Raw genomic sequence first — 109152 nt, 5'->3', positions numbered from 1 at the left:
CGCCAGCTTGATAATGCGGCTGGCCTGCGCCGGCGGGAATGCCCAGCCGACGATGCCCCACGGCACCATCATGGCCATGAGCGCCGGCCCGGCGATCTCGCGCGGCAGGAACATCGGGATCAGCGAAAACGTGACCAGCATGGCGGCACTCAGCGCCAGCGACCAGCAGACGGTGCGCGTCGCGCCGAAACGGTCGGCGGCCTGACCGCCGCCGATATTGCCGATGACCGCGCCAATGCCAAAGGCGAGCAGCATTCCGGGAAGCGCGATCGGGTTCAGTCCGCCGCCTTCGATCGCGAGCGGCGCGACAAAGGCAAAGACGGTGAAGGCGCCGATCAGCGCCAGGATCGTCGTCACCAGGATAGGCATGACGCCGGGGCGAAGTGCCGCTGCAAGCCGCATCCGGAGCGGCAGCCTGGTGCCGACGATGCCGCGCGGCAGCCGGTACCACAGGATCGCGCCGGCGAGCGCACCAAGGCCGGCGATGGCAAAGAACGTGCCGCGCCAGCCGGCAACCGTTGCAACGAGCGCGCCGAGCGGTGCTCCGACCGCGACCGCAACCGTAGTGCCGCCGACGACCACGGCAATGGCGCGGGCGCGGTGATGATCGTCGACAAGCGCAACGGCCGTTCCCTGTGCGGTCGCCGCGAACAAGCCTGATGACAGCGCCATGACGATGCGCGCGATCAACAGCAATTCGAAGGAGGAGCTTAGCGCCGCGGCGACGTTGCCCAACACGAAGAACACCAGCGTCCACAGGATGACGCGGCGCCGGTCCCATTCGCCGGTCAGCGTTGCCAGGATCGGCGTGCCGATCGCATAGGCGAGCGCAAACGCGGTGATCAGCGTGCCGGCGAGCGGAACGGAGATGGCGGCATCCTTTGCAATGTCGGGCAAAAGGCTGGAGATGACGAAACCTTCGGTCGAAATCGTGAACGATCCGAGCGCAAGCCAGATGAGGCGCTTATCCATGGCAATTTCCTTAGTTCAAAGGTTATTGAACAATTGGACATAACAGGGCATGATGTCAATAAAGCCGCTGCAAAATAGCCGAACCATCCTGACAGCCCGGTGTCAGGACGGGGCGACGGAACGAAACTATGTGTCCATTAGCCACGAGAGGAGATGCGTTGAAATCGGCTCCGAATGTGCTTAATTCCTGGGCATGACCTTGCCCCATCCCACCGCCGACCAGATCAGCCTGCCGAACGTGCTTGCCGTGCTCGGCGACCCGACGCGACTGGCCATCGTGCGCTATCTCGCCAGCAAAGAGGGCGTTCCGCTGAATTGCAGCCGGTTCCTCGATCTCTGCTCGAAGACCAATCTGAGCTACCATTTGGCCAAGCTGCGTGAGGCCGGCGTCACCCGCACCGAGGCGGTTGGAACCAGCCGGCTGATCACGCTGCGCCGTGACGATCTCGACCGCCGCTTCCCGGGCCTGCTCGACAGCGTGATTGCCGCGGCCGGCGACGCATCGTTGCCGGCGGTTGGCGGCCACGAGATCGAAGTCCGCGCCTGAACGGCCCGAAGCTGGGTTCCGCTCTCGCCCGCTTCGCGAGACGAGCAAAATAGCTTCACCTGCCCTTCAGCCATTCCAATTAACGGAGCCTGCCATGCGCATTGCCGTCCTCGCCGACATCCACGGCAATGTCCTGGCGCTCGACGCCGTGCTCGATGATCTGCGGCAGCTCGGCGGCGCCGACCTCATCGTCAATCTCGGCGATTGCGTTTCCGGCCCGCTCTGGCCGCGCGAGACCATGGAGAGGCTCGAGACGCTCGACCTGCCGACGGTGCGCGGCAATCACGACCGCCGCGTTGCCCGCGACACCGCCGACGAGACCATGTGGCCGTCCGACCGCTACGCGCAGGAACGGCTGACCGCAGGCCAACGCGAGGCGCTATTTGCGCTGCCCCTCACGCTGAAGGTGGCGCCCGGCATACTCGCCTTCCACGCCCGGCCCGACCACGACGAAAAATACCTGACTGACGCGATCCTCGACGGCCGGCTGGTGCGCGCGCCGCTGGCCGCCATCGAACGGCGGCTCGGCGCGATCGATGCCACCTGCCGTATCATGCTTTGTGGACACAGCCACCGCAGCGAGCTGGTCCGCATTCCCGGCGGTCCGGTCATCTTCAACCCGGGCAGCATCGGCTGCCCGGCCTATCACGATGATACGCCGCCGGCGCATGTCTCCGAGCAGGGCTCGCCGCACGCCCGCTACGGCATCGTCGACCTGCATCCTGATCGTTTCGAATCCATCGCCGTCGACTATGACCATGAGGCGGCGGCGTATCAGGCCGAGCAGGCGGGACGGCCCGAATGGGCCCACGCGCTGCGTACCGGCTTCATGCCGGGCTGAGCTTGCTCATCCCGGGCTGAGCCTGCTCATGCCTAGCTGAACGGATGACCGCCTTCGAGCGGCAGAAGTCGCGACCGGTCCAATCTTCAGTCGTCAGACGCCGATCGCTTCGATCGCTTGGCAGGACGTCGGGCGCTGGCCGCCGAAGTCTTGGACGCCAAAGTCTTGGACGTCGAAGTCTTGGTCGCCGAAGCCTTTGGCCGTGACGTCTTGGGCGCTAGTTGCGTTGGGTTGAAACTCTGTGCTGGGGCGGATTCGGAACCGGCCCGAATGTCGGCGTCGCGCACCTGCTGGCCAAAGTTCAGGCCGGTCAGCTCTTCAATCTCGGCCACCGTCGAAAGGAACTCCGATACCCTGGCAATTTCAAGCGGGTCATCGAATGCCTCGGCACGCTCGCCGAACGCTTCGGGCATCACTTCCAAAACCGGCTTCTGGTCCGCCAGCAGCGCGATGGCGCGCAGGCCAGCTTGATCGGACCACAGCGCGATCTTCCAGAACTTCAGCGGAACATGGCTGTCGAAGCGGTAAGGAGGATCGTCCTCGCCGAACACTGGCCCGGCAAACACCGTGACACGGCCTCGCATCGTATAGGCGTTGCGCAGCACATAGGTTTCTACCGCGCGCCATCTCAACTTCCCTTTGGAGCCGGGATGGTTAAGCGAGCTTCCTTGATTGAAGAAGCCGACTTGCGGCGCAGCATTGGTATAAAAGAACGTGTCGCGTTCTGCCGCGACCGCCTCCTGATCGACGCCCCATGCGGGGTCGCCGCGAAGTGTAATATGGCCCTTCTGGAACATTCGAGCGATTCGTTCCTTGGATTTTGCGACAGGAAATCCAGGGACATTCTGGCTCGAATAGAATTCCTGGGTCATCTGCTCGCCAAGGTCGATGCGCCGATCCGGCCGGAAAGCATCGCTGGCTTCCGAACCGGAAATCGACTCCACCCCCAATTCGATAAGCGACGGGTCGTCGATGACCGTCTTGTCCTCACGATTGACCGCCTTGGTGCGGGATCCATCGATATTGCAGGCGGTGACGAAGGCAAGCCTGCGATCGGCGTTCATCAAGATCGAAAAATGATGGTAGCGCAATTCGTGTGGGTCCTCTCCCGGTTTGGCAAGAAGGTTTTTGGCCAACCGGTAGGGTGAATTGGCAACCGTCGGCATTGCCAGGACAAAGCCCGGTATGAAGCCGGGCTCATACCCTCCACGATCGTCGAAATCCTCTGTTTTCCAACCCGCGGCCTCGGCGATGGCCACCTTCCCGGGTTCGCTTGCCGGGCCTTTGCCGTCGTTTCGTCTCGCATCGCCTCCGTCGCAGTCGATCAGCGGCGCCCGGACATTTATCTCGACGGGAAAAGTCCAGGTGACCGAGCCATCGGCATTGTGTCTCGTCGCCGGCGGATTGCGATCCGGTTCCGGCCGCTGCACCGGCCTGTCCGGCACATCTTCGCGAATATCGGCGTTCAGCCGAACTGTCTCGTCCATCATGCGCGGCATGCCGGCCCAAATCGCCAGAGCTTGCGAAACCGCCGATGCCGAGGAGCCCGGCAGCTTGGACTTTCTAGCGCCCAGATCGTCAACGATGGCGCTGATCCGTATGCCTTCGTTGATCTCGCGCGCAAGCGCATAGCCACCTATGCCCGTCACCTCGTGGAACGGGCCGGCCCAATGGTGCAGGGCGATAGGTTCCCATTCATTGTTGAAGACCGGGGATCCGGAAGAACCCTGTTCGGTGTCGGCGACATAGTGCAGGACTTGTACCGTTTCGTCGCGGGCCACCAGCCGGTTTTCACGCAACACCAGTTCCTTGAAGCGGCCATCGGGATGCTGGACGATGTTGGCGATTTCGCCGAGCATATGCTTGTCGCGCGCATCCGACAGCGAGATAAAACCGAACTCCCCCAGTTCCTTTGGACCGGAACGCCGCTCGCCAACCCCGATCAGCGTATAGTCCAGACCCTCTATGCTATCGCTCACGAAACAGGATTCAGGATCGAACAGGAACGTCGTCGGCGTACGCACGGCATTTGCACCGTCCTGCTCATAATCGAACTGGACCTGGAAGCGCCGGGAATCCGCCGGCGACGAAATCACATGGTTGTTTGTGAGGAACAGCCTTGGCCCGACCAGAAAACCCGATCCTTGTGGATTGCCGTTGAGAAAGGCAACGCGGCCAACCGCATCGGCAGCACGGCGCCCACGCTCGAGGAATGCGACCCCGATGAAATCGAGCGTTGGGCCGAGAATTGCCTCCGGCCCTGGCTGTTTGGCGGCGGCCTTTCTTTCCCCGGCAGACCTCATGTCGATCGCTGCCGATATCATCTCCGCTTCGGTGCGGCTGAGCGACGCCTTTACCTGCAACCTGTCGAGGCGCCTGGAGAGGGTCTGTTCGGCGGCCAGCGGATTGCCGTTGGCGATGTGACCAAGTGAAGCCTCAATCTCGGCGCGCGTTTTCTTGATACGCTGGCGAACTATGTTTTCCACCTGCGCAAATATTTCAAGGTCGACCATATTGCCCTCCTCAACCTTACTTGAGAGAGTGCATATTTACATGAAATGTGCAATATTTTGCCGGCTGTTAGTTCACGGAAGTGGCCTGGTCGCGATTCAACACGCGGCACCTTTTCGGGCTTACACAGCGCCGTCTCGTCGCCTATAAAAACCGGCTGGCGTGCGATGGCGCTTTCGTGCCTGGCCGCGCCTTCGGCAATTGAACCTACCGCCCATGGCAGATGATTAGGCGCACAGTAACACTCCCGACGACGCTGCTTGCGGTGATCGCCGCTCCGCTGATGCTGGCGGAGTTGCCGGCCAACGGCCAGGAGCCGGAGCCCATCATCTCGATTGTGACGGGTCTCGCTCCGGATGACCTCCTGAACGTGCGCGCCACGGCGTCGGCCATGGGCAAGATCGAGGCGCGGCTGCCGAGTGGTTCGAGCGTGAAAAATCTCGGCTGCGGCGACGTCAGCGGCTACAAGTGGTGCAAGGTTGAAGACATTGACGACCCGAAGCTGAGCGGATGGGCTCCCGCACGCTACCTCGACCCTCTCAATCCCCAGCAAGTGACGCCCCAGGCGGCGGTCGATACGGAGAACCCTGCCTCTCAACCGCTGCCCGATCTGACAACGCGTCTCGGCGCAACCGGTCCCGAAACGACGCTGAACTCCGCTGACGCAATCGGCAGGGTGGCGATCGAGGATGCTTACCGCCTGGCCCTGGCCGGTGGAAACCCCACGACTGGACAGGTTGATGGATCGCCGCCCGCGGCAGCGGGTCCCGTCCAGAATTTCGGCGCGGCCAACGCGGCGCCCCCGGCCGACGCACAGACCGTTGCGCGGCTTCAGCCGCCGGGGACACCGGTACCCGGTGCCGGCAACGCCATCCCCTGTGCGCGCTATCTCGGCCAGCCGATGACCAGCTGCAAGGCAGGCGTGGTGCGCACCGGCGACAAGACCGACGTGACCGTGACCTGGCCCGATGGCGGCACGCGCATCATCAGCTTCAAGGCCGGCAAGCCGGCCGGTGCGGACGCACCCGGCGAATTCCGCTTCACCCGCGAAGGCAGCCTGAACATGATCCGCGTCGGTGCTTCCGAACGCTTCGAGATTACGGACCAGTTGGCGCTGGGGATAGTGATAAGGGGAATAAGGCAGTAGGGCAGTAGGGCAATATGTTTAAAGGGCGCTCGAACCTCTGCCCTACTGCCCTACTGCCCTACTGCCCTACTGCCCTACTGCCCTACTGCCCTACTGCCCTACTGCCCTACTGCCCTACTGCCTGCCATTTTAGGGGCTTACATCCGGCAAAACTCTTCCCTATAAGGCCCTCCTAGCCTGATACCAGAATCGCGCGCGCAACCGGCCGGGTCATCCCGTCCGGCTTTTTGTGCAAGCCGCCCGCCGAAACGGACCCTCGACATGCCAAGACGCACTGACATCAAGTCGATCCTGATCATCGGGGCCGGCCCCATCGTCATCGGCCAGGCCTGCGAATTCGACTATTCCGGCACCCAGGCCTGCAAGGCGCTGAAGGAAGAGGGTTTTCGCGTCATCCTGGTCAACTCCAATCCGGCCACCATCATGACCGATCCGGAGCTGGCCGACGCCACGTACATCGAGCCGATCACGCCCGAAGTGGTGGCCAAGATCATCGCCAAGGAGCGGCCGGACGCGCTGCTGCCGACCATGGGCGGCCAGACCGCGCTCAACACCGCTCTGTCGCTGCGCCGCATGGGCGTGCTCGACCGCTATCAGGTCGAGATGATCGGCGCCGACGCCACCGCAATCGACAAGGCCGAGGACCGCGCGCTGTTTCGCGAGGCGATGAACAAGATCGGCCTGGAAACGCCGAAGTCGATGCTGGCCAACGCCACCGACGTCAAGAATGCCGACCGCAAGACGCACGAGGCCGAGCGCGCCGCGCTGAAGGCCGAGAAGCCCGAAAATCTCGACGCCGCGCTCGATGCTCTGGAAACGCGCTGGAACCTCGGTGAGGGCGACCGCAAGCAGCGCTATATCAGCCATGCCATGGCGATTGCAGCACAAGCGCTCGACCATGTCGGCCTGCCCGCAATTATCCGCCCCTCCTTCACTATGGGCGGCACCGGCGGCGGCATCGCCTACAACCGCGCCGAATTCTTCGAGATCGTCCAGTCCGGCCTCGACGCCTCGCCGACCACCGAAGTGCTGATCGAGGAGAGCGTGCTCGGCTGGAAGGAGTATGAGATGGAGGTTGTCCGTGACAAGGCCGACAATTGCATCATCGTCTGCTCGATCGAGAACATCGACCCGATGGGCGTGCATACGGGCGATTCGATCACCGTCGCCCCTGCGCTGACGCTGACCGACAAGGAATACCAGATGATGCGCAACGCCTCGATCGCGGTGCTGCGCGAGATCGGCGTCGAGACCGGCGGCTCCAACGTGCAGTTCGCCGTCAACCCGGCCGACGGCCGCCTGGTGGTGATCGAGATGAACCCGCGCGTCTCGCGCTCGTCGGCGCTCGCCTCCAAGGCGACCGGTTTTCCGATCGCCAAGATCGCCGCCAAGCTCGCCGTCGGCTACACGCTGGACGAGCTTGAGAACGACATCACCGGCGGAGCAACGCCGGCCTCGTTCGAGCCGAGCATCGACTATGTCGTGACAAAAATCCCGCGCTTTGCCTTCGAGAAGTTTCCCGGCGCCGAGCCGGTGCTGACCACCTCGATGAAGTCGGTCGGCGAGGTCATGGCCATCGGCCGCACCTTCCAGGAATCGCTGCAGAAAGCGCTGCGCGGGCTGGAGACCGGCCTGACTGGTCTGGACGAGATCGAGATCCCCGGCATCGGCCATGGGACGACAGCTGCCAGCCATGTCGATGACCGCAACGCCATTCGCGCCGCGCTGGGCACGCCGACGCCGGACCGGCTGCGCATGGTGGCGCAAGCGATCCGCATGGGCACCTCGCTGGAAGACGTGCACGCGATGTGCAAGATCGACCCGTGGTTCCTCGAACAGATCGCCGGCATTCTCGACATGGAAGCCCGCATCCGCGAGCACGGAATTCCCGAGGACGCCGCCAATCTGCGCATGCTGAAGGCGATGGGTTTTTCGGACGCCCGCCTCGCCTCCCTGGTCAGGAAGGATGTCGAAGAGGTCCAGAAGATACGCGACAAGCTCGACGTTCATCCCGTCTACAAGCGTATCGACACTTGCGCCGCCGAGTTCGCCTCGCCCACCGCCTACATGTATTCGACCTATGAGGTTCCCTTCGCCGGCGCGCTCGCCAACGAGGCGCAGGTCTCGTCGCGCAAAAAGGTCGTCATCCTCGGCGGCGGCCCCAACCGCATCGGCCAGGGCATCGAGTTCGACTATTGCTGCTGCCATGCCGCCTTTGCGCTGCGCGACGCCGGCCTCGAGGCGATCATGATCAACTGCAACCCCGAGACCGTGTCGACCGACTACGACACCTCGGACCGGCTCTATTTCGAGCCGCTGACGCCGGAGGACGTGCTGGAGATCCTGCGCGCCGAGCAGGCGTCGGGCGAACTGGTCGGCGTCATCGTCCAGTTCGGCGGCCAGACGCCGCTGAAGCTGGCGGATGCGCTGGAGAAGGCCGGCATCCCGATCCTCGGCACCTCGCCCGACATGATCGATCTGGCCGAGGACCGCGACCGCTTCCAGAAGCTGCTGCACAAGCTCGGCCTCAGCCAGCCGAAGAACGGCATTGCCTATTCGGTCGAGCAGGCCCGCCTCGTCGCCGGCGAGCTCGGCTTCCCGCTGGTGGTGCGCCCGTCGTACGTGCTCGGCGGCCGCGCCATGCAGATCATCCACGACGAGAGCATGCTGCAGTCCTATCTGCTCGACACCGTGCCCGGCCTGGTACCGGAGGACATCAAGCAGAAATACCCCAACGACAAGACCGGCCAGATCAACACGCTGCTCGGCAAGAACCCGCTTCTGTTCGATACCTATCTGTCGGGCGCCATCGAGGTCGATGTCGATTGTCTCTGCGACGGCAGGTCGACCTACGTCTCCGGCATATTGGAGCACATCGAGGAGGCCGGCATCCACTCGGGCGACTCGGCCTGCTCGCTGCCGGTGCACTCGCTGCCATCGGAGCTCGTCGACGAACTCGAGCGCCAGACGGCAGCGCTGGCCCGTGCGCTCAATGTCGGCGGGCTGATGAACGTGCAGTACGCGATCAAGGACGGCACCGTCTATGTGCTGGAGGTCAACCCGCGCGCATCGCGCACCGTGCCCTTCGTCGCCAAGACCATTGGGCGGCCGATCGCAAAGATCGCCGCCCGCATCATGGCCGGCGAAAGCCTGGAAGACGCCTTCGCCCATTACGGCGCCATGCCCGACCCGCGCAACCCCGGCCACATCGCCGTCAAGGAAGCGGTATTCCCGTTCGCCCGCTTCCCCGGCGTCGACATATTGCTCGGCCCGGAAATGCGCTCGACCGGCGAGGTCATGGGCCTCGACCGCGACTTCGCGCTGGCCTTCGCCAAGAGCCAACTGGGGGCGGGTGTTGATCTCCCCCGCGCGGGCACGCTGTTTGTCTCGGTGCGCGACGAGGACAAGAAAGGCATCCTGCCGGCGGTGAAACGTCTCGCCGGCCAGGGTTTCAAAGTGCTCGCCACCTCAGGCACCGCCCGCTTCCTCGCCGAGAACGGCGTCGTCGCCGAAAAGATAAACAAGGTGCTGGAAGGCCGCCCGCACATCGAGGACGCCATCCGCAACCGCCAGGTCCAGATCGTCTTCAACACCACGGACGGCCAGAAAGCGGTGTCGGACTCCAAATCGCTGCGCCGGGCGACGCTGATGCAGAAAGTGCCGTATTACACGACGCTGTCGGGTGCGGCCGCGGTTGCGGAGGCTATTGCGGCGTTGAAGGCTGGGAGCCTCGAGGTTCGGCCGCTGCAGGAGTATTTTGCCTGACTGATCGAAAGAACTCCGTCGAATTTGCCGTATGTTGGAGGTCGATAGAATATCAAACGACAACTAATCGATGGAACTCGTTTCCGGAACCAATGATATTGATGGCGCTGAACATTTCTTGTCCGAATCGGTAGTCCTCTCGTTTATATCCTTCGTTGTCCTGAATTTGCTTTTCTAAAACAGCAGGATCCTGACCCGACATTTCCAAGAAATTCTCATACATATTTATAAGATTTTCAACCGCCCCACGAGAATCTTTAAGTCTGTCTCTATCCCTGAGCGAAAAAAGCCGTTCAAGCGGGGTCAGAGAGCACATTTCCATAGCGTCTTCCTGAGTGACCGTGTTTTTAAGCTTATAAATCGAGAGGAGATAAATTATTGCCGAGTAGCATGTCAAAATTCGACTATGCTTTAGCTTATAGTTTTTTACCTTCTTTTTTATCCGAAGATCCCCAGTTAGCTTTCTTGTCCTTGCTTCGTAATTAATACAAAATGTCCTCCAAAGTCTAATTATATCATTTGTAAAATATGCAGGAATAAACTTATTTTTATAACGATCAAAGTCGACCCAGTAGGCCTCAACGATCTCTTTTTTTATAGTGTTAAATATATCTTCGCCAACTATCGGCCTTGCTTCTAGGAGCATAAGCAGTCGAGTTGTGAACGTGTTATCAGAGTCATCAATTGGCGAGCCGATCTCATTTACCAAGCCATGACTTGTGAACTTACCCAGGTACTTTCCATCGCCATCGATCTCTGGAAGACTTAAGCGTTCCACGCTCGAAATAATCTCGGATTTCAACCTTATCTCTTGGAGAAGCGAGAGCTTACTCTTTCCACTAGCGTCGGACAGAGCCACGATACAAGGATCCAGATCACTGTGATCACTTGCCTCAAGTCTGCCAAAGGACCCGCTGGCGAACACACAGGCTTTTCTAGCTGCTATTTTCTGTGCGGGTGAGAGCTCCTGTTTCAGTTCTCCCATACGACGAAGCGAGTAGTTCCTTCGATCATCGATTACCCCCATTTATCCCCTCCCACTCGAATATATTGGCGAATATCTCCGCCTGCTCAATTGCGTCATCGATGGCATGATGCGTATGCTTTTTTGAAGAAGCCAAATTAATAGGTAAATGAGACCTCCCTGCTTCTGCAATAGGCGTTGCCGACTTAACTGCAAACGCCGTCTTGATGTCAAAGCAACGAGAGTAATCAAAGGGCGAACCTCGATTTGAGTATTTCATAAAATACCAGTATAACCAGTTCCAATCAAAGCTTAGAGGGTATGCGACCAGCACTGGATATGCGTCTTCAGAAATTGATTTAATCCAGATAAAGGCATCCGACATCGCTCGTACAGGATCATCTCCATCAATGACGAGCCTATTTCTATCAAGTCCGTTTATTTTTAGTGCCTCAATCTGAAACTCATCTGAAATAGGGGATAGTTCCCTGTAAAAAACTTGGTCATAACTGACAGGTCGCTCAAAACGCTCGCCATCGTACCTTCCGGCATACACGATTGCGAATGACAGCATCGAAAACGGGCCGGGTATCGGGCCGTCTGTCTCCACGTCTGCCGAGAAATACACATCTGTACGACGCAAAGGGATCGTTCTCGGCGCCAAATCAGGATCGACGTTCTGGCGCATGGCGCCATGGGATTTTAAAATCAATTCATCACCAGAGGCTGTAAGCTGTTTCATACTCGGCGAGTTAACACCGAGGAAGTGCACCGGTGCACAAACTATCGCTACTAGGTATCAGATACCAGCAGGCATTTGGCCCTAGCTGCGCGTAGCCTTCCTCGGCCTCTGCGTGATAGTCGCGTTTTGGATGAAGTCGTTGCCGGCCGAGGAGGCCAATCAGATCGGCCAACAGTGCCGCCGCCCGGCTTAGTTAAGAAACCCAATGAACCGTCCGGCGAAAAGCACCGACGTCCACAGCACCAGCGAAAGCACCGCCAGGACGGTCGCGACCCCGCCGGCCGGCTCCTCACCTGCGCGGCGCACGAAGACAAGAAAATTGGCGCCGGCGAGAACGATCAACGCCATCTTGGCGAGGAAAATCGGCATCGCCGCATACTCGCTCGCCCTCACCGAAAACAGCAGCGACCCCGTGACCAGCGCGCCGCCGAACGCGCTCAACGCGGTGCGGCGCAGCAGCGCGACGAACGCAGCCTGCGGCAGCGAGCGGAAGGCGCCCAATATCCTGAGGTCCATGAGCCAGACGCTGGTCAGCAGCGCGCCGATCGACATGATGTGGAGCGCATTGATTACGGGATAGGCGACGAACGAGGCCTTCAGTCCCCGCACCAAGGCGAGTTGCTCGATGCCGGCGAACAGCCCGTCCATTCAGGCCGGCGGCACGCGGTCGGGATAGACATCATAGGTCTTGCCGCCGACGATGATGCGGACTGCCTTCATGCGTTTTTCGTTTTCGTCGCGCGAGCGGTTGCCGATCGCGGTCACCTCGTCGCCGACCTTGGCAACCTCCTCGGTGAAGCCGGCGGCGATCGTGCGGGACGGCGGCGCCATCTCCACCCGCCAGGCCTCGCCCTCGGCGTCGACATCCAGCGTGGCGTGCGGATTGCCGATATAGATGGCCGTTATCTTGCCCCGGAGTTCGAAAAACCCGTCCTGCGTCCACGACCAGCCGTGATGGGCATAGGCCGCGGTGCCGGCGGCAAGGATCACCGCCGCCGCCAGCATGACGCTCCGGTTGAAAGGTGACAGCATCGCTCGTCTCCTCGGTTCCGGCATTAGAGGGTAGGTCAGCGCGCCGCAGCGTCAAATCACATGAGGGCCTTTTGGTTCGCTGCGCTCTACAGCCATGCTCACAGCATGGATCCCAGGGTCTGCGCTCCCGCTTCGCGTTCGCTCCGCCCTAGGACGACGAAGCGAGGGGAGGTTTCCAGCCAATCTCCAACGTCCGCGATTGGCCTTTATGCCACTGTGCCCTTCGTCATCCTAGGGCGGAGCAGGAGCGAAGCGACGTCGCGGAGACCCTAGGATCCATGCCGTTACCTCCGAGCGTCGCAGCCTCTGCTGAACATCGCCGCACTTACCGAGGCGCTTGCCCCGACCGCTCACGCCGCCCAATCGACCTCGACCATCCCCAGCCGCTGATAGAGCCTGACCGCAGCCGCGTTCTCGACCGTATTGGTCTTGAGGTCGACATGTGCCGCGCCCCTTGCCTGAAACACCGCAAACGCGTGCCGCATCAGTGCCTCGGCGATGCCGTTGCCGCGCGCCTCCGGGTGGACGGCAAGATCCTTGACGAAAGCCCGCGTCCAGCAGAGCGCCGCGCCCGCCAGCCGGCCCTTGTCGTCGATGACCAGGAAACACAAAGCTGGGTCGAATTCCGCGCCGGCCGAAATGCGTGGCCACCATTCGTCGAACGGCCCGTCGGCGCCGTCGTCAAACACCGCGGTCAACAGCGTATGCAAAGCGAGTGCATCGGCGGCTTCGAAGCCGCGCATGAAAAAACCTTCGGGCCAGCGCGGCGCCAGAAGCGTGTCGTCGAAGATCTTGCGCAGGCGGATGTCGTTTGGTGCCGGCGGGCGCGGCTCAGGCATCGGGCTGCATGCGGCGGCGCAGGCTATCGCTGCCGAGCCCGGTTTCGCCCAGCATCCCCTTGCGCTTGGCGTCGTAATAATAGCCGCTCTGGTAGAGCCGGTCGGCGCGCTTGGGGTTGCCGCCTGAGACCAGCCAGGCGCCGCGCAGATATTTCACCGCATATTTCAAATTGGTCTCGGCGTCGAACAGGCCGCTCGCCGGCCCGTCATAGCCCATGCCGCGCGCCGTCGCATGCTTGATCTGCATCAGCCCCCAATGGCCGTGATTGTAGGCTTTCGGGTTGAACGTGCTCTCGCGGTTGACGACATGGCGCACCAGATCGACCGGCACCTGGTAAAGCGCGGAATATTTCTCGATCAGCCGCTCGATCTCGCTGCGGCCGCCGGCGTTGGACTGACCCTCGGCGGGGTCGGTCGCGGCCAGAACGGCCGGGTTCTGCGGCACCGTGTAGGAAACCGGCTGAACGCCGGGCATGGCCGCGGTCTGTTGGGTGACCGGCATGGCGACGGCTGGCGTCGCGGTAACAGGCAGGGCATTGGCGGTCATGACGGTGGGGGTAGTTGCCGCCAGCGGCGTCGGCCCGGCAAAGGTGGCGGCCGGCTCGATCGGCAGCGCCGCTGTCTGGGCGACGCCGGACGGCTCCGGCAGCACCGAAACCGTGTCGGGCAGCGCCAATGTAAAGCCGGCATCGGTATTGGCCGTATTTTCGGTGAAGGCCGGCGTCGGGGTCACCGGCGAAGTCGAGGTGCAACCGCCGAGAGCGGCCACGGCCAACACCGCCGCAAGGACGGAAAAGAGGAATTTTGCTGGCAAGCGGCGCTCGGGTCCGGTTCGTCGGGTGTTAAGAAGTCCTTACACCAGCATCTTTCCCCGGGCAATCCGCGGTAGCCGGTGGTTTTCGGGTGGCGAGCCGGGCCGCGAAATGCGATATTGTTCTGGATTTGTACTTCGAAGGATTCCGGAAAGGAGCACGCCATGCACGCCTCTCATGCCACCGCCGGCCACGCGGTCTTCGAAACCGTGCTCGGCTTCATGGGCATCGCCTGGAGCGATGCCGGACTGACCCGGCTCTGCCTGCCGCAGCGCAATCGCGACGCGGTCGAGCGCCGGCTGCTGCGCCATGCCGCCGCCGACCAAGCAGCGAAGCCCGAGCCGCAATGGGTTGCCGAGCTGATCGCGTCGATCAAGGCCTATGCCGCCGGCGAGGATATCGATTTCTCCAACGTGCCGGTCGATCTCAGCGGCGTCGACGAGTTCCGCCTGGCGATCTATGACGCGGCGCGAAAACTCGCCTTCGGCGAAACCACCACCTATGGCGAATTGGCCAAACGCGCCGGCCATGCCGGGCTGGCGCGCGAAACCGGTGCCGCACTCGGCGCCAACCCGGTGCCGCTGGTCATCCCCTGTCATCGTATCCTTGCCGCCGGCGGCAAGATCGGCGGCTTTTCCGCCCCCGGCGGCTCGGCCACCAAGGAAAAGATGCTGGCCATGGAAGGCGTGCGCGTCGGCCCGCCGCCGCCGGCGCAGGTGTCGTTCGGGTTTTAGCTGTGCTGATATTCAGGTGATGCCGGTACCCCGGCGCACCCATCTCGACCAGCCTAATCCGGAAGCAGCCGCCGGCGGAAGCGCCGATCGAATTCCACCCGCTTGCATTTATAGACGGTGCACGAATTCGTATCGGCACTCGGCACGGAGGCCCGCGCCCTGACCTCGCCGATGTCGCAGAATTGCTGGCTCCGCACGTAGCGGTCGTAGAGCGCCAGGCCCGGCACACGCGCCGATCTGTAGCGCAGGATGACCGCGCCTTCGCGCGCGACCGTCGCCTGCACCCTGCCGCAGCTCATGCGGGTCGGGTCGTAGCGCGAGACCGCCTGCGCCTCGGCGGCCACCAGCGTCAGGCAAGCGGCAAGCAGAACGATTTTCATGTCCCTCTCCCCAAAACCCGTGCCCGAAGCTGTCGCGATCCTCCCGCGTCAGGCGCGCAGCGACGACGCTCTCACGCGATTGGGGCGGCCGTTGGGCAGCGTTGCCGCCGCGCCATTTTCCGCCCCGTCTTGTTTTTTGCGCGAAGGCATATTATATGCGGTCCATTGATATTTCGGCCGATCGATCCGGGCCTCGCGATATTCGCGTTTGCTGACGTTCTATCTCCAAAATCTCGATACAAACCGGCTGGGTTTCGGCCCAGTCAAACTAAAGCAAACGTAAAGGACTATCGAAATGGCAACAGGTACGGTCAAGTGGTTTAATTCCACCAAGGGTTTCGGCTTCATTCAGCCTGACAGCGGCGGCGCGGACGTTTTCGTTCACATCTCCGCAGTCGAGCGTGCTGGACTGTCGACCCTGGTGGAAGGCCAGAAGATCAACTTCGAGATCGAGCAGGACCGCCGCACTGGCAAGTCGTCCGCTGGATCTCTGAGCAAGGCAGCCTGATTTTGCGAATGGCGCGCGCCCGGCGATATCCCCGGGCGCGCGGGAAGTCACGGATGTACTGGCGGTCGCGCGAGAAGCGCGCCGGAGCGAAAGACCCCGACAAGCCGAAGCAGCAGATTGCTGCCGGCCCGGCCAAAACGCTCCCGATCAGGCTACCAAGCATGGGAAGGCGGGATTTTGTCCCGCCTTTTTGCTGTCTGGATTCCAGTGAACCGCTGCCTTGGGCCTATAGTCCCACTTTGTGGTGTTTTTGGCCCAATGTGGTACTATTGATTCATGAGCAAGCTTGAACAGATTGAGAAATCCGTTGCCGAACTAAGCCCCGAAGAGCTGAGAGCGTTTGCCGCATGGTTCGAGGCGCTGCAGGCCGACATGTGGGACCGGCAGATCGAAGCCGACGCCAAGGGCGGCAGGCTGGACAAGCTTGCCGAGCAGGCCTTGGCTGATCATCGCGCCGGCCGGACCCGGCCTCTGTGAATCATTTTGCTACTCCCTCGTTTTGGGAGGCCTACGCAAACTGCCCTCGTTAATCAGAGCAAAGGCGAACAGACGTTTCGCCAAACTGAATTCTGACCCGTTCCACCCGTCGTTGCATTTCAAACAGGTCGGGCGCTACTGGTCGGCGCGGGTTGATATCAACTACCGCGCCGTGGCTGTTCGCGACCACGATGACGTGGTCTGGTTCTGGATAGGCACCCATTCCGAATATGATCGCCTGCTGAAATAGCCGCGCGACCATTCACGTCATCGGCCGAGGGCCGCAAGCCCGACCTCCGGAGCGAGCCGCGAAGCGCCGAGAAGCGTGACTAAGGCAGCCACTCCAGCGGCACGTGCCCCGGATCGGCCTCGACCCTTTTCAGCCAGGCGGCAACCGCCGGATAGGCGTCGAGCTGAAACCCGCCCGTCTCGGCCGTATGCGTATAGGCATAGAGCGCGATGTCGGCGACGCTGAGCGCATTGCCGGCGAAGAAGCTGCTCCCGGCCAGGTGCTTGTCCATGACGCCGAGCGCCTTGTTGCCGCGCTCCAGCGTCAGGGCCAGCCGCTCCGGCGTCGCATCCTTGGCTCTTTCAGGGAAGGTCAGCAGCGCCCTGCGCACGGCGATATAAGGCTCATGGCTGTATTGCTCGAAGAACAGCCACTGATAGGCCAGCGCGCGTTCGTATCTGTCCGCCGGCAGAAACCGCGTGCCTTCGGCGAGATAGAGCAGGATGGCATTGGATTCGGCCAGCCGGCGGCCGTCGTCGAGTTCGAGCAGCGGCACCATGGCGTTCGGGTTTTTCGCGACATAGTCGGGCTTGCGCGTGTCGCCGGTGTGCGAGCTGACCTCGACATTGGTGAAAGCGATGCCGAGCTTGGCCATCAACAGGCGCGGCTTGTAGCAATTGCCGCTGTCGATCATTCCATAGAGTATCATCGGTGCTCCCCCTTGCTCGCAACCACCCGTCTCAGGGCTTGATCCAGCCTCTATCGCGGCAGCGGCGGCTTCATCCAGTGATTTGTTTTGGCGTAACCATCAGCGCCGCTGATGCATTTCAGGATATATCGAGATTCAAGTCAGGCCGAGCCGAGAAGGGTGGGTTCCGAGAACCGGAGCGGAGCGTACTTTGGGTACGTGAGCACCGGAAGCGCAGGAAACCGCCATTCGCAGGCCGGCATCACTTGAATCTCGACATATCCTAGCCGAATAGGGGGATGACGTTATTGTCCCTGCCAAGCAGCCTGTCGATCGACAGCGGCTCCTCGTCGAACAGCGTACCGGCCAGCGCCGGCCGGGCAAGGTAAAAGCCCTGCAGCAGGTCGACGCCGCCATCCAGCGCGACGCGCAGATGCGTGGCGTTCTCGACGCCTTCGACCAGCACCTTGGCGCCACGGTCGTGCAGCGTCGAAACCAGCGGCCGGAAAAACCGCTCGGCGGCGGCATGGCGGCAGAATTCTGCGAACCAGGTGCCGTCGATCTTGACGATGTCGGGCTGCACCAGTGCTACCCTTTCTTCGGTCGAATGCCCGGTGCCGAAATCGTCGATGGCGATGCGGACGCCGTCGCGCCGCATCTCGCGCGCCAGGCTGACAAGCACCTTGTCGCCGGCCGCCTGCTCGGTAATCTCGCAGACCAGCATGCCGGGATGCGGGCCGAAATCCGTCAGATGCCTGGTCATCAGCCTGATTTCGGCCAGCGCCCGTGCGGGGTCATCGTTGATCAGCGGATTGTAGTTGAAGAAGAGGTCGAGCCCGTCGACGCCGATGTTGCGGAAGTTGCGCAAATGCAGCACCCGGCACATGGTTTCGACAAACAGCCGATCCGCTGCCGGCACACCTTCGAAGAAGATTTGCGGCGCCACCGGCCTGCCTGCACGGTGCGGCTCGATCAGTCCCTCGACCGCGACGGCGGCGAGAAACCTGCCGCGCGGCGCGAAGACCGGCTGGTAGGCGCTCCTCAGCCGGAATGCGCCGTAGACGCCATATTCGATGCCGACCTCGTCGGCAAAGATCGCTTCGCCGACCTTGCGCCGCATGTCGGCCCGCCCGGTCACGATGCCACCCTGCGGCCAAAGGCCCGCATCGGCCGCCGCGATGGCGAAACGGCCGCGGGAACTTTGTCCTTATCGGGCGACACCGCTGATGCCTGCCCGGCCTTGTCGAAGACGTGAAAGCTGGTCGGTGCAAGCTCCGGGCGTGCCAGCACGAAGCCTTGCACCATCGAGGCGCCCGACTTTTCGGCGAGCTCGAGCTGCCAGCCCGTCTCGATGCCCTCGAATACCGTACGGATGCCTTGCTCTTCGAAGCTGGTCACCATAGCGGTCAGCAAGGCGAAGCCGGCACCGGACTCCATCAGCGTCATGATCCAGTCGGCGTCGAACTTGACGATGTCTGGCCTGAGTTCCTTGATGCGATTGATGTCGGATTCGTCGGCGCCGTAATCGTCGACGGCAATGCGCAAACCATTGCCCCTGAGCGCCTCGACGAAATTGTAGAGCGTTTCCTGCGACGCCGATTTCTGCTCGGTGACCTCGCAGACGACACGGCGCGGATCGATGTCGGCCTCGTGCAGCACCAGCCGCATTTCGCGCAGCGCCTTGTCGGCGATGCTGCGGTCGGTGAACACCGATGGATCGAAATTGATGAAGATGGAGGCGTCTCGCGGCAGGCAGGCGCCGGCGTTCAGAAGGTGCAGCGTCCGTGTCAGCGCCTCGATATGCAGGCGGTCGACCGCCGGACAGCTGTTGAAGAAACTCATCGGCGGCTGCGGCTCGCCTTCGCGGAACGGCCGGATCAGCCCCTCGAACGCGACGACGGAAAGCTTGCCCTTGTTGAAGGCGAAGATCGGCTGGAACGCGCTTTGCAGCGTATAGACCCCCCAGACACCGCTGGCGGTGCCGTCATCATGGCGGATGATATGGGCAAGCCCGATGCCGCGTGTCACGGTTCCTCGCTATGCGAGACTGGCGGACCGGCCACGGTCCTGCCGTTCAAGCTTTTACCGATCGTTGATGAATTTATTGTTGCCAGCATTGCGCGCTGGCTCATTCGACAATGCCTGCGCTGGGCTTGCGCTTGACCAGATGATGCGACATGAGAGGCGCCGCGGCGCCTTCGCCCGCCGGTCCTTTCTGGAGATATCTGTCATGGCCTTTCTTGCCGACGTCCTTTCCCGCGTAAAGCCTTCCGCGACCATCGCGGTGACGCAGAAGGCGCGCGAGCTGAAAAACGCCGGCCGCGACGTGATCGGGCTGGGCGCCGGCGAACCGGACTTCGACACCCCCGATAACATTAAGAACGCCGCGATCGAGGCCATCCGCCGAGGCGAGACGAAGTATCCGCCGGTATCCGGCATCGTGCCGCTGCGCGATGCGATCGCGAAAAAATTCAAGCGCGAGAACAATCTCGACTACCGGCCGGAGCAGACCATCGTCGGCACCGGCGGCAAGCAGATCCTGTTCAACGCTTTCATGGCGACGCTGAACCCCGGCGACGAGGTGATCATCCCGCGGCCCTACTGGGTGAGCTATCCCGAAATGGTGGCGATCTGCGGCGGCACCTCGGCTTTTGCCGACACCTCCATCGACAACGGCTTCAAGCTGACGGCGACCGTGCTGGAAAAGGCGATCACGCCGCGCACCAAATGGCTGTTGATGAACTCGCCGTCCAACCCCTCGGGCGCCGCCTATACCGAGGCGGAGCTCAAGGGCCTGGCCGACGTGCTGTTGAAGCACCCGCATGTCTGGGTGCTGACCGACGACATGTACGAGCACCTGACTTATGGCGACTTCGTCTTCAAGACCATCGCCGAGGTCGAGCCGAAGCTCTATGAGCGCACGCTGACGATGAACGGCGTGTCAAAGGCCTATGCCATGACCGGCTGGCGCATCGGCTACGCGGCAGGCCCGGTGCCGCTGATCAAGGCGATGGACATGATCCAGGGCCAGCAGACCTCCGGCGCCTGCACCATCGCCCAATGGGCGGCGGTCGAAGCGCTGAACGGCCCGCAGGATTTCATCCCGAAGAACAAGGCGATCTTCCAGGGCCGGCGCGATCTCGTCGTCTCGATGCTCAACCAGGCGCGCGGCATCACCTGTCCGTCGCCGGAGGGTGCGTTCTACGTCTATCCCTCCTGTGCCCAGCTGATCGGCAGGAAGACCAAGAGCGGCAAGGTGATCGACAGCGACGAAACTTTCTGCTCCGAACTGCTCGAGGCCGAGGGCGTGGCGGTTGTTTTCGGCTCGGCCTTTGGCCTCGGCCCGAACTTCCGCATCTCCTACGCCACGTCGGAGGCTCTGCTCGAAGAGGCCTGCACCCGCATCCAGCGCTTTACCGCCGCGCTGGTCTGAGACGTTTCAGCCGCCATACTGCTCGTCGTTCACCTTCTCCAGCCAATCGACATGCACACCCTCGAGCGCCTCCTGCATGGCGATGTGGGTCATCGCCGATTTGGGCGCGGCGCCGTGCCAGTGCTTTTCGCCGGCCGCAAAGGAGATGACGTCGCCGGCCCTGATCTCCTGCAGCGGCCCGCCCCAGCTTTGCACGAGACCGGCACCGGATGTGACATAGAGCGTCTGGCCGAGCGGATGCGTGTGCCAGTGGGTGCGGGCGCCGGGCTCGAAGCTGACCAGCGTGGCTCTGAGCCGCGCCGGCGCCTCTTTCTCGATGATCGGCGTCTGCAAAACCCGGCCAGTGAAGTATTTTTCCGGCGCAACAATCGTCGGCACGCTGCCGCAGGCAATGATCTTCATCGTCGCAAATCCTCGATCAATCCAGTGTCTTAGACCCTACCACTTTCGTCCGATGCCGGCTGCATCTCCTGCCGGCTGCGGGCAAAACGCGGCCAGAACAGACCGGTCCGCGTGCGGTAAGCGTCGTAGGCATCGGCCAACCTTGTCCGCGAAAATTTTCGCTCTTCGTCCAAGGCCGCGATCACGTAGATCGTAACGATGCCGGCGACCGGCACCACCGCCCAGACCGACCAGGTCGCGATACCCCATCCGATCCAGAAGATGATGTAGGACGTGTAGAACGGATGCCGGACATGGAGATAAGGGCCTTCGGTCACCAGGCTGTCGGGATTGTCAGGATCGAATGCGAACCGCAGCCCCGCCTTGCGGGAGACCGAGATCGCCCACCAGAACAGCGCCGAGCTTGCCAGTTCGATGGCGAGCCCGCCGATCTTCGCCGCCACCGGCTGCCGCTCGATCCACAGCAGCGCAAGAAAGAACAGCGCCGTGCCGACCACGACGGCCGAAATGATCATCGCGCCTTGAGACATGCTCGGCGACTGGAAATGCGCGCGCATCGACCAGGCATATTGGCCGAGCGTCGCGATGCTGCTGATCGAGACGAGAAGGTCGAGTGTGGATTCCATCATCAGGCTCCGGGGGTTAGCTGTGGTGGATTCGTTCATCATACCCGGCAGAAACCCAGAAATCATTTCTTAACCACCGTTCTAAACAACATGGTGACCTCGGCATGCGATGTTGACCTTGAGACAATCCCAAGGTCCAAACCAGATATGGCCGTTTCCCATCGCACGATCCGCACGCCGCAAGCGGATTTGCGCCTCAGCCAGTCGTCGGGACCCGGCATCCCGCTTGTCCTGATCCACGGCTCGGGCAGTTCGCGCGCCGTATTCGCCCGCCAGTTCGACAGCCCGTTGGCCGCTGCCCATCGGTTGATCGCTTTCGACCTGCCCGGCCATGGCGAATCGTCGGACGCCCGCGATCCGGCGACGGACTACACCATCGCCGGCCTTGCCCAATCGGCGGCTCAGCTCCTCGATGCCTTGGGCATCGGCCGCGCCGTCGTCTTCGGCTGGTCGCTTGGCGGGCACGTGGCAATCGAACTCGCGAGTTTTCACCGCGCCGTCGGCGGGCTGATGCTGACCGGCGCGCCGCCGGTATCGAAGGGTCCTTTCGGCATGCTGCGCGGCTTTCACGCGCATTGGGACATGCTGCTGGCGTCCAAAAAGACGTATTCCGAACGCGATGCCGAGCGCTTCGAGACGCTGTGTTTCGGCGACACCGCCGATCCGTCCTTTCGCCAAGCCATCCTGCGCACCGACGGCCGGCTGCGCGCCGCGGTGACGCGCGGCATGCTCACCGGCAAGGGTGCCGACCAGAGACAGGTGGTCGAGCAAGCCGCGTTTCCGGTCGCTATCGTCAATGGCGAGAACGATCCGTTCGTCCGGCTCGGCTATTTTGAGACGCTCGCCTACGGCTCGCTGTGGGAGCATTGCCACATCGTCTCCGGCGCCGGGCATGCGCCTTTCTGGGAGCGTGCGGACCTGTTCAATCCGTTGCTGGCGCGCTTTGCCGAGACGGTGGCGGTGCAGCGCGTGGACGCACCCCCGCTGGCGTCGCGCCTGACCGGCACCGGCTGAACCGGCCCCAACTTCAAATCCCTTCAACTTCAAATCCCTTGCCCTCCCGGCCTGCCCGTGGGACGATGCCCTTTGGGTAGGTGGCAAATTGAAAAAAGCCTCGCCCGCGACGGCCGACAGGCCGGCCGCCGCTCACAGGGAAACGCCTGAGTGGAGGTCAGCCATGGGTACTCGCGCCGGAGGACGACGCACGGGACCGAAATGCATTGCCATAGTCGGTCCCTTCGCAAGCGGTAAGACGACACTTCTCGAAGCCATACTCGCCCGTACAGGCGCCATTCCCCGCCAGAATCCCGTTTCGTCCGGAAATACCGTTTCCGATCATTCGCCCGAGGCGCGCGCTCACGGCATGAGCGTCGAGGCGACCTTCGCCACCACCGATTTCATGGGCGAGCCGTTCACCTTCGTCGATTGTCCCGGCTCGATCGAATTCTCCTTCGAAGCCGAGCCGGTGCTGGCCGCCTGCGACGTCGCCGTGGTCGTTGCCGAGGCCGACGAGAAGAAGATCCCTGCCCTGCAGCTGATCATGCGCAAGCTCGACGAGCTCGGCGTGCCGCGCATGCTGTTCCTGAACAAGGTCGACAAGGCGATAGCAGGTGTGCGCGACACGCTGAAGATGCTGCAGCCGGCAAGCTCGGTGCCATTGCTGCTGCGCCAGATCCCGCTGCGCAAGGACGGCGTCGTCATCGGCTCGATCGACCTCGCTCTGGAGCGTGCCTACATCTACCGCGAATATGCCGAGAGCGAGGTCGCCCAGATCCCGAGCGACGACAAGGCGCGCGAGCTCGAGGCGCGCTTTTCCATGCTGGAGACACTCGCCGACCATGACGACCGGCTGATGGAGCAATTGCTTGACGAGATCGAACCGCCGAAGGACGCGATCTTCGACGACCTCGCCGCAGATCTGCGCGACGGCACGGTGACGCCGGTGCTGATCGGCACCGCCGAGAAGGGCAACGGCGTGCTGCGCCTGTTGAAGGCGATCCGTCACGACGCACCCGACATCGCGGCGACGCGCCAGCGTCTCGGCGCGCCCGATGGCAATGCCACCGTGGTCCAAGTGATGAAGACCATCCACACCGCGCATGGCGGCAAGCTGTCGGTGTCGCGCATCCTGTCCGGCCAGGTCGCCGACGCCGCCGAGCTGTTCCTTCCCAGCGGCGAGACGGCAAAGGTCTCCGGCATCTACAAGATGCTCGGCAAGGACCAGGTCAAGCTGACTTCGGCCAAGGCCGGCGACACTGTGGCGCTCGGCAAGCTGGACGCCGTCAGGACCGGCCAGACGCTGAGCTCGACCAAGGGCGGCATCAAGCCGCTGGTCACGCTGGCGCCGCCGCAACCGGTCTTCGCCTTCGCGCTGCGGCCGAAAGAGCGCAAGGACGAGGTCAAGATGTCGGCGGCCATCCAGCGCCTGGCCGAGGAAGATCCCTCGCTCAACCTGCATCACAACCAGGATTCCGCCGAAACCGTGCTGTCCGGTCATGGCGAGATGCATCTGCGCGTCGTGCGCGAGCGGCTGGAAGGCAAGAACCAGATCCCGGTCGAAGGCCATGTGCCGGCCGTGCCCTATCGCGAGACGATCCGCAAAGCGACGCAGCAGCGCGGCCGCCACAAGAAACAGTCGGGCGGCCACGGCCAGTTCGGCGATGTGGTGCTCGAGATCAAACCGCTGCCGCGCGGTTCAGGCTTCCAGTTCACCGATACGATCACCGGCGGCGTCGTGCCGAAGACCTACATCCAGTCGGTCGAGACCGGCGTGCGCGATTACCTGAAATCGGGCCCGCTCGGCTTCCCGGTCGTCGATGTTGCCGTCAACCTTTCCGACGGCTCCTACCATGCGGTCGATTCCTCCGACATGGCCTTCCAGATGGCGGCGAAGCTGGCGATGAAGGAAGGCATGGCCGCGTGCTCGCCGGTGCTGCTGGAGCCGGTGATGAAGGTCGAGATCGTCACGCCGTCGGATGCGACGTCGAAGATCATCGCTCTGATCCCGCAGCGGCGCGGCCAGATCCTCGGCTACGACGCGCGGCCCGACTGGCCGGGATGGGACGTGGTCGAGGCGACCATGCCGCAGGCTGAGATCGGCGACCTCATCATCGAGCTGCGCTCGGCCACTGCGGGTGTCGCCAGCTACCGGGCCGTCTTCGACCACATGGCCGAACTCACCGGCCGGTTGGCCGACGAAGCGCTGAACGCCAACGGCAAGGCCGCCTGAGCTGCCCTTGCGGCCCAACAGGAAACGGCGCCCGGATGACCCGTGCGCCGTTTCTTGCGGACCGTCTTCGTGGGAGGCGAAACGGCAGGTCCGCCGCATGCTTGCCGCCGGTGTTTTGGCGGAGGAAGGTTCGGACGCGGTAGCTGCCTGAGCCCGGGTCGTCCGAGTGATGCCCCCATCCCCCGGACGAGCCACACCGCGTCCTATGCTCTGCTTAATCGATTTGGCGCGCCCGCGGCATGTTACCCGAGGTTACATGTCACTGTTACGCGACCGTTCCGGCCGATTTTCTGGCGATGTGTTGGTTTCGGGCAACAAAAAAGCCGGATCAATGAAGACCCGGCTGAGTTTGATTGGAAGTGCCTGTTAAGGCTAACCTCCAGAGGGGAACACTCGAGAGCGCTAATGGGAGGAGAACGCGCTCAGGAGATGATCTATATATGTGCTCTTCATGCCCAAGAAACAAGCATCTATTTTGCAACACTCACATGCAAAAAGGCGCCGGCTGTGGTCTAATCCGTCCCGAAGCGCAATAGGACCAGTTGAATCGCTGAAATACAGCCTGCGGCAAGGCAAAAATCGATCCGCGGCCGCGAATCAGCAGCGATTCCTGCTCGGAAAGTCGAAAAACGCAGGATGACGTGGAATCGTGCAGCACGCGTTTGTTTTTTCGGCAGCCAGACCTTGCTGGTGCATGCCGCCCAAAAGCCCGCCATCGAGCTTGACCTGAGGTGCGGCGGCTTGGGTTACGTGCCGGACAAGACCTGAAGCGCGTTGCAGGAGACCGTTCAAGGCCGCGCCCGTAAGGAGAGCTATATGCGAGCCACTTCGGCGATCGCCGGCAGCGTCATCTTTCTTGCTGTAGCGCCCGGCGTGGTCGCCGGACTGTTGCCTTGGCTGCTGACCGATCGCTATCGCCTGCCCTGGTCGAGACTGCCCGGTTTCGTTCCTGTGGGCTGGCTGCTGGTTGTCGCCGGCACAGCCATACTGCTGCACGCCTTTGCCCGGTTTGCCCTGGAGGGTCGGGGTACGCCCGCCCCGGTCGCGCCGACCGAGAGGCTGGTCGTCGGCGGCATCTACCGCCATGTCCGCAATCCGATGTACGTCGCCGTGCTGTCGATCGTCCTCGGCCAGGCACTGCTGTTTTCGAGCTGGACGGTCGCCGCCTATCTAGTCATCGCCGCGGCCGCCATGATCTCCTTTGTGAGACTATACGAGGAACCGACGCTTGCCCGCCGCTACGGTGACGAATACGAGGCCTACCGCCGTGCCGTACCAGGCTGGCTGCCCCGCCTGACACCTTGGCGCGGCTGACGCAGGCTCCAACGCTGCGTCACCACGGCAGCGGGCCGTCCTCGTTCGAGAACGTGCCCGTCGGACCGTTCGCGTCGAGAAGCGCGAGGCGCACGGGCTCCCGCGCGGCCTGTTCGACTGTGCGCGGACCTTCGAAGTTGTTGAGCTCCGTCGCGGTGTAGCCCGGGCACGCAGCGTTGACCTTGATGCCGGTCTCCTCGAGCTCGATGGCGAAGGCGAGCGTCATCGCGTTGACGGCCGTCTTCGACGGGTTGTAGACGGCGCCAAACGACGTGCGGTACGGAAAGGCCGGATCCGCGTTCAATGTCAGCGAGCCGGCGCCGCTCGATACGTTGACGATACGCGCCGCCGGCGCCTCACGAAGGAGCCGCAGCATCGCTTGCGTGACGGCGACGATGCCAAACACGTTCGTCTCGAATACGGCGCGTACGTCGTCGAGGGAGGCAATGCTCGGGCGGCCCGAATTGATGATCTCCTCGAGCGGCCTGCCCGGCTTTCCCGCATGGGAGATGCCGGCATTGTTCACCAGCACGTCGAGGCGGCCGAGTTCGATGCGGATGCGCTCTGCCGCGGCGGCGATCGACGCCTGATCGGTGACGTCGAGCTGCAGGGCGTGGGCATCCTCTCCGATGCTATTTGCGGCTGCCTCGGCATGCTCGAGCCTGCGCGATCCTACGAGCACGGTAAGGCCGTTCGCCGCGAGGTCCTTGGCGATCTGAAGACCGATGCCCTTGTTGGCCCCGGTGACCAGGGCGACGGGTTTGTCCTGCATGGTAATCTCCTTTTGTGCACCGATGTGTGGCCAACAGCGCTTTGCCGTGCTAGATACAAGTCAAACGGAACCACGTTCCACATATATCCGGAACAAGGTTCCGTTTGCAAGAGGTAATTTGATGGGCGAAAAAACGCCGAACGGCAAAACGGATCAAGGCGATGGTCTGGAACCCCGCGACCGCGCGGATCGGCACGTGCGCGCCGACGCACGGCGCAACATCGACGCGTTGCTCCGGGCGGCCATGGCGGTGTTCGCGACCTCCGGCGTGGAGGCTCCGGTGCGAGAGATCGCGGAAAAGGCTGGCGTCGGCGTCGGCACCGTCTACCGCCATTTTCCACAGCGCTCGGACCTGATCGTGGCCGTCTTCCGCAACGAGGTTGACGCCTGTGCGGACGCCGCGCCGATCCTGGCCGGAAAGCATGAGCCCGGTGAAGCGCTGGCCCTGTGGATGCAGCGCTATGTGGATTTCATCACGGCAAAACGCGGCCTCGCGGCAGCCTTGTACTCAGGCAATCCGGCCTTCGACACTTTGCCTGCCTATTTCAACCAACGGCTCCGGCCCGCGCTCCAAACATTGCTGGAGGCAGCGGCCGCGGCCGGCGAGGTGCGCGCCGATATCGAGCCGGGCGACCTGTTGGGGGCGGCCGCCAGCCTTGCCATGCCGGCACATGGCGGCGGCCCCGCCCAGGCGCGGCGCATGGTTGCCCTGCTGGTCGACGGTTTGCGCTACGGCGCCAGCACGCTGGCGGATACGCCTTCCTAAAGCGCGTTGCGTTGGACCGACCTCATGCGACGCGCTTTAGGTTCTTGTTTGATGCATGTCGCTATCGCAAAACCGCTGCACACTTTTGCGCGACATGCATTAGCAATCGCAGACCAAGTACGACATCAGACAAAAAGGCTGGTGCTGCCCCTTCTGGCTGCCGCTATCTTCTCCGTTATAGTGACGGGGAGAAGGACGCTTTCGCCGATCGCTCTTTGGAGTGTTGTAGGGTCGACATAAATGAGCTTTTCAGAATTTCAGCCACGCCATGTGCTCTGCATGCTGGGAAGGCAGGGTGGATATTCTGAGCTGTGTCGCTCAGTTCAGTCGGCAATCGACAATTTCGCCCCGGGGTTTGAAATTGATACGCACTTTTCGCAGGACGCGCCGGATGATCGCATGGTTGAGTCGTTCGATGTGTCTTGGGATCGGGTACATAAGGGGGGACGGACTAAAGAGGACCAAGCGGCCGTCCATGAGCACGGTTGCGTGATTTATGTACTTGGTCCCCATATGGATATCGAAAGTACCGTTGGGACGTCGGCAATCGCCCTTCGCTTAATCGTGCATGCGCTGAACAGTGATGCTATTGCCGCAAAAGGCGAGAGTGCTGGCATTGCGCACGGTGCGGCTCGATGGAAACAACTTGGCCGTGATGCGGAAAACGCCGAGGACGGCCCGAGTTTAGCCCGTACTTGCCGCCTTGCCTTCAGCAAGCGGCCGTTAAGTGACGGAAAGTTCCTCTGTAGCGTCGGTTTCCATCTCGTCGGTCTGCCAGAGGTCTTCGCGCCAAGGAGTCTTTCCGACGATGAGCTGGTGCTCAGCTCGATAATCGACCGTGTTGCCGATGAGATGTTTACCGAAGGCGTCGGGCTGAGTTTAGTCCGTAACAATGGGATACTGCTACCCATCGAAGCGTACGAAGAAGACGACTTCAAATTCAACCCGTATGGTGCCGTCTACTTGGGCGATCACGGCAAAAAGGATACCTTGTCGACAGAATCTAGAAACTAAAACGACCAGCTGCGCGCCTTGGCGATGATGAAATCGCGGAAGACATGCAGCTTCGCCTGGTTCTTCATCGCGTCGGGATAGGCGAAATAGGTATCGAAGGACGGCACTTCGGTCTCGGGCAGCAACTGCACCAGTCCGGAATCCTTGCTGACCACGTAATCCGGCAGCATGGCGATGCCGGCGCCGCCCTGCACCGCCCGCTTGATCGACAATATGTCGTTGATCTGCAGCGTCGGCACCCTTTGCCCGCCTTCGAAATCGCCGACCGTCTCCAGCCAGTTCAGTTCCGACAGATGCGCCGGCACCGGCACGCCGAAGGTGACGATGCGATGGGTTTTCAGCTCGGCGATCGAATTCGGCTTGCCGTATTTGTTTACATAGGATGGCGCCGCGTAGAGATGGAAATGCACGGTGAACAGGCGGCGCTGGATGAGGTCCGGCTGCTGCGGCTGGCGCAGCCGGATGGCGCAGTCGGCCTGGCGCATCGTGAGATCGAGCTCCTCATTGGCCAGGATGAGCTGCAGGCTGACCTCGGGATAGAGCTCGATGAATTCCTGCACGCGCTCTGTCAGCCAGCCAGCGCCGAGGCCGACCGTGGTCGTCACCCTGAGCACGCCGGAGGGCCGGTCCTTGGTTTCGGTCAGTCGCGACTTGATGGTTTCGAGCTTCATCAGCACGTCGTGCGCCGTGCGGAACAGCATCTCGCCCTGCTCGGTCAGCACCAGGCCGCGGGCATGGCGATTGAACAGCGGCACGCCGACGTCATGCTCGAGCGCGCTGACCTGCCGCGAGATCGCCGATTGCGACAAATGCAGTGTTTCCGCGGCATGGGTGAACGACCCCGCTTCCGCCGCGGCGTGAAACACGCGTAGCTTGTCCCAATCCAACGCCATGATTTCCCCTCGTCCTGTTTTCTGGCGTCCGCCTGTTTTCGGCGTCTGAATGAAAAATCAGGCTTTTGCGCGGCTTTTCTCAGCCGCTTATCGAACAATCACTCCGCCGCTTCGCGGTGAACCTCGATCCCCGCCAGATATTTTTCCGCCTCGAGCGCGGCCATGCAGCCGAGCCCGGCCGCCGTCACCGCCTGCCGGTAGATGTCGTCGGTCACGTCGCCGGCGGCGAACACACCCGGCATATCGGTGCGGGTCGAATCCGGCGCCGTCCACAGATAGCCGTTCGGCTTCTGCTTCAGCTTGCCGGCAAACAGCTCGACCGCCGGCGCGTGGCCGATCGCCACGAACACGCCGTCGACCACCAGATGCATCTCCTGCCCGGTCACCACGTTGCGCAGCTTCAGCCCTTCGACCGACGGCGGCAGCGGCGCCTTGCCGGGCCTGCCGGTGATCTCGTCGACCACCGTGTCCCAGATGATGCGGACATTGTCTTTCCGCAGCAGCCGCTCGCGCAGGATGCGCTCGGCGCGGAAATCGCTGCGCCTGTGGATGACGGTGACGCTCTTGGCCAGGTTGGAGAGATAGAGCGCTTCCTCCACCGCCGAATTGCCGCCGCCGATCACCGCGACGTCCTTGCCGCGGTAGAAGAAGCCGTCGCAGGTGGCGCAGGCCGAGACGCCAAAACCCATGAAGGTGTGTTCGCTCGGGATGCCCAGCCATTTCGCCTGGGCTCCGGTGGCGATGATCAGCGCGTCGGCGGTATAGATCGTGCCGGAATCGCCCTTGGCGCGGAACGGCCGCACGTTGAGGTCGACCTCGGTGATGATGTCGTTGACGATGTCGGTGCCGACATGCTCGGCCTGCCTGAGCATCTCGCTCATCAGCCATGGACCCTGGATCGGTTCGGCGAAGCCCGGATAGTTTTCGACATCGGTGGTGATCATCAGTTGCCCGCCCTGCTGCAGGCCGGCGACCAGCATCGGCTTGAGCATGGCGCGGGCGGCATAGATCGCCGCCGTATAGCCAGCGGGGCCGGAGCCGATGATGAGAACAGGCGCGTGCTTGGTGATCATGAAAAACCTCTGCGGGGAGCAGCCATGGATTGTGGCATGAACTCTCGTCGATTGTTGCGCGTAATGTAAGTGTTGCCTGCGATGCCAGCAAGGCAAGTTGCCGTTCGTCCCCGGAAAGCTTCGGCGCCGGCGACGGCGACAAGCAACCCGCAGCAAGATGTGCGAAAATCCTCGATCCAGCGGATGGAATGGACAGCAAAGTCGTTTAATTACAAAGTCGCGAAAGATTCTTTCGCGTCACCACGGAAGCCACCATGCCGATCAAGGCCGATCTCGATGCCATCGACTGGAAGATCCTGCGCGAGCTTCAGCAGGACGGACGCATGACCAATGTCGAACTGTCGGGCCGCGTCGGCATTTCGGCGCCGCCGTGCCTGCGCCGCGTCAGGCGGCTGGAAGAGGCCGGCATCATCCGAGGCTACCGCGCTTTGCTCAACGCTCCGGCGCTCGGCCTCGACGTCGTCGCCTTCTGTCTGATCGGCCTGCATCACCAGGCCGACGCCGAACTCAAGACCTTCGCCGAGCGCACCCGCGGCTGGCCGATCGTGCGCGACGCCTGGATGGTGTCGGGCGAGTCCGATTTCCTGCTGCATTGCGTGGCGAGCGATCTCGGCACCTTCCAGACCTTCGTCATCGAGGAACTGGCCTCGGCCCCCAATGTCGATACGGTGCGAACCGCGCTGACCATCCGCCGGGTCAAAGACGAAGGGCTGGTGGCGTTTTCGGCTTAAGAGAGCAGGCAAAGCGGCTGCGAAACAAAAAACCGGAAACAAAAAACCCGCCTCGGAGGGCGGGATCGTCGGTGGAATCATCACCATACCGAAATTAGTAGCATAGCTGCCGGCACAAAGCAAGAACAAAATTGCCTTCAGCGTTGAAGATTGGCTTCATTCCAGCTTGGGTTCCTCGCCCCACGAAAGTGGGGAGAGGTGGCTCGGCGAAGCCGAGACGGAGAGGGGAACCGCGCTCTACGAAGCCCCCTCTCCGGCCGCTTCGCGGCCACCTCTCCCCCGCTTCGCGGAGGGCGAGGAATCCAGGTCCTGAGAGTTCGAGGATCACCCTGCGTCGCAGAGGCGCGTTTCGACCATTTCGCACAAATGGTGGTAGAGGCACAAATGCCCCTGCTGGATGATCGGCGTCGAGGTCGAGGGTACGTTGAGCAGGACGTCGGAGAGCGGCTTCAGCTTGCCGCCGGTGTCGCCGGTCAGGCTGATCACCGTCATGCCCATCATGCGCGCCTGCTCTGCGGCGGCGAGGATGCTTGGCGAATTGCCGCTGGTCGAGATGGCGAGCAGCACGGCGCCCGCCGAACCATGCGCCTCGACCTGGCGCGCAAACACCGTGTCGAAGCCGTAATCATTGCCCCAGGCGGTCAGCACCGCCGCGTTGGCCGGCAGCGCGATGACGTTATAGGCCTTGCGCTCCCTGAGGAAGCGGCCGACCAGCTCGCCGGCGATATGGATGGCGTCGCTGGCCGAACCCCCATTGCCTGCTATCAGCAGCGCCTTGCCCTGCGAAAGCGCGGCGACGACGGCGCTGACCGCCCGCTCCATCTCGCTGGTCAGGTCGCGCTCGACCATCGCCGAAATCGCGGCCGCCGAGCGGGCCAGGTAATCGTTCAGTTCGGACATGAAACCCTCAGTTCCCGGCGCGCAATCTGCCGATAGTGCCGGTCGTGCTCTTGCCGGCGACGAGGTCGACCAGCACGACGCGCCCGCCGGCCTTCTGCACGACATCGGCGCCAACCACCTGATCGACCGTATAGTCGGCGCCCTTGACCAGTATGTCGGGGCTCAGCGCCTCGATCAGCGAAAGCGGCGTATCCTCCTCGAAGATGACGACGGCGTCGACCGAGGCAAGTGCTGCCAGCACGCAGGCCCGGTCATGCTGGTCGTTGACCGGGCGCCCCGGCCCTTTCAGCCGGCGCACCGAGGCATCGCTGTTGAGGCCGAGCACCAGCCGGTCGCACTGGCTGCGCGCCGCATGCAACAGGCTGACATGGCCGGCATGCAGGATATCGAAACAGCCATTGGTGAAGCCGACGCTCAAGCCCTCGTCTTTCCAGCCCGCCACCAGCCGCGCGGCGGCGGCGGCATCGAGGACCGCATCCAGGTGGGCGACCGGACCGTGCGAGCGAAACAGCGCACCGGTGAGTTCCTCGATCGTCAGCCGCGCCGTGCCGCGCTTGCCGACGACAACACCGCCGGCGGCGTTGGCGATCGATCCGGCCATGACACGATCAGCCCCTGCTGCAAGAGCCAGCGCGAAGGTCGCGATTACCGTGTCGCCGGCGCCCGAAACGTCGAACACTTCGCGCGCCTGCGTGGCGATATGGCGGGCATCGTCCGCACCGATGACGCTCATGCCCTTTTCGCTGCGCGTCGCGACGACGAAATCGAAACCGTGCGCCGAAATCAGCTGGCGTGCCGCCGCCTCGATTTCGTCGTCGGCAAACACTGCGCGGCCGACCGCCTCGCCGAGTTCCTTGCGGTTGGGCGTGATTGCCGTCGCGCCGGCATAACGCGCATAGTCGCGGCCCTTCGGGTCGACCAGCACCGGCTTGCCCGCTTCCCGACAGATCGAGATCAGCTCGCCGGCGACGCCGTCGAGCAGCACGCCCTTGCCATAGTCGGACAGAATGACGATGTCGGCGCGTGCCAGCGCTTCGCGAAAATGCCCGACCAATGTCGCGCGCTCGGCATCGCCCAGCGGCTTGATTTCCTCTTCGTCAAAACGCAGCACCTGCTGGTTGAGCGCGCTGAATCGGCTTTTGGACGACGTCATGCGATCGGCATCCTGCGCCAGCCCGCCGGTGTCGACGCGAAATTCGCCGAGCATGCGCATGAGGTTCTTGCCGGCCTCGTCAGCGCCGATCACCGAGACCGGTATGACGGCAGCGCCGAGCGAAACGATGTTGGCGACGACATTGCCGGCGCCGCCCATCGCCAGCGTTTCGCCGCGCCCGTGCAGCACCGGGATCGGCGCTTCCGGCGAAATGCGCTCGATCACGCCATTGACGAAACGGTCGAGGATGAAATCGCCGACCACCAGCACGGTGGCGCCGCCGAAGCGCGAAATGGCGCGGTGAAGGGGTTCGGGAGAGGGCAGCTTGATCATGTCAACGCGTGGGAGAGCCGATTTTCAGTGACGGGGGATTCGATTGGCAGGGCCGGCCGTTCATGGCGATGCCGATATACCGCAATTTCAGCCGACGCAACGGCAGGCCTTCGACCGATCGCGGCGGCGCGATAATGCGTCAGCTTTTCTGCAACGCGACATGCACGCCCAGTCCGACAAGCACCGCACCGCCGGCGCGCCGCATCAGGCGCTGCGCGCGGCTCGACTGCCGCAGCCTGGCGATCACCGCGCCGGCCAGCACCACGCAAACAATGTCGGCCGACGAGAACATCAAATTGACGATTGTTCCAAGCACGACGAACTGCAGCCAGACCGGAAACGCTGCCGAGGCATCGATGAATTGCGGCAGGAACGCCATGAAGAAAATCGCCGTTTTTGGGTTGAGCACCTCGACGGCAACGCTCTCGAAAAAGGCGCGGCGGGCGGATTTCGGCTGAATTCCCGGCAAGACAACGTCGCCTTGCGCCTTGGCGCGAAACAGCGAAACACCGAGCCAGACCAGATACAGCGCACCGACCAGCTTGACCGCCATGTAAAGCACCGGCACGGCATGGAAAAGCACCGACAGGCCGACAGCGGCGGCGAAGACATGAACGTAGCCGCCAAGATGGATGCCGAGCGCCGCCATCAGGCCGGACCAGCGGCCGCGCGCCATGGTTTGCGCGGCGGCATAGAGCATGGCGGGGCCGGGGATATAGGCGAAGATCGCCGTGGTGGCGAAAAAGGCGACAAGCAGTTCGGTTGACGGCATTACCTTGCTCCTGTCGCCGGTCGGCCGGCAGGCCGACTGAAACGTGACGTTTGCGGCGCCACTATGGCGCTCATCCGCCGCCCCGCCACCTGCTTTGTCGACAGCCCGGCCCGCCTCCCCTATAAGGCCAGAATCCCACAAGGGCTACAACCGGCACAAGGTACCAGAGGCTTTCATGATCATCGTCACGGGCGGCGCCGGCATGATCGGTTCCAACATCGTCGCCGCGCTCAACGCCGAGGGTTTCAGCGACATCCTCGTCGTCGACGACCTCACCGACGGCCACAAGATCTCCAACCTCGCCGATCTCGAGATCGCAGACTACCTCGACAAGGACGATTTCCTGGCGCGGATGGAGGCCGGGGACCTCGGCCGCATCGAGGCGGTTTTCCACCAGGGTGCCTGCTCGACCACCACCGAATGGAACGGCAAGTTCATGATGGAGGTCAACTACACCTATTCGAAGCGCCTGCTGCACGCCTGCCTGGCCCTGCGCTTGCCCTTCCTCTATGCCTCGTCCGCTTCGGTCTATGGCAGCGGCGCCGAGTTCCGCGAGGAGCCGCAATGCGAACGGCCGCTGAACGTCTATGCCTATTCGAAAAAACTGTTCGACGACTATGTCCGCCGCACCGTTTTCGATACCGATCACTCGCCGGTCGCGGGCCTGCGCTATTTCAACGTCTATGGACCGCGCGAGGCGCATAAGGGCGCCATGGCCTCTGTCGCCTTCCATCTGTTCAACCAGGTCGAGCAAGGGCAGAATCCCAAGCTGTTCGGCGCCTATGGCGGTTTCGGGCCCGGCGAGCAGAGCCGCGACTTCATCCATGTCGGCGATGTCGCCGACGTCAACCTGTGGCTGTGGAAACGCGGTTCCAGCGGCATCTTCAACTGCGGCACCGGCAAGGCCCAGCCGTTCCGCGCCATTGCCGAAACGGTGATCGATACGCTCGGCAAGGGCCAGATCGAATTCATCGAGTTTCCCGACCACCTCAAGGGCAGCTACCAGAGCTTTACGCAAGCTGATATGTCCCGCCTGCGCGCAGCCGGTTACAATGGCCAGTTCCGCACAGTGGAAACCGGCGTCAGAGACTATGTCGAATGGCTGAAAGCCCAACGATCCTCGTGATCGGCCCACGCTGGGTGGGCGACATGGTGATGGCGCAGTGCCTGTTCCAGGCGCTGAGGGAGCTTCATCCGGATGCCGCCATCGACGTGCTGGCGCCGGCCTGGGCAGCACCGCTGGTCAAGCGCATGCCCGAAATCCGCCAGCAGATCGACCTGCCGCTGCAATCCGGCGCGTTCGAATTCCGCGTCCGAAGGCGCTTCGGCCGGCTGCTGCGCGGCCGCTACGACATGGCCTTTGTCCTGCCGGGAAGCTGGAAATCGGCGCTGATCCCGTTCTTTGCCGGCATTCCGCGCCGTGTCGGCCATCTCAGGGAAATGCGCTACGGGCTGCTGACCGACATCGTGCCGTTGCCCGATCGCCTGAAACGGCGCACCGCGCAGGCCTATTTCAGCCTTGCACGTGGCGGCGCGTTCCAGGCGCCGAAGCTTGCCGTCGATCAAGCCAACCAGGCAGCATTGTTCGGTCGTTTCGGGCTGACGGCGGGGAAATTCGTGGCACTCATGCCCGGCGCCGAATTCGGTCCGGCCAAGCGCTGGCCGAGCGAACACTATGCCGGGCTCGCCCGCGAGATGATGGCGAAAGGGTTTGGCGTGGTACTGTTCGGATCCAAGAACGACGCTGAGGTGACGGCTGAAATCGCCGCGCTGGCTCCGGGCGCCGTCGATCTTGCCGGCCAGACGCGGCTCGAGGATGCCATCGACCTGATCGCGGCGGCGAGGCTTGCCGTCTCCAACGACAGCGGGCTGATGCATGTCGCCGCCGCCGTCGGCACGCCGGTCGTCGCCGTCTACGGCTCGACCTCGCCTGAGAACACGCCGCCGCTCGCCGATCGCCGCGAACTGGTCTGGCTCGGCCTGTCCTGTTCGCCCTGTCACAAAAAAATCTGCCCGCTCGGTCATCTCAACTGCCTGAAGACGCTGGAGGTCGAACGCGTCGTGGCGGCGGCGGAGCGGCTGCTGCCGGCCGCCGCATGAAAGTGCTGATCATCAAGACATCGTCCATGGGCGACGTCATCCACACCTTCCCGGCGATCGAGGACGCGCGCCACGCTCAGCCGGATATCTCCTTCGACTGGTGTGTCGAAGAGGCATTTGCCGGGATTGTGGCGCTGCATCCAGCCATCCAAACCATCCACAGCGTGGCGATCCGGCGCTGGCGCAGGAAGCTGCTCGAGCCCGGCACATGGCGGGAAGTGATCGGCTTGCGCCGCGCCTTGCGCGATTGCCGCTACGACCTCGTTCTCGATGCGCAAGGCTTGCTGAAATCGGCGCTGGTGGCGCGGCTGGCGGCGGCGCCGATCGCCGGTTTCGATCGGTCGAGCGCTCGGGAGCCGTCGGCGACCTTGTTCTACGACCACCGATATCCCGTGCCGCGCGGCCTGCATGCCATCGAGCGCACGAGGCGCCTGTTCGGGCTGGCGCTCGGCTACGAGCCGGATTTTTCCCGGCTTGACTCCGGCATCGCGCCGCCGGCCGGAAGATCCATTCTTGTCGGTGAAAAGACCGCCTTCCTGCTGCATGGCACCAGCCGCGACGACAAGAAATGGCCGGTCGCGGACTGGATCGAAACCGCCCGTCTGCTGGTGGACAAGGGAATAACGCCGGTCACCACTTGGTCGAACGACCGGGAAAAGGCGGTTGCCGAAGCGATCGCCGGCGCCGTTTCGCAAACCGTGGTGTTTCCCAGATCGCCGCTTGCCGAGATCGCCGCCGTCATCGGCGGCTCGGCGCTGGTCATCGGCGCCGACACCGGCCTGACCCATCTCGCCAGCGCTTTCGGCCTGCCGACGGTGGCGATATTCCTCGCTACCGAGCCTGGCCTGACCGGCCCGCGTGGGCCATTCTCATCGACGCTGCTGGCCCCACCTGGGAAGCGTATGATGCCAGCGGAAGTGATAGCGGAAGCTGAAAGGCTTGTGGAGCGCCAGACGCTTGATCAGGCCGGTGGCCGCTGATTTGCTCAATCAATTCAATCGGAAGGTCAGCGCTGCCCCCTTCCCTTCTCCCCTTGTGGGAGAAGGTGGATCGGCGCGAAGCGCCGAGACGGATGAGGGGTGTTGGACGGAGTGCGGAGGGAGCCAAGCTGGAACACCCCTCATCCGACCTCGCTTCGCGAGGCCACCTTCTCCCACAGGGGGAGAAGGCAGAGCAGCGCCAATCCCCTAGATAAATTGCACCTGGACGATCTCGTAGCCCCTGGCGCCGCCCGGTGCGTTGACCTCGATGGCGTCGCCGACTTCCTTGCCGATCAGGGCGCGCGCGATCGGCGAGGAGATCGAGATGCGGCCGGACTTCACGTCGGCTTCCTGGTCGCCGACGATCTGGTAGGTCTTTTTCTCCTCGGTATCCTCGTCGACCAGCACCACGGTGGCGCCGAACTTGACCTTGTCGCCGCTGAGCTTGGTGACGTCGATCACCTCGGCCCGCGCGATCAGGTCCTCGAGTTCGTTGACCCGGCCCTCATTGAGGCTCTGTGCCTCTTTTGCCGCGTGATATTCGGCATTTTCGGAGAGGTCGCCATGCGAGCGCGCTTCGGAAATCGCCTCGATGATACGCGGCCGCTCCTGTTGCTGGCGCCAGCGCAGTTCTTCCTTCAATGACGCGAACCCCTCGCCTGTCATCGGGACCTTGTTCATAATGCCTGACCTTTCCTGCCGCCGCCCCCGCAATCGGGAGCGACCTTGTCGATGGTACAAAAAGAAAACGGTCCGGCAGCCTCGGGCTAACGGAACCGTCTCACCACAATTTCGCAAGATATAGCAATCTTCGCGGGTTTTTCACGTCCAAAAAGTCGGTTTTTGAAAAATCATCCGCCGATTGCACGGCTGACCCCACGTCAAGCGGGGGTTTCCAAGATCGTATCGTGTACCGTGATGCCAAATCTCGGTTGTGGCCAACATGTGCAGCACAGCAAAAACCGGCTGCGATCGCTCACAGCCGGTTATGAGGAGCGTTCCGGAAGATCAGCTCCTCATGAAATGATCGATCTGCTCCGACAGCATGCCGTATTCGCGAGACCCCTTGCCCGTGCGCTTCTCGATCTCGCGGAGCTGTTCCTGGGCGCCGGCAAGATCGCCGATCTGCAGGTGCGCCTCGCCGAGATATTCGCGCACCAGCGTGTAGTTCGGGTCGATGCGCAGCGCTTCCTCGTAATAGCCGAGGCCGACGGTGACGCGGCCGGAATGGCGGTGCGAATAGCCGAGATAATTGAGGATGCGCGGATCCTGCTTGTTGGCGGCGAGGCTGAGCACGGCGATCGCCTCGTCGTAGCGTCCATCCATCGCCAGCGCGCGACCGGCATCATAGATGCTGTCGTCGTCCAGCATGCCTTGCTTCGGCGAGACGCATTTCTTCTGTTTCTTGTCCCACGCCTCCCCCTTCTTGCACTGGGACTGGCCGCCGCCATTGCCGCCGCCACCGCCGCCGCCACCGCCACCTCCCCCGCCTTCACCAGCCGAAAACGCCGGAGCCGCAATCAGCGGCAGGGCGGCGATGGCCATGGCGTAAATCAGCAATCGTCTGCGCATCGAATTCTCCTTTGAACCTGACAATGCAACACTAACGCCGGGCCAACGCCGTTTCGTCCCGGAAAATGTCATCCTATCTCAAAACCGCGATCTCTCCCAGCAAGGCCATCTTATCCCGGGAAGAGTGGGCATCGGAAATCATGCTTCACGATCAACGCCGCCGCGCAAGATAATGTGACGAGCGCTGCAAATCCGCTATCATCGGGCCGACCGAGCACGAAGCAGGGAGACGGCCGGTGCAGCAACGCGTTGAACGAGACTGGGAGCTTTCGATCGGTCCCGACACCGTGCGCCTGTTCATCCTGAAGGCGAAGGCGCTCAGCGCCGCCGTCAACGAAGACTATGCCGACGGCGCCGAGCACGAGGTAGAGCTCGACGGCAACGCGCACGACAACCACCATCATGACGGCCTTGCCGAGGAAAGCTCCGAAGATCTCACCGAAGAAGAACTGCGCGAGCTGATCGATGATCTCAATGTCGACGAAGCGGCTGAACTGATTGCGTTGGCCTGGGTCGGCCGCGGCGACTATGACGCGACGGAATGGACGGACGCGCTGTCCGCCGCCCGCGAGCGCGCCAACAAGCGCACGGCAAAATACCTGCTCGGCATGCCGCTGCTGGCGGACTGGCTCGAGGAAGGCTTGGAAGCGATCGGCGCGTGACGGCGCGGTTACCGATTGTGATCGCCTCGAACCTTCGTCCAAGGCAACTTCCCTGCATTCTGGCCGTTGCGAGCTGATGGCGGCGTTTGGTTTTTCCGGATTGTGCAGACTGATGCTCGCCGTTGCGGCGGCGTCGCTGCTGGCGGGACCTGCATTAGCCAAGGCGCCCGAACTACCGCAAACCGCACCGGTTCCCCAGCTCAACCGGGAAGCCACCTCGCCATCCCCAACCGAGATCCCGGTCCCCGAACCACGCCCCGCTCCGGAGGCTGAGCGGCCCAAAGACGGTCAGCCTCAAAACGATCAGCCCCAAAATGGCCAGTCCAAGACCGAGCAGCCGGAGCCGCCGGCGATCGCGCCGCAGCCGCCTGAAAAGCCGGCGCAGGCCGAGCCGCCGGCAAACCCATCGGTCGCGCCACCAAACCCCGCCGAGGCAGACGAGAAGGCGGAGCAAAAAATCCTTCCAGATCCTCGATCCGTCGCCATTGCCGGGAAAGAAATGCCGCCGGAGGAGTTGGCCTGCCGCAGGCGGCTGAAGTCGATGGGCGTCGATTTCGAGGAGCGCAAGCCCGAGCATGATACGGCGGTCGGTTGCTCGATCCCCTACCCGATCGTGCTGAAGACGCTCGGCAAATCCATCGCCATCGGCCCGGACCCAGAGCTGAATTGCCAGATGGCGGAAGCGGCCGCCCGCTTTGCTGCTTCGGTCATTCAGCCTGCCGCAAAGGCCGAGTTCGGCATGGATGTCAAATCGATCGGCCAGGCCTCCGCCTTCGTCTGCCGGCCGCGCCACGCCGGCGGCAAACTGTCGGAGCACGCCTTCGGCAACGCGCTCGACATCGCCAGCTTCACGCTTTCGGACGGGAAGGAGATCGATGTCGGCCCGGCGCCGCCGGAAAAGGACGCGAAATTCCTGGATATAGTGCGCAAGGCGGCCTGCGGGCCGTTCAAGACCGTGCTTGGCCCCGGCAGCGATGCCGATCATTCGCTGCATCTCCACTTCGACCTCGAACCGCGCCGCAATGGCGGCACGTTTTGCCAATGACCTTGCCTATGGGGGCGCCGCAATTTGGCCGCAGGCGTGAACGGCGCCGCTGATTTTTCCTTTACTCTTCAGGTTTAGAGTCTGTGCCATCTGGGGACAGGAACCCTTCCGATGGCCGGGCTATTTCGCGCTGCGCTTGCCGCTGCGCGGCACACAGAATGCGCGCGCATGGCCGGAAGGCTTGCCGCCCTGCTTGCCGTGGCGGCGGTCTCAGCCTGCAATACCGGCAGCGTGCTGTCGCTGCAGCCGGCCGTCGATGTCGGCAGCCAGACCGCTGCCGTCCCGCCCAATTCGGACCCGCAATATTCCGACCCGCAATATTCCGGCGCGCAAGATTCCGGGCCGCAATATTCGGGTATGCAGCGCCTCGTCCCGTCCAACCCCTATATGACCGCCGCCTATCCGCGCCTGGACAACCCGATGTCGCCGGCCGAACAGATGCCGGCCACCGAGATCGATTGCCGCAAGGAACTGAAACGCCTCGGCGTCGTCTACACCGATGTTGCGCCGATCCATGAAGGCCAGTGCGGCATCGATTATCCTGTCAAGGTGTCGGCCATCGGCAGCGTCGAGATGAAGCCGGCCGCGACGCTGACCTGCGACATGGCCGCCAGCTTTGCCGGCTGGACCAGGAACGAACTCGTGCCGTCGGCCCGCTGGCGCTATTTTTCAGGCGTCAAGACCATCCACCAGGGCTCGAGCTATTCCTGCCGCAGGATTGCCGGCGAAGGTGTTTTGTCGGAACACGGCAAGGGCAATGCGCTCGACGTGATGAGCATCGAGCTTAACAATGGCGACGACATCGACGTCCGCAAGCCCGGCCTGTTCGCCTTCCGCACGCGCGGCTTCCTCAACAATGTGCGCGCCGACGGCTGCCAGTATTTCACCACCGTGCTCGGCCCCGGCTATAATTACGACCACCGCAACCATTTCCATTTCGACATCAAGAACCGCAAGAACGGCTATCGCGCCTGCCGCTGATTGCAGCCCCTGCCCAAGACTTGCTGCGCCGGTTAAGATGGTGCGCAGACGCTTGGGTGGTGCCTCTTGAGCCAACGGAGCCTTCGACGACGTGCAACGACCTGGCTGGTGGCATGCTGTGCCGCCTATCTTTCGCTCGCCTATTTCGCCGCGCCTGAGTTCTGGACGTTACGGGACCGCAATTTTCGCAATCAGCAATTCGAGATGGTGACGCACACGCCGCAAGGCATTCCGGGCGATCCGATCAATGTCGGCCTTGTCGGCACCAAGAAGGAGGTTGTCCATGCTTTTGCCGTCGCCGGCTGGGATACGGCAGACGCCATCACGCTGAAGACCGCGATCGAGATCGGCGAAAGCGTGCTGTTCAACCGCCCCTATCCCGACGCGCCGGTCAGCCGGCTTTTGTTCGAAGGCCGCGCCCAGGACCTAGCCTTCGAAAAGCCGGTCGGCGACAGCGCCGACCGCCGCCACCACGTCCGCTTCTGGCAGACCCAGGCGACCGGAGACGACGGCCGGCCGCTCTGGCTCGGCTCGGCAAGCTTCGACCGGGGCGTCGGCCTCAGCCATGACACCGGCGCGATCACCCATCATATCGGCCCCGACGTCGACGCCGAGCGCGACGGGCTGATGCACGACCTCTCCGCCGCCCGCATGCTGGTCTCGACCAGCGAGATACCAGGCGTCGGCGCCACGAAGACCGGGCGCAACGGCGAAGGCGATCCCTATTTCACCGACGGCAAGGCCATCATCGGGGTCCTGCTGCAACTGCCGTAGGCGCGCAATCGGCCTTCCCGTCTGACAGCCATTTCGTCCCGACGGGTTCAGGGCACGGTGATCACGATCTTGCCGAACGGTCCTGTCTCCAGACGCTCAAATGCCTGCGGCACCTCGTCGAAGCCAAACACCTTGTCGATCACCGGCTTGATGGCAAGCGTCTCGATCGCCTGGTTCATTCGCTCGAAAGCGCGGCGGTGGCCGATCGATATGCCTTGTACGACGATCCGATTGCGCAGGAACGGAATGATCGGGAAACTGAGCTCCATGCTGCCGAGAAGGCCGATGAGCGACAGCCTGCCGTCGGCGCCCAGCGCATTGAGCGAGCGCCGCGCATTGTCGCCGCCAACCATTTCCAGCACATGGCTGACGCCGGCCCCGTTTGTCAGTTCGCGCGCCGCCTCGTCCCATGCCGGCTGGCTGCGATAATTGATCCTCTTCCAGGCGCCGAGCGCCTTCGCCCGCTCGAGCTTCTCGTCGCTGCTCGAGGTGATGATGGTGCGCAGGCCGAAGGCGGCGGCAAATTGCAGCGCAAACAGCGACACGCCGCCGGTGCCCTGGATGAGAACGGTTTCGCCCGGGATCGGCTTGGCCTCCTCGACCAGCGCGAACCACGCCGTCAGCGCCGCAATCGGCAGCGTCGATGCCTCGACGTCGCTGAGCTGCGGCGGCGCCGCCACGGCGGCATCCTCATGAAAAAGCACATGCTCGGACAGCATGCCGGGCAGTGACGAACCAAGCGTATGCTTGTGCAGCACCGGCGGGGCGTCGCCGTCCGGCCAGTCGGCGATCACCTGGCCGAGCACGCGCTGCCCGATGCCGAAGCGGCTGACTTCGCTGCCGGTGGCGACTACTTCGCCTACCGCGTCCGATGTCGGCACGAACGGAAAGCTGAGGTCCGGTATCAGCACGCCATCGACGATCATCCTGTCCTTGTAATTCAGCGATACCGCTGTGACTCGTACCAGAAGATCATGCGGCCCGGGTTGGGGCAGCTTTCCATCAGCCGGCTTCAACCTGGACAGGCCGAAACCGTTCATCTGCCAGGATCTGTTTTCGGTGCTCATTTGGTTCGCGCTCCGTGGTTGATGATTGCGCGAGACATTTACGCCGTTTCACTATGGAGAAAAGTGCTTCCATGTGGCATGTTCTGCAACAGATTAAGGAGCAAAACTCTACAATAGGAGCGCTTCATTGGAATCAGCCAATTTGCAAGGCATCGTCGCATTCGTTCACGCGGTGGAGGCCGGCAGCTTCACCGGCGCCGGCGCACGGCTGCATGTCACCAAATCGGCGGTCGGCAAGTCGATCGCGCAGCTGGAACAGCGATTGGGCGTCCGCCTGCTCAACCGCACCACCCGCAGCCTCAGCCCGACCAGCGAGGGCCTGAGCTATTACGAAGCCTGCGTCAGGGCACTGGCCGAGATCGAAGCCGCGCGGTCACTGCTGGCTTCGCGCAAGCAGGTGCCTTCCGGGCGGCTGCGCGTCGACCTCCCTTTGGCCTTCGGCCGGCGATGCGTCGCCCCGCTGCTGTTCGACATTTCCAAAAAATTCCCGGACCTGACGATGGAAATCTCGTTCAACGACCGGCGCGTCGACCTGATCGAGGAAGGCATCGACCTGGCGGTGCGTATGGGCGACCTCGACGACAGCTTGTCGATCGCCGCGCGCCGCATCTATGCCCAACGTTCGGCCATCTGCGCCGCCCCCGCCTATCTCGACGCCCACGGCAGGCCGCTATCGATCGAGGACCTGGCCAGGCACAGCCTCATCGGCTACGGCCGCGACGGCACGGTCCATCCCTGGACCGTCAGGCATGTCGACGGCCGTCTCGAAAAATTCGCGCCCAAGGCGCGGCTGGTGCTCGGCCACGGCGAACCGATGCTCGATGCGGTACTGACCGGCTGCGGCATCGTCTATCTGCCGACATGGCTGACGGCCGACAGCATCAGGCGCGGCGAGCTCGAAATGGTTCTGTCGGACTGTCTTGTCGAAAACACCGTGGTGCATGCCATCTGGCCGGTAACACGCAATCTCGCGCCAAAGGTGCGCGTCGTCGTCGACGCCCTGATCGAGCATTTTGCCGCGCCGCCCTGGGATGCGGCATGGATGCCGCCTGATTGCCCGGCTCGCTAAATTTAAAAAGCGCGACCGTCCTATTTTCGAAGACAGCGCGGCAATGCTATGGACCCGGCATGCTTTATGCTGAAATTGCCATCGTGGTCGTCCTCATCTGCATTAACGGCCTTCTGTCGATGTCCGAGCTCGCCATCGTCTCGTCGCGGCCGGCGCGCCTCAAGACGATGATCGACCGCAACGTCAAGGGCGCCGGCCGGGCCCTGGCGCTCGGCGCCAATCCGGGAAAATTCCTGTCCTCGGTGCAGATCGGCATCACTTTGGTCGGCGTCTTGTCCGGTGCCTTTTCCGGCGCCACGCTCGGCGAGCGGCTGGCCACCTCCCTGGCGTCGGCCGGCATCCGCGAAAGCCTCGCCGATCCGCTCGGCGTCGGCATCGTCGTCGCCCTCATCACCTATGGCTCGCTGATCATCGGCGAACTGGTGCCCAAGCAGATCGCATTGCGCGACCCCGAACGGGTCGCCGTCAGGGTTGCCCCGGCAATGACCATCCTCGCCGGCGTCTCGGCGCCGCTGGTCTTCCTGCTCGATTTTTCCGGCCGCGCCCTCCTGTGGCTGCTTGGCCAGCGCGGTCAGAGCGAGGATAAGGTCACCGACGAGGAGATCAAGATGCTGGTCGCCGAAGCCGAGCACCACGGCACCATTGAATCCGACGAACGGCGGATGATCGCCGGCGTCATGCGGCTCGGCGACCGTGCCGTACGCGCGGTGATGACGCCGCGCACCGAGGTCGACTGGATCAATCTGCAATCCGACGAGGCGGCCATCAGGAAGCTGCTGATGGACACCCAGCATTCGCGCCTGCCGGCCGGCGACGGCGGCGTCGACGCCATGATCGGCGTCGTCCAGACCCGCGACGTGCTGGCCGCAATGCTCGGTGGCCGCGCTCTCGACCCGCGCCGGCACGTGCGGGCCGCGCCAATCGTGCATGACCAGGCCGACGCGCTGGACGTGCTTGCGACACTGAAGGAATCCGACGTGCCGATGGCGCTGGTGCATGACGAGTACGGCCATTTCGAAGGCATCGTCACCCCGGCCGACATTCTGGAAGCGATCACCGGCGTCTTCCGTTCGGATCTCGACGCCGGCGAAGAGGAAAACGCCGTCAAGCGCGAGGACGGCTCATGGCTGCTCGCCGGCTATATGCAGGCCGACGAGATGGCAGAGGTCCTCGGCATCGACCTGCCTGAGAGCCGCGATTACGAAACCGTCGCCGGCTATGTGCTGTCGCATTTGCACCATCTGCCGGCGACCGGCGAATGTGTCGACGCACAAGGCTGGCGCTTCGAGGTCGTCGACCTCGACGGCCGCCGCATCGACAAGCTCATCGCCACCCGCCTGCCCGGCGGCCACCGCGAGGTCGTGCGGTAAGGATCGACGCTACTTATGGGCTATATGCTCGCGGCGACACCGCTCGCACAGTCAAAGTTGATTGGGAATACCGCCTATGGTCGACCAGCTTTTCGCCGACCCATATCTCGCTGCCGTCTACGATGCCTGGCACCCGAGATCTGCGCGCGACGACTATGATTTCTACCTGCCCCGCATTCTAACAGCAGACGCGGTGCTTGATGTCGGATGTGGAACGGGCACCCTCCTTCACGAGGCACGCCTTTCTGGACATTCAGGGCGGCTCTGCGGCATCGACCCAGCACCCGGCGTGTTGAATCGCGCACGAACGCGCGCGGATATCGAATGGGTTCTCGGCGATCTCCAATCGGCCGGCTGGACAGCCGAGTTTGATCTCATTGTGATGACGGGGCACGCATTCCAGGCCCTTGTCAGCGACGAAGACCTGAGGGATTTCATGGCGGCTGTCCGACACGCGCTTGTGCCAGGCGGATGCTTCGCGTTCGAAACGCGGAACCCTTCGGTGCGGGCGTGGGAGCACTGGACACCCGAAAATGCGGTCGTCGTTGAGTTGCCTGACGGGTCGCTGGTGCAGATCACAACAGAGGTGATCATGCCGTTCGATGGACAGACGGTGACATTCACCCACAGGTTCGGCGGAAAGCATCCGAGCCTTCCGCAAGTTAATCGCAGCACCTTGCGATTCCTCGAGACGGACGCCTTATCGAGCCTGCTGGGGAACGCGGGGCTACGGATCGAACAGCAATTCGGCGACTTTGACGGCAGCCCACTTGGCCCTTCGAGCCCAGAGATCATCACGTTCGCGGCCAGATGAAAGGAGCATCCGCTCTCCAGCCCTGCAAGCAACGACAACTCGCGGCCCCATTGCGGACGTGGAACCGTATTTTGCGGCGGCTGCGACGCAGAAATGAGACTGCCGACCGTCAGCCAGGTCAAGCTTGGCAATCGCAGGACTCAGCGATCAATCGATTGCCTCGATGCCTTGTGCCCTCAGCCGTTCGAGATGGTCCTTCATCCAGAGTGCCGCTCAGATAGACCCAGGCCGCCTGCTTTCGCACGCCGTAATTGGAGCTGTAACCGGCTTCGATCAGGTCTCCCGGTTTAAGATCGGCCCGCGTGCCGTGGTAGAATTGGCGCGGCTGGTCGGAGGCTGTCATCGGCTCGCTACTCATCCTCGTCGTCCCAGGCATCATGGTGTCGTGGCGCGCACTATTTCATGCACGCCATCGAATCAAGCCTCCGGCCGCGCGGTTATCGGCCGTCCGCGCTCAGCGCTGCCGACACCCATTCCGGCCATACCGCCCGATGCGCGCTAGCGGTCGGCTGCCGGCGCGGTTATTATCGGCGCCTGCACCGTCGCTAAGGTGGAAAATGGATCTGCAAGCCTTCAGGGAATCGATTGCGAAACCACAGCCGCCAGCCGGCTTGAGCCCTGCCCTGCAGGCGCTGTGGTGGGATGCAAAGGGCGATTGGGCTAAGGCGCACGAGTGCGCGCAGCAGCGCGACGATACGGCGGGCATGCACGTGCATGCCTATCTCCACCGCAAGGAAGGCGACCAGTCGAATGCGGAATATTGGTATCGCCGCAGCAACGCGGCGCCGTCGACCTTAACGCTTGACGAGGAATGGCAAGAGTTGGCAGGTACACTTTTGCAGCAAAGCTGACGCTTGCTCAGTCATCGTAAAATAGCCGGTCCTGCATCCACTCTCCGGGGTTTCAGCTGGCGCCCTGTGGCTTGTCCCTGCCGTTCCATTCCGCATTGCGCGCCTGCGCCTCTTCGGCGATCAGTTTGAACTCCCGCATCTTCGCAGCTTCGATGGCGAATGCGCGGCTTGGCAGGACGCCAGGGTCCTCCTGACTGTTCTGAAACTGAAAACGGGCCTCCAGTTCGGCCCATATTCGCTCGGGTGCCGTATCCTTGCTGGCAAGCAGCGCAACAACCAGCGCCAGAGTCTCGCGCTGGGCGTTCAGCCGCCCTTCGATCTCTTCATTCGGCAATTCGGACATGCGGGTCGCTTCCAGTTTCTGGCTCAACGGCAAAATCGCACCCTTGTTCCGGAATCCAGCGACGGCACGTTCAGGCTGAGCAGCGGATGCTCGCCGGCAAAGCAGTGCCGGGCAGCTCCTCGCAAACATCGTGGAGATCACCGAGTTCGAAGTCGATGCACTACTGACTTTGTCCAGCTTGAGCGGGCCGACACCATTCACCTACCCCTTTCGGCTGGCGCCGACGGGCCACAGGACGCATCTCCACTTCGAGGCTTCGATTACCGGGAAAGGGCTTCCCGGGCCGATGGCACTTCTCGCGCCGCTTGCGTCCAGCTTCTTCGAACGCGGCAATGCGAACAAATCTTGAGAGCCTGAAGCGAATTGTCGAGACTGCTCGTCCAGCAGATTGATCCCAAGGGTCGCCGTTTAACCTCATTCCAGCAGACTTCCGGATTCCACCCCGTAGCCGGCACCTGCGGTTAACTGCCCGCAACGATCAAAGCCTGTCATCGAGAACGACCATAGGCTGCTGCGAGCACCGGAACAGCTGCGAAGCCTTGGCGTTGTTGGCATCCGGGATCTCGAGCGGACGCTATGAAACCTTCTGATTTTTAAGCCGTTATCGCCGGATGCCCGAGGCTAAATTTAAGCTGAAATCGGTTGACGGCGCCCGAACGCGCGATTCCGAGAAGTCGCGCCGCGAGAAACAATCGACTGTCGAAGTCGCGTCAGAGGTCGTCGGCCAGCCCGCGCCGCCGCCGGATGTCACCGAACCCGATCCTGAGCTGACACCTGAAGAGGCCGAGCGGGCGCGCAAGAGATACCTGCTTAAGCGCTTCTGGATCAGCGCGCGCGGTTACTGGGGCGGCAGCGGCGACAGGGTCGCCTGGCCGTTGACGATCGGGCTGTTGGTCCTGATCGTCGCCAATGTCGGCTTCCAGTATGGGATCAATGTCTGGAATCGCGCAATTTTCGACGCCATTGAGCAACGCAATGCCCACACCGTATATTGGCTGAGCGCCGTATTCCTGCCACTCGTGATCGGAAGCGCCAGCCTTGTGGTGGCACAGGTCTTCTTTCGCATGAGGATACAGCGCCGCTGGCGGTCCTGGCTCACCACCGCGGTCATCGCGCGCTGGCTCGCAAGCGGCCGCTACTATCAGCTGAACCTCGTCGGCGGCGATCATAGCAACCCCGAAGCCCGCATCGCCGAGGATTTGCGGATTGCCACCGAATCGCCCGTCGATTTCATCGCCGGTGTCATCGTCGCATTTCTGTCGGCCTCGACCTTCATCGTGGTGCTGTGGACGATCGGCGGCGCCCTGACCCTGACGATTGCAGGTTCGACCGTCACCATTCCCGGCTTCCTGGTCATCACCGCAGTGCTCTATTCCGCGATCACGTCCACTTCGATGGCGGTCATTGGCCGTCATTTCGTCCACCTCTCCGAGGAAAAAAATCAGGCGGAAGCCGAGTTCCGCTACACGCTGACGCGCGTGCGGGAAAACGGCGAGAGCATCGCATTGCTCGGCGGCGAGGAGGAGGAGCGCAGCGGCATGGACAAGACATTTGCCCATGTGCTCAGGCAATGGGCGCTCCTTGCAGGCCAGCACATGCGCACGGCGCTGGTGTCTCAGGGGTCGAGCCTGTTTGCGCCTGTCGTGCCGGTCTTGCTTTGCGCTCCAAAGTTCCTCGAAGGCAGCATGACACTTGGACAGGTCATGCAGGCTGCCTCGGCCTTTGCCATCGTGCAGGGCGCGTTCGGATGGCTGGTCGACAACTATCCCCGTCTCGCCGATTGGAACGCCTGTGCTCGGCGCATCGCTTCGCTGATGATGTCGCTCGACGGGCTCGAGCGGGCGGAACAGAGCAACACGCTGGGACGCATAAAGCGCGGCGAGACCGGCGGCAATGCGATGCTCAGCCTGAACAATCTCTCCGTGTCGCTCGACGACGGCACCGCCGTGGTCAAGGAAACCGAGGTCGTGATCGAACCAGGCGAGCGGGTGCTCGTCGCCGGCGAATCCGGCTCGGGCAAGAGTACGCTGGTGCGGGCCGTCGCGGGTCTGTGGCCATGGGGTAGCGGCAGCGTCAACATCCGCGCCGACAGACGGTTGTTCATGTTGCCGCAACGGCCCTACATCCCGACCGGGACGCTTCGCCGCGCTGTCGCCTATCCAGGCGCCGCCGACAACTGGACGCTGGATAAGATCAAGGCTGCCCTCGACAAGGTGGGGCTCGACTACCTCAACGACCGGATCGAGGAGGACGCGCCATGGGACCAGACCTTGTCGGGTGGCGAAAAGCAGCGCCTCGCCTTTGCGCGTCTTCTGCTGCACCGCCCCGATATCATCGTGCTGGACGAGGCAACGTCGGCACTCGATGAGAAGAGCCAGGACAAGATGATGGAGATGATTATTCGCGAATTGCCGAAGGTCACCATCATAAGCGTAGCGCACCGCGCCGAGCTGGAGGCCTTCCACAGCCGCAAGATCACATTGGAGCGGCACAAGGGCGGCGCAAAACTTGTCAGCGATATCGAACTCGTCCCGCGCAAGGACAGACGGAACTTGCTCATGCGCCTTCTGAGGCAACGGCGCGCCAACGGAAAGCCAGCGCGACCTTGAGCAAAGCGGCGCTGCCCTACGCAAAGAGTGAGGCCGCCGGTCGGACCAGGCGGACCATCGCCGGTTCGAGTCACTGCCCGTATCTGGTCCTGAAAGCACCAGCCGTGGTACCTTGATTCCGGGCAGCTGCTGCTGTCGGAACGTCGATGGCACGAGCGCATTTCCATGTCCGGTGCAACGCCGATGCAACCCGGGTTGATTTCAAAAGCCCAGATTGATTTCGAAAGCAAAGGGACCAGCAATGACAATCGCCAAGAACACGATCTGCCTTTGGTACGACAAGGACGCCGAGGCTGCGGCCCGCTTCTATTCCGAGATTTTTCCCGACAGTTCGGTGAAATCCGTCCACCGCGCTCCCAGCGACTACCCGTCCGGCAAGGCAGGCGACGTGCTGACGGTCGAGTTCACGGTCGTCGGCATCCCCTGTCTCGGCCTCAATGGGGGGCCCGCGTTTAAACACAACGAAGCCTTCTCCTTCCAGATCGCCACCGACGATCAGCAGGAGACCGACCGCTATTGGAACGCCATCGTCGGCAATGGCGGCCAGGAAAGTGCCTGCGGCTGGTGCAAGGACAAATGGGGCATCTCCTGGCAAATCACGCCGCGCGTGCTGACCGAAGCGATGGCCGCCGGCGGCGATGAAGCAAAGCGCGCATTCGAGGCGATGATGGAGATGAAGAAAATCGACGTTGCAGCGATCGAGGCGGCGCGGCGCGGCTGACAGTTTCGGGTGGCCCGACGCGAAAAGATCAGGGCAGAGCGGCCGGAAATGCTGCCGGCCCATCATCTCCAGGCAGGCGTGCGATGGTGCTGAACTGCGCTGCGTTTTACGACGCCGAACTGCGACGGCACAACGAGGTCTTCAGGGCTGCGGTCAAGGTGGGAACGCGCGATCGCGTGCTCGATATCGGATGCGGTTCGGGACAATCCTCTCGTGATGCTGCCCGTGTCGCGGTGGAAGGCAGCGTGCTCGGCGTGGACGTATCGGCGCAGATGCTCGAGATCGCCCGGAAGTGTAGCGCGAAAGAGGGATTGCGAAACGTCGCCTTTGAGCGCGGCGATGCGCAATTGCTGGTATTTCCGCGCGCCGGTTTCGATCTGTGCATTAGTCGGTTTGGAGTGATGTTCTTTGCCGACCCCGCGGCGGCGTTCGCCAATATCGCCCGGGCGTTGCGACCAGGGGCACGTCTTGTGTGGATGGTATGGCAATGCGAGGGCCGCAACGAGTGGGCGACTGCCATTCAGCGGGCGATTGCGCCGGGGACCGCCATATCGGCGGGCGCCGCCACCCCGTTTTCGCTTGGCGACCCCGCCATCACCGCGGAGATCTTGCGTGCATCCGGTTTTGTTTCGGTCGACTTTGCCGAAGTGCATGAGCCGGTCTTCTACGGCCAGGACGTCGATGCGGCCTATGACGCTTTGCTTGGCCTGCAACTGGTCAAGGATCCGCTCGCCCGCGCGGGTGTGGATGTCGATGCGGCGCTGCGGCGGTTGCGCGATCTGCTCGACGCGCATTTGACCGCGGACGGTGTGCTTTTCGACTCGCGTGCCTGGATCGTCACCGCGTTTCGGGCGAGCCGATAGTAACCACTCGATGTAGACGATCCTGTTCTCTCGGCCTTCCCGTCAGTCCATTTGCGGCGTGACTTCTGAGAGCAGCCAATCCCTGAAAGCCTTGACTTTGCGCTGACGGATCGCCTCCGGCGGGTAGACGAAATAGAAGCTGGAGGGGGATTTCAGGGCGTGGCCGAAGGGGCGGACAAGCCGCCCGGCGGCAAGGTCGGCCGCAACGAGCATGGTCCGGCCGAGCACCACGCCCTCGCCTTGTGCGGCCGACTCCATGGCAAAGGTGGCAGAGTCGAAGGTAATCCCGCTCTGCGGGTCCACGCCCTCGACCCCGGCGCTTGCCAGCCAGGTCGCCCAGTCGATCGGAAAGCTGTCACGGATCAGCGTGTGGTGTTTGAGGTCCTGAGGCGTGCGGAGCGGATGTGCACCCTCAAGAAGCTTTGGGCTGCACACTGGAAACACCTCCTCGCCGGTGAGGAACTCCGACGTGAGCCCCGGATAGTTTCCGCTGCCATAACGGACGGCGACGTCGATGCCGTCTCCGAGGAAGTTGGTCAGCTTCCCGCTCGTCGAAACCCGCACATCGATGTCGCCATGCGCACGGTGAAAGCGGTAGAGGCGTGGCACCAGCCATCTTCCCGCGAAGCCATCGGAGGTGCTGACGTTCAATGTCGAGCTCGAATAGCGGGCTGTTGCTGCAGCGGTGGCGGTGGCCAACTGGGCGAGCGCCTCGCGCACCGCCCGCGCATAGGGCTCGCCGACGGCTGTCAGACTCACCGAACGCGTACCGCGCTCGAACAGCTGCACACCGAGCTGATCCTCAAGATTCTTGATCGCCCGGCTGATCGCACCGTGGGTGACATGAAGTTCCTCTGCCGCCTTCGAGAAACTCAACAGGCGCGCCGCCGCTTCGAAGCTCGGCAAGGTGGTGAGGGGAGGCAGCTTCCGGGGCATGGACCGAGACCTATGTGTGAGCAATGCTCACACATTGTCGCCGATAAGTCGTTTGTCGTCCAGGCCGGAACACTGCATGTTTGCTCGCGTAGTCAGTCATTCACCGCCGCTTCAAAAGGCGATTTGATGTGACTGATACTCTCGCTGACAAAAGTCGCGGGGCAACTGCTGAAACCAAAACTGCCGCCACTCTGGGAGAGCACCATGAACGCCAAACGAGTTGAAGCCATCGTCGACGTCCTGACCGGCATGGCCGGCCGCATCCTCGCCTCGAGCAGCCGGCGCCGGACCGGGCGGCAGATTGCACGCTTCTCTACCCGCCGGCTCGAAGACCTCGGATTTGCCCGCGACTGGGACGGCTCGGTCTATCGGCCGTCGGACCACCGCTAGCCTGAACGAAAGCAACAGCGGACAGGCTCTTCGCAAAAGATCGCTGTCGCAAGGAATTAATGGAGAACGGACATGGCCACCATCCACCCATTCCTCTGGTTCAACACCGACGCGGAGCAAGCCCGCGATTTCTATCTCTCGGTCTTCAAGAACAGCAAAGCGCTCCAGACCATCGAATACACCGACTGGGTGTCCGGAACCAACAAGACGGTCCCGCATGCCACCTTCGATTTCGAGCTCGAAGGACTGCACCTTACAGCGCTCAACGCCGGGCCGCAGCCGCCTTTCAACGAGCGGCTCTCGCTCTACATCGAGACCAGGGACCAGGCCGAGACCGACTACTACTATGAGGCGCTCACCGCCGGCGGCGGCAGGGCACAACCCTGCGGCTGGCTCACCGACAGATACGGCGTCTACTGGCAGGTCATCCCGGAAATCCTGCCGCGGCTCGGTGCCGATCCGGACCGCGAAAAGGCCAACCGCGTCCGGCAGGCGATGTACGGGATGCGCAAGATCATCATCGCCGACCTCGAAGCCGCCTATGCCGGCAAGGCCTGACCCTCACCGCAATCGCAACGAACGGAGAACCCTCATGACATCGCTCGTGGACAGGAAAGTCATCGTCGTCGGCGGTAGTTCCGGCCATCGGTCTCGGCGTCGCGGAAGCTGCTCTCAACGGCGGAGCGAAGGTCGTGATCGTCGGACGCTCGCCCGAGAAACTGCTGGCTGCCGAAAGGACGCTCAATGCGGGCCGCGTGACCAGCGTGGTCGCCGACATGACCGACGAAGCGGACGTCGCTCGCCTGTTCAACGAGGTCGGTCCCTTCGATCACCTCGTATCGACCGCCGGAACACTGCCGCCCGGCGATCCCATCGGCAGTACCGACATGGAGGCTGTGCGAGGCTTCGTCGATAACAAGCTGATTGGCGCCGTCATGCTCTCCAAGCATGCTGTGCGCACCCTGAAAGCCGGCGGCTCGATGACCTTCACCTCGGGAATAAATAAGGATCGGCCGCCGGTGCCGGGAGGCTCGGTCGTCTCCGCGATTGCCGGTTCATTCAGCTACTTCGCCCGCGCCCTGGCGCTCGAACTGGCCCCGACGCGCGTCAATGTCGTGTCGCCCGGATGGGTCGACACACCGATGTGGGACATTGTTGGAGAAGCCAAATCCAGCTTCTTTGCCGACATGGCTGCCCGGTTGCCATCGAGAAAAATTCCGACCGCTGCGGATGTCGCCGCCGCCTACCTCTACCTCATGGAAAGCGACTTCACGACCGGCGAGACGATCCGCATCGATGGCGGCCATAACCTGATCTAGCCGCCATTTGCACGTCGCCTGAATGGGTTGAGCCGGCATGACCGCTAGTCCGGTGCACTGCTGCCGAAGGCGACGAACGCCGGCGGGTCATGCCGGCGTCGCTCAATCGGGGTTTACATCGGCAGCCAGGTCCCTAGTTTTAGCGTTTCGCGCCGCGCACCTAAGTGCGTGGATGATCGAGGACGGGACCGTGAGCTTTGGCCGGCCCCTCGAAACTTTCAAAGGATGGCTATCATGACACAGGCCAAGAATGGCGACACCGTGCGCATCAATTACAATGGCCGCCTGGCTGACGGCACTCAGTTTGATTCTTCCGGCAACGAACCGCTGCAATTCACGTTGGGTGAAGGACAAGTGATCGCCGGTCTCGAAACCCATGTCGAGGGTATGGAGGTGGGCGCGAAAAGCACCGTCACCATTCCCGCCGAGGCCGCCTATGGCCCCCACCGCCCCGAAGCGGTCATGACCGTCGATCGCGCCCGCGTACCAGACAACATCAATGTCGATATCGGCGCTCGATTGCAGGTCAGAACCCCGGAAGGGCGCCCGATGCCGGTAACAGTCGTCGGCGTGGACGACACCAGCGTCAAGCTCGACGGCAATCATCCGTTGGCCGGACGCGATCTCGTGTTCGACGTTGAACTGGTCGAGATCGTTCAGGCGGCGTAGGGCACGGCAAAGCGCGTAACGGCCATGATTTTCGGGTGACGCATTTCGACCGGCGGTTCCGGCGGTGCGTCACCTGTTCGGAGGCAAAGACCGCGACGGGGGAAATCGTGTAGCGTGCAGCAACCCATAGAGACATTCGGCATCTGGAATGTCCAATTCAGCGTCGCGGTCTCGAGGACCTGTGGAAGACCTCGCTTGACAGCCGACTTCTCGTGACAGCAAAGTCCCGTGATGCGGGCGATTGGCTGGAATAGAATTGCGCGTGTCGGGGCAATCGTGCTGATGATTGGCACAAATGTTCCTGCGCCGGCACGTTCCGACTCGCTCCTTCTCACAAGCCCGTCCCAGCCGGCCAATGTCGGCGATGCGATGCTGGCGGCTGCCAATTATCATGATTCCGGCGACTATGATCGCGACCTTGCCGCTGTGGCGAAGCAGGCAGGCGACTGGGTCGTCAAGCGCGCAATGGAGGTGCCTCGCCCCGCACTGGTGCTCGATATCGACGAGACGGCTTTGGCCAACTGGGAAGTGATCACACGTGACAATTTCGGCCGCCCGATCGGCGGCGCGTGCGACATCGCAATCGACGGTCCCTGTGGCTGGGCCGCCTGGGATCAGCTTGCGAAGGATCCGGCCATCGACGCCGTGCTGGAGGTCTTCCGGCAGGCGCGAACGGCGAAAGTCGCGGTGTTCTTCATCACCGGACGTCCGGAGGACCAGCGTCAGGCAACCGAACAGAACCTGCAGTCGGCCGGCTATGTCGGCTACGAGCACCTTTACATGGTCCAGCCTGGGGCCAAATACGGCTCCGCCGCAGATTTCAAGGCACCCATAAGGGCCGAAATCGAAAAGGCCGGCTACACGATAATTGCCAATGTCGGTGACCAGCCATCCGACCTGTTCGGTGGGCATGCCGAGAAGCTGTTCCTGCTGCCTAATCCGTTCTACCGGGTTCGCTGACGGCCGGAACGGCACAAGCCCGGATCCTCGGCTCCTTGCCGAGCACCTACTAAGGTATCAAGACGACTTTGCCGGTCGCGCCGCGCTCGTCCAGCAGGCGATGTGCGTGGCTGGCCTGGTCGAGCGGGAAGCGGCCACCTTTGGTCACCACAAGCTGACCACCAGCGGCCAGATCGAACAGCTCCAAAAGGCCGTCACGGAGCCCGTCCGTAGACAGCAACGGTAGCAGGGCAAAACCCTTCAGCGACTGGTTGCGGCCGATCATCGCCTCCATCTCCGGGGCGCCGAGCGCGTATCTGCCAAGTGCTGCAAACACCAACTCTCCGCGAAGTGCCAGAGCCTCCAGCGCAACCGCCGTCAGCGGGCCGCCGACAATGTCGTAGATGATGTCGACGCCGGCGCCGTCTGTCGCTGCCCGGACGTGCACCGGCCAATCCGTGTTGCTGTAGTCGACGGCAGCATCGGCTCCCAGCGACAAAGCAAGGTCGAGCTTGGCCTTGCTGCCGGCTGCCGCGATGACACGGCTTGCGCCGGCGCGCTTGGCAAGCTGGACGAGCAACGAACCGACGCCGCCCGCGGCAGCGGCGACCAGCACCGATCTGCCGGCCGGCGGGCTTTGCCGCGATAGATACAATGCCGTCAGTCCTTGCACCATCAATGCCGTCGCGTTTTCGAACGAGAGCGAATCCGGCAAGGGCACGGCCAGGCTTGCGTCGATCGTCACATACTCGCCATAGCCGCCAAACGGGCGGCTCGAGGCGAACAACGGCGCGGCGACGCGCGTGCCGAGCAAGGAAGCGTCCACCCCCTGCCCAAGCGCCTCCACGATCCCGGCGGCCTCGACGCCAGGGATCATCGGCAGTTGCGGCGTCACCGCATAGCGATCCGCGCGCATCAGCACTTCGAAGAAATTCACCCCGGCCGCATGAACGCGGACCAAGACCTCGCCGGCTTGCGGCTCAGGCTTCGGCACCGCGACTACGTCGAGAACGTCGGGCCCGCCGAAGCGGCTCAGTTGAATGGCTCTCATCGCATGCACCGATCGCTGTTGGCATCGGCCGCTGTTTGCCACTATCTGCCTGGCTTCGACTACACACCGATTTGTCCGCTGCTGACCGGGAGGTGACCATGGCCAAGCTGATCAAGAGACTGCCGACGCTGCCGGCGGAGCGCGCGCTGAAAGTGATTTCGGGCCGCTGGAAGGCGGTCATCCTGTACCATCTCTTCGACGCGCCCCGGCGGCTATCGGCGCTGCAGGCGCTGATGCCCGATATCACCCAGAAAGTGCTGATCCAGCAGCTTCGCGAAATGGAAGAGCACGGCCTCGTCCGCCGCGAGATCTTTGCCGAGATACCTTCGCGCGTCGAATATTCGGCGACGCGGCTCGGCCTCAGCCTCGAGCCGATCCTGCTGGCACTTTGCCAGTGGGGCCAGCATCACGCGGACGAGCTGAATGAGATGGACCGCCTTGCCGATTGCATCATCAGACCACGGCAAGCGCAGGACGCCCATGCCGTGTAAACAAAAGGGGCGGCGCATGCGCCGCCCCAATGGTTGGAAGACTTAATCCTTGGGAGGACTGTTCGAACCTGTGCTCAGGCCGCCTTGACTTCCTCGGCGACGGCATCGGCCTGACGCGCCGTCTTCAGCACCCTGGCCCACCATGCAATGTCGTTGACCAGCGCGGTTGCCGCCTGGTTGAGGTGCTCGAACTCGTCGAGCTTCTTGTCGCCTTGCTTGACCGCAAGGAAATCGGCCCAGGAGATGTGTACGGCGGACTTCACCGGCGCCATCTGCAACTCGACCGCATGCAGCCTCAGCTGCTCGACCGCGCGCGCGCCACCGACGCTGCCATAGCCGACGAAGCCGGCCGGCTTCTTGTTCCACTCGTTGGCGGCGTAGTCGATGGCGTTCTTCAGCACGGCCGTCGGGCCATGATTGTATTCGGCGGCGGTGAAGATGAAGCCGTCGAATCCGGCGACCTTCTTTTGCCAGCGCTGCGCCACTTCGTTCTGCGACGGCACCCAGGCGGAGGATGCGACCTCATCGAAGAACGGCAGCGGGAAATCGCGCAGGTCGACGACTTCGACGTCGATGTCGGCGTGCGACTTGGCGATCTTGGCAATCCATTCGGCCGGGACGTCGGCAAAGCGCGCGGCGCGGGTCGAACCAATGACGATGGCAATTTTGGGTTTTGACATAGAGGGGCTCTCCTTACAGGAATACTGGTATCGTTTAGATACCTGAGCTATATGAGTAACTGGCCGCTCAATGTGCAAGGAGGCACTTTTTTGTTACCAAGGCACCCGCACCGCACCGAGGACTGCCGCGCCATCTCGGAAATCCTGCAGCGCGTCGGCGACAAATGGACGGTGCTCGTGGTCGGCAAGCTTGGCAACGGGCCGCTGCGTTTCAACGAGTTGCGCAGCGCGGTCGGCGGGATTTCGCAAAAGATGCTGACCACGACCTTGCGCGGGCTCGAGCGCGACGGCTTCGTTACACGCACCGTGTTCCCGACCATCCCGCCGCGGGTCGACTACGAATTGACCGATCTTGGCTACGAACTGCTGGTGCCGGTCGATGCGCTCGGCGAATGGGCACGCAAGAACACCGAGCGCGTCAAGGCGGCGCGCGAGAAGTTCGACGCCATGCACAGCTGAACCCTTGTGCTGCAAGGGTTTGAACCTGCCCGGGAGCCTCCGGATGAGCGCTACTGCTTTAACTGCATCTTGGTCTTCGGCAGCTTCTCGATCCGGTTCCATTTCGGGTTGGGACTGACCACCCTGCCGCCAATCGTGCAGGTCGTGGTCGTCTCCTTGCGGCAATTGCTCACCGTCGTGCCGCTGGTGTCGCATTTCGTCGCCGAGCAGATCTCGCACTTGGCCGCTTGCCCGTTGATGGTGCGGTTTTCCGACGTGCAGGTGGCGCCTGGATCGCCTTTTTTGACCTCGGCAAAAGCGCTTGCGGACGACAGGCAGAGCAAGGCTGCAAAGGCACCCGCCAAGGCAGCGTTCAGCATGTGTTGACGCATTGTCTTTCCTCCCAAGATCCCGTCGGTCGCGCTGCAGGCGCGCATGCGGGAACCCGTTAGCCAAAGACCACGTGGGATCGCTGTCCGCATCCCCCGCGCGGGAGAGACGGCTGTTTAAATCCGTCTTCTGGGAATCAGGCCGGGTCAGCCTTCGGCCGGAACCGCCTTCGGCTTGCCTTCGCCGTCCAGCGCCACCATGACGAAGTCGGCATGGGTGACCTTCTCCATCAGGTCGGAGAGATAGCGCTGCGCCCAGGCCTCGACCTTGAGCGTCATCGAGGTGCGGCCGACGCGTTCGACATGCGTATAGATGCACAGCGTGTCGCCGATCTTCATCGGCTTGGCGAAGGACATTTCCTTCACCGCCGCCGTCACCACGCGGCCCTTGGCGCGCTCGGCGGCGCGGATGCCGCAGGCGAGATCCATCTGCGCCATCACCCAGCCGCCAAAAATGTCGCCTGCCGCATTGGCGTCGGAAGGCATGGCCAGCGTCCTGAGCGTCAGATCGCCGATCGGCCGCCCGTCCGCGTAATGCACCATGCTGAAAAAACCTTTGCGATCGATTGTCCCGATCCGTATCGGCGGGACGATGATACGTCAACGCGCTCTCCGCACCTGGGTTGCCGGTATGGTGCGCGGCGCACGTACTAACGATAGAGTGCGTAATCGATGGACTTCTCACTTGCTTCTAGGGCGATACACCCCGCCATCACGTGCGAAAGGCTCTATATCTCGACAATCAGGAGGGGCTTTAACGGCGGCCATCCTTGCCAACAGGTACGGGACTCGAAACTCATCCATATTTTTTTTTTGCATTTTCTCCACAGCGTTCGAACTGACAGAGTAATCGGGGCAAGTGATGAACGCTTGGAGATATCCACCCCATGCCACCGCCGCTGCATAGATTTTGTACTGTGAACTGCCACGCGGCGCCGCATTGAGTAGACTTAGCATCTCGTCGCGGGGATTCGGGGTTCCAATATCTAAATCTAGAATTTCATAGCTGAGGTCATCGCACTCTGTTCCGGGTACCCCGCCGCCTTTGGCGCTCCAAGTGGTTTGTGCGTCGGAGTAGTGCTTTTGTACCAGTGCGAGGTCTGAAGGACTAAGGCTCCAAGTCAGCTTCTTATAGTAATTTTCGAATGCGTTCATGTCTATCAGCGGAACCAAGTCGCACTTGTCGTCAAATTCTTTGTGTTGCGTCAGCGCGTTCATCATGCGGCCGAGTATATCGGCGCGAGCCAATGAATCTTGGCTGGCCACGTTCTGATAGACCTCTTCCGCCAAAACGGTCGACGACGCGAGAGAAGCGAGAAGCGGCAACAAAAAGATCAGGCGCATTTTGAGACTCTCCACGTGAGCGTCGCCGATTTTGTCAGATGCAGCAGACCCTAACGAAGGACTGAGATAACAACAATGTAGGAATTACGGTTCTACCTACCGATAGACTGAACGGCCTCGAAGAATTCACTCGATGCCGAGCCCTTGCTTTGCGTGCCGGACAGGTGTCCGACGTTCGAGCGCTCGACGCAACGTCGGCGCCTCTTGCTCGATATGATCCCACAGACGGTTCGAGATCGGCCCGTGCGGCCGGTCGCGGCGGCGCGCCACCACCAACTCCTCGGTGCGGCCTGGCAGATGACGGCCGGCAACGGATTGCAGGCGTCCGTCGCGCAGCTCTTCCTCGATCAGGAAGCGGGGCATGTGGCCCCACGCGAGGCCCTGCAGGATGATTTCCTTCTTCATCCCCTGGTCGGCCACCATGCATTGCGGCGCACCCTCGATCATGAAGTAGTCTTGTTGCGGTGAATGGCGGGCCGTGTCGCGCATGACACATTGGGTGAACGCGTGCATCTGATCCGGCGTGATGGGGTGCTTGATCCGCTCCGGTAGAAAGCCCGACGCCACTACTGGGACGAAGGGCACCTTGCACAGATCGATCCATTCCACCCGCGGATCGGTCTTGTCGATCCAGTGCAGGATCAAATCGGCTTCGTCATCGAAGAGGCGCTCCCACGGGCCGCCCACCGCCTCGAAGTGCAGATGCAGGCGTGTGCCCGGACACTGGGCGAAGAACCGTCCGAGCATGCCCAATGCCTGCGGACGCGGGCAAAGGTCGCCGATCACCACATGGATCTCGCTTTCTTCGCCCATTGACAGCTGAGCAGCATGAAGCCGCAAGCCCTCGAGCTCGCGCAGCAGCGATTGTGCCCTGCGATGGAACGACAGCCCTGCCTCGGTGGGGCGCACGCGATAGCCGCTGCGATCCAGGAGAACGAGGTCGAGTTGCCGCTCCAGCTTTGCAACGGCTGCGAACACAGCCGGGTGCGAGCGATGCAGCATGGCCGCCGCAGGCTGAAAGCCGCCGCAGCGGACCACCGCATCGAAGCATTGCAGGTCGTGCAAAGTGAATTCGGCCATGTCAGCTTCTATTACAGAGATAGTCCTATCTTTGTAATATCATCAAAAGCGCGCCGCAGCTAGGCTTTGCCACATTCAACGCTCCAAGAAGGAAGGTGTATTCACCATGAATGAGCTGGATTTCGTGACCGTCGGCGATGGCACACGCATCGCCTACCGCATCGACGGCGACGCCGGGAAGCCCGTGCTGATGCTGTCGAATTCCATCGCCACTACGCTGCGGATGTGGGACATGCAGGTCGGCGAGCTGTCGAACCATTTCCGTGTTCTGCGCTATGATTTTCGCGGCCACGGAGGGTCGAGCGTTCCGGCCGGCGCTTATTCGCTCGACCGGCTTGGCCGCGACGTGATCGAGTTGCTCGACACCCTGGGCATTGAACGCGTACACTTCCTCGGTCTGTCGTTGGGCGGCTTCGTCGGGCAGTGGCTCGGCATCCACGCGCCCGAGCGGATCGAGCGCTTGATCCTGAGCAACACCTCGTCCTACCTCGGACCGGCAAAGCAGTTTGACGAGCGGATTGCCGCCGTGCTGCAGGCGCCGGATATGTCCGAAACCGCCGAGATGTTCCTGGGCAACTGGTTTCCTGCGCGTATGCTGGCGGCCAACGAGCCCGTCATCGAAGAATTTCGCGCCATGCTGCTGGCCATCGACCGGCAAGGCTTGGCTGGTCTGTTCGCGGCGGTTCGCGATGCGGACCTTCGCCGAACCGTAGCGCTGATTTCCAGGCCAACGTTGGTGATCGCCGGCCGGCACGACACTGTGACAGCCGCCAGCCATAGCGAGTTGATCGCGGCGATGGTGCCCGGCGCGAAACTGGTTGTCCTGCCCGCGGTCCACTTGTCGAATGTCGAGTACCCCACCGAGTTCATGGAGGCCGTGCTTGGTTTTCTGCGCTGAGATGGAGCACGACAGGGACGCTGAGTGAAACCCCGGTTTGAACATCCCCGCATGGGCCGCAACCTATGATGCGCTAGCGCGCAGTGCAGGCTAGACTGGGCAATATCAATAGCGGATGACGGCTGACATGGAACTTGGCTTTCGCCCATTAACGCCCGATCTGTGGCCGGCGCTCGAGGACCTGTTCGGTGACAGCGCCGTCTGCAGTCGCTGTTGGTGTATGTACGGACGGATCGGCAGTTCTTATCGAAAGCGACCCGGCGAGGAAAACAAGGCAGCGTTCCGGCAGGCCGTCCAGCATGGTCCGCCTCCGGGTTTGCTCGCTTTCGACGGCGATACGGCTGTCGGCTGGTGCCGGGTGACGCTGCGAGATGCCCTGCCCTGGCTCGATCGGCTATGGCAGCTCAAGCGCGTGGACGACAGGCCGGTCTGGTCCCTGTCCTGCCTCTACGTGCGAAAACGATACCGCAGGCGGGGCGTAACATTCCAGCTGATTGCGGAAGCACTGGAAGTCGCAAGGCGCGCAAATGCTCCGGCACTCGAAGCCTATCCTTTCGAGGCCGACGTATCGCCGAGTGCTTCCGGCAGCGGATATGCCTCCACCTTCGCGCGCGCCGGGTTCAGGGTCGTCGCTCGCAGAACGCCGGCCCGCCCGATCATGCGCTATGATTTCAAGCAGATTGCCGATCATCGCCTGTAATGCTTGGATCGCTTGCGAGGAAGCTCAGGCACTTCGAAATGAAGCCGGATCGTTTTCAACTTTTGGTCAGAGGCACAACGTGGATTGGTTCACACGACGCAAGCCGTTCTCGGGCGCTGCGAAGTCAGCTTTCCCATTCAGCATGTTGACCACCATGGCAGAGGAGGAGCTGACGCCCTTTGTCGACGACACTTACCGAACGACGTCCCGACATCTCATTTCTGATGGAGCGGTCATCTATATTCCTTATCGGTTACATTTTCTGCCAAGCGTGCGAGAGCATCACCTTGGCTTTTCATTTCCGTCGCATTGCCTGCTGACACGATCGACAGATGGCTTTTTGCGGCAGAAATCAGCCAAAGTGATCCTGTCGCTGAACGAAAGTTGGAGCATCGCCTTCGTCGTTCTGCTGTTGGGCGAATATGTCGTCGAAATCGCCGAAGACATCTACGCCGCAGTACCTGATCTGGACGCTTCAGCCTATGCCAGTTTTGTCCGACAGAACCGAGACGTAATGCGTGCAATGCGCAGCAAGGCCACAAGCTATTGGAATGCCTATTACAGGCGTGCTTATCCCAACCGGAAATCCTATCCAGCCATTGCTGTCCTCAATCAACTCGATGCGTGGGCAAGTTAGGTCTTCATCAATCTTCTTGGCGCTGAAAGTCGAAATTCAAACGAAGTTGCCAGTCGCTTTTTTCACATCGGATGCCGGAAGACCCGGCGACGCCGCGCCGCGCTCAAGTCTAGGCTAGAGCTGAATTCCGGAGCCAGCCGCAGCCACAATGCAGACCTATGATTTCATCATCGTCGGCTCCGGTTCGGCCGGCTCGGTCCTGGCCGAAAGATTGTCGGCTTCCGGCCGCTTCTCGGTGCTGGTGCTGGAAGCCGGCGGCAGCGACCGTCGCTTCTACGTCCAGATGCCGCTCGGCTACGGCAAGACCTTCTTCGACCCGGCGGTCAACTGGAACTACAAGGCCGAGCCGGATTCGGGCCTGGCCGGCAATGTCGACCACTGGCCGCGCGGCAAGCTGCTCGGCGGCTCGAGCTCGATCAACGCCATGGTCTGGATCAGGGGCGCGCGTGAGGATTTCGACGCTTGGGCAGCGGCCGGCAATCCCGGCTGGGGCTTCGACGACCTGCTGCCCGCCTTCAAGGCGCTTGAGGATAACCAGGCCGGCGCCGACCAATGGCGCGGCGTCGGCGGGCCGCTGCATGTCACCGACTGCTCGACCTCCGTCCATCCGCTCACCAAGCGCTATCTCGCCGCCGCCAACCAGGCCGGCCTGCCGCTCAACCCGGATTTCAACGGCGCCTCGCAGGAAGGCGTCGGCGCCTACCAGATCACCACCAGGAACGGCCGCCGCATGTCGGCGGCGCGCGCCTTCCTGCGCCCGGCGATGAAGCGCAAAAACGTCCGCGTCGAGATCAACGCACTGGCGACAAAGATCCTGTTCGAGGGCAAACGCGCCGTCGGCATCGAATATCTCCAGAATGGCGCGACGAAAACCGCCCGCGCCGGCCGCGAGGTCATTCTCTCCGGCGGTTCAGTCAATTCGCCCCAACTTCTCCAGCTCTCCGGTGTCGGCCCGTCGGCGCTTCTTGGCGCGCTCGGCATTCCCGTCGTTCACGCCAACGAGAATGTCGGGGCAAACCTGCAGGACCATGTCGGCATCAACTACACCTTCAAGGGCAGGCTGCCGACGCTCAACCAGATCCTGCGCCCGTGGTGGGGCAAGCTGCTGGTCGGCATGCAATACGTGTTTTTGCGCTCAGGCCCGCTGTCGCTGTCGATGAACAATGCCGGCGGCTTCTTTCGCACCGATCCGGCCATGGCACGGCCCAACATGCAGCTCTATTTCCAGGCGTTTTCAACCGTCATTCCGAAGAGCGGCGAACGCCCGATCCTGACGCCCGATCCATGGCCGGGCTTTTCCATCGGGCTGTCCAATTGCCGTCCGTCGAGCCGCGGCGAAATCATGATCCGTTCCGCCAATCCGCGCGATTATCCCAAAATCGTCGCCAATGCCTTTTCGACCGGGGCGGACGTCGCTGAAATGCTGGCGGCGGTGAAATTCGTCAGGAAGATCGCCTCGATGCCGGCGATGGCCGAGATCATCGAGGAAGAGGTTTTGCCCGGTCCCTCGATCACCTCCGACGCGGATCTCATTCAGGATTTCAGGAAGCGCTCGGGCACCGTCTATCACCCGGTCTCGACCTGCCGCATGGGGCCGGACGCGGCGCACGCCGTCGTCGATCCGCGCCTCAAGGTACACGGCATCCAGGCGTTGCGCGTCATCGACGCCTCGATCTTTCCGGACAACATAACCGGCAACACCAACGCCGCCGCGATCATGACCGGATGGAAGGGCGCCGAACTGGTTCTGGAGGATCAAAAATGAAAATCACCGACGTCAAGACCTGGGTGGTCGGCAATCCGCCGCCCGGCATCGGCGGCAAGTATTTCATCTTCGTCAAGCTCACCACCGATGGCGGCGTCGTCGGCTATGGCGAGGCCTACAACGCCACCTTCTCGGCCCATGTCACGGCGAAAATGGTCGAGGACATGGCCGAGCGTTATCTGATCGGCCGCGACCCGCACGATATCGAGACCTTCTTCCGCCGCGCCTATTCGTCCGGCTTCACCCAGAGGCCCGACGTGTCGGGCATGGGCTGTTTCTCGGCGCTGGAAATCGCCTGCTGGGACATTATCGGCAAGGAGGCCGGCAAGCCGGTCTACAAGCTGCTTGGCGGCCAGGTACACGAAACGCTGCGTTCCTATACCTACCTCTACCCGCACAGCGGCAGCGTCCATTCGGAGGACGCCCGCGGCAAGAACGTCTACAATGATCCTGACCTGGCCGCCGCCTGCGCGCTCGAATATGTCGAGCAGGGTTTTAACGCGGTCAAGCTCGACCCAGCCGGCCCCTACACCGCCTTCGACGGCCACCAGCCGCGCCTCGTCGACATCGACCTCTCCGCCCGTATGGTCAAGGCGATCCGCGAGGCGGTCGGCACCAGGGCCGACATCCTGTTCGGCACGCACGGCCAGTTCACCGCATCGGGTGCGCTGCGCCTCGCCCGCGCCATCGAGCCCTATGATCCGCTGTGGTTCGAGGAGCCAGTGCCGCCCGACATGCCCGAGGTCATGGCTCAAGTGGCGCGCGGCACTTCGATCCCCATCGCGACAGGGGAAAGACTGACCACCAAGTTCGAATTTGCCCGCGTCATCGAGAACCGTGCGGCGACCATTCTTCAGCCCGACCTCGGCCGCTCCGGCGGCATTCTCGAAACCAAGAAGATCGCCGCCATGGCCGAAGCCTACCACATCCAGGTCGCGCCGCACTGCTACTGCGGACCGATCGTCGGCGCCGCCAACATCCAGCTTGCGGTGACGCTGCCCAATTTCCTCATTCTGGAATCGCTGAAGCAGTGGAACGGCTTCCACGAAAAGCTGCTCAAGAAGAAGATCGAATGGCTGGACGGCAACGTCATCCCGTCGAAGGAGCCAGGCCTCGGTGTCGAACTCGACGAAGCCGTCTGCGAGGCGCATCCCTGGACCGGCAAGGACCTGCATTTGCAGATGCTGCAGACGCCGTTGATGCCTTGAGCGCGCGTCAGAGCTATGCCTTCGTCGGTCTTGGCCATCTCGGCGGCCAGCTCGCCGCCAACCTGATCCACAACGGCTTTGCCGTCACCGTATTCGACCTCGACCAGGCGGCCGTCGAGCGGCTGGTGATGCTTGGTGCCGATGCCGCCAACAGCCCGGCTGATGCCGCTGGCCGCGCCGGCAATGCCATCACCTGCCTGCCCTCGCCAAAAGTCAGCGAGGCGGTGCTGGCCGGCCCCGGCGGATTGCTCGAAGGCCTGCCCGCAGGCGGCAGTTGGATCGAGATGTCGACCAATGGCCAAGACGAGATCTTGCGCCTTGCATCCCTCGCCTCGGCAAGAGGCGTCGAGACGCTCGAATGCCCGGTCACCGGCGGCGTGCATCTGGCAGCCGTCGGACAGATCACCGCGCTGGTCGGCGGCGACGCAGCGCTTTATGCGCGCCACCGCCCTGCCGTCGAGGCGATGTGCGCGCGCTCGTTCCTGATGGGTCCGGTCGGCTCGGCGGCGGTGATCAAGGTCATCACCAACATGCTGGCCTTCATCCATCTGGTCGCCGCCGGCGAAGCGCTGATGCTGGCCAAAAAGGGCGGGCTCGACCTTGCCCAGTCCTATCACGCCATCGTCGCCTCCTCCGGCAACAGCTTCGTCCATGAGACCGAAAGCCAGCTGGTGCTGAACGGCTCCTACGACATCGGCTTCACCATGGACCTGGCGTTGAAGGATCTCGGCTTCGCCCTCGGCATGGGTGAAAAATTCGGCGTTCCGCTCGAGCTTGCCTCGCGCGTCGACGCAATCTTCAGGCAAGGCAAGCAGGCCTATGGCGGCAGCGCCTGGTCGACGATGATCGTGAAACTGCTCGAGGATGCCGTCGGCACCGACCTGCGCGCACCCGGTTTCCCGGCTAAACTCGCAAGTTGATATTGGCCGGATTATCAATCGATTTCAGTCGATTGGAGAGATCGCCGGAACCAGAGCCGCAGTCAACTGAATCAAAGACTTAACAGCTTGATTCAATATCTCAGCGTCAATGCGCCGGGCAGGATCTCGAAAGTCGCTGGTATGCGACCCGGCGATTCGCCGTCTATGTCGATCAGCGCGGCGTTCTTTTGCAGATCGCCGAGCGGCTCGACAACCACTTTCTTGCCGCGCAGGATGGTGATCGCAGGATGGTTGCGGTGCCGCCCGCCATAGAGCAGGCGGATGTCCCAGATCAGCTTCAGCTTGCCGGCGGCGCGCAGGATGACGATGTCGAACTCGCCGTCGTTAAGCTCGGCGTCGGGCGCGATCATCATGCCGCCGCCGAAGAATTTGCCGTTGGCCACCGCCACCAATGCCATGCGCGCCTCAACCGGGGCACCGTCGTCGATGGTGATCGCAACCTCCTGGAACCGATAGCGGAGGAATTCCCAGACCGTGCGCCAGTAGAACAGTGCCTTGGCCGAAACCTTGCCCTTGCGCCTGTCGGCGTTGACGGCACGGTCGGTAGCGCCGGAAAGCCCGAGGCTGGCGATGTTGATGAAATGGCGGCTGGCCAGTGCGCCATGGTCGTCGACATAGCTGATGCAGCCGGCATCGACCTTGCGCGGCTTGGCCTCGGCAATCCGCTTCAGCGTCAGATCGACATTGTTCGACAGGCCGAGCCCGCGGGCAAAGTCGATGCCGGTGCCGCAAGGCAGCAGCCCGAGTTCGGCCGTCCGGCCGCTTTCCCGGAAAGCCTTCAGCAGCCCGTCGGCGACTTCGCTGGCGGTGCCGTCGCCGCCGGCCGCGATCACCAGCTCGAAGCCGATGGCGGCAAGGTCGAGCGCCAGCCGTTCGGCATCCCCCTCGGCCTGCGTTTCACGCAGCTCGAAATCACCGAAATGTCTTTTCAGCGAAGCCGCAACCTCGGGCCAATGCCGCTTGAGCCTGCCGCCGCCGGCGATCGGATTGAGAACCACCGCGACCTTCAAGCCTGCCTCCCAAAGGCCATCGAACACGCCTTCCAATCATTTGCCGGCATTGAAGCCCGCGCCGGCCTGCGGGGCAAGGGTCGATTACCCGACAATGCGGCTTCGGCATCGAGGCGGCAAATCCGGACCGGCGGCGGCAGAGATCGGAAAGTCGCTATTTTGGCAGGGTCAGTCCCCGATAATCCCGCTATCCACAGGCATGCGGCAGTTCCGCCAAACGCTTATCCGACGTACGTTAAAACCCATCTCAGGCGGCTACCGATCGCCACGCCGAAAGGCAAAGCGGAACGGCGGATTTCCTGAGGCCCGTACGGCCCTGAACGAGAACAGGCTTGCTTGTTGGAGGGATGGACGCCGAGACCTACGGGGCCGCGGAAAGCGTGCGAACGCCGACGGCGGACCGATGCTGCCATGAAGGACGGCAAAAACCTTCGATGGCGCGCTGGGCAAAGCTCGCAAGAGTGGAGACCGGCGTGGTCCGGAACGGACGCTGCCCTCGGGTGGCGACTGGCAGGACCGTCAAAATCAAGGCCGGCATGGCGCGACATCTTTCGGGAGTTGCTGCCGCGACCGTGTCCTGATCTGACAGGGAGGCGCTGGGAGAAATCCCGGCGCCGACTGTCTTTGTGGCCCCGCCTGACGATTTTGCCGGCGACGCTTCACGCTGCGCCAAAATCAGCTACTATCCATTTGTCGTCGGGGGCCGTTTAAAGGGGCTGACGGCAGGGGGACATTTCATGACGCTCATCCAGAAGCTTGCTGTTGCCTATGCTTTCCTGTTCTTCGGCGTTGTTGCCATCGGCTATGTGCCGGCTTTCAACGACGCCGGCGGCAATCTGTTCGGCCTGTTCTCGCTGCAATGGTACGACGATTTGCTGCACGCCTTCTCCGGCGTCTGGGCGCTGGCCGCCGCCTTCATCTCGCACCGCCAGGCGGTGTTCTATTTCAAGCTGTTCGGCTCGGTCTATCTGTTCGACGGCGTGCTCGGCCTGGTCACCGGTTCCGGCTGCCTCGATGGGGGCATTTTCATCAACGGCTTCCGCTCCCTGAGCGACATCGAATTCCCAGCCCGCTTCTTCGCCAACCTGCCGCACATCGTCATCGGCGGCTTCGCCGTCTACGTCGGGTTCTGGCTGTCGAAACGTGTGTACGACCATTTCGCCACGGCCTGACCGGCCATGTTCCTGTTCCGCTGGCTGAAGCGCATCATCAAGGCGATCCTCTGGCTCGTCGTCATTGTCGTGTTGATCCCGATCGCCGGGCTGGCCTACGGCTTTCTCACGACGCCGTCGCTGGACACAACGCCATTGCCGGGCGTCGCCGAGGGTGCCCCGCCAAAGGCGCTGGCCGACAAGATCCGTGCCGAGATCCCCGGCTACCAGCGGCCGGAGGAATCGACCTTTCTTACCTATCCGGAATGGGCCATCGTCTACGCCGCCCGCGAATATGCCGGCTTCGTCGACAAGAACCAGCCGAGCGGTTTTCCCTATCTCTCCTATATCGGCCGCTTCTGGCAGGACTATGCGATGGTCATCCGCGCCAGTTCTACCTACAAGTTCAACCTCGACAACCACCAGATGCTGGTGATCATCGGCACCAGCCACACGATCGAGCACGCCATCCAGTGGGCCTATGAAAATACGATCGGCCGCGTCACCGAAGCGACAGCCGGCAAGCGCACCGCCGTCGACATCTACCAGGCCAAGGTGGCGGCCGACTACGCCGGTTTTCTCGATCAGGTGCCGTGGTACCAGTTTCCCTATGCCGAAAAGCGTGCCGGCCTGTTTGCCGTCCAGCCGGCGCCGGACGACAGCGCCGTCCGCACCAGCGAACGCAAGCTCGCCTTCGGCCTCGCCGACACGGTCAAGCAGGGCTATGCCGATCTGATCAAGTCGGCGCTCGCCGCCACCACCGATCCCGCCTTGCTCGATATTCATGTCTGGGCCAAGGGTCCGGTCGGCGAGGTGACGCGCAACGAACCCGACACCTTGCTGGAGCGCGATCTCGGCGCCGACGGCGCGATCTTCGTCACCAGACGCTATCAGGTGTTCACCGACATGATCCCGCGCCTGATCGGCAAGGGCGTCTCCTTCGTCGAGATCGGCGGCAATGACGAGATCATGGTCACCATGCTTTCCAATGACGAGATCAATGTTCCCGAAGGCGCACGCACCTTGTTCAGCTACCCGCTTCCGGCGCAACCTTCGACGCGCCGCACCGGCCTGACCGTCGCCGTGCGCAAGCTGCACATCGTTCTGCCGGCGCTGATGACGGCGGGCGCCAGGCTCGAGCATGTCTACGATTACTGAGGCCTTTCGGTCACAGCCGGCCTCGGCAGGACGTTGCGTGATGCTCCGTCACGCTCATTCCACAATCGCGGCCAAATCCCGCCTTGTTCCGCAACGATTGATGATGCCGTAGACACGTTGTCTTGCGCACATGTGCCAGGCAACTCGGAGGGACACGACCGTGATCAAGACCGCCCTTGTCGCCATGACCATCGTCGGCTGCGATTGCGACGCCAGGCTTTGCGAATATATCGGCGAGACGCCCGCCAAATGGTCGACCATCGCCGAATGCGAAGCGGCGATGAAAAGCCAGATGCTGCACGAGCGCAATTTCGACTATCCGCTGGTCTCCGGCATCTGCCGGACACAGAACTCGTCTTCGTCATCGCAGCTCGCTGCGACCGCTTCCGAGCCTGAATTGACGACGGCCAGTACGGCCGCGACAGACCCGCTGCCACCGGAACTGAGCCATCGGCCCAGTGCTGCGGTCGGAACGCAGGCCACGGCGACGGAAACGGAAGCCGTCCGGCCGGTCGCCTATGAAGCGGCGGTCGATGGCGGCCGCGCCGTGCTCTACCGCACGAAGGCCGGCTACGCCGTGGTCAAGACCGATCTCGGCCGCGCCGCATCGGCAACGATCGGCATCGCCAGGCGTTCGGCGAACTGGCTGGCGGCGAAGCTGCCTGACGGTTTGTAGCCGCCGCTTCAGGCCGTGCCGATCAGTGCCTTGACGGCGCGATAAAAAATCGACGAAAACAGCTCGCCCGGATCGTATTGCAGCTTCTTCGCCAGGAAGGACGGCAGTTCCGGATAGGAGGCAAGCAGCTCCTTGCCTGTGTAGTGGAGCTGGTAGGGCAGGAAAAAACGCCCGCCATGCTTGATCGTCACGTCGATCAGCGCCCTTGTCAGCGCCCGCATCCTGGCATTGCCGTCAGCGTTTGTCGGCTGATTGATGTAGAGCACCAGCGAATAGGCCGGCTCCGGCGCATAATTCAGCGCCACATCCTCCTTGTGGACGATGCGTACCGACGCGTTGAGCACCGGCAGGGTCTGGTTGCGCAGGATCTCGCGCGCTTCCGCGATGAACGGGTTATAGGCCGCCCGCGGGATGAAATACTCGTGCAGGATGTCGGTCTCATCGAGCAGATCGTTGAACAGATAGGGCACTGAATCGTGCATCGGATGGTTGCGCGTGACGAGGCAGGCCTCGCCCTCGCCCATTGCCGTCGTCCGCGCCACCGTGCAGCTCTCGAATTGCGGCTCCAGCGTCTTTTCGGTGAACCATTTCAGCTCCTGGAACAGGCTGCCCCATTTCGCCAGGTTAATGATCACCCGCTTGAGCCCGACCGAACCCGGTTCACCGATTGCCGGCTGGTCGGCCGGCGGCTGGTCGGCGACCTTATCATAGCGGTAGACGATCATATCCTCGAGGAAATTGCCCGGCGCAGTCGACAGATGCCCATAAAACAGACCGATCGCCCTGTTTGGCGCCAGAACCTCGGCGAAGAACGTCGGGAAATCGTCCGATTTGATGATCTCGCGCGAGGTCCGGTAGACGGCGTTGTCGACGATGTCGAGTGTCGCCTCCAGCACCACGCCGAACAGGCCGTAGCCGCCGACGACGTGGCGGAACAGCTCGGTATTTTCGGCCGGTGAGCAGGTCGTCACCGAACCGTCCGCCAGCATCACCCGCATCGATCGGATCGAACCGGCGACCGAGCCGGCCTGGTGGTCCATGCCATGCGCGTTGACCGACAGCGATCCGCCGACCGAAAAGATGTCGGTCGACTGCATCGCCTTCACCGCGAAGCGCGGGTGCAAAAGGTTCTGGATGTCGTGCCAGCGCGCGCCCGGCTGCAAGGTCATCGTCTTTGCAGCCGGGTCGATACTGACCTTGTTGAATTTACGCATGTCGAGGACCAGCGCGTTGTCGTCGAAGGCGTGGCCGCCCATCGAATGGCGCACCGCCGCGACCGAGACCTTCAGGCCATTGGCGCGGGCAAAGGCCAGCGCGCTCGCGATGTGGTCTTCCTTGCTGACTTCGATAACGCCGTAGACCGGTGTCATCGACAGGCCGCTGGCATCGTTGATGTTGCCGCCCTTGGTCAGCCATGGCAGCGCCGGATCGTAGGCTGGCGGGCCCTCCAGCGGCTTCTGCGCCAGGTCGATTCCGTCAATGTCGGCGATGCGCCCGGAATTCTTCTGCCCCGACGGACCGCGCGCCAGCCGCGCCACGGTCGTGCCGCCCCAGAGCATCGCGCCGCCGACCACGGTCGTACCCAGCAGCAGCCGCCGCGACAGGCGAAACCCCTTGCGTTCTTCGACCATAGCCCCACCCCACTGCCCCAGGAATAGCGCCTGATGGAGACAAAAACCAGTTGCCAATCAGACGTTCGGCGAACGATGATCCGGTTTGTCTGGCGAAAATGTCGAAAGCAGTCGCATCATGAAGCTTGCAGCCCGTATCGCGCTTGCCCTGTTGCTTGCGTTTGCTCCGGCATCAGCCGACGCGCAGACTCCTGGTCAAGGCGACGACAAGGTCGTCAGCGTAGCTGGCGACGATCCGGAGATGGCGGCCGCTATCGAGCAGGCGCGTGCCAGCCTCGACGACTTCCTGGTATTGGCCGACGCACCGCCATCCGGAACGGCCGACTTCCAATTGAAAGTCGTGGTCAGGGACGGGGACGCCACTGAACATTTCTGGGTCTTTCCCTTCCACCGGACGGCGGCCGGATTTGCAGGAACCTTGGACAACGAGCCGCAGACCGTGCACAACGTCGTGGCAGGCCAGGAGATCGAATTCAGCCGGGACGATATTTCCGACTGGGGCTACATGAAGAACGGCCGCCGGGTGGGAAGTTTCACTGTCTGCGTTCTCTTCAAAAAAATGTCGAAGGAAGACGCCGACTATTATCGCCAAAACTATGGCTTCGATTGCTGACGGCTGAATTCTAGTTCAACCGGCTTCTACATCCTTCACGCCGATCTTGCGGACCAGTGCCGCGGTCGCCAGGATCGTGGCCATGTCGGCGATCATCGGCGCAACATGCTTGGCATAGTCGAGCGGCACAGAGATGTCCGGCAGTTCGAAGAAGTTCTTCGTCTGCGGAAGCAGCAGAAAGCCGTCGCTGCCGTTGAGCGCGACGCGTGCCGGTTCCTTCGGCCATGTTTCGCCAAGCCATTCGAGCGCCTGCGCCAGCCGGCCGGTCACCAGCGGCCGCGCCGCTTCGATGTTGTCGGTGTGGAACTCGTAGGCGGCGTCGAGTTCGGGTAGGCCGCATGACAATTGTTCCGTCTTGCTGCCGAACATGCCTCGGAAGAAACCTACCACCATATTGGCACGGCGCGCCGCCACCAAGATTCCCGGGAACGGCGCAATGGTGTCGAACGCGATAATGACGCCCTTGAACGCCTGAGATGTGGTCTTGCCGTTCCTCTCCAGCAGCGTCACCTCGTAGAGCTCGAACGCAACGCCTTCATACCGACCGGAGACGACGTCCTCGAAATACGAACGGTTGAACACGCCAATCGTCTCGCGCGGCAGCCGATCGAAGGAGTTCGGCGTTACGCCATGCTGATAGCGCACGTCCTGGATGAAGCCGAAGACGATCGGCAGCAAACTGTTGCGGAACGTCTGCTGCAATTTGCGCGCTGGCCTGATCGCCTGGAGATAGAGCAGGATCGCCGCCAGGAACCCGCCGATATAGAGGAACACATGCGGGGTCGAGAACCACTGCTCGTTGGGGTCGGCAACCCCGTTGAAGAGCCAGGCCACCAGCGCCACGAAGACAACCACCGATCCGATGAAAAGTGGCACCCGCCAGCGCGTCCGGCGATAGGCCGAAGCCCTTTGCGCCTCGTAGGCCTCGATGTCCTTCCTGAGGCCGGCGATCACCGCTTTGCTCGGCATGAAATCCGCAGTTTCCATCACCCACCCGCCCCACAAGCCCGCCCGCGTTGGGCATGATAGCCGGTTTGGCGGACCGCGTCAGCGCAGCTGTCAGCGCCCGGCACCGAAGATCGCATCGAGGCGGGCCAGAACCCTTTGCCTGGATTTTCCCGCCAGCGTTTCAACCGGCATCAGCCGCTCGTGATCGCCGGCGCGCAGCCGCATGAAGGCATGCAGCCGGTAGGCGGCGATGGCCCCGCGCGTGCCGGGATCGTCGCTGATGTCGACGACGAGAATGGCGCCGATGCGGCCGCGCCATGGCTGGCGCGCGAAGGCGGTGCCGATGAAATCGCCGAGCCCATAGGCGACGAGCGTCTTGCCGATCCGCTCGATCGGCTGCACGACATGGGCATGATGCCCGGCGATCAGGCCGACGCCATGTTCGGCCAGAAGTCGCGCCATTGCCCGCGTCTTCGCACGTGGAAAATGCCGGAATTCCCAATCCCAATGCGGCACCGCGCAGAGGAGGTCGACACCCGAAGCGGCAGCGTGCGGCCATTGCGTCGGATCGGCTTGCATCGAGACTCGGCCCGCCAACTGAGCCTCGTCGGTATTGCGCCACAAGGTAAAGGCGGCAAGGCCTATGGTCAGCGAACCAACCGCAAACCGCTCGACCGGAGCCGCACTGCCGATCGTGCGGATGCCTAATTGCTCCAGCGCGGCGACGGTCTCGTCGAAGCCGGCAATACCCTGGTCGAGCACATGGTTGTTGGCCAGCGACAGCACCAGTTTTTCACGCGAAATGCCGGCGGCGGCCAGCGCCTCGGCAAGGAACCGCTCGCTCATCGCGTGGTGCGTGCCGAGCCTGGTGCCCCAAACAGCGCTCGGCCGCTCCACCACCGGGCTTTCGCAATTGCCGACCACCAGATCGGCCGAGGCAAGCAGTGCCGCAATCGCCGGATCGCAGTCTGGCGCGCTGCGATTGGCCACCGCCGAGATATCGCCGACGAAAGCCAGCCGCACCGTCCGCGCCGGCAGTGGTTCGAGCAGGGCTGCGGCCGCAGGCGCAAAGCCGCGCGCGTCGCCATTGAGCGAAGGCCGGAGAAAACGCGGCAGCCACGACAGTTTGTAGGAAAGCGGATAGTTCGACACGCGACGCCCAATCGTTTGCCTTGTGTAGACCGTCCGCCGGATTGATTGAAGCGTCGACTGTTGTGGGTGAACCGCAGGCCACAGGCGCAGCGAACCAAATGCGTGTATGATCCACTGCGGAGCGACAAAGGGGCGATCACGATGACGCGTTTTTCCAGGCTGGTGGCGTGCGCCATCATTCTTCTCCTGCCGCTGGCTTCACCCAGCGCCGCGGCTCCCGAAGCGGCGGCCCTGTTCGAGGCAAAAATCGTAGCCGAACGCGACAGCGCTCTTGCCGCTCTGGAAGCCGCCGCGCCAGGCGATCCGGCAGCCGCCTACGCCGCCGGCGCCGGCGAATTCTTCACCGCGCTGGAGATCCTGGCCGGCGGCCTGCACCGCCACGGTTTCGACAGCCCGCAATCCTTCATGCTGCCGCTGATGCGGCTGCCGGTGCCGGACAATGCCAATCCCGAGCCGCTGACCTACGAACAATTCCGCGCCATTCTCGTCGCCTTCCGCGACCGGCTGGAGAAATCCGCAGCCACGCTCGGTTCGGTACCCCCCGACGCCGACATCGGCATGGTCATCGACCTCACCCGCCTCGGCATCGACCTCAACGAGGACGGCACGATCGCGCCGGACGAGAGCGCCGCCGCGATCATGGCGTCTCTGTCACGCGGCGGTGGTGCGCCAGACGCGGCCGCACCCGCCCTCACCTTCCGCTTCGACCGCGCCGACGGCTATTGGCTGCAGGGCTATGCCGAGTTCCTGATGGCGCAGGCCGACTTCTGGCTGGCACATGATTTCAGAAACACATTCGACGGCTCCTTCCACATGCTGTTCCCGCGCGCAAAACTGCCGCTGCAGGATACGCTCGTGCCGCTGGACGGTGGCACGAATGGCGGCATCCTGACGTCCGAATGGCGACTAGCCGACTTTATCTCCCTGGTGCATCTCATTAACTGGCAAGTGGTCGAGCCAGAGCGCCGGCAAGCGGCACGCCGCCATCTCATGGAAATGATCCGGCTGTCGCGCGAGGACTGGAAAGCCATCCGCGCCGAAACCGACAATGACCGCGAATGGCTGCCGGGGCCGCAGCAGAAAGGCACCAGCCCGCTGACCGGTCTCGAAGTTGGTGAGCAGCAGGTACAGGCCTGGCTCGCCGCCCTTGATATGGCCGAGGATCTTCTGGAAGGCCGCACCTTGCTGCCGCATTTCCGCATCGCCGACAAAGGCATCAACATGAAGCGCTTCTTTGATGAGCCAAAAACCTTCGACCTGGTGCTGTCGATCACCGGCCCGGCCATCGCGCCCTATCTCGAACGCGGCAAGATTCTCACCAGCGAGGAGTTCGATCAGATCCAGCGCCAATTCGGCGGCGCCGGGTTTCTGACGTTCGCGCTTTGGTTTAATTGAGCGGCGCACTTCGACGTTGCTCCTGACAACCTGCTGTCAGCAGCCAAATTGCGCGCGGCACCCTTCACCACTCCGCTCTTTCCATTTTGGCCGATACCTCCCATATTCGGGCCATGGCCAGACTCCCCGACAAGAAAACGCCGCCGCCGGCGAATGACGAGCGCGCTTCGCCGCACAAGCGGCGCAGTCCGCTGACCGATTTCCTCGATGCGTCGGAGCCCCTGTACAAGGGCGGCTTTGCCGAGGCGCCGCAGACCGAGTTCACCGGCGCCCCGCTGACCGGCTCGATCGCCGACTGGGCCGAACAGATCGAGCAGGAAGCCGAGAAAGAAGGGCGTCAAATCTCCCCCCTCGAGGGGGAGATGTCGCCGAAGGCGACAGAGGGGGTCGCCGGAGGCAGCGCGGGACGCAAAGGAACGTCGAGTACTGCCGCACCGACCCCACCCGGCGGCTCCGCCGCCACCCTCCCCTCGAGGGGGAGGGAAGGCGCCAAGTCTGCCAAGAAAATCCCCGAGCGCTCCTCTTCCCCCGGCCGTACGGCACGCGGCACCTCGATGGGCGGCGCGGCTTCGGCGCGGGAGCGCACCGCGGCCGGTCTCAATCCTGTCGCCGGCCTCGATGTCTCGCTGGAAGAGGCCGAGACCATGGCTTCGGGCGGCGTCACTGCCACCGTCGCGGCGCTGTCGGCGCTGATCGAATCCGGCAATCCGCTGCACAAGGACGGCGTGCTGTGGACGCCGCACCGCCCTGCCCGGCCGGAAAAATCAGAAGGCGGCATCGCCATCAGGATGGTCTCGGATTTCGAGCCGGCCGGCGACCAGCCTACGGCGATCAAGGATCTCGTCGAGGGCGTCAACAGCAACGACCGCACCCAGGTGCTGCTCGGCGTCACCGGCTCCGGCAAGACCTTCACCATGGCCAAGGTGATCGAGGAGACGCAGCGCCCCGCTTTGATCCTGGCGCCCAACAAGACGCTGGCCGCGCAGCTCTACTCCGAGTTCAAGAAATTCTTCCCGGAAAACGCCGTCGAGTATTTCGTCAGTTACTACGACTATTACCAGCCGGAGGCCTATGTGCCACGGACCGACACCTACATCGAGAAGGAATCCTCGATCAACGAGCAGATCGACCGCATGCGCCATTCGGCGACGCGTTCGCTGCTTGAGCGCGACGACGTCATCATCGTCGCCTCGGTGTCCTGCATCTACGGTATCGGCTCGGTCGAGACCTACACGGCGATGACCTTCCAGATGCAGATCGGCGACCGGCTCGACCAGCGCGCGCTGCTCGCCGACCTCGTCGCCCAGCAATACAAGCGCCAGGATATCAATTTCGTCCGCGGTTCGTTCCGGGTGCGCGGCGACACGATCGAGATCTTCCCGGCCCACCTTGAGGATCGCGCCTGGCGCATCTCGCTGTTCGGCGACGAGATCGAGGCGATCACCGAGTTCGATCCGCTGACCGGCCAGAAGACCGGCGAGCTGAAGAGCGTCAAGATCTACGCCAATTCGCACTATGTGACGCCGCGGCCGACCTTGAATCAAGCCATCAAGTCGATCAAGGAAGAACTGAAGTATCGCCTGCAAGAGCTTGAAAAGGCTGGCCGCCTGCTTGAGGCGCAGCGGCTTGAGCAGCGCACCCGCTTCGACCTGGAGATGCTGGAGGCGACCGGGTCCTGCGCCGGCATCGAGAACTATTCGCGCTATCTGACCGGCCGCCAGCCGGGCGATCCGCCTCCAACCTTGTTCGAATACATACCCGACAATGCGCTGGTCTTCATCGACGAAAGCCATGTCACCATACCGCAGATCGGCGGCATGTATCGCGGCGACTTTCGTCGCAAGGCGACGCTGGCCGAGTATGGTTTCCGCCTGCCGTCCTGCATGGACAACCGGCCGCTGCGCTTCGAGGAGTGGGACGCCATGCGCCCGCTCTCCGTCGCGGTTTCGGCGACGCCCGGCGCCTGGGAGATGGAGCAGTCCGGCGGCGTCTTCGCCGAGCAGGTCATCCGCCCGACCGGCCTCATCGACCCGCCGGTCGAAGTGCGCCCGGCCAAGACGCAGGTCGACGACGTCGTCGGCGAAATCCGCGAAACCACGAAGGCCGGCTACCGCACGCTGGTCACCGTGCTGACCAAACGCATGGCCGAGGACCTGACCGAGTATCTGCACGAGCAGGGCATTCGCGTGCGCTATATGCACTCCGACATCGACACGCTCGAGCGCATCGAGATCCTGCGCGACCTGCGCCTCGGCGCCTTCGACGTGCTGGTCGGCATCAACCTGTTGCGCGAAGGCCTCGACATTCCCGAATGCGGCTTCGTCGCCATTCTCGATGCCGACAAGGAAGGTTTCCTGCGCTCCGAGACATCGCTGATCCAGACGATCGGCCGCGCCGCCAGAAACGTCGACGGCAAGGTCATCCTCTATGCCGACCAGATCACCGGCTCGATGGAGCGGGCAATGGCCGAGACCAACCGCCGTCGCGAAAAGCAGATGGAGTGGAACGCGGCCAACGGCATCACCCCGGAATCGGTCAAGTCGCGCATTTCGGACATCCTGGACTCGGTCTACGAGAAGGACCATGTCCGCGCCGATATCTCGCAGTTCACCGACAGCGCCGGCGCGATGATGGGCAACAATCTGAAGGCGCATCTCGACGCCCTGGACAAGCAGATGCGCGACGCCGCCGCCAATCTCGATTTCGAGAAGGCCGCCCGCATTCGCGACGAGATCAAACGGCTGCGCGAGATGGAGCTGTCCATCTCCGACGATCCGCTGGCCAAATATGCCGACATGGAAAGCCCGGTCTCGGGCCGCGAGAAGGGCAAGCACAACAAAGGCGTGGCCAAACATCGCACATCGGAGGAACAGGAGCGTTTCCGCAAGCTCGACGAGGCACGTTCGGCCGAAGAGGCGGCCCGGCCCAACCTCTTCCGCAAGCCGGCACTCGACGAGATGGGCGCCGACGGCGCCGTGCCGGTGAAGAAGCCGCTGTTTTCGAAGCCCTCGCTCGACGCCATGGGGCCGGGCACGGATATGCCGACCCCGGCCGGCGCAGTGTCGCGTTCGCTGTTCAAGAAGCAGTCGGCCGAAGAGGCGCACGGCTCCGACTTCGGCATCCCGGGCGAACCGACCAAGCCGCTATTCAAGAAGAACTCGCTCGACGAGATGACCGTGCGGCGGACGGAAAAGCCGGTCGAAGGAAAGGTGCCAGCGAAACCACAGCCGATCTCCCCCCGTGTGGGGGAGATGCGCGGCAGGGCAGAGGGGGGCGCAAAGGAACGCAACGATTCCGCCAAACCCATTGTCCGCCAGCGCAGCGGTATCGGCTCCTACGAAGACCCGGCCGACGCCCGCCGTGAAAAGCGCCGCCCCGGCAAGACGGGGCGCCCGGGACGCTAGCGAGCTTCCCTTCTCCCCTTGGGGGAGAAGGTGGATCGGCGCGCAGCGCCGAGACGGTTGAGGGGTGCTGGACGGATCGCCGTCGGTGCCAAGCTGGAGCACCCCTCATCCGACCGCTTCGCGGCCACCTTCTCCCACAAGTGGAGAAGGGGGAGCCTAGCCACTTGCCATCGGCCCTAGCCTTGGTGTAGCCAGTTTCTACAACTCGAACGTCTTGAAAGGAGGGCTGCGTGTTATTTTCTCACCACCGTCAGCGCGGCCCTGTCTTTGCCCTGCGAGCTAGCTTGCAGGGCTGACCAGGGACGGTCCGGGTTTTTCCCCGCTTCGATTTTTTGGTCTGCCCTTCGTGGTGCGCAATGCCGAGCCTAATGGCTGGCACGTGCACCGTCAAAGTGCATTGAGCCGGGCTCCGGCAAGACCAGAGAAATCAAAATGGCCCTGATCAGCCTCAAATCCCTCGGCGTCACCCTGAATGCGCCGCTGTTTTCCAACCTCGACCTCACCATCGGCACCGGCGACCGGCTCGGCATCGTCGCCGCCAATGGGCGCGGCAAATCCACTTTGCTGAAGTGCCTGACCGGCGAGATGGAGCCGACATCAGGCGACATCACCCGTACGCGCGGCCTGCGCGTCGGCTATGTCGAGCAAGTCGTCCCGGCAGCGCTGGCCGGGCGCAGCTTCCAGCAGGTGGTCGCTGATGCCTTGCCGGCCGGACAGGTCGAAAGCGAACAATGGCGCGTCGATGTGGTTCTTGACTCGCTTGACGTGCCAGAACCGATGCGCGGGCGGCCAATGCAGGCGCTGAGCGGCGGCTGGCAAAGGCTGGCGTTGATCGCCCGCGTCTGGGTCACCGATCCCGACGTCCTGCTTCTCGACGAGCCGACCAACCATCTCGACCTCGGCAAGATCAGCCAGCTCGAGACCTGGCTGAACGCGCTGCCGCGCGAGGTGCCGGTTGTGATCGCCAGCCACGACCGGGCGTTCCTCGACGCGACGACCAACCGCACGCTGTTTCTACGTCCCGAACAATCACCGGTGTTTTCGCTGCCCTATTCGCGGGCGAGGCTTGCGCTGGACGAGGTCGACGCCTCGACCGAACGCAAGTTCCAGCGCGACATGAAAGTGGCGCAGCAGCTGCGCCGGCAAGCGGCCAAGCTCAACAATATCGGCATCAATTCCGGCAGCGACCTTTTGACGGTCAAGACCAAGCAGCTCAACCAGCGGGCAGAGCGCCTGGAAGAAGCGGCAGCGCCGGCACACCGCGAAAGATCGGCGGGCACGATCAAGCTCGCCAATCGCGGCAGCCATGCCAAGGTGCTGATCACGCTCGACGATCTGGTGGTCGGAATGCCTGACGGCACGGTTCTGTTCGGCACCGGCAAGCGCCATATCTGCCAAGGCGACCGCATTGTCCTGCTCGGCCGTAACGGCGTCGGCAAATCACGGCTGATCGGCCTGATCCGGAATGCCATCGTCGAGCCGCAAACGGCGGCGCAAGGCGTGAAGGTGACGCCGTCGACCGTGCTCGGCTATAGCGACCAGGCATTGTCGGGCATCAGCGGCGACGACACGCCGCTGGCGATGCTCTCGCGCAGATTCGATGTCGGCGAGCAGCGCGCCCGCTCGTTGCTCGCGGGCGTCGGCGTCAGCATCGACATGCAGGAGCGAAGGATCGGCGTGCTGTCCGGTGGGCAAAAGGCGCGGCTGATGATGCTGGCGCTGAGGCTCGCCAATCCCAACTTCTATTTGCTCGACGAGCCGACCAACCACCTCGATATTGATGGCCAGGAGGCGCTGGAAGCGGAATTGCTGGAACATCAGGCGAGCTGCCTGCTTGCCTCGCACGACCGCTCCTTCATCCGCGCGGTTGGCAACCGCTTCTGGCTGATCGAGAAACGGCGGCTGACCGAGGTCGACGACCCGGAAGCTTTCTTCCGGGAGGTAGCCGAATCCGGCGGTTAAAAAATTGCGGAAAAAATCCGGCGCTCTGTCGGATGATGATCGCATGCCACGTCCTTAGGTTGCCGACACGGTGATGCCGGCGCCAATCGAGGAGAAAGCATCATGTCCATTCTGTCATCCATAGGTCACGCCGTAACGCGTTACTCGGCGGCTCGCGCCCGTTATCGCAGCGAACGCGCCATCCTGTCATTGCCGATCGAGCTGCGCAAAGATATTGGCTGGCCGGAAATCGTCGTCGACGCGCAAAACAGCCCGCGGATTCGCATCGAAGGTTGAAGGTGGCAGTTGGCCGTCGCGGCAGGCGCCATTTCAAATCCAAAAAACCATCGGCCGTGTAGGATCGTCGCCGTTCCGTTCGTCCTGTGGTTCGCAAAGGCAAACCAGACGCAAAGAGGAGCATGACATGAATGACCAGCCGCAGACCCAGCCCGCCGCCAAAGTGCTTGGCGGATTGACGCCCTACCTTCAGCTTGACGGCGCTTTCAAAGCCGCAGAATTTTACCAAAAGGCCTTCGGTGCCGAGCAGGTCTTTGCCTATCCGCCGGATGAACAGGGCCGGACCATGCATATCCATCTCCATATCAACGGTTCGACCCTGATGCTTTCCGACTTCTATCCCGAGCATGGAATGGCCGCTGTGAAACCGCAGGGCTACACCATGCAGCTCCATCTCGGCAGCGACGACATCGACGCCTGGTGGCAGCGGGCCATCGAGGCGGGCTGCAAGGAAGTCGTGCCGTTGCAGGTGATGTTCTGGGGCGACCGCTGGGGTAATATGCGTGATCCGTTCGGTGTCGAATGGGCAATGAACGCACCGGTGAAAGCAGCTTAGCATTCCACACAGGCTGTGTCTGAAATCACCTCTCCCGCTCCAGACGGAGAGGAAAACGATCGCATGGAGGAAATCAGATGTCCTATGTCGACGGTTTCGTACTTGCCGTACCAAAGGCAAAGCTCGATGCTTACAAGAAGCTGGCGGAAACCGGCGGCGCCGTCTGGAAGGAGCACGGTGCTCTTGCCTACGTCGAATGCGTCGGCGACGACGTCCCTTATGGCGAGCTCACCTCGTTCCCGCGCGCCGTGCAGGCCAAGGACGACGAGGTCGTCATCTTCTCATGGGTGGTCTACGAATCGCGCCAGAGCCGCGACGCGGTGATGGCCAAGGTGATGGCCGATCCTCGTCTCAAGCAGGACTGGGAGACCATGCCATTCGACGGCAAGCGCATGATCTTTGGCGGTTTTCAGCCCTTCATCGAGCTGTAGGCGCCCCTCGATCAAGTTTGTCGTGCAGCGGCTTCAGCCGGTCGCCATAGCGCTGCCACAGGTCGACCGAGCCCTGATACATCGGCTGGCGCACTTGCGCAGCCGACGCCGTTCGCACCGGCCGGTCGGTCTCGTGGAACGACAGCACGGCGTCGTCCCACGGCAGGCCGAGATGGGCGATCAGCGCCCGCGACTGGCCTTCTTGGTCGGCGACGAAATCCTCGTAGCGAACGTCGTGCACGACATCAGGCAGCACGGCGTGCCAGTGCGCCATGATGTCGGTGTACAGATTGTGGAAATCGGCGAGCTCGTCGAGATCGTAGCCGTAGCGATGGCTGTCGCCGCGGAAGTGCACCTTATAGATCGACAGGCAGGTCGCCGCCGCATCGCGCGCGCAATGGATGATCTTGGCCTTCGGCAGCATCATATGGATGAAGCCGACCAAGAGGAAATTGCCGGGCATCTTGTCGGTGACGTGCCGAAAACCCGGATAGCGGGCGTGCAGCATGTCGAGATAGGCCTGGCCGGCCTCGGCATAGGCCTTGTCGGGCATGTCGGCGATGCCCCAGGGAAAGCCGCCCTTCATGCTGAGCGGAAACTGCTTGCCGACCGCCGTCTTCAATATGCTGAGCTCGCCGGCGCCATAGACCTGCGGATGGCTGGCGATGATCTGCTCGACCAGCGTGGTGCCGGAACGCGGCATGCCGACGACGAAGATCGGAGTGTCCTCGGCTATCTCGCTCGGCTTGTGCCTTTCAAAAAAGGCCTTGTCGAACACCGCCTTCATCGCCTCGAACTCGCCGCGCGTCTTGCCGGCGTCGTAGTCGATGCCCTGGCGGCGGATCGCGTTGCCTTCGGCGAAATAGTCGAAGGCGCGGCCATACTCCCTGAGGTCGTCATTGGCCTTGCCGAGACCGAAGGAAAGCTGCATGCGCGCCAGGCTGCCTTGCGGCGCCTTGGCGTGCTCCGCCTCCATGCGGGCAAGCTCGGCGTCGCGCTCCTTTTGGCGCTTGACCTGGGTAAGCATCAGCCAGGCCCTCGCCATGCCGGGGTCCACAGCCAGCGCCTGCCTGAAAAGATCCGCAGCCTCGTCGAGATTGCCCTTTTCCATCAGCCCGACACCCAGGCCGTGCAAAAGATCGGCATCCTTCGGCCGGATCGTCAGCGCCTCGCGAAAAACAGCCAGTGCCTCATCCAGCCGGCCCGCTTCCTGCAGCGTTTCGGCAAGCCCGACGCGGGCGCGGACATGGAACGGGTTACGGCCGATCGTGCCGCGATAAATATCCTCGGCGCCTTCGAATTGGCCGAGCTGCTTCAGCGACGAGCCGAGATTGTCACGCGCCGCCAGCTGGTCCGGCCGAATCGCCACCACCTTGCGGAAGAGATCGGCGGCGGCCGCGACCCGGCCGAGGTCGCGCAGCACGGTGCCGAGATTGTTGAGGAAATCCGGATTGTTCGGTTGCAGACGCACCGATTGTTCGATCAGCGCCAGCCCCTCGGCGCTGCGCCCGGTCTGGTGCAGCAGAAGCCCGAGGAAATGCGCAGCAGCCGGGTGGTTGGCCTTTTGCGCCAGCACCTGTCGGTAAAGCGCCTCGGCTTCCTGCCGGCGCCCGGCCTGGTGCAGCTGCAGCGCCTGCTGCACGTGCTGGTCGAGCCCCAGCGGCGGCTGTCCGCCTGAGCCGTAACGTGCGCCTGCCGGTTGTCTCGGATCTCTGTTGATGGGAAACCTGCCGTGTTGTCCGCCTGCCGCGATCTAGGCCATCGCTGCGGCGCGTGCAAGAGCAGACGGCGGTCGCTACGAAGCAAAACTTCGAACCCGGGGGAGCCTACCGAAAGTCGGCCGGCGTCAGCACATACATGTTCCTGCGGCCGTGCGAGTAGGCTTGGCGCGCAATCTCGTGGATCGACGAACGCTTGGCGTCGAAGGCGCTGAGAAATTCGGCCTCGGCTCCGCTTGCTGCCGGGTTTGCCGCCGAAAGTGCCGCGACCTCGACAAAGAACGGGACTTCGAGCATGCCGTCATGGCCGACGAAACGAATGCGCTTGGCCGCCGGGTCATAGGAGCGGCTGGGATTGGGAAAATTGAGCGTCATGGCTTGCGCGTCAAATCAGGCGGTTGCTTTCGGCAAGCTGGCGCGCCCGCCGCGCCGTGCCGTCGGTGTCGGCAATCCTTCGCCTTGCCGCCTCGTCGCTTCTTATCGTGAGACGCGGCGACAAGACCTTTATCGGCTTTGCGACAGGACTGACTGCAACTGTCGGGACATCCGGTGTTCTTGCGGAGTTCATGACTCTCTTCCTTCCATTGCTAGATAAATACAAATGCCGGAGGAATTTTTTCGGAAGTTCTTCAAACAATTTTTGAGGTGCACCGGGACCGTATCATCGTTCTGCGGATAACTATAGAAAAGTAATTTGACGTTGGTAGGGGTAAGAGGCGGAAAACTTCTTGAATAAGTCGTATTTTCAGACTAGAGGTATGAAACCGTTTGGGTCATGCTTGGCCCCGCGGTGTCAGGGATTCTCGGCCCGCCAAACTTATCCAAATCGCCGACACCTGGTACCGCAATGCAGGCTCCGCTTCCGGGGCAGGCCGGAAAGAAACTTCAAGGCACGAGAACTTCAAGGCACAAGCGAGAACTTCGAGGCACAAGAATGTCTGCTCGCACCACCCATTCCATAGCGCATTTCGCGGCACCTTTCGTGCTTGGCGGGCTGGATGGCGTGCAGCCGGCCGGCGACTATGACATCGACCACGACGAAGAACTGATCGACGGCATGTCCTGGCCTGCCTGGCGCCGCGTCGCCACTTTCATCCATCTGCCGGCAAGGACAGTGAAAAGCGCGACCAGCCAGCTTGTCGCCATTGACCATGCCGAGCTCGACGCAGCGCTTCGGCACGACCAGGAGAATGTCACATGATCCGCTTCCAGCAGAATGCGCGGCGCACGGACACGCCGGCGCATATCTTCACCGTCGGCCAGACCGTCCGCATGAAGAGCCGCACCGGCCTTGCCCAAAAGACCGCGGAGCTGTTCCAGATCAAGAGCCGGCTGCCGGTCAAGGACGGCTCGCCGCAATATCGCATCCGCAGCGATCAGGAGACCTATGAGCGGGTCACCACGGAAGACAATCTCGAACCGGTCGACAACCCGGCCAACTGAGCCGACGCGCCACAACGCTGCTTCACATGCTGATAATGCCGCAGATCCGCATCTCCAACGGGAACGGCGCTGAGCTGTACGCCGGCCCCCAGATGGTGCTTATCCGGCCAGGCTGTAGGTCGGTGCGCTAGCAGGGCCCGTCATCGACGACGCGATAATCCGCCGCGCGGGCTTCGCATTCGTTGGGGAATGTGCGCAGTTCGCCATGGCGACGGGCACAGACGGGGCGGTATTCGCGGGTGCAGAATGTCTGCTCCTCACCGCCACCACCACCGCCGCGGCACTCGCCCTCGCGAATGATGCGGTATCCGGCCCGTTCGGCAAGGCAGGCATTGGCAAAGGTCTGGCGGTCGCCGCCGCGCCGGGCACAGACCGGGTCATATTGCCTGGTGCAGAATTGCGGCCCCGGCCGTGGCGGGCGCGGCCCCGGCCCCTCATCATCCACCACGACGGTGCAGGCTGCGAGAATTGCCGACAGGAACAGGATGGAAAAAACCTGCCGCGGAAAGATTGCCGCAAGAAACCGCATGAATGTTCTCTCCCTCGAAACTCCGGCCCGCACAAATGGTGCCTGGGTCAGGCCGATCCTCGTCATTCCGCTGCCAGATGCAACCCCTGTTTGCAACTGGCGAGCCAGAGCGGTATGCCGGCGCAAGCCAAGACAGCACCTGCCCCGCTGGCTGGACCATGCCTGGGTGAAGTCTGGCCGATGACCGCGCAGAGAACCGGGACTATCGGTGCGATGCGTCGGGATGCGCCTGTTGGGGCCGCCCGCGGCTGTGTCTTGCAAGCATCACGTTTCCGTGCGATAAATTTTGTGTTCGGGCATTTGCGACCCGGAGAGCGGAACGTTTTGGACGACCTTTCCCCGATACTGTGAATCTCTGACAGCCCCGTTTTCGGCGGGGGGTTTTACCCATGCGCCAATGCATGACTGCCGAAGCAACCACCGGGACTTGCCCACGGCGCCAGGCGGCGGGCGGAACCACCAAGACTGACACGGGTGAAGGAGTTTCCCCAATGGCCCAGACCGGCACCGTTAAATTCTTCAACGCTACCAAAGGCTTCGGCTTCATCACGCCCGATGGCGGCGCCAAGGATGTGTTCGTCCACATCTCGGCGATCGAGGCTTCCGGGCTGCGCACGCTCGTCGACGGTCAGAAGGTCACCTTCGATGTCGAGCCCGACCGTATGGGCAAGGGTCCGAAAGCGGTCAATCTCCGCGCTGCCTGAAACCACAGCGTGCCGCGCGTCCTTTCGGGGTGTGAGGATGCTGCAAGGCTTTTGGAGTGGACTTGAATTCTGTAAAGGCGCGGCGGTTTTCGTCGCGCCTTTTGTGTTCCGGGATGCTTGCCCGCACCCGCAAAACTTTCTCTTGCCGATGGCACTAAAATAAAGGACAAATTTCCGTCCGGGCATTTGCCGGCCCGAGACTGGACTTGTGGGATCAAAGGAGCTTCCCATGCCGCAGACCGGCACCGTCAAATTCTTCAATCACGCCAAGGGCTTCGGCTTCATCACGCCGGACGACGGGGCAAAGGATGTCTTCGTCCATATTTCGGCCGTGCAGGCGTCGGGTCTTCCCGGTCTTGAGGATGGGCAGAAAGTGACATTCGACACCGAGCCGGACAAGCGCGGCAAGGGTCCGAAAGCCGTCAACCTGTCGATCGGCTGAACCACCCCCGGACAGAATGGACGTGGGCCGGTCTGGCCTGCGGTGTTTGCCGCACGCTTGAACCGCCCAGTTAGATGAACCGCCTGGTCAAATTTCGTTCAGCCCCCGTTCAGCCACGGTCGCATATTAATCTTCGTTAAAGCCGGACCGCATCCCCGAAAACGACCCGGGCCGGCACGAAGGAGACCGACATGAACCGAATTTTCAAGACTGCCATCCTGTCCGCCGCGGTCGTTGCGACCACGCTTGCGACCTTGCCCGCGGCCAATGCCGACGAATGGCGCCATCACCGCCGCCACCACGGCCACGGCGACGCCGTTGCGGCCGGCGTGCTCGGCCTTGCGGCCGGTGCCCTGATCGGCGGTGCGCTCGCCAGCCCGCAGCCCCGCTATTACGACCCGGCCTATGATGATGAATACTACAGGCCTGCCCCGGTGCGCCGTTATTACGTGCAGCCGCGCGTGGCCTATGCCGAAAGCTATGCGGAGCCGTGGACCCGCGGCTGGTACGAATACTGCTCGGACCGCTACCGGAGCTTCAACGCCCGTACCGGCACGTTCACCGGCTATGACGGCGAACAGCATTTCTGCACCGCCAATTAGCGGAGGCAGTTTCCCGTCGGAAAAAAGCGCGGTCGCACAGGCCGCGCTTTTTGTTTCCGGCAAGCGGTTTCAGACCAGAAAAGGATTGCTCCGCCGCTCCTCACCAAAACGGCCGCCGGGACCATGGCCGCAGATAAAGCCGATGTCGTCGCCCAACGGCAAAAGCTTCTCCTTGATCGAGGCGATCAGCGCGGCGTGGTTGCCGCCTGGCAGATCGGTGCGGCCGACCGAACCGCGGAACAGCACGTCGCCGACATGGGCGAACTTCGCCGCCCGGTTATAGTAGACGACGTGGCCGGGTGCGTGGCCCGGACAATGGAGCACCTCAAACACGTGCGAGCCGAACGAAACGGTCTCGCCTTCGGCAAGGAACCGGTCGGGGACACAGTTGCGCACGGGATCGGTGATGCCGTAGCGCTTCGCCTGGTTCTCGAGATTGGCGAGCAGCGGCCGGTCGGCGGCATGCGGGCCGATGATCTCGATACGGAGCGCCTCCTTCAACTCCATGGCCCCGCCGGCATGATCGATATGGCCATGCGTGATCCAGATCGCGCCGGCAGTGATCGCATTGTCCTCGAGCGCCGCCAGCACCTTGTCGATGTCGCCGCCCGGATCGACGACAACGCCTTGCCTGTCGTCCATGTCGAAGAGGATGGTGCAGTTCTGCTGGAACGGCGTGACCGGCACGATGCCGGCGTTGAGCTGACCCATATTCGTCCTTTCACGCTGTCGGAGCGCTGCGCGTCCCCTCGAACGCGTCAGGAGAGCTCCAACCTTGAACCAGGCCCTGATGTAGAGACACACGCGAACGGCGTCCACCGCTCCCACAAACGGCAAACGAAATGGGCGGCCGAAGCCGCCCATTTGAAAACCTGAAACGTCAAAGCTTATTTCTTCATCGCGTTCATGACCGCACCGATGATGCCGGTCAGGATGGCGCCGCCGCCGGCACCGCCAACGATATTTGAAATGTTCAACGCGCTGCCGGCCCCTGCCGCCGTGGCGGCGGCTGCCGGATCGACCGAGCCATCCAGCAGACTGTTGAGGATGGCCGCACCGCCGACGCCGCCGACAGCGCCGCCCAGGATTTTGGTAAGCTGCCCCATCGCCGCAGTCTTGATAGCCGCGCCAACCGCCTGACCACCGATGATACCCGTAATCACCTGAATAATGATCGGAAGAAGCGTGTTCATATCCATATTTCCAGTCCCTCCATAGCTGCCAGCCTCCCGGGCCGACCCCATCATGAGACGCCGAATTGTGTGAAAGTCAAATGCAGAAGCGCTTAAATAAAAGGGGCGGCCCGAAAACCGCCCTTACTAGTTAAAAAAGCTGTGACTTTCGTTATTCTGCAGCGATTGCGTGCTTGGGCTGAACGGCCGCAGAATAGTCATTCATCAGCGTCTTGGCGATTTCGCCGACCTCGAATCGGTATGGACCGATCTCCGAAACCGGCGTCACCTCGGCTGCCGTCCCGGTGAGGAAGCACTGCTGGAAGCCTTCAAGCTCATCCGGCATGATGGCGCGCTCGATCACCTCCAAACCGCGGTCCTTGGCAAGGCCGATAACCGTGCGGCGGGTGATGCCGTCGAGGAAGCAATCAGGCTTGGGCGTATGGATCTTGCCGTCCTTGACGAAGAAGATGTTGGCGCCTGTCGCTTCCGCCACCTGGCCACGCCAGTCGAGCATCATGGCGTCGGCATAGCCCTTTGCCTCGGCGGCATGCTTGGACATGGTGCAGATCATGTAGAGGCCGGCCGCCTTCGATTTCGACGGTGCGGTGCGCGGGTCGGGGCGGCGCCATTCGGCCATGTCGAGGCGGATCCCCTTGAGCTTCTGCGCCGGGTCGAAATAGCTTGGCCACTGCCAGATGGCGATGGCGCAGTTGATCCGACTGTTCTGTGCGGAAACGCCCATCTGTTCGCTGCCGCGCCACGCGATCGGCCGGACATAGGCGTCCTGGAAACCTTGCTTCTTCAACAGCGTGCGGCAGGCGTCGTCGATCTCGGCGACCGAGTAGGGTATCTTGAAGCCAAGCAGGCGCGCCGATTCATGCAGGCGTTCGGTGTGGTCGGTCAGCTTGAAAATTTCGCCCCCATAAGCGCGCTCGCCCTCGAATACCGCGCTGGCGTAGTGCAGCCCGTGGGTCAAGACGTGGATCTTGGCGTCGGCCCATTTGACGAATTCGCCGTTCATCCAGATAAAGCCGTCCAGTTGGTCGAAGGGAACGGATGCCATGGTAACCTCCCGCGGGCGGCAGCCCGCACATCATTGTGTCGTTGCGTGTTTCGCCTCGGCCGCTGCGGGCGGCCATTGTCTCAAAGCGTAGGCGGATATTTAAGGTCTGGCAAACTCAGGAAGTTCCGGAAAAAACGGCTTCGCTTGCCTTTTCGTTCGCAATCCGCCGAAAAGCTTGCCAAAAATTACCATCGCGCGGAAAATACGTCAATAGTGCTGACATAATTTCCTGCTTCACACGGAGAAAAGATGACGAGCCACGCAGCCGCAGAGCCGATCAGGACGGCGATCACCGACGAGGACGGCATCGATTTCGCCATCATCGAGTTGTTCTTCTTCGCCTATCGCGACTTTACCTCCGATCCGGACCAGATCCTGGCCGATTACGGTTTTGGCCGCGCCCATCATCGGGTGTTGCATTTTGTCAATCGCCGGCCCGGCCTGACGGTCGCCGAGCTCCTCGATGTGCTCAAGATCACCAAGCAGAGCCTGGCGCGCGTGCTCAAGCAACTGATCGACACCGACCATATCGTGCAATTGCAGGGCCCCCGCGACCGCCGCCAGCGCGAGCTTTATCCGACGGCCAAGGGCCGTGCTCTGGCGCTGGCACTGGCGCGGCCACAGTCGCGCCGCATCCATGCTGCATTGGAAGATTCCGGAGCCACCGAACGCGCCGTTATCGAACGGTTCCTTGAAGCGATGGTAAATCCGGAACTAAGGGCGCAGATCGACATTGTGCCCGCAAAGATGTCAGGGAAAAACCATGGAGACCATTGAGAGGGTTGATCATCCGACAGCACCGGAAGACGACGCGCCGCATCTGCTGGTGGTCGACGACGACACCCGTATCCGCAATCTTCTGAAACAGTATCTGACCGAAAACGGTTTTCGCGTCACCGTCGCCGGAAATTCCGGCGAGGCGAGGCGCAAGCTCGCCGGCCTCGACTTCGATCTGATCGTGCTCGACGTCATGATGCCGGGTGAAAGCGGCGTCGATCTCACCAAGGCGCTGCGGGCCGAGAAAAACGTGCCGATCCTGATGCTCACCGCACTGTCCGAAACCGACAGCCGGATCACCGGGCTCGAGGCCGGTGCCGACGACTATCTGCCTAAACCGTTCGACCCGCGCGAGCTGATCCTGCGCATCAACAATATCCTGCGCCGCGGCGGCCCCGCGACGACGCCCAAGGTCGAACAGCTGGTCTTTGGCCCCTATACGTTCCAGATCGCCAGGCGTGAGCTGAAGCGCGGCGGCGAGGCGCTCAAGCTGACCGACCGCGAGCAGGAAATCCTGGCGATCTTCGCTGCGCGTGCCGGCGAGACGATACCGCGGCATGAGCTTGTCGGCGATGAATCCGAGGTCGGCGAGCGCACGATCGACGTCCAGATCAACCGGCTGCGCCGCAAGATCGAACGCGATCCGTCCAATCCGGTCTGGCTGCAGACCGTGCGCGGTATTGGGTATCGGCTCAGTGTGGAATAGCGGTTCCTCTACTAAGGGGTTTCAATAGCTTACAGGTAAAACTGTCAAACCAAGCCACTTGGTTTGACAGTTTTTGTTCCTGCTCCGTGCCCGGCGATGGAATTGATCGCCTCATGCGCCAGGCGCACTTGATCGACCGCCTCGGTGTAGCGAACGATCTCATCAAGCTTCTTGTGGCCGGTGATCGCCTTGATTTGGTGCGGCGTGCAGCCGGCTTGGGCAAGGCGTCGGCTACATGCCTTTCGCAGACCGTGCGGTGAAAGCCCGACGTCGCCGCCTGCAAGGTCCTCTCGCAGTCCAGCGGCACGGACACACACCCGGAACCAGTTGGTGAAGGACTCGGGCTGGAACGGCTTTTCATATTGCGTCAGAAGAAAGGTGAGCTTGTCCTGGGACCCGGAATCAAGCGTGCCTTTGAGATGTGGATGAAGCGGGATCGAGACGGCCGTGCCTGTCTTTTGCTGCCGAATCGAGAGGACGTCGTTCTTGATGTGCTGCCGACCCATACCAATCACGTCGGCGCGCCGCTGGCCCGTAAACAGCAGGAGATCCAGCGCGAGTCGGGCACGGGTGCCCTCTGCGTGCGCCGCATAGAACGCGACAATGTCCTGCTCCTCCCAGGTGATGAATCCACCCGTTTTGATTTTCATACGCCGTATCCGGATCGTCGGATCGTCCTTTCGCATCCCCATGTCGATGGCGCGCCCCATCAGGAGCTTCATCATCTTCAGCAGTTCGTTGGCCGCGCCAGGATGTTCAGCCTTTTTGTCCATCATCTTGAGCACGTGCTTGCGTTCGATCCTAGCGACCGAGCCAATGCCGTATTCAATACGGATGCGCTCGAGTGCGTTCCGATACGTTTTCTGGCTCGCCTTGGCTAGATTTCTGAAATCGGCGCTGCCGTAGTAGGAGAGGATCAGCGACCCGATTGTGCCGGGCTGGGTTCGATCAGCGCCTATCATGGTTGTTGGCGCCGCCCTGCCGGCTTCCCACGCCTTCAGTGCCGCCCCATAGGCGTCCATGAACTCCGTCGAGTAAGGAAGACCTGGCAGGGTAGTGTTCGAGTGTCTGAAATAGTGCCGCGAACGGCCGGTTCGATCAATGAAGGCTTTAACGTGCTTCGGCAGCTTACGCTTCATTGGACGAGCCGATCCCACTCGTTGTCGGAATCTTGAGAGTCGGAAATCCCGCTCAGTCCGTCAAGCGCCCTCTCGAGTGCGCGGACATCCCAGCGCTTGACGCGAGGGAGCGGCAACGGCGGCGGCATGATGCCTGCCCGCACCAGCTTGTCGAAATATCCGACGCTCGCGCCCACGAAGCTGGCGGCTTCCGCGCGGCCAAAGACGCGGCGGTCCGATGGCGGCAGCGCATGTATCAGCCCACAGTTGATCATCATCATGGCAAAGTTCTCCCTCTACCAATCGATATAGCGCTAGTCGCCGGCCAGGAGCGGCAGTTCCACAAATAATTTGGAACCGAAGAAGGCTCAGCGACGAGTAGACTTGCGAGAGCGGATTGAACTCTGAGAGACTGGAAGTAAAATCAGGAGCTTACGAGACAGCTCGTAACACTGTGACGTTCATCAAATGACCTTGGCATCAGATCGAACGCTGAGCGGTGCGAAGTCAAACCGAGGCCGGAAGCTCTTTGCCGCGGCCGAGAGCGCGCGCCAGACGATCGTCCAGGCTTGCCATCTTCTCCCGCTCGGCTTCGAGCAACTCGAAGAACGGAAGATAGGCGAGCCCTCGCTTGCCCTGCCCCTGGATTAAGCCAGCGAGCGTGGCGAGAGCCTCGTCGATCTGTTCGATGGTAACTTCGGTCATTGGTTTCGGCTTTGTCTTCATATGTCCTGCCGGAAGCGCTTCTAAATGTCCGTGACTTGCCAGGATTTGCATGGCCTGTGTGAGCATTGCGTCAAACTGCTGGCGAATATCTTTCCGATCATTGATGGGCATAGTCGTCCAGACGGCTCTGTCTGCATCGTGAACTTGGATGCCATATCCACTTGGCACCTTTCGCCTGACCACCGTTCCTGACGCTCTGTAGGCAAGTCTCCGTTCGCCGCTCGCATCTTTCGCCTTCAACTCAATCGACCACTCCAGCGCCGGTGTGATTTTGCAAAAGAACAAAGGCTCATCGTGTTTGTTCGACATCGCTCGTTACCTTCCTTTGGGAATAACTCTAGCGCCGTGGCTTACGGCGCCCTGCTTTGCGCGCCGATCCCGAAAGGTCTCAGCCAACAGACATGCAGGCAAGCTAATCTAAGCGCAATATTATCTGCAGAATTAGTTTTGGGGAACGGGGCATCGGCGCTTGCTTGCATTGTTGCACTAGGCGATGTTACCGCTGGACAAGCAATAAATGGGGGGATGGAAACGTGAAGCGATTTGTTTTGTTGACGTCGATGTTCGCTGGCGTGGCAGGGTGTGCCACACCCCCTGACAAGATCGCAGGTGTTCCAAATGCAGGCCCGTGCACGCAGGCGGACCGAGAGCGTTTGGCCGTCATATCAAATCAGCAAAACAAGGCGGCGACAGGCGACGCCTTGGGCGTATTTCTCATAGGCGTGCCCGTCTCCTCTATGTCAGGAGGCGACCACGAAACCGAGATCGCAATTCTCAAAGGGCGCTGTGGCGCGCCAAAAATCTAGCATGGCCAAACTGCCGCGGGCTCATAAGGAATTGCCCTTAGCCGACAAGCCAGCTTCGACTTACGTTGTGAGCGTTTTCGAAAAGCCCTTCTGGCGGACGGTTCTTACCACGGACAAGGCCAAGGCCGAAGCCACTGCGAAGGAGGTTGGCAAGACCGCCAGGATCGAAGAGATCTCCCCGAAGAAGAAGAAACGCCAAACGGCGGCGTTATGCGCTTCCGCTAGTTTCAGTGTCTTCGTCAAGGGCCATCGGCACAGGCAGATAAGCATTGGTAATGATCCAATCGCCAATCACTGTCTTGACAGTTCCGACTTGGAAACTTCCATTTCAGCGGCTAGCCCAGCAAGCGATTCTTCGACCTTCGGATCTAGAGCAATGCCGGTCACGTTTCTGAGCATCAGAGCGGCCCTGCGAAGCATGATCTGAACATCAGCGCGGGAGATGTCTGCAATCCGATCGGCGGCGCCTTCAAGCTCTTCTGCGAAGGTGAGGCGGGTCATTCGATGCTCTCGGTGTCAACGATATCGTTCACCATCTGCCCGGTGCTCGAAACAGAAACAGTGCGGAGCCTGCCTAGCCCTGGCAAATCCCCATCCGGCATCCTTGCCGCAGTCGAGATGCTCACACCTGTGATGCTGAATGCCTGGTCGTGGAACCGGTTCGGCGGCGCCGGGAAGGCGAATGATCTGTTCGTCGCTCATCGGAAAGCCATCAAAGCAGCGAGCCTTGTGCAGGCGCCTGCAGCGGAACTTTGATCTGTGTAGCAGGCTTCTCGACGATGACGAGGGCATCATCTGGCGCCGTCCGCTGCAGCCGTTTTGCTTCCGACCATGGCGCGGTCAGCCAAGTCTCGGCTTCGTCTCGCGAGGTCAGGATCACCGGCATTGCCTTTTCGTGGATCGGCTCGATTAACGCGTTTGGCTTCGTGGTCATGAAAGCATAAAGCTCATGATCGCCGGGGCCTTCCTTGACCTTGCGGACCCCATGCCAGCGCGTCCACAGGCCCGCGAAGAAGAACAGCGCCCGGTCCTCGTTGAGGGCGAACCAGAAGTTGCGCTGAATGCCCGTCTCCGGATCCTTGTCGCCAGCCGTGGGGCTGGGCTCGGCAAAGCTCGTCACCGGCACCACGCAGCGGTGCTCGATGCCGACATACTGCTGCCAGTGGCCATATTGCGGGTTGCGAATGTTCGTCGTGCCGGAATCGGCGTTGCCTTTGACGCGCTCCAAGGGCGTCGGCATTCCCCAGCGCAGCTTGGCAAGCTCGCGATTCCCGTCCTGCGCATTGCGGACGACCGGGCCGAACTGGTTGGGATAGATGTCGATAGACGGCTCAAGGTTGCCCAGGAGGTCGCGCAAGGCTCCGGTCCATTGGCGGATCGCCTCTTGGCTGGTGGTGATGTTGTAGAGGTTACACATGTCGTTGCCTTAGTTGCGCAGGGCCTGGGGAACGCTCAGCGGCCCGAGATCGAGAATTCTCTTGTATTCGCCAGTCCGGCGCCAGACGCCGCGTGCGTTGCCGTTTTCCCGATCGCGCTTGGGATCGAACATCATGCCCCCGAGGTGGTCAAGGAAGACCAGTGCGGACGCCTGATCGGCGAAGCAGTAAAGCCGCCAGGTCTCATATGTCTGATCCGGCCATATCGCCTGCACCTGCCTTGTCAGTGGAACCAGGCCGCGATCTTCGCAAAATTCGCTGATCAGCGTGAAGCTGTGTCCTGTGCATAGGTCATCGGGCAGCGCGATCTGACAGGGCCATTCCCGGTCGATCCTGGCCGGCGACGGACCGCGGCTGCGCGGCATCAATGCGATACGGCGGGCTTCTTTTTGCTTTCGGTCAGATAAATATCCGTCTGTTCGCGCATCTTGCCCGAAAGCGCCAAGGCCAGTTCCAAGCTGTCCGGGTAGATCGCTAGAATCCAAGTGGCCGTAAGTTCAGCGATCGCGTGTTTCTGACTGACATCAGATAGGCCGCGCATTCGCTTTGCCATCTTGATGACGGAGCGATGTATGGCAGGCCGTTCACGCCTCACCGTTGCGTGGATTTCGGGCTGCTCGGCCGCAGTGACATTGATCGGTCTCATAGTTTGCGCTCCACTTTTGCCCTCAGTGAACAAAAAGAGAACAATAGAGTCAAGGGCCTCTTGACCCGAGAGGAATATGTTCCTCATCTCTACGGATGCTGACCTGCCACTGAGAATTTCCTCCATCTGAGATTAGAGTCCGGGCCTTGATTGAAGGACGGACTGATAAAGAGAAAGCGGTTTACGGAAGAGCAGATCTTCGCGGTTCTGCGCGAGCATGAAGCGGGTGCGAAGGCGGGCGATCTTGCCCGCAAGCACGGGATCTCCGAGGCGACGCTGTATAACTGGAAGGCGTATGGGGATGGACGTATCCGACGCCAAGCGGCTGAAGGCCTTGGAAGACGAGAACGCCAAGCTGAAGAAGCTGCTCGCAGACCAGATGCTCGAAGCCTCGGCATTGCGCGAGCTTCTATCAAAAAAATGGCAGGGCCCGTCGCCAAGCGCGAAGCCGTAGCGCATCCGCGGGCCGTCATGGGCCTATCGGAGCGTCGGGCCTGTTCCTTTGTCGACGCCGATCGTAAGATGATCCGCTACCAGTCTCGCCGCGCCAGAGACGGAGCTGCGTGGTCGGCTGCGTGACCTCGCGAACGAGCGCCGGCGCTTCGGGTATCGACAGCTGTTCATTCTGCTCAGGCGCCAGGGCGAGGCATCGGGGATCAACCGTATCTATCGTCTTTACCGCGAGGAAGGACTGACGGTGCGCAAGCGTCGGACGTGACGACGGGCCGTCGGCACGCGGGCGCCGATCCTGGTCGAGGCAAAGCCGAATGCGCGCTGGTCGCTGGATTTCGTGCATAACCAGTTCGCCTGCGGCCGGCGCTTCCGCCTGCTCAACATCGTCGACGACGTGACGCGCGAATGTTTGGCCGCGATCCCGGACACCTCGATCTCCGGCCGTCGGGTTGCCCGTGAACTGACGGAACTGATCGCTCACCGCGGCAAGCCGCGCATGGTCGTTTCCGACCATGGCACCGAGTTCACCTCGAACGCCGTCCTCGCCTGTGTCGAAGGATCACGGGATCGAATGGCACTACATCGCGCCAGGCAAGCCGATGCAGAATGGTTATGTGGAATTCCTTCAACGGTCGCAAGCGCGACGAGCTCCTGAACGAGAGCCTGTTCTTGGCCTCGACCACGCCCGTAACGCCATCGCCGAATGGCGGGAGGACTTCAACACCGCAAGGCCCCATTCCTCACTCGCCTACCAGACCCGACAGCCTATGCTGAGGTCATCACCGCAACCGGCCACGACGCTGTGCTGATGGAAGGCTCCGCGCCTCCGCCGGTTGCTCAACCCGCGCCAAGAGGCGTAACAGAAACGGCCAAAGCTCTAATCGCCACTGGATGACAGTTCAGTGGCAGGTCACCATCTATCAGGGCCAGCCACTAAAGTGCGCAGTTGCGTTCGGCAATGCCGCCTGTTCATAACGTCCGAGGCGCATTGCTACTCCCTAAGTCAGCGGTTAGCGTCAATTGCCAGAGGGGGTGGAAAATGGCTAAAGATTTTAAACATAATCCCGTTGTAATTCGGCCTGACACCACGATCGGAAACATATCGGCGGAAGCGGACGATGACTTCCTGTTCGAATGCTTCGTCGATCATCCAGCACTAGAGGCTGCCAGAAGCTCGAAAACCTCGAAGATGTTCGTCTCAGCTCGAACAGGCAGCGGAAAAACTGCCCTTTTAAGAAAAATAGAACAGCAATTTGCAGTCACAACGTCTGTCGTCGACCTTCCGGGCTTGTCGATGGACTATGTGGCAAACTCGGACATAATTCGGTTTCTAAAGTCACTCGAAATCGACTTGGATCTCTTTTTTCAGGCGCTGTGGAAGCATGTCCTTTGTCTTGAATACATCAGGCTGAGATACAACGTCAAAAATGCGGAGCGGTCGAACGAAATATTCGGGTGGCTTAAGGATTTTTTCCGATCTGACGAGCGCCGAGCTTCTGCCCTGAAATACCTCGCTCAGTGGCAGGGTAGGTTTTTCATCACAATGGATGAGAACATAAAAGAACTAACCTCAAAACTAGAGTCTAAGATTACCGGAGAGCTCGGGGCCGAAATAGAGAAGTTCTCTGCGAGGGCAGGCTATACAAGGACGTTGAGCGCCGAAAAAAAATCTGAATTAGTGGCTCGCGCGAAGAAAATAGTTAATTCTGCTCAGCTAGCTGACCTCAACCGGGTTCTTGAATTGCTCTCCAACGTCGATAGCACTGACAAGTATGCAAGCACATACTACATTCTTATCGATAGGTTAGATGAGAAGTGGGTGGATGAGGCGGTCCGTTTTGATCTCATTCGCGCTTTGATTGAATGCCTTCGCACTTTTAATAAGGTTTCAAATCTAAAGGTTGTTGTTGCTATTCGCGAGGATGTTCTTGAGAGAGTGGTTCAAGAAACAAGGGATATCGGCTTTCAACGCGAGAAATATGATGACTACTTTTTACGCGTGATATGGACCGAGGATCAGTTAAGGGAGCTGGTCAGAAAGAGGTTTAACTTGCTATATAGGCGAAAATACACGTCAGATAACGTGACATTTTATGATATTTTTCGCAATAAAGTCGGGCAAAAGGACCCAATGGATTACATACTTGAAAGAACTCTTTATAGGCCCAGGGATGTAATTTCATTCATAAATGAATGTTTTGAACGAGCTCAGGGCGACAAGGAGGTTACCGCCAAAATTATTAAGGACGCCGAGTCTGAATATTCTCGAATTCGAATGCAGGCTCTCATTCAAGAATGGCAGAGTGCATTTCCATCACTTTCGATCGCGTTCCGGCTTTTGTCGAATCGTCGGGGACGTTTTAAATCCACAGAGATAGCCGCGAAAGACTTTCTTGATGACTTCGTTCTCGAGGTAGATCAAGCCCCCTCCTGGGACAATGATCCGATTAAGGAGAGTGTTGTGCGTTATATGAGCGAAGACTCAAACGACAACATGTTAGGCGTGGCACGAATATTGATTAGTGAACTTTATAGAATCGGAGCTGTCGGACTAAAGACGTCTTCTGGTGAGAGATATATTTATTCATATCAAGATGTCCCCGTCATCAGCCCGGACGCGATAGACCTGGAAACCAAGATTCACATTCATCCGATGCTACATCGTGCATTGAACGTGCAAGATCAAGCGCGATGAGGCGAGTAAGAAAGGGCAAACCCGATCCGTCCGTTCGCCGCCCCTGTCGCCGATCATTTTTTGCCCGGTTCGTAGGCCCTGCACGCCGGAGTCAGTTGGCTCATTTGCTGTTTCAGAAAATGTTAGCAGTGTCTTATGCGTGTTTCTCAATCACGATCCTCAAGCCTGAGGACGTCCTCTGGTTAGCGGGGCCAACAGAGAGGAAGCAACCATGAACCTCAGAACCGCCTGTTTCGCAGCGCTCGCTTTCACCGTTATAGGTGGCGCGGCACTGTTCGCGGATGCCAAAGCCAATGCGACGGACACTTCACCGGCCTGTCACAAGACCTCTGTTTCCATGAGAGGATAAGGCTGTGCCCGCAGTCGGCTCCTGACAAAGTGGGGAAATGCCTCTTGATATCTTCACAACGCGGTGATGCAAAAGCAGGCCCGCTATACGCTCCCGCTAGTTTCGCTGTCCTTGTCGATTAAAGGAATCGGCAGATAGGCATTTGTTTCCAACCACTCGCGCAACACTATGTAATGACGTCCGACCGACCAATTCCCATCTCGGCCGCTATGGAATTCAGCGAGTCTTCAGTCGCCGAGTCCAGCGGGACGCCGGCGACGTTTTTGAGCATCAACCAGCGCGACGAAGAGGAATCTGAAGGTCCGCGCGAGAGATATCCGCTATGCGATCGGCGGCGGGCGATAGACAAGGTCATCGGAAAATCCTTGCACCTACAATACCAAGCCAACGTGCAGCACCAACGCCGCATGTGCAAATTCCGCACCCGCAAGGACGCGCATCGACGATCCACAGTCGAAGATGGCGTCGTCGACGGGATTATCATAGCCAGTCCGCTAAGGCATGGCGGCGTTCGGTGAAATCAGGTCGGCCCCACGGGCTCGGGCGATGACGGAGTCGGCAATCAATGCCGAACGACTACTCAACAGGTGGCCGCCCTGTGCCATGTCGACCTCTTCCAACATGTCGGCGCCCAGGCGATCAAGAACCCTGGCGGCTACTTCCGCGCCTACATCAGGATGATTGCCGAGAGGCGGGTGGATCTGGTCGAGGAGATCGCCGCGATGAAGAGACGGCGATCTCACTAGTGGGCTCGCCTTGGAAAGACTCGATCATTTCCATGTGATGTGTGTAAAGAATACCAGCTGCCTTGACTTCACTACGCAAGGTTTGAAGCGCCATGAATAAGTTCGTTCTAGCCGCCGGTCTTTTGATACTTTCTTCAACCGTGCGTGCCGGCGAGGCAGGGACGGATTGGTCGTTCCCTGAAAAGGAGCTTTTTGGCGTGGGTCCGGAGGCAACCCCGGCTGACCCTCCAGCTATGGACCAGGACGAGTGGGGGCACATCCCATCTATACAGCAACCTCCGCCTCCGCCTCCGCCTCCACCTCCACGTGCAAAACCCACTCCGCCTAAAGCAAAGGCACAGAAAGCACCTGCTGCAGAGTTGCATCGACAAGCGGACGAGATCGCCCGCAAGGTGGACCAAATTCGTTCGGACAGATGGACACTACATCGCTTACTTTCATTATTGGTTGCTGCTGTTTTTCCGGAGCAGATGGCTGCGATCTATGCAGCGAACGAGCTATATAACGCATTCCAAGAAACCAAAGATGACATAGAAAAAGAACGCCATTGGTGGACAAATTTACTTGCAAGGGAGCTAGGGGGTGGAAGCACTGAGAGCCTAGCCGATAACTTGAAGGAAGCATTGAGGAATGGTGACTTTATCTTATCTAATGAATTACCCAATATTGCTTTACCAAATGACATCAAGAACGCGCAGAGACAGTTGAGTGATGTTTCCCAATTCATAACACCAGGATTGTTAAGGATCGCGAAGTCGTTTGGCCCAATTTGGGTCCGGAACAACTGTGGGTTTGATATTAAATACGCCTTGGTCTTTCAGCGTCCGGGCGGTGTTTGGGTCATTCGGTCCTGGCAGGACTTAAAGAAGGACTTCGGTGGATTTTTGAAGGCGGGAGAAATTGTGACCAACAACCCAGGTTTTTATGTTTTTGCGCGGTGGAATAATCGTGATGGAGTTTTTGGACTCGAGAACGATCCGCAAAGTCGTCAATTTCACGTGGGCAGCGAGTATTTAAGATTCGCCTACCGCCTTGGCTTACCAGGAATAGTCCAGGGTTCGACGAACTTCATGGTGTCTGTCTGTGAACCGTCCTAAAGTTGCCTTTTAACAATTCTTGGAGTGGGAACTAGTCAGCGCACTGTCTGCGATCGATGCTCTCATGGCAGTCTTCGTCATTTTGGTTTTTGCATACATCGGAGATCAATATTACATGATTCGGGGCGGCGCGTTTATAGGCATGGCTCTCGGCTTCGTCGCGGCCGCCATTCTGTGGCGGCTTGGCTGCCCTGCGCCTGATCGAGAGACATCTAAGGGTGCTGGCTGATGATCTGCGCTATCGCCAGCGAGGTTCTAAAGTCGAGCAACTTCTCGACCAGGCGCTCGCCGGCCCGTAGAATCGGATCCAGTCGAGAATCATGTCGCAGGGACACGCGGTGTCGGCGGTCGGCGAGCCAGGCCATGGCCTCGGTCACGATCACGATCACGCTGATGTCGGGGGCGTTGGCGGCGAAGAAGGCGCGCAAGAATCAAGGTTCAAAGGATGCGCACTCCCAGCTGTATCGACCGTTCTGCAGCGTAGCGGTCTCAAATCGCAGGCCGAAGTGATCAGGTATGCGTCGAGCAAAGTAAGCGACGCGCTCCCCGGCGAGCCCGCTGGGCAGCTCGAGCATCGGCTTGCTAGAACTTGATCGCTAGCGCACCCCGGCGCTCTCTGACGAGCTGGCCGTTAGCGCTAAGCACCATGCGGGCTCTGAAACCATGATGCCCACAGAACAACGCTCTGCTCGCCTAGCTGTCTTGATTGATGCGGATAATGTCCCAGCAAAGATGATCGGCCGTGTCATCACAGAGATGGAAAAATACGGCCAGTTAGTGGTGAGGCGAGCCTATGGCGATTTTGCCGGACCACAAGGGGTGGTGTGGGAGGAGACGTTGGTCCGGCACGCAATCGTGCCACGTCATTTGGCGATTTCCGGCAGGGGCAAGAATGCTGCCGACATCGCGCTAGTAATCGATGCAATGGATCTTTTGCACGGTGGCGCCTTCGGCGGATCTTGTATCGTATCGAGCGACAGCGATTTCGCCGACCTCGCGATCCGCATCCAGGAGCAGAACCTCGAATGCTATATTTTCGGCGGTGAAAGCACGCCCGAACGGCTAAAGCGAGCGTGCAGCCGCTTCGTTTACCTGGAGAACCTGAGGTTCGATCCGTTGCATGGAGCTCATCACCCCAAAATGAAGCCGCTACGCCCGCTCGGCGATGCCCATTTTATCGTGAAGAGTGCAATGGCCAGCCTTGTTGATCATCCCGCAGACTGGGTGGCGATTGACCTTCTCGAGCGTGAACTTGAGCGCCGAAGCACCGATTTCGATACGCGAACTTACGGACATGTTCGATTGAGAGATCTGCTTGTTGCACTCAAACGTCCGTTTGTCGTCGATGGGCCACGCGATTCTGCTGGGCGCGTCAGAATACGACTGGCGAAATCAGGCCGAAAGGTGGTCGCCCCGAAGGGGTGACCCAGCGAGCGGCGTGCTCAGGCGAACTCACTAGAGAGTTCGAAGACCGAACTGCGGCGGCGGACCGCCGCAGGTGCACTCTGTCGGCCACCCCTGACGCGCCTCGACTAAACAAGGGCGCGGTTTGATCCGCGCCTTTGTTATTTTTGTTCCGCAATCGATCAGGTAGGCGAAACCGGCGCGATGTTGCCGGTGACGCCATTAATGAAGCCTTCCAAGAAGATCACTCGTATCTGGAGTTCCAGACGAGTCATTGTTTCGATGCGCTTCTTCAACCGAAGCTTTTCGGTGGTGGTCGCTTCGCCCTCAGGAAGCTGCATTGGAGCGACCCCCATCGACCGGCTTAGGCGGAAACGCCGTCAGTTTTGGACTGCGACGCCTTGAACCGCCCGCAGTCAACCATTCTCGATGCCGCGTCGCCAATAGCTTCTCCGCAAGTGTGAGCGGCGGCAAGGGCTCTCCGTCGGAATACGTCAACGGCATTCCGGCAACAAACGGCTCGTTGTGCCCGTGGTGCCACTGGATATTGTAGAACCCGAGCGTGTCGGCTTTGTTTTTCCGCTTGCCAATCAGCAGGATGACAGTTTCGCGAGTGAGCTCAGGCCAAGGATCACCGATCTTCATTGCCTGGACGACCGCAGCGTTAACGTCGCCAATCACTTCGTCAGCGTCGGGCGATCCACGTCCGTGGATCAATGTCGTCGCCACGTCTAAGAGGGTCACCGGCGGATACAGAGACGCTGAATAGCCGCTCTCAGCAAGTTCAGCGTTTACGCGATTGATCGATGCTTCAATGAGCTCGCGAACGCTGCGCCCATCCCTAAATTGATCGATAACGTTGATCATGATAATGTTCTCCTTGTGATCGGCAGGACTAAGCCCCTGCCGTGCCTACGTCGCCGGAGTGAGATCGGGCTCAATCGAAAATCACTCCGGCGAAATTTCTTTGCTCAGTCGAGACGCTCCGCCTTCACCTGTGTTGACGGGAACACGTAGCGAGCCGGCGCCCTCAATTGGGTCTGAATTAGCCTCAGGCGATCGATCTCGGCGAACGACTCCTTCAGCGCTTCTACGTCGCCCCTTGGCAGGTTCGCACTTACCTCCAGGGCGTCGTCAATTGCCTTGCCTATCTCAGCAAGCTTGTATTGATTGATCAGCACCGACAGTTCATCGGCGGCGTCGAGGCAAGCGCCCAAGATGCCTACGGCACGTTCAAGCGCCGTGACCGGCTCGTCGCGCTCATACTCGGATTTGAAATTCTGAATCTCTGTTCTCAGAAAGTCAGGACCAGAAATATGGACTCCGTAAGCGTCTAAGCTGCCTTCAAACGGAAAGTCTCGATCACCAACAAAATCTGAGAAAGACCGCTTCAGATAACCAGGCTTGGTCGGCATGGCCTTCGCCGCCGCTAGTTCGGCGGCCTTCTGGCGTTCGCGGTAGCGTTTCTGTTTTTCAGCGGGCGTAAGGACCATGATCGATTCTCCGGTAGCAGTCACGGTTCTGGTAACACGGTTACCGTTACCACGTCAACGGGGATTCGACGAAGGCTTCGCGAATACATCCTGGCGCACTTGAGGCCCTGCCATTATTGCGCGAGTCGGGAAGTAGCTCTTTGACTAAATCTGGACGACTGATCAGGACGAGCCACCGTTCACAGGAGGGCTCACTGGGCCGCTCCGGCACCGGATGCTGCACTGTGGTGCTGCGCACTGCGGCGCTCTCTGGCGGCCACCCCTGACAGCGTGGCGAGTGTATTCGGCGCCCTGCGACCGGATGCACTCTTGCTACACCTCGCTGACCTCCAGGACATCGGATGGTTCATGGACTTCCGCCGATACCCCAAGACGATACGCCGTGAATGAAGTACGCATCCGGTGAAGACCGCAGACGTGCGCATCCGGCAGCCAGGAGAACCTGAGCACCGGAGTGCTGGGGTCAAGCTTTCTTTGGGGAGACGCGATGATATTCTTCGAGGAGGAGTTTGACCTCCTCGATGCCTTCATCGGTGAAGGCCAAGATCCCGTCGTCATCGTTGGCGCCGTAGACCCAGATGACGCCGTCCTCGGGCTCGAGACCGAGGGTCAGGTCCTGGATGAGCGCTTCGCTGACGCCGAGGTCCCTGGCGACACGATCGACGGTGTAGACGTGATGCACCTTATTGCGCTGCATGATCAGGCCGCCGCTGGTTGGGTCCGCAATTTTGCGGATCTCCAATTCCACGGCAGCAAATCATCGATCCGATGGGCCGGATAGGCGGGCAGTCGGGCGAGGACGTCGGCGAGCCAGGCCTGCGGGTCGACATCGTTCATCTTGGCGCTGACGATCAGGCTGTAGAGAACGGCAGCGCGCTGTCCGCCGCGATCGGAACCGCAGAACAGCCAAGACTTTCTGCCGAGAGCGATGCCGCGCAGGGCTCGCTCGGCTGCATTGTTGGATAGGCAAATCCGCCCATCGTCGAGGAACCGGGTGAAGGATGACCAGCGGCGCAGCATGTAGTTGAAGGCCTTGGTCAGATCGTGTCCGCGCGAGAGCTTGTCGCGCGTCTTGATCATCCAGCGCTCGAGCTCGGTGACCAGCGGCGCGCTCCGCTCTTGGCGCACGGCGTGGCGTTGGGCCGGCGACAGGCCGTTGATCGCGCGCTCGATATCGAACAGGGCATCGATGCGCTTCACGGCTTCGACCGCCAGCGGATAGACGAGGTTGGGCTTCTCGCCGTGCGCCTTCTTGCGCGCCGCCGCTTCGACATCGGCCAGCTCAAATACTTTGCGCCGGCTGTGGGCCCAGCAGCTGGCCTCCAGAACAGGCGCCGGCTGACGACCCGTCGCATAGAGATCGCCATAACCACCAAAGGCATCGGCCTGCAGAATGCCGCTCCAGCCGGCGAGATGCGTCGCGGGATGTTCGCCTCGGCGATCGCGGGAATAGTAGAACACTGCCGCCGGCGGATCGGCGCCGCCGAACGGTCGGTCATCGCGCACATAGGTCCATAATCGGCCGGTATCGGTCTTGCCCTTGGCCAGGACCGGCACCGTCGTGTCGTCGCCGTGCAGACGCGAAGCGGCCAGCACATGGGCTTCGAGCTGCTTGAACAGCGGCATCAGCGCCGCGGCGCCGGCGCCGACCTGGTCGGCGAGCGTCGACAGGCTGAGCGGCACGCCTTCGCGGGCATAGCGTTCGGCCTGGCGGTTAAGCGGCTGATGCTGGCCGAACTTCTCGAACAGGATCATCGCCAGCAGGCCGGGACCGGCCCAGCCGCGCGGGGTGGCGTGGAAGGGCGCCGGAGCCTGGCTGATCGTCTCGCAGTCGCGGCAGGTGAACTTCTCCCGCACGTGCTGGATCACCTTCCATTGCCGCGGCACCACCTCCAGCGTCTCGGTGATATCCTCACCCAGCTTGCGCAGCCGATGACCGCCGCAGCAATGGCAAGCGGCCGGCGCCGGCTCGACCACGCGTTCGCGCGGCAGATGCTCGGGAAATGGCTGGCGCGCCGGTCGCTTGCGCATGTAAGGCGCCACCTCGGTGGTCCGGGCCGCGGCCTGTTCGGCGGCGATCTCGTCTTCCGTCGCGGTGCTCTCGAGTTCCTCGAAGGTGAGTTCCATCTGGTCGTGCAGGCGGGCTGAGCGTTCAGAACTCTGACCATGCAGCGCCCGCTGCAGCTTCCGGATCGTCAGATGCTGATGCGCGATCAGCGCCGCATCATCCGATGCCTTGGCCCTGGCGACCGCCAGTTCGGCCTCGACCAGCGCAGCGCGCGCGGCCTCGTCTTCGGCTCTGGCCAGCGCCGCGGTCAGCGCTGCTCTCAGCGCGCCAATATCGTCCGGAACAGCATCCTGGGCGG

At 61.9% G+C, this 109152-nt stretch carries 122 protein-coding genes and 1 pseudogene (1 of these 123 only partly in view); 67 read left to right on the top strand and 56 right to left on the bottom strand.

The window, feature by feature from the left end:
- A protein-coding gene (locus NKI41_RS14225; protein ID WP_352683598.1) for an MFS transporter crosses the window boundary here: on the bottom strand, positions 1–972 show its 5' portion. The gene continues 207 nt to the left of window position 1, outside the view; 972 of the gene's 1179 nt are visible here — the first part of the coding sequence; the start codon lies at positions 970–972; the stop codon falls past the left edge of the window.
- Between the two features lie 193 nt (positions 973–1165).
- Between NKI41_RS14225 and NKI41_RS14220 the strand changes: the two genes are divergently transcribed.
- Positions 1166–1519 carry an ArsR/SmtB family transcription factor gene (locus NKI41_RS14220; RefSeq protein WP_352457526.1) on the top strand — a complete coding sequence of 118 codons (354 nt, stop codon included), beginning with the start codon at positions 1166–1168 and terminating at the stop codon, positions 1517–1519.
- A 94-nt stretch (positions 1520–1613) separates the two neighbouring features.
- On the top strand, positions 1614–2360 hold the full coding sequence (locus NKI41_RS14215) for a metallophosphoesterase family protein (RefSeq protein WP_352683595.1): 747 nt from the start codon (positions 1614–1616) through the stop codon (positions 2358–2360).
- A gap of 86 nt (positions 2361–2446) precedes the next feature.
- Here NKI41_RS14215 and NKI41_RS14210 read toward each other — a convergent pair whose 3' ends face one another.
- On the bottom strand, positions 2447–4873 hold the full coding sequence (locus NKI41_RS14210; protein WP_352683593.1) for a DNA/RNA non-specific endonuclease: 2427 nt from the start codon (positions 4871–4873) through the stop codon (positions 2447–2449).
- A gap of 263 nt (positions 4874–5136) precedes the next feature.
- Between NKI41_RS14210 and NKI41_RS14205 the strand changes: the two genes are divergently transcribed.
- Both NKI41_RS14205 and carB read left to right on the top strand, forming a co-directional pair.
- Positions 5137–6018 (top strand): SH3 domain-containing protein, encoded by an 882-nt coding sequence (locus NKI41_RS14205; RefSeq protein ID WP_352683591.1) that lies wholly within the window; start codon positions 5137–5139, stop codon positions 6016–6018.
- A 261-nt stretch (positions 6019–6279) separates the two neighbouring features.
- Positions 6280–9783 (top strand): carbamoyl-phosphate synthase large subunit, encoded by a 3504-nt coding sequence (gene carB / locus NKI41_RS14200; RefSeq protein ID WP_352683588.1) that lies wholly within the window; start codon positions 6280–6282, stop codon positions 9781–9783.
- Positions 9784–9835: 52 nt separating this feature from the next.
- On the opposite strand, the gene NKI41_RS14195 is transcribed toward carB, so the two are convergent.
- From NKI41_RS14195 to NKI41_RS14170, 6 genes are all read right to left on the bottom strand, one after another.
- Entirely contained in the window at positions 9836–10810 is a 975-nt protein-coding gene (locus NKI41_RS14195; protein ID WP_352683586.1) for a hypothetical protein, read from the bottom strand.
- Entirely contained in the window at positions 10794–11489 is a 696-nt protein-coding gene (locus NKI41_RS14190; protein ID WP_352683583.1) for a 3'-5' exonuclease family protein, read from the bottom strand. The genes NKI41_RS14195 and NKI41_RS14190 overlap by 17 nt, the downstream gene beginning before the upstream one ends.
- 189 nt (positions 11490–11678) lie before the next feature.
- Positions 11679–12137 carry a hypothetical protein gene (locus NKI41_RS14185; RefSeq protein ID WP_352683581.1) on the bottom strand — a complete coding sequence of 153 codons (459 nt, stop codon included), beginning with the start codon at positions 12135–12137 and terminating at the stop codon, positions 11679–11681.
- Positions 12138–12521, bottom strand: coding sequence for a DUF6152 family protein (locus NKI41_RS14180; RefSeq protein ID WP_352683579.1), 384 nt, complete (start codon positions 12519–12521; stop codon positions 12138–12140). It abuts the gene before it with no gap.
- A gap of 350 nt (positions 12522–12871) precedes the next feature.
- Positions 12872–13360, bottom strand: coding sequence for a GNAT family N-acetyltransferase (locus NKI41_RS14175; protein WP_352683577.1), 489 nt, complete (start codon positions 13358–13360; stop codon positions 12872–12874).
- Positions 13353–14174, bottom strand: a complete 822-nt coding sequence (locus NKI41_RS14170) for a transglycosylase SLT domain-containing protein (RefSeq protein WP_352683575.1) — start codon at positions 14172–14174, stop codon at positions 13353–13355. Before NKI41_RS14170 ends, NKI41_RS14175 begins: the two co-directional genes overlap by 8 nt.
- A 162-nt stretch (positions 14175–14336) precedes the next feature.
- On the opposite strand from NKI41_RS14170, the gene NKI41_RS14165 reads away from it, so the two are divergent.
- A complete protein-coding gene (locus NKI41_RS14165) occupies positions 14337–14906 on the top strand; it encodes a methylated-DNA--[protein]-cysteine S-methyltransferase (RefSeq protein WP_352683573.1) in 570 nt (189 codons plus the stop codon).
- Between the two features lie 53 nt (positions 14907–14959).
- Here NKI41_RS14165 and NKI41_RS14160 read toward each other — a convergent pair whose 3' ends face one another.
- The gene (locus NKI41_RS14160) at positions 14960–15286 is read right to left on the bottom strand and encodes a hypothetical protein (protein WP_352683571.1); all 327 of its coding nucleotides are present in this window, start codon (positions 15284–15286) and stop codon (positions 14960–14962) included.
- Between the two features lie 295 nt (positions 15287–15581).
- Between NKI41_RS14160 and NKI41_RS14155 the strand changes: the two genes are divergently transcribed.
- Together NKI41_RS14155 and NKI41_RS14150 are read left to right on the top strand one after the other, a co-directional pair.
- Entirely contained in the window at positions 15582–15794 is a 213-nt protein-coding gene (locus NKI41_RS14155; protein WP_023678332.1) for a cold-shock protein, read from the top strand.
- A 276-nt stretch (positions 15795–16070) separates the two neighbouring features.
- Positions 16071–16271, top strand: coding sequence for a hypothetical protein (locus NKI41_RS14150; protein ID WP_352475039.1), 201 nt, complete (start codon positions 16071–16073; stop codon positions 16269–16271).
- A 329-nt stretch (positions 16272–16600) separates the two neighbouring features.
- Here the strand turns inward: NKI41_RS14150 and NKI41_RS14140 are convergent, their stop codons facing one another.
- The 3 genes from NKI41_RS14140 to NKI41_RS14130 form a co-directional block, all read right to left on the bottom strand.
- Positions 16601–17209, bottom strand: coding sequence for a glutathione S-transferase family protein (locus NKI41_RS14140; protein ID WP_352646486.1), 609 nt, complete (start codon positions 17207–17209; stop codon positions 16601–16603).
- Positions 17210–17471: 262 nt separating this feature from the next.
- A complete protein-coding gene (locus NKI41_RS14135; protein ID WP_352683569.1) occupies positions 17472–18326 on the bottom strand; it encodes an EAL domain-containing protein in 855 nt (284 codons plus the stop codon).
- On the bottom strand, positions 18323–19216 hold the full coding sequence (locus tag NKI41_RS14130; protein WP_352683567.1) for an EAL domain-containing protein: 894 nt from the start codon (positions 19214–19216) through the stop codon (positions 18323–18325). Before NKI41_RS14130 ends, NKI41_RS14135 begins: the two co-directional genes overlap by 4 nt.
- 202 nt (positions 19217–19418) lie before the next feature.
- Here NKI41_RS14130 and NKI41_RS14125 point away from each other — a divergent pair, with 202 nt between their 5' ends.
- Positions 19419–20621: a pyridoxal phosphate-dependent aminotransferase gene (locus NKI41_RS14125; protein ID WP_352683565.1), complete on the top strand. Its 1203-nt coding sequence runs from the start codon at positions 19419–19421 to the stop codon at positions 20619–20621.
- 6 nt (positions 20622–20627) lie between these two features.
- Here NKI41_RS14125 and NKI41_RS14120 read toward each other — a convergent pair whose 3' ends face one another.
- A complete protein-coding gene (locus NKI41_RS14120; protein ID WP_023678338.1) occupies positions 20628–21023 on the bottom strand; it encodes a (R)-mandelonitrile lyase in 396 nt (131 codons plus the stop codon).
- 29 nt (positions 21024–21052) lie between these two features.
- The gene (locus NKI41_RS14115; protein WP_352683563.1) at positions 21053–21652 is read right to left on the bottom strand and encodes a methyltransferase family protein; all 600 of its coding nucleotides are present in this window, start codon (positions 21650–21652) and stop codon (positions 21053–21055) included.
- Positions 21653–21796: 144 nt separating this feature from the next.
- Here NKI41_RS14115 and NKI41_RS14110 point away from each other — a divergent pair, with 144 nt between their 5' ends.
- The 3 genes from NKI41_RS14110 (at position 21797) to NKI41_RS14100 (ending at position 26192) form a co-directional block, all read left to right on the top strand.
- Complete coding sequence (locus tag NKI41_RS14110) at positions 21797–22663, top strand: alpha/beta fold hydrolase (RefSeq protein ID WP_352475048.1); 867 nt, start codon at positions 21797–21799, stop codon at positions 22661–22663.
- Between the two features lie 163 nt (positions 22664–22826).
- Positions 22827–24878 (top strand): elongation factor G, encoded by a 2052-nt coding sequence (locus tag NKI41_RS14105; protein ID WP_352683561.1) that lies wholly within the window; start codon positions 22827–22829, stop codon positions 24876–24878.
- Between the two features lie 816 nt (positions 24879–25694).
- Complete coding sequence (locus NKI41_RS14100; protein WP_352541068.1) at positions 25695–26192, top strand: methyltransferase family protein; 498 nt, start codon at positions 25695–25697, stop codon at positions 26190–26192.
- A 19-nt stretch (positions 26193–26211) separates the two neighbouring features.
- Here the strand turns inward: NKI41_RS14100 and NKI41_RS14095 are convergent, their stop codons facing one another.
- The gene (locus NKI41_RS14095; protein ID WP_352469808.1) at positions 26212–26964 is read right to left on the bottom strand and encodes an SDR family oxidoreductase; all 753 of its coding nucleotides are present in this window, start codon (positions 26962–26964) and stop codon (positions 26212–26214) included.
- A gap of 121 nt (positions 26965–27085) precedes the next feature.
- On the opposite strand from NKI41_RS14095, the gene NKI41_RS14090 reads away from it, so the two are divergent.
- Entirely contained in the window at positions 27086–27730 is a 645-nt protein-coding gene (locus NKI41_RS14090; protein WP_352683558.1) for a TetR/AcrR family transcriptional regulator, read from the top strand.
- A 240-nt stretch (positions 27731–27970) separates the two neighbouring features.
- On the top strand, positions 27971–28744 hold the full coding sequence (locus tag NKI41_RS14085) for a hypothetical protein (protein WP_352683556.1): 774 nt from the start codon (positions 27971–27973) through the stop codon (positions 28742–28744).
- Here the strand turns inward: NKI41_RS14085 and NKI41_RS14080 are convergent.
- Together NKI41_RS14080 and trxB are read right to left on the bottom strand one after the other, a co-directional pair.
- Positions 28741–29637, bottom strand: a complete 897-nt coding sequence (locus NKI41_RS14080) for a LysR family transcriptional regulator (protein WP_023678345.1) — start codon at positions 29635–29637, stop codon at positions 28741–28743. The genes NKI41_RS14085 and NKI41_RS14080 overlap by 4 nt on opposite strands.
- A gap of 98 nt (positions 29638–29735) precedes the next feature.
- The gene (trxB, locus tag NKI41_RS14075; RefSeq protein ID WP_352469805.1) at positions 29736–30710 is read right to left on the bottom strand and encodes a thioredoxin-disulfide reductase; all 975 of its coding nucleotides are present in this window, start codon (positions 30708–30710) and stop codon (positions 29736–29738) included.
- Between the two features lie 254 nt (positions 30711–30964).
- On the opposite strand from trxB, the gene NKI41_RS14070 reads away from it, so the two are divergent.
- The gene (locus tag NKI41_RS14070; protein WP_352469300.1) at positions 30965–31441 is read left to right on the top strand and encodes an Lrp/AsnC family transcriptional regulator; all 477 of its coding nucleotides are present in this window, start codon (positions 30965–30967) and stop codon (positions 31439–31441) included.
- A gap of 324 nt (positions 31442–31765) precedes the next feature.
- On the opposite strand, the gene NKI41_RS14065 is transcribed toward NKI41_RS14070, so the two are convergent.
- The 3 genes from NKI41_RS14065 to NKI41_RS14055 all read right to left on the bottom strand — a co-directional run bounded on the left by NKI41_RS14065 (position 31766) and on the right by NKI41_RS14055 (position 34599).
- Positions 31766–32341: a D-sedoheptulose-7-phosphate isomerase gene (locus tag NKI41_RS14065; protein WP_352541065.1), complete on the bottom strand. Its 576-nt coding sequence runs from the start codon at positions 32339–32341 to the stop codon at positions 31766–31768.
- A 7-nt stretch (positions 32342–32348) separates the two neighbouring features.
- The gene (rfaE1, locus tag NKI41_RS14060) at positions 32349–33827 is read right to left on the bottom strand and encodes a D-glycero-beta-D-manno-heptose-7-phosphate kinase (protein WP_352683554.1); all 1479 of its coding nucleotides are present in this window, start codon (positions 33825–33827) and stop codon (positions 32349–32351) included.
- Between the two features lie 139 nt (positions 33828–33966).
- Positions 33967–34599 carry a LysE family translocator gene (locus NKI41_RS14055; protein WP_352683552.1) on the bottom strand — a complete coding sequence of 211 codons (633 nt, stop codon included), beginning with the start codon at positions 34597–34599 and terminating at the stop codon, positions 33967–33969.
- 175 nt (positions 34600–34774) lie between these two features.
- On the opposite strand from NKI41_RS14055, the gene rfaD reads away from it, so the two are divergent.
- The 3 genes from rfaD to waaC are packed head-to-tail and all read left to right on the top strand — an operon-like array spanning position 34775 to position 37679.
- Positions 34775–35725, top strand: a complete 951-nt coding sequence (rfaD, locus tag NKI41_RS14050; RefSeq protein WP_352683550.1) for an ADP-glyceromanno-heptose 6-epimerase — start codon at positions 34775–34777, stop codon at positions 35723–35725.
- Entirely contained in the window at positions 35698–36699 is a 1002-nt protein-coding gene (waaF, locus tag NKI41_RS14045; RefSeq protein ID WP_352683548.1) for a lipopolysaccharide heptosyltransferase II, read from the top strand. Before rfaD ends, waaF begins: the two co-directional genes overlap by 28 nt.
- The gene (waaC, locus tag NKI41_RS14040) at positions 36696–37679 is read left to right on the top strand and encodes a lipopolysaccharide heptosyltransferase I (RefSeq protein WP_352683546.1); all 984 of its coding nucleotides are present in this window, start codon (positions 36696–36698) and stop codon (positions 37677–37679) included. The genes waaF and waaC overlap by 4 nt, the downstream gene beginning before the upstream one ends.
- A gap of 207 nt (positions 37680–37886) precedes the next feature.
- Here the strand turns inward: waaC and greA are convergent, their stop codons facing one another.
- Positions 37887–38360 carry a transcription elongation factor GreA gene (greA, locus tag NKI41_RS14035; protein ID WP_023719113.1) on the bottom strand — a complete coding sequence of 158 codons (474 nt, stop codon included), beginning with the start codon at positions 38358–38360 and terminating at the stop codon, positions 37887–37889.
- A gap of 327 nt (positions 38361–38687) precedes the next feature.
- Positions 38688–39251, bottom strand: a complete 564-nt coding sequence (locus NKI41_RS14030; RefSeq protein WP_352615671.1) for a tetratricopeptide repeat protein — start codon at positions 39249–39251, stop codon at positions 38688–38690.
- Positions 39252–39487: 236 nt separating this feature from the next.
- On the opposite strand from NKI41_RS14030, the gene NKI41_RS14025 reads away from it, so the two are divergent.
- The 4 genes from NKI41_RS14025 to NKI41_RS14010 all read left to right on the top strand — a co-directional run bounded on the left by NKI41_RS14025 (position 39488) and on the right by NKI41_RS14010 (position 42713).
- Positions 39488–39913, top strand: a complete 426-nt coding sequence (locus NKI41_RS14025) for a DUF3775 domain-containing protein (protein ID WP_023678354.1) — start codon at positions 39488–39490, stop codon at positions 39911–39913.
- A gap of 112 nt (positions 39914–40025) precedes the next feature.
- Positions 40026–40958 carry an extensin-like domain-containing protein gene (locus NKI41_RS14020; RefSeq protein ID WP_352683544.1) on the top strand — a complete coding sequence of 311 codons (933 nt, stop codon included), beginning with the start codon at positions 40026–40028 and terminating at the stop codon, positions 40956–40958.
- 111 nt (positions 40959–41069) lie between these two features.
- Positions 41070–41939 carry an extensin-like domain-containing protein gene (locus tag NKI41_RS14015; protein WP_352683542.1) on the top strand — a complete coding sequence of 290 codons (870 nt, stop codon included), beginning with the start codon at positions 41070–41072 and terminating at the stop codon, positions 41937–41939.
- Positions 41940–42005: 66 nt separating this feature from the next.
- The gene (locus NKI41_RS14010) at positions 42006–42713 is read left to right on the top strand and encodes an LssY C-terminal domain-containing protein (protein WP_352683540.1); all 708 of its coding nucleotides are present in this window, start codon (positions 42006–42008) and stop codon (positions 42711–42713) included.
- Positions 42714–42760: 47 nt separating this feature from the next.
- Here NKI41_RS14010 and NKI41_RS14005 read toward each other — a convergent pair whose 3' ends face one another.
- Positions 42761–43780, bottom strand: coding sequence for a zinc-dependent alcohol dehydrogenase family protein (locus NKI41_RS14005; RefSeq protein ID WP_352683538.1), 1020 nt, complete (start codon positions 43778–43780; stop codon positions 42761–42763).
- Between the two features lie 127 nt (positions 43781–43907).
- Here NKI41_RS14005 and NKI41_RS14000 point away from each other — a divergent pair, with 127 nt between their 5' ends.
- The 3 genes from NKI41_RS14000 to NKI41_RS13990 all read left to right on the top strand — a co-directional run bounded on the left by NKI41_RS14000 (position 43908) and on the right by NKI41_RS13990 (position 47033).
- Positions 43908–44849 carry a LysR family transcriptional regulator gene (locus NKI41_RS14000; RefSeq protein ID WP_352683536.1) on the top strand — a complete coding sequence of 314 codons (942 nt, stop codon included), beginning with the start codon at positions 43908–43910 and terminating at the stop codon, positions 44847–44849.
- A 59-nt stretch (positions 44850–44908) separates the two neighbouring features.
- A complete protein-coding gene (locus tag NKI41_RS13995) occupies positions 44909–46219 on the top strand; it encodes a hemolysin family protein (RefSeq protein WP_352541053.1) in 1311 nt (436 codons plus the stop codon).
- A gap of 76 nt (positions 46220–46295) precedes the next feature.
- Positions 46296–47033 (top strand): class I SAM-dependent DNA methyltransferase, encoded by a 738-nt coding sequence (locus NKI41_RS13990; RefSeq protein WP_352683534.1) that lies wholly within the window; start codon positions 46296–46298, stop codon positions 47031–47033.
- A gap of 118 nt (positions 47034–47151) precedes the next feature.
- On the opposite strand, the gene NKI41_RS13985 is transcribed toward NKI41_RS13990, so the two are convergent.
- Positions 47152–47376 carry an NAD(+)--rifampin ADP-ribosyltransferase gene (locus NKI41_RS13985; RefSeq protein WP_352683639.1) on the bottom strand — a complete coding sequence of 75 codons (225 nt, stop codon included), beginning with the start codon at positions 47374–47376 and terminating at the stop codon, positions 47152–47154.
- Between the two features lie 214 nt (positions 47377–47590).
- Here NKI41_RS13985 and NKI41_RS13980 point away from each other — a divergent pair, with 214 nt between their 5' ends.
- Positions 47591–47884 carry a hypothetical protein gene (locus tag NKI41_RS13980; protein ID WP_352683531.1) on the top strand — a complete coding sequence of 98 codons (294 nt, stop codon included), beginning with the start codon at positions 47591–47593 and terminating at the stop codon, positions 47882–47884.
- Positions 47885–47936: 52 nt separating this feature from the next.
- Here the strand turns inward: NKI41_RS13980 and NKI41_RS13975 are convergent, their stop codons facing one another.
- Positions 47937–48428 carry a hypothetical protein gene (locus tag NKI41_RS13975; RefSeq protein ID WP_352683529.1) on the bottom strand — a complete coding sequence of 164 codons (492 nt, stop codon included), beginning with the start codon at positions 48426–48428 and terminating at the stop codon, positions 47937–47939.
- A 410-nt stretch (positions 48429–48838) separates the two neighbouring features.
- Here NKI41_RS13975 and NKI41_RS13970 point away from each other — a divergent pair, with 410 nt between their 5' ends.
- The 3 genes from NKI41_RS13970 to NKI41_RS13960 all read left to right on the top strand — a co-directional run bounded on the left by NKI41_RS13970 (position 48839) and on the right by NKI41_RS13960 (position 52420).
- Positions 48839–50836, top strand: a complete 1998-nt coding sequence (locus NKI41_RS13970; RefSeq protein WP_352683527.1) for an ABC transporter ATP-binding protein/permease — start codon at positions 48839–48841, stop codon at positions 50834–50836.
- A 247-nt stretch (positions 50837–51083) separates the two neighbouring features.
- Entirely contained in the window at positions 51084–51557 is a 474-nt protein-coding gene (locus tag NKI41_RS13965; protein ID WP_352541103.1) for a VOC family protein, read from the top strand.
- Positions 51558–51640: 83 nt separating this feature from the next.
- Positions 51641–52420, top strand: coding sequence for a class I SAM-dependent methyltransferase (locus tag NKI41_RS13960; protein ID WP_352683526.1), 780 nt, complete (start codon positions 51641–51643; stop codon positions 52418–52420).
- Between the two features lie 42 nt (positions 52421–52462).
- Here NKI41_RS13960 and gcvA read toward each other — a convergent pair whose 3' ends face one another.
- A complete protein-coding gene (gene gcvA / locus NKI41_RS13955) occupies positions 52463–53356 on the bottom strand; it encodes a transcriptional regulator GcvA (RefSeq protein WP_352683524.1) in 894 nt (297 codons plus the stop codon).
- 204 nt (positions 53357–53560) lie between these two features.
- Between gcvA and NKI41_RS13950 the strand changes: the two genes are divergently transcribed.
- From NKI41_RS13950 to NKI41_RS13930, 5 genes are all read left to right on the top strand, one after another.
- On the top strand, positions 53561–53746 hold the full coding sequence (locus NKI41_RS13950) for a DUF1127 domain-containing protein (protein WP_352541045.1): 186 nt from the start codon (positions 53561–53563) through the stop codon (positions 53744–53746).
- A gap of 72 nt (positions 53747–53818) precedes the next feature.
- Positions 53819–54304: a VOC family protein gene (locus NKI41_RS13945; RefSeq protein ID WP_352683522.1), complete on the top strand. Its 486-nt coding sequence runs from the start codon at positions 53819–53821 to the stop codon at positions 54302–54304.
- 86 nt (positions 54305–54390) lie between these two features.
- Complete coding sequence (locus tag NKI41_RS13940) at positions 54391–55065, top strand: SDR family oxidoreductase (protein ID WP_352683637.1); 675 nt, start codon at positions 54391–54393, stop codon at positions 55063–55065.
- 234 nt (positions 55066–55299) lie between these two features.
- Complete coding sequence (locus tag NKI41_RS13935; protein WP_352468461.1) at positions 55300–55734, top strand: FKBP-type peptidyl-prolyl cis-trans isomerase; 435 nt, start codon at positions 55300–55302, stop codon at positions 55732–55734.
- A gap of 231 nt (positions 55735–55965) precedes the next feature.
- A complete protein-coding gene (locus NKI41_RS13930) occupies positions 55966–56694 on the top strand; it encodes an HAD family acid phosphatase (protein WP_352683635.1) in 729 nt (242 codons plus the stop codon).
- A gap of 49 nt (positions 56695–56743) precedes the next feature.
- On the opposite strand, the gene NKI41_RS13925 is transcribed toward NKI41_RS13930, so the two are convergent.
- Positions 56744–57724, bottom strand: coding sequence for a quinone oxidoreductase family protein (locus NKI41_RS13925; protein WP_352683520.1), 981 nt, complete (start codon positions 57722–57724; stop codon positions 56744–56746).
- 98 nt (positions 57725–57822) lie between these two features.
- Between NKI41_RS13925 and NKI41_RS13920 the strand changes: the two genes are divergently transcribed.
- Positions 57823–58215 (top strand): winged helix-turn-helix transcriptional regulator, encoded by a 393-nt coding sequence (locus tag NKI41_RS13920; protein WP_352683518.1) that lies wholly within the window; start codon positions 57823–57825, stop codon positions 58213–58215.
- Positions 58216–58289: 74 nt separating this feature from the next.
- On the opposite strand, the gene NKI41_RS13915 is transcribed toward NKI41_RS13920, so the two are convergent.
- Positions 58290–58895 (bottom strand): NADPH-dependent FMN reductase, encoded by a 606-nt coding sequence (locus tag NKI41_RS13915; RefSeq protein WP_352683516.1) that lies wholly within the window; start codon positions 58893–58895, stop codon positions 58290–58292.
- Positions 58896–58985: 90 nt separating this feature from the next.
- Here NKI41_RS13915 and NKI41_RS13910 point away from each other — a divergent pair, with 90 nt between their 5' ends.
- Positions 58986–59354: a winged helix-turn-helix transcriptional regulator gene (locus NKI41_RS13910; RefSeq protein ID WP_023678378.1), complete on the top strand. Its 369-nt coding sequence runs from the start codon at positions 58986–58988 to the stop codon at positions 59352–59354.
- A gap of 50 nt (positions 59355–59404) precedes the next feature.
- On the opposite strand, the gene NKI41_RS13905 is transcribed toward NKI41_RS13910, so the two are convergent.
- The 4 genes from NKI41_RS13905 to NKI41_RS13890 form a co-directional block, all read right to left on the bottom strand.
- Entirely contained in the window at positions 59405–59725 is a 321-nt protein-coding gene (locus NKI41_RS13905) for a hypothetical protein (protein ID WP_352683514.1), read from the bottom strand.
- A 144-nt stretch (positions 59726–59869) separates the two neighbouring features.
- A complete protein-coding gene (locus NKI41_RS13900) occupies positions 59870–60265 on the bottom strand; it encodes an acyl-CoA thioesterase (RefSeq protein ID WP_023678380.1) in 396 nt (131 codons plus the stop codon).
- 138 nt (positions 60266–60403) lie between these two features.
- Positions 60404–61066, bottom strand: a complete 663-nt coding sequence (locus NKI41_RS13895; protein ID WP_352683512.1) for a hypothetical protein — start codon at positions 61064–61066, stop codon at positions 60404–60406.
- Positions 61067–61192: 126 nt separating this feature from the next.
- Positions 61193–62146 carry a LysR family transcriptional regulator gene (locus tag NKI41_RS13890; protein ID WP_352683510.1) on the bottom strand — a complete coding sequence of 318 codons (954 nt, stop codon included), beginning with the start codon at positions 62144–62146 and terminating at the stop codon, positions 61193–61195.
- 106 nt (positions 62147–62252) lie between these two features.
- On the opposite strand from NKI41_RS13890, the gene NKI41_RS13885 reads away from it, so the two are divergent.
- The 6 genes from NKI41_RS13885 (at position 62253) to NKI41_RS13860 (ending at position 68274) form a co-directional block, all read left to right on the top strand.
- Positions 62253–63044, top strand: coding sequence for an alpha/beta fold hydrolase (locus tag NKI41_RS13885; RefSeq protein WP_023678383.1), 792 nt, complete (start codon positions 62253–62255; stop codon positions 63042–63044).
- 127 nt (positions 63045–63171) lie between these two features.
- A complete protein-coding gene (locus tag NKI41_RS13880; RefSeq protein WP_198023584.1) occupies positions 63172–63744 on the top strand; it encodes a GNAT family N-acetyltransferase in 573 nt (190 codons plus the stop codon).
- Positions 63725–64381 carry a hypothetical protein gene (locus NKI41_RS13875; protein ID WP_352683509.1) on the top strand — a complete coding sequence of 219 codons (657 nt, stop codon included), beginning with the start codon at positions 63725–63727 and terminating at the stop codon, positions 64379–64381. Before NKI41_RS13880 ends, NKI41_RS13875 begins: the two co-directional genes overlap by 20 nt.
- A 148-nt stretch (positions 64382–64529) precedes the next feature.
- The gene (locus NKI41_RS13870) at positions 64530–66146 is read left to right on the top strand and encodes a GMC family oxidoreductase (protein ID WP_352683507.1); all 1617 of its coding nucleotides are present in this window, start codon (positions 64530–64532) and stop codon (positions 66144–66146) included.
- Positions 66143–67354, top strand: a complete 1212-nt coding sequence (locus NKI41_RS13865) for a mandelate racemase/muconate lactonizing enzyme family protein (protein ID WP_352683505.1) — start codon at positions 66143–66145, stop codon at positions 67352–67354. Before NKI41_RS13870 ends, NKI41_RS13865 begins: the two co-directional genes overlap by 4 nt.
- Positions 67351–68274: an NAD(P)-dependent oxidoreductase gene (locus NKI41_RS13860; protein ID WP_352683503.1), complete on the top strand. Its 924-nt coding sequence runs from the start codon at positions 67351–67353 to the stop codon at positions 68272–68274. Before NKI41_RS13865 ends, NKI41_RS13860 begins: the two co-directional genes overlap by 4 nt.
- Before the next feature lie 92 nt (positions 68275–68366).
- On the opposite strand, the gene NKI41_RS13855 is transcribed toward NKI41_RS13860, so the two are convergent.
- Positions 68367–69305, bottom strand: coding sequence for a diacylglycerol/lipid kinase family protein (locus NKI41_RS13855; protein ID WP_352683501.1), 939 nt, complete (start codon positions 69303–69305; stop codon positions 68367–68369).
- Between the two features lie 737 nt (positions 69306–70042).
- Between NKI41_RS13855 and NKI41_RS13850 the strand changes: the two genes are divergently transcribed.
- From NKI41_RS13850 to NKI41_RS13840, 3 genes are all read left to right on the top strand, one after another.
- Positions 70043–70477, top strand: coding sequence for a hypothetical protein (locus NKI41_RS13850; protein ID WP_352683499.1), 435 nt, complete (start codon positions 70043–70045; stop codon positions 70475–70477).
- A 6-nt stretch (positions 70478–70483) separates the two neighbouring features.
- Positions 70484–71614, top strand: coding sequence for a hypothetical protein (locus tag NKI41_RS13845; protein ID WP_352683497.1), 1131 nt, complete (start codon positions 70484–70486; stop codon positions 71612–71614).
- Between the two features lie 160 nt (positions 71615–71774).
- Positions 71775–72290, top strand: a complete 516-nt coding sequence (locus NKI41_RS13840) for a hypothetical protein (RefSeq protein ID WP_352450478.1) — start codon at positions 71775–71777, stop codon at positions 72288–72290.
- Positions 72291–72298: 8 nt separating this feature from the next.
- On the opposite strand, the gene NKI41_RS13835 is transcribed toward NKI41_RS13840, so the two are convergent.
- Positions 72299–73921, bottom strand: coding sequence for an FAD-binding protein (locus NKI41_RS13835; RefSeq protein WP_352683495.1), 1623 nt, complete (start codon positions 73919–73921; stop codon positions 72299–72301).
- Positions 73922–74039: 118 nt separating this feature from the next.
- Between NKI41_RS13835 and NKI41_RS13830 the strand changes: the two genes are divergently transcribed.
- A complete protein-coding gene (locus tag NKI41_RS13830) occupies positions 74040–74534 on the top strand; it encodes a YegJ family protein (protein WP_352469768.1) in 495 nt (164 codons plus the stop codon).
- 15 nt (positions 74535–74549) lie between these two features.
- On the opposite strand, the gene NKI41_RS13825 is transcribed toward NKI41_RS13830, so the two are convergent.
- A complete protein-coding gene (locus tag NKI41_RS13825; protein ID WP_352683493.1) occupies positions 74550–75521 on the bottom strand; it encodes a hypothetical protein in 972 nt (323 codons plus the stop codon).
- A gap of 72 nt (positions 75522–75593) precedes the next feature.
- A complete protein-coding gene (locus NKI41_RS13820; RefSeq protein ID WP_352683491.1) occupies positions 75594–76634 on the bottom strand; it encodes a CapA family protein in 1041 nt (346 codons plus the stop codon).
- Between the two features lie 141 nt (positions 76635–76775).
- Here NKI41_RS13820 and NKI41_RS13815 point away from each other — a divergent pair, with 141 nt between their 5' ends.
- From NKI41_RS13815 to NKI41_RS13790, 6 genes are all read left to right on the top strand, one after another.
- Positions 76776–78029, top strand: a complete 1254-nt coding sequence (locus NKI41_RS13815; protein ID WP_352683489.1) for a hypothetical protein — start codon at positions 76776–76778, stop codon at positions 78027–78029.
- A gap of 113 nt (positions 78030–78142) precedes the next feature.
- On the top strand, positions 78143–81433 hold the full coding sequence (gene uvrB / locus NKI41_RS13810) for an excinuclease ABC subunit UvrB (protein WP_352683487.1): 3291 nt from the start codon (positions 78143–78145) through the stop codon (positions 81431–81433).
- Between the two features lie 432 nt (positions 81434–81865).
- On the top strand, positions 81866–83395 hold the full coding sequence (locus NKI41_RS13805; RefSeq protein ID WP_352683485.1) for an ABC-F family ATP-binding cassette domain-containing protein: 1530 nt from the start codon (positions 81866–81868) through the stop codon (positions 83393–83395).
- Positions 83396–83497: 102 nt separating this feature from the next.
- Positions 83498–83671: a hypothetical protein gene (locus tag NKI41_RS13800; RefSeq protein ID WP_023719167.1), complete on the top strand. Its 174-nt coding sequence runs from the start codon at positions 83498–83500 to the stop codon at positions 83669–83671.
- 127 nt (positions 83672–83798) lie between these two features.
- Positions 83799–84227, top strand: coding sequence for a VOC family protein (locus NKI41_RS13795; RefSeq protein WP_352683483.1), 429 nt, complete (start codon positions 83799–83801; stop codon positions 84225–84227).
- Between the two features lie 77 nt (positions 84228–84304).
- Positions 84305–84658: a DUF1428 domain-containing protein gene (locus NKI41_RS13790; protein WP_352683481.1), complete on the top strand. Its 354-nt coding sequence runs from the start codon at positions 84305–84307 to the stop codon at positions 84656–84658.
- Here the strand turns inward: NKI41_RS13790 and NKI41_RS13785 are convergent.
- The 3 genes from NKI41_RS13785 to NKI41_RS13775 form a co-directional block, all read right to left on the bottom strand.
- Positions 84645–86300 (bottom strand): tetratricopeptide repeat-containing sulfotransferase family protein, encoded by a 1656-nt coding sequence (locus NKI41_RS13785; protein WP_352683479.1) that lies wholly within the window; start codon positions 86298–86300, stop codon positions 84645–84647. The genes NKI41_RS13790 and NKI41_RS13785 overlap by 14 nt on opposite strands.
- Positions 86301–86484: 184 nt before the next feature.
- Positions 86485–86751, bottom strand: coding sequence for a DUF1488 family protein (locus NKI41_RS13780; protein WP_352683477.1), 267 nt, complete (start codon positions 86749–86751; stop codon positions 86485–86487).
- Positions 86752–86761: 10 nt separating this feature from the next.
- Positions 86762–86944 (bottom strand): hypothetical protein, encoded by a 183-nt coding sequence (locus NKI41_RS13775; protein WP_023678406.1) that lies wholly within the window; start codon positions 86942–86944, stop codon positions 86762–86764.
- 366 nt (positions 86945–87310) lie between these two features.
- Between NKI41_RS13775 and NKI41_RS13770 the strand changes: the two genes are divergently transcribed.
- Entirely contained in the window at positions 87311–87577 is a 267-nt protein-coding gene (locus tag NKI41_RS13770; RefSeq protein ID WP_023678407.1) for a hypothetical protein, read from the top strand.
- Positions 87574–87819: a hypothetical protein gene (locus NKI41_RS13765; protein ID WP_023678408.1), complete on the top strand. Its 246-nt coding sequence runs from the start codon at positions 87574–87576 to the stop codon at positions 87817–87819. The genes NKI41_RS13770 and NKI41_RS13765 overlap by 4 nt, the downstream gene beginning before the upstream one ends.
- A gap of 127 nt (positions 87820–87946) precedes the next feature.
- Here NKI41_RS13765 and NKI41_RS13760 read toward each other — a convergent pair whose 3' ends face one another.
- Positions 87947–88348, bottom strand: a complete 402-nt coding sequence (locus NKI41_RS13760) for a Kazal-type serine protease inhibitor family protein (protein WP_023678409.1) — start codon at positions 88346–88348, stop codon at positions 87947–87949.
- Between the two features lie 491 nt (positions 88349–88839).
- Here NKI41_RS13760 and NKI41_RS13755 point away from each other — a divergent pair, with 491 nt between their 5' ends.
- The 3 genes from NKI41_RS13755 to NKI41_RS13745 all read left to right on the top strand — a co-directional run bounded on the left by NKI41_RS13755 (position 88840) and on the right by NKI41_RS13745 (position 90096).
- Entirely contained in the window at positions 88840–89052 is a 213-nt protein-coding gene (locus NKI41_RS13755) for a cold-shock protein (RefSeq protein WP_006202520.1), read from the top strand.
- A 229-nt stretch (positions 89053–89281) separates the two neighbouring features.
- Positions 89282–89494, top strand: coding sequence for a cold-shock protein (locus NKI41_RS13750; protein ID WP_006202521.1), 213 nt, complete (start codon positions 89282–89284; stop codon positions 89492–89494).
- 191 nt (positions 89495–89685) lie between these two features.
- On the top strand, positions 89686–90096 hold the full coding sequence (locus NKI41_RS13745; protein WP_023678410.1) for a BA14K family protein: 411 nt from the start codon (positions 89686–89688) through the stop codon (positions 90094–90096).
- A gap of 69 nt (positions 90097–90165) precedes the next feature.
- On the opposite strand, the gene NKI41_RS13740 is transcribed toward NKI41_RS13745, so the two are convergent.
- From NKI41_RS13740 to NKI41_RS13730, 3 genes are all read right to left on the bottom strand, one after another.
- The gene (locus NKI41_RS13740; RefSeq protein ID WP_352683475.1) at positions 90166–90807 is read right to left on the bottom strand and encodes an MBL fold metallo-hydrolase; all 642 of its coding nucleotides are present in this window, start codon (positions 90805–90807) and stop codon (positions 90166–90168) included.
- 176 nt (positions 90808–90983) lie between these two features.
- Positions 90984–91295 (bottom strand): hypothetical protein, encoded by a 312-nt coding sequence (locus NKI41_RS13735; RefSeq protein WP_352683634.1) that lies wholly within the window; start codon positions 91293–91295, stop codon positions 90984–90986.
- 145 nt (positions 91296–91440) lie between these two features.
- Positions 91441–92334: a branched-chain amino acid aminotransferase gene (locus tag NKI41_RS13730; RefSeq protein ID WP_352450493.1), complete on the bottom strand. Its 894-nt coding sequence runs from the start codon at positions 92332–92334 to the stop codon at positions 91441–91443.
- Positions 92335–92583: 249 nt separating this feature from the next.
- Between NKI41_RS13730 and NKI41_RS13725 the strand changes: the two genes are divergently transcribed.
- Positions 92584–93111 carry a MarR family winged helix-turn-helix transcriptional regulator gene (locus NKI41_RS13725; RefSeq protein WP_352456926.1) on the top strand — a complete coding sequence of 176 codons (528 nt, stop codon included), beginning with the start codon at positions 92584–92586 and terminating at the stop codon, positions 93109–93111.
- Complete coding sequence (locus tag NKI41_RS13720) at positions 93098–93817, top strand: response regulator (RefSeq protein WP_023678415.1); 720 nt, start codon at positions 93098–93100, stop codon at positions 93815–93817. Before NKI41_RS13725 ends, NKI41_RS13720 begins: the two co-directional genes overlap by 14 nt.
- Positions 93818–93861: 44 nt before the next feature.
- On the opposite strand, the gene NKI41_RS13715 is transcribed toward NKI41_RS13720, so the two are convergent.
- The 7 genes from NKI41_RS13715 to NKI41_RS13685 form a co-directional block, all read right to left on the bottom strand.
- The gene (locus NKI41_RS13715; RefSeq protein ID WP_352683473.1) at positions 93862–94956 is read right to left on the bottom strand and encodes a tyrosine-type recombinase/integrase; all 1095 of its coding nucleotides are present in this window, start codon (positions 94954–94956) and stop codon (positions 93862–93864) included.
- On the bottom strand, positions 94953–95216 hold the full coding sequence (locus NKI41_RS13710) for an XRE family transcriptional regulator (protein ID WP_352683471.1): 264 nt from the start codon (positions 95214–95216) through the stop codon (positions 94953–94955). The genes NKI41_RS13715 and NKI41_RS13710 overlap by 4 nt, the downstream gene beginning before the upstream one ends.
- Before the next feature lie 226 nt (positions 95217–95442).
- Entirely contained in the window at positions 95443–95970 is a 528-nt protein-coding gene (locus NKI41_RS13705) for a hypothetical protein (RefSeq protein ID WP_352683469.1), read from the bottom strand.
- Between the two features lie 788 nt (positions 95971–96758).
- Positions 96759–96968: a hypothetical protein gene (locus NKI41_RS13700; RefSeq protein ID WP_352683467.1), complete on the bottom strand. Its 210-nt coding sequence runs from the start codon at positions 96966–96968 to the stop codon at positions 96759–96761.
- A 211-nt stretch (positions 96969–97179) separates the two neighbouring features.
- The gene (locus NKI41_RS13695) at positions 97180–97884 is read right to left on the bottom strand and encodes an SOS response-associated peptidase (protein WP_352683466.1); all 705 of its coding nucleotides are present in this window, start codon (positions 97882–97884) and stop codon (positions 97180–97182) included.
- Between the two features lie 9 nt (positions 97885–97893).
- Complete coding sequence (locus NKI41_RS13690) at positions 97894–98268, bottom strand: hypothetical protein (protein WP_352683464.1); 375 nt, start codon at positions 98266–98268, stop codon at positions 97894–97896.
- Positions 98268–98549 (bottom strand): hypothetical protein, encoded by a 282-nt coding sequence (locus NKI41_RS13685; protein WP_352683462.1) that lies wholly within the window; start codon positions 98547–98549, stop codon positions 98268–98270. Before NKI41_RS13685 ends, NKI41_RS13690 begins: the two co-directional genes overlap by 1 nt.
- Before the next feature lie 150 nt (positions 98550–98699).
- Between NKI41_RS13685 and NKI41_RS13680 the strand changes: the two are divergent.
- The 8 genes and pseudogenes from NKI41_RS13680 to NKI41_RS13640 all read left to right on the top strand — a co-directional run.
- Positions 98700–98801, top strand: a pseudogene (locus NKI41_RS13680) (hypothetical protein); the annotation flags it as partial.
- 49 nt (positions 98802–98850) lie between these two features.
- The gene (locus NKI41_RS13675; RefSeq protein ID WP_352683641.1) at positions 98851–99003 is read left to right on the top strand and encodes a hypothetical protein; all 153 of its coding nucleotides are present in this window, start codon (positions 98851–98853) and stop codon (positions 99001–99003) included.
- Positions 99004–99108: 105 nt separating this feature from the next.
- A complete protein-coding gene (locus NKI41_RS13670; RefSeq protein ID WP_352683632.1) occupies positions 99109–99267 on the top strand; it encodes an IS3 family transposase in 159 nt (52 codons plus the stop codon).
- Positions 99268–99339: 72 nt separating this feature from the next.
- The gene (locus NKI41_RS13665) at positions 99340–99657 is read left to right on the top strand and encodes a DDE-type integrase/transposase/recombinase (protein ID WP_352683460.1); all 318 of its coding nucleotides are present in this window, start codon (positions 99340–99342) and stop codon (positions 99655–99657) included.
- Complete coding sequence (locus NKI41_RS13660) at positions 99602–99811, top strand: integrase core domain-containing protein (RefSeq protein WP_352683458.1); 210 nt, start codon at positions 99602–99604, stop codon at positions 99809–99811. Before NKI41_RS13665 ends, NKI41_RS13660 begins: the two co-directional genes overlap by 56 nt.
- A gap of 230 nt (positions 99812–100041) precedes the next feature.
- On the top strand, positions 100042–101697 hold the full coding sequence (locus NKI41_RS13655; RefSeq protein ID WP_352683456.1) for a P-loop ATPase, Sll1717 family: 1656 nt from the start codon (positions 100042–100044) through the stop codon (positions 101695–101697).
- Between the two features lie 936 nt (positions 101698–102633).
- Positions 102634–102792: a hypothetical protein gene (locus NKI41_RS13645; protein WP_352683454.1), complete on the top strand. Its 159-nt coding sequence runs from the start codon at positions 102634–102636 to the stop codon at positions 102790–102792.
- Positions 102793–102884: 92 nt separating this feature from the next.
- The gene (locus NKI41_RS13640) at positions 102885–103889 is read left to right on the top strand and encodes a hypothetical protein (protein ID WP_352683452.1); all 1005 of its coding nucleotides are present in this window, start codon (positions 102885–102887) and stop codon (positions 103887–103889) included.
- A gap of 212 nt (positions 103890–104101) precedes the next feature.
- Here the strand turns inward: NKI41_RS13640 and NKI41_RS13635 are convergent, their stop codons facing one another.
- Complete coding sequence (locus tag NKI41_RS13635) at positions 104102–104317, bottom strand: hypothetical protein (RefSeq protein ID WP_352683451.1); 216 nt, start codon at positions 104315–104317, stop codon at positions 104102–104104.
- A gap of 235 nt (positions 104318–104552) precedes the next feature.
- On the opposite strand from NKI41_RS13635, the gene NKI41_RS13630 reads away from it, so the two are divergent.
- Positions 104553–105314: an NYN domain-containing protein gene (locus NKI41_RS13630; protein WP_352683449.1), complete on the top strand. Its 762-nt coding sequence runs from the start codon at positions 104553–104555 to the stop codon at positions 105312–105314.
- A gap of 161 nt (positions 105315–105475) precedes the next feature.
- Here the strand turns inward: NKI41_RS13630 and NKI41_RS13625 are convergent, their stop codons facing one another.
- The 5 genes from NKI41_RS13625 to tnpC all read right to left on the bottom strand — a co-directional run.
- A complete protein-coding gene (locus NKI41_RS13625) occupies positions 105476–105634 on the bottom strand; it encodes a hypothetical protein (RefSeq protein WP_352683447.1) in 159 nt (52 codons plus the stop codon).
- Positions 105621–106160 (bottom strand): hypothetical protein, encoded by a 540-nt coding sequence (locus NKI41_RS13620; protein WP_352683445.1) that lies wholly within the window; start codon positions 106158–106160, stop codon positions 105621–105623. Before NKI41_RS13620 ends, NKI41_RS13625 begins: the two co-directional genes overlap by 14 nt.
- A 104-nt stretch (positions 106161–106264) precedes the next feature.
- The gene (locus NKI41_RS13615; RefSeq protein ID WP_352683443.1) at positions 106265–106786 is read right to left on the bottom strand and encodes a hypothetical protein; all 522 of its coding nucleotides are present in this window, start codon (positions 106784–106786) and stop codon (positions 106265–106267) included.
- A 463-nt stretch (positions 106787–107249) separates the two neighbouring features.
- A complete protein-coding gene (locus tag NKI41_RS13610; protein ID WP_023731894.1) occupies positions 107250–107483 on the bottom strand; it encodes a hypothetical protein in 234 nt (77 codons plus the stop codon).
- Between the two features lie 2 nt (positions 107484–107485).
- On the bottom strand, positions 107486–109152 hold a 1667-nt coding region (gene tnpC / locus NKI41_RS13605), incomplete at its 5' end, for an IS66 family transposase (RefSeq protein ID WP_352683441.1).

It is taken from the genome of Mesorhizobium sp. M0601 (assembly GCF_040320845.1).
Classification (GTDB): domain Bacteria; phylum Pseudomonadota; class Alphaproteobacteria; order Rhizobiales; family Rhizobiaceae; genus Mesorhizobium.
The sequence above is the reverse complement of the archived record's forward strand: the minus strand, read 5'-3'. Positions and strand labels throughout refer to the sequence as shown.

What these genes read in the sequence shown, in the direction of transcription:
- NKI41_RS14125 (WP_352683565.1), top strand. Translation starts at nt 19,419, where the DNA reads ATGGCCTTTCTTGCCGACGTCCTTTCCCGCGTAAAGCCTTCCGCGACC.
- NKI41_RS14115 (WP_352683563.1), bottom strand. Translation starts at nt 21,652, where the DNA reads ATGATGGAATCCACACTCGACCTTCTCGTCTCGATCAGCAGCATCGCG.
- NKI41_RS13895 (WP_352683512.1), bottom strand. Translation starts at nt 61,066, where the DNA reads ATGCGCCTGATCTTTTTGTTGCCGCTTCTCGCTTCTCTCGCGTCGTCG.
- NKI41_RS13725 (WP_352456926.1), top strand. Translation starts at nt 92,584, where the DNA reads ATGACGAGCCACGCAGCCGCAGAGCCGATCAGGACGGCGATCACCGAC.
- NKI41_RS13730 (WP_352450493.1), bottom strand. Translation starts at nt 92,334, where the DNA reads ATGGCATCCGTTCCCTTCGACCAACTGGACGGCTTTATCTGGATGAAC.
- NKI41_RS13890 (WP_352683510.1), bottom strand. Translation starts at nt 62,146, where the DNA reads ATGGCCGAATTCACTTTGCACGACCTGCAATGCTTCGATGCGGTGGTC.
- NKI41_RS14160 (WP_352683571.1), bottom strand. Translation starts at nt 15,286, where the DNA reads ATGAAAATCGTTCTGCTTGCCGCTTGCCTGACGCTGGTGGCCGCCGAG.
- NKI41_RS14070 (WP_352469300.1), top strand. Translation starts at nt 30,965, where the DNA reads ATGCCGATCAAGGCCGATCTCGATGCCATCGACTGGAAGATCCTGCGC.
- NKI41_RS14150 (WP_352475039.1), top strand. Translation starts at nt 16,071, where the DNA reads ATGAGCAAGCTTGAACAGATTGAGAAATCCGTTGCCGAACTAAGCCCC.
- NKI41_RS14220 (WP_352457526.1), top strand. Translation starts at nt 1,166, where the DNA reads ATGACCTTGCCCCATCCCACCGCCGACCAGATCAGCCTGCCGAACGTG.
- NKI41_RS14100 (WP_352541068.1), top strand. Translation starts at nt 25,695, where the DNA reads ATGCGAGCCACTTCGGCGATCGCCGGCAGCGTCATCTTTCTTGCTGTA.
- NKI41_RS13800 (WP_023719167.1), top strand. Translation starts at nt 83,498, where the DNA reads ATGTCCATTCTGTCATCCATAGGTCACGCCGTAACGCGTTACTCGGCG.
- NKI41_RS14005 (WP_352683538.1), bottom strand. Translation starts at nt 43,780, where the DNA reads ATGAGCACCGAAAACAGATCCTGGCAGATGAACGGTTTCGGCCTGTCC.
- NKI41_RS14155 (WP_023678332.1), top strand. Translation starts at nt 15,582, where the DNA reads ATGGCAACAGGTACGGTCAAGTGGTTTAATTCCACCAAGGGTTTCGGC.
- NKI41_RS14105 (WP_352683561.1), top strand. Translation starts at nt 22,827, where the DNA reads ATGGGTACTCGCGCCGGAGGACGACGCACGGGACCGAAATGCATTGCC.
- NKI41_RS13765 (WP_023678408.1), top strand. Translation starts at nt 87,574, where the DNA reads ATGATCCGCTTCCAGCAGAATGCGCGGCGCACGGACACGCCGGCGCAT.
- waaF (WP_352683548.1), top strand. Translation starts at nt 35,698, where the DNA reads ATGGCTGAAAGCCCAACGATCCTCGTGATCGGCCCACGCTGGGTGGGC.
- NKI41_RS13760 (WP_023678409.1), bottom strand. Translation starts at nt 88,348, where the DNA reads ATGCGGTTTCTTGCGGCAATCTTTCCGCGGCAGGTTTTTTCCATCCTG.
- NKI41_RS13655 (WP_352683456.1), top strand. Translation starts at nt 100,042, where the DNA reads ATGGCTAAAGATTTTAAACATAATCCCGTTGTAATTCGGCCTGACACC.
- gcvA (WP_352683524.1), bottom strand. Translation starts at nt 53,356, where the DNA reads ATGCCCCGGAAGCTGCCTCCCCTCACCACCTTGCCGAGCTTCGAAGCG.
- NKI41_RS14065 (WP_352541065.1), bottom strand. Translation starts at nt 32,341, where the DNA reads ATGTCCGAACTGAACGATTACCTGGCCCGCTCGGCGGCCGCGATTTCG.
- NKI41_RS13980 (WP_352683531.1), top strand. Translation starts at nt 47,591, where the DNA reads ATGGATCTGCAAGCCTTCAGGGAATCGATTGCGAAACCACAGCCGCCA.
- NKI41_RS13780 (WP_352683477.1), bottom strand. Translation starts at nt 86,751, where the DNA reads ATGACGCTCAATTTTCCCAATCCCAGCCGCTCCTATGACCCGGCGGCC.
- greA (WP_023719113.1), bottom strand. Translation starts at nt 38,360, where the DNA reads ATGAACAAGGTCCCGATGACAGGCGAGGGGTTCGCGTCATTGAAGGAA.
- NKI41_RS13750 (WP_006202521.1), top strand. Translation starts at nt 89,282, where the DNA reads ATGCCGCAGACCGGCACCGTCAAATTCTTCAATCACGCCAAGGGCTTC.
- NKI41_RS13930 (WP_352683635.1), top strand. Translation starts at nt 55,966, where the DNA reads ATGCGGGCGATTGGCTGGAATAGAATTGCGCGTGTCGGGGCAATCGTG.
- NKI41_RS14090 (WP_352683558.1), top strand. Translation starts at nt 27,086, where the DNA reads ATGGGCGAAAAAACGCCGAACGGCAAAACGGATCAAGGCGATGGTCTG.
- NKI41_RS14055 (WP_352683552.1), bottom strand. Translation starts at nt 34,599, where the DNA reads ATGCCGTCAACCGAACTGCTTGTCGCCTTTTTCGCCACCACGGCGATC.
- NKI41_RS14015 (WP_352683542.1), top strand. Translation starts at nt 41,070, where the DNA reads ATGGCCGGGCTATTTCGCGCTGCGCTTGCCGCTGCGCGGCACACAGAA.
- NKI41_RS14095 (WP_352469808.1), bottom strand. Translation starts at nt 26,964, where the DNA reads ATGCAGGACAAACCCGTCGCCCTGGTCACCGGGGCCAACAAGGGCATC.
- NKI41_RS14080 (WP_023678345.1), bottom strand. Translation starts at nt 29,637, where the DNA reads ATGGCGTTGGATTGGGACAAGCTACGCGTGTTTCACGCCGCGGCGGAA.
- NKI41_RS13705 (WP_352683469.1), bottom strand. Translation starts at nt 95,970, where the DNA reads ATGTCGAACAAACACGATGAGCCTTTGTTCTTTTGCAAAATCACACCG.
- NKI41_RS13815 (WP_352683489.1), top strand. Translation starts at nt 76,776, where the DNA reads ATGACGCGTTTTTCCAGGCTGGTGGCGTGCGCCATCATTCTTCTCCTG.
- NKI41_RS13735 (WP_352683634.1), bottom strand. Translation starts at nt 91,295, where the DNA reads ATGGATATGAACACGCTTCTTCCGATCATTATTCAGGTGATTACGGGT.
- NKI41_RS13630 (WP_352683449.1), top strand. Translation starts at nt 104,553, where the DNA reads ATGATGCCCACAGAACAACGCTCTGCTCGCCTAGCTGTCTTGATTGAT.
- NKI41_RS13720 (WP_023678415.1), top strand. Translation starts at nt 93,098, where the DNA reads ATGGAGACCATTGAGAGGGTTGATCATCCGACAGCACCGGAAGACGAC.
- rfaD (WP_352683550.1), top strand. Translation starts at nt 34,775, where the DNA reads ATGATCATCGTCACGGGCGGCGCCGGCATGATCGGTTCCAACATCGTC.
- NKI41_RS14185 (WP_352683581.1), bottom strand. Translation starts at nt 12,137, where the DNA reads ATGGACGGGCTGTTCGCCGGCATCGAGCAACTCGCCTTGGTGCGGGGA.
- NKI41_RS13915 (WP_352683516.1), bottom strand. Translation starts at nt 58,895, where the DNA reads ATGTCAAAACCCAAAATTGCCATCGTCATTGGTTCGACCCGCGCCGCG.
- NKI41_RS13740 (WP_352683475.1), bottom strand. Translation starts at nt 90,807, where the DNA reads ATGGGTCAGCTCAACGCCGGCATCGTGCCGGTCACGCCGTTCCAGCAG.
- NKI41_RS13825 (WP_352683493.1), bottom strand. Translation starts at nt 75,521, where the DNA reads ATGGAAACTGCGGATTTCATGCCGAGCAAAGCGGTGATCGCCGGCCTC.
- NKI41_RS13775 (WP_023678406.1), bottom strand. Translation starts at nt 86,944, where the DNA reads ATGAACTCCGCAAGAACACCGGATGTCCCGACAGTTGCAGTCAGTCCT.
- NKI41_RS14215 (WP_352683595.1), top strand. Translation starts at nt 1,614, where the DNA reads ATGCGCATTGCCGTCCTCGCCGACATCCACGGCAATGTCCTGGCGCTC.
- NKI41_RS14195 (WP_352683586.1), bottom strand. Translation starts at nt 10,810, where the DNA reads ATGGGGGTAATCGATGATCGAAGGAACTACTCGCTTCGTCGTATGGGA.
- NKI41_RS13970 (WP_352683527.1), top strand. Translation starts at nt 48,839, where the DNA reads ATGCCCGAGGCTAAATTTAAGCTGAAATCGGTTGACGGCGCCCGAACG.
- rfaE1 (WP_352683554.1), bottom strand. Translation starts at nt 33,827, where the DNA reads ATGATCAAGCTGCCCTCTCCCGAACCCCTTCACCGCGCCATTTCGCGC.
- NKI41_RS13985 (WP_352683639.1), bottom strand. Translation starts at nt 47,376, where the DNA reads ATGACAGCCTCCGACCAGCCGCGCCAATTCTACCACGGCACGCGGGCC.
- NKI41_RS14140 (WP_352646486.1), bottom strand. Translation starts at nt 17,209, where the DNA reads ATGATACTCTATGGAATGATCGACAGCGGCAATTGCTACAAGCCGCGC.
- NKI41_RS13960 (WP_352683526.1), top strand. Translation starts at nt 51,641, where the DNA reads ATGGTGCTGAACTGCGCTGCGTTTTACGACGCCGAACTGCGACGGCAC.
- carB (WP_352683588.1), top strand. Translation starts at nt 6,280, where the DNA reads ATGCCAAGACGCACTGACATCAAGTCGATCCTGATCATCGGGGCCGGC.
- NKI41_RS13690 (WP_352683464.1), bottom strand. Translation starts at nt 98,268, where the DNA reads ATGCCGCGCAGCCGCGGTCCGTCGCCGGCCAGGATCGACCGGGAATGG.
- NKI41_RS13920 (WP_352683518.1), top strand. Translation starts at nt 57,823, where the DNA reads ATGGCCAAGCTGATCAAGAGACTGCCGACGCTGCCGGCGGAGCGCGCG.
- NKI41_RS13615 (WP_352683443.1), bottom strand. Translation starts at nt 106,786, where the DNA reads ATGGTCCTTACGCCCGCTGAAAAACAGAAACGCTACCGCGAACGCCAG.
- NKI41_RS13885 (WP_023678383.1), top strand. Translation starts at nt 62,253, where the DNA reads ATGAATGAGCTGGATTTCGTGACCGTCGGCGATGGCACACGCATCGCC.
- NKI41_RS13925 (WP_352683520.1), bottom strand. Translation starts at nt 57,724, where the DNA reads ATGAGAGCCATTCAACTGAGCCGCTTCGGCGGGCCCGACGTTCTCGAC.
- NKI41_RS13795 (WP_352683483.1), top strand. Translation starts at nt 83,799, where the DNA reads ATGAATGACCAGCCGCAGACCCAGCCCGCCGCCAAAGTGCTTGGCGGA.
- NKI41_RS13710 (WP_352683471.1), bottom strand. Translation starts at nt 95,216, where the DNA reads ATGATGATGATCAACTGTGGGCTGATACATGCGCTGCCGCCATCGGAC.
- NKI41_RS13620 (WP_352683445.1), bottom strand. Translation starts at nt 106,160, where the DNA reads ATGATCAACGTTATCGATCAATTTAGGGATGGGCGCAGCGTTCGCGAG.
- NKI41_RS14030 (WP_352615671.1), bottom strand. Translation starts at nt 39,251, where the DNA reads ATGCGCAGACGATTGCTGATTTACGCCATGGCCATCGCCGCCCTGCCG.
- NKI41_RS14085 (WP_352683556.1), top strand. Translation starts at nt 27,971, where the DNA reads ATGAGCTTTTCAGAATTTCAGCCACGCCATGTGCTCTGCATGCTGGGA.
- NKI41_RS13835 (WP_352683495.1), bottom strand. Translation starts at nt 73,921, where the DNA reads ATGGTCGAAGAACGCAAGGGGTTTCGCCTGTCGCGGCGGCTGCTGCTG.
- NKI41_RS14210 (WP_352683593.1), bottom strand. Translation starts at nt 4,873, where the DNA reads ATGGTCGACCTTGAAATATTTGCGCAGGTGGAAAACATAGTTCGCCAG.
- NKI41_RS13745 (WP_023678410.1), top strand. Translation starts at nt 89,686, where the DNA reads ATGAACCGAATTTTCAAGACTGCCATCCTGTCCGCCGCGGTCGTTGCG.
- NKI41_RS13850 (WP_352683499.1), top strand. Translation starts at nt 70,043, where the DNA reads ATGACGCTCATCCAGAAGCTTGCTGTTGCCTATGCTTTCCTGTTCTTC.
- NKI41_RS13905 (WP_352683514.1), bottom strand. Translation starts at nt 59,725, where the DNA reads ATGCGTCAACACATGCTGAACGCTGCCTTGGCGGGTGCCTTTGCAGCC.
- NKI41_RS13755 (WP_006202520.1), top strand. Translation starts at nt 88,840, where the DNA reads ATGGCCCAGACCGGCACCGTTAAATTCTTCAACGCTACCAAAGGCTTC.
- NKI41_RS13805 (WP_352683485.1), top strand. Translation starts at nt 81,866, where the DNA reads ATGGCCCTGATCAGCCTCAAATCCCTCGGCGTCACCCTGAATGCGCCG.
- NKI41_RS13870 (WP_352683507.1), top strand. Translation starts at nt 64,530, where the DNA reads ATGCAGACCTATGATTTCATCATCGTCGGCTCCGGTTCGGCCGGCTCG.
- NKI41_RS13660 (WP_352683458.1), top strand. Translation starts at nt 99,602, where the DNA reads ATGCAGAATGGTTATGTGGAATTCCTTCAACGGTCGCAAGCGCGACGA.
- NKI41_RS13935 (WP_352468461.1), top strand. Translation starts at nt 55,300, where the DNA reads ATGACACAGGCCAAGAATGGCGACACCGTGCGCATCAATTACAATGGC.
- NKI41_RS13715 (WP_352683473.1), bottom strand. Translation starts at nt 94,956, where the DNA reads ATGAAGCGTAAGCTGCCGAAGCACGTTAAAGCCTTCATTGATCGAACC.
- NKI41_RS13625 (WP_352683447.1), bottom strand. Translation starts at nt 105,634, where the DNA reads ATGCAGCTTCCTGAGGGCGAAGCGACCACCACCGAAAAGCTTCGGTTG.
- NKI41_RS13900 (WP_023678380.1), bottom strand. Translation starts at nt 60,265, where the DNA reads ATGGTGCATTACGCGGACGGGCGGCCGATCGGCGATCTGACGCTCAGG.
- NKI41_RS14190 (WP_352683583.1), bottom strand. Translation starts at nt 11,489, where the DNA reads ATGAAACAGCTTACAGCCTCTGGTGATGAATTGATTTTAAAATCCCAT.
- NKI41_RS14180 (WP_352683579.1), bottom strand. Translation starts at nt 12,521, where the DNA reads ATGCTGTCACCTTTCAACCGGAGCGTCATGCTGGCGGCGGCGGTGATC.
- NKI41_RS13945 (WP_352683522.1), top strand. Translation starts at nt 53,819, where the DNA reads ATGGCCACCATCCACCCATTCCTCTGGTTCAACACCGACGCGGAGCAA.
- NKI41_RS13610 (WP_023731894.1), bottom strand. Translation starts at nt 107,483, where the DNA reads ATGCAGCGCAATAAGGTGCATCACGTCTACACCGTCGATCGTGTCGCC.
- NKI41_RS13865 (WP_352683505.1), top strand. Translation starts at nt 66,143, where the DNA reads ATGAAAATCACCGACGTCAAGACCTGGGTGGTCGGCAATCCGCCGCCC.
- NKI41_RS13685 (WP_352683462.1), bottom strand. Translation starts at nt 98,549, where the DNA reads ATGAGACCGATCAATGTCACTGCGGCCGAGCAGCCCGAAATCCACGCA.
- NKI41_RS13950 (WP_352541045.1), top strand. Translation starts at nt 53,561, where the DNA reads ATGAACGCCAAACGAGTTGAAGCCATCGTCGACGTCCTGACCGGCATG.
- NKI41_RS13995 (WP_352541053.1), top strand. Translation starts at nt 44,909, where the DNA reads ATGCTTTATGCTGAAATTGCCATCGTGGTCGTCCTCATCTGCATTAAC.
- waaC (WP_352683546.1), top strand. Translation starts at nt 36,696, where the DNA reads ATGAAAGTGCTGATCATCAAGACATCGTCCATGGGCGACGTCATCCAC.
- NKI41_RS13990 (WP_352683534.1), top strand. Translation starts at nt 46,296, where the DNA reads ATGGTCGACCAGCTTTTCGCCGACCCATATCTCGCTGCCGTCTACGAT.
- NKI41_RS13640 (WP_352683452.1), top strand. Translation starts at nt 102,885, where the DNA reads ATGAATAAGTTCGTTCTAGCCGCCGGTCTTTTGATACTTTCTTCAACC.
- NKI41_RS14020 (WP_352683544.1), top strand. Translation starts at nt 40,026, where the DNA reads ATGCTCGCCGTTGCGGCGGCGTCGCTGCTGGCGGGACCTGCATTAGCC.
- NKI41_RS14120 (WP_023678338.1), bottom strand. Translation starts at nt 21,023, where the DNA reads ATGAAGATCATTGCCTGCGGCAGCGTGCCGACGATTGTTGCGCCGGAA.
- NKI41_RS13845 (WP_352683497.1), top strand. Translation starts at nt 70,484, where the DNA reads ATGTTCCTGTTCCGCTGGCTGAAGCGCATCATCAAGGCGATCCTCTGG.
- NKI41_RS13675 (WP_352683641.1), top strand. Translation starts at nt 98,851, where the DNA reads ATGGACGTATCCGACGCCAAGCGGCTGAAGGCCTTGGAAGACGAGAAC.
- NKI41_RS14110 (WP_352475048.1), top strand. Translation starts at nt 21,797, where the DNA reads ATGGCCGTTTCCCATCGCACGATCCGCACGCCGCAAGCGGATTTGCGC.
- NKI41_RS13770 (WP_023678407.1), top strand. Translation starts at nt 87,311, where the DNA reads ATGTCTGCTCGCACCACCCATTCCATAGCGCATTTCGCGGCACCTTTC.
- NKI41_RS13790 (WP_352683481.1), top strand. Translation starts at nt 84,305, where the DNA reads ATGTCCTATGTCGACGGTTTCGTACTTGCCGTACCAAAGGCAAAGCTC.
- NKI41_RS13695 (WP_352683466.1), bottom strand. Translation starts at nt 97,884, where the DNA reads ATGTGTAACCTCTACAACATCACCACCAGCCAAGAGGCGATCCGCCAA.
- NKI41_RS13880 (WP_198023584.1), top strand. Translation starts at nt 63,172, where the DNA reads ATGGAACTTGGCTTTCGCCCATTAACGCCCGATCTGTGGCCGGCGCTC.
- NKI41_RS13700 (WP_352683467.1), bottom strand. Translation starts at nt 96,968, where the DNA reads ATGACCCGCCTCACCTTCGCAGAAGAGCTTGAAGGCGCCGCCGATCGG.
- NKI41_RS14165 (WP_352683573.1), top strand. Translation starts at nt 14,337, where the DNA reads ATGCACGCCTCTCATGCCACCGCCGGCCACGCGGTCTTCGAAACCGTG.
- NKI41_RS13830 (WP_352469768.1), top strand. Translation starts at nt 74,040, where the DNA reads ATGAAGCTTGCAGCCCGTATCGCGCTTGCCCTGTTGCTTGCGTTTGCT.
- trxB (WP_352469805.1), bottom strand. Translation starts at nt 30,710, where the DNA reads ATGATCACCAAGCACGCGCCTGTTCTCATCATCGGCTCCGGCCCCGCT.
- NKI41_RS14175 (WP_352683577.1), bottom strand. Translation starts at nt 13,360, where the DNA reads ATGCCTGAGCCGCGCCCGCCGGCACCAAACGACATCCGCCTGCGCAAG.
- uvrB (WP_352683487.1), top strand. Translation starts at nt 78,143, where the DNA reads ATGGCCAGACTCCCCGACAAGAAAACGCCGCCGCCGGCGAATGACGAG.